Genomic DNA, 115,343 nt, shown 5'->3' with positions numbered 1-115,343 from the left:
ACCTCGTCGAGGGCCACACGTTCCTCGACGCGCGCGTCCGCAACGTCGCCGCACGGCTCGGACTCGAACTCCCGAACCAGCCCAACGCCCAGCAGCGCGGCTGGCTGGCCACGCTCGACGCCGCGCACGGCACGGACTACGACCAGAAGTTCGCGAACATCCTGCGCAGGGCGCACGGCAAGGTCTTCTCCGTCGTCGCCCAGGTCCGCGCGAACACCCGCAACTCCCTCGTAAGGGACCTCGCCGACGACGCGAACACCACCGTGCTCGACCACATCAAGGTCCTCGAAGCCACCGGGTACGTGGACTTCGACGCCCTCGCCCAGGACGCCGCGACCGCGAGCCCGCCCCCGCTGACGGCTTCCCCGGCCCCGCCGGGTCCCCTCGCGTCCCCGGACAGCCCCGTCCCCGTCACCCCGTCCGGAACCTATCCGCTGCCCCCGGCCGCGTCCCGCCCCAAGGGCTAGCCGCGCGGCGCCCCTTGGGGAGCGCCCCGGCGGGCACCGGAACGTCACAGAGCCACAACGCTCCGTCCATATCGTGGGCATACCGTGGCGCCGACCTGGACTCCTCGCGTAGAAACACGCCATGTTCTGGGTCCTTCTCCTGCTCCTGGCCTGGGCCGCGGCCGGTATCTCCTGCACTCGGCTGTGCCTGGCCGCCGTGCGCGCGGCGGCGGTCGACGCCGACGCGGCGCGCGGACACCACCTCACGCTGTACGAGGCGGCGTTCCTGTCCGGCGGCCCCGCCCGGGTCGCCGATCTGACCCTGGTGTCGATGGCCCGTCAGCGGCGGCTGCTGCTCGCGCACACGGGCTGGGCGACCGTCGTGGACCCGCGCGGTCGCGACGAGATGGAGTGCTCGGTGATAGGGGCGATAGGTCCGCAGGGGCAGTCCCGGATAGCGCCCGTACGGGCGAGCACGGCCGCCGCGGACTCCGTACACCGCCTCGCCGACCGTCTCGTCGCCGCGGGCCTCGCCGTGCCCGACGGCGCCCGCACCACCGTCGCGAGCGCCATCCGCCAGGTCCAGGCCGCCGCCGCGGCCGTCCTCGCGCTCGGCGCCGTCGCCGTGCTGCTGCCCTCCCAGTCCCGGGCGAGCGAGAACGACGTGCCGATCGCCGTGTGGTTCTCGCTGCCGCTCATCCTCACCGTGAGCTGCCTCGCCATCGCCCGCATCGAGGTCCACCCGTACACACGCTGGGCCTCCCCGGCCGGACAGCGGCTGCTCGGCACCCTCGCCCGGCACCCCGACGCCACCGGCGACGACCGTACGTACCTCACCTCGGTCGCCGTACGCGGCGTCCGCGCCGTCGGCGAGCCGGAGCTGCGCGCGGCCTTCGCGCACCGCGACCGAAGCCCCGAGCGGCAGCGCTGACGGCGCCCGAGGGGGCGCATAGGGGTCATTGGGGCCGACACCGGCACCAGGTGCTTTACTTCATCAACTGACGAACCAAACATCCCTTTTGTCGCTGCCGTGCGCCGAAGGGGATACGCGATGAGAGCTGCCGTCCTGTACGGAACCACCGGGTCCTTGCTTCTGAGCGGCCTCGTCGCCGCCCCCGCGGGCGGCGCGGCGGCCTGGCCGAACCCCGCGGCCGCCCTCGAGGCGCGCGGCACCGTGGTCGCCGCCGCCCGTGCCGCGAAGGCCGGCATCCACTGGGGCGCGTGCCCCAAGGGGGACGACTTCCCGGTCGCGATGCGCTGCGGCACGGTCACCGTGCCGCTGGACTACGCGCAACCAGACGGCAAGAAGATCAAACTGACCGTCAGCCGCGCCGGCGCCACCGGCAAGGACCTGCGCAACTCCAAGCACAAGGTGCCGCGTCAGGGCTCCCTCGTCTACAACCCGGGCGGCCCGGGCGCGTCCGGCATGTACTTCCCCCTGATCGGCTTCCTCCCCGAGTGGAAACGCATCGCGGCCGCGTACGACCTCGTGGGCTACGCCCCGCGCGGCGTGGACCGCTCGGCCCCGTTGTCCTGCGAGGACCCGAAGCGCTTCCTGAAGGGGCCCGCGCAGTCGCCGACGAACCCCTCGGAGACGTACAAGAAGGAGCGCATCGCGGAGGCACAGACGTACGCCCGCGGCTGCCTCAAGCGCTCCGGGCAGGGCATCCGGCACTACACCTCGCTCAACAACGCCCGCGACCTCGATGTGCTGCGCGCCGCGCTGGGCGAGCGGAAGCTGACGTTCATGGGGGCGTCGTACGGCACGTACTTCGGCGCTCTGTACGCGACGCTCTTCCCCTCGCACGTACGCCGGATGGTGTTCGACTCGGCGGTGAACCCCGCCCCCCGGCAGATCTGGTACCGGAACAACCTCGACCAGTCGGTCGCGTTCGAGGCCCGTTGGGCGGACTTCCGCGCGTGGATCGCCAGGCACGACAAGGAGTACGCGCTCGGCACCACGCCCGAAGCGGTGCTGCACAACTACGAGAAGGCGCGGGCACGGCTCGCCGCGGCGCCCGCGGGCGGCAAGGTGGGGCCGCGTCAGTTGCAGGGCGCGTTCCTGGCGGCGGGGTACTTCGACGACTACTGGCCGCAGCGCGCCCTGGCGCTGTCCGCCTATCTGAAGGGCGACCCGAAGCCGCTGATCGAGCAGGCCGGGCCGCATCCGGAGGCGTCGGCCGAGGCGGAGAACGGCAACGCGGTGTACACGGCCGTGGAGTGCAACGACGCGTCCTGGCCGACGGACTGGCGTACCTGGGACCGGGACAACACCCGGCTCGCGCGCGTGGCACCGTTCGAGACCTGGGACAACGTGTGGATGAACCTGCCGTGCGCCTACTGGCCGGTGCCGCGGCAGAAGCCCCTCGATGTGCGGACGCTGCCCGGGGCGCTGGCGCCGGTCCTGATCCTGGCGGCCGAGCGGGACGCGGCGACGCCCTACGAGGGGGCGGTGGAGCTTCAGCGGCGGCTGTCCGGCTCGGTCCTGGTGACCGAGAGCGGCGCCGGGACGCACGGGATCGCGGGCGGCCCCAACCAGTGCGTCAACGGCTACCTGGACGCGTACCTCCTGGAGGGCCGCCTCCCGGAGCGGCGCGCGGCGTGCGCCCCGCACGCGGAGCCGGAGCCGGCGGCGCCGGACGGTGACAAGACCGCCCGGCACGACGCACAGGCCCATGAGGACGCGAAGACGACCCGCCAGGCTCCCTGATCAGGCGAGCCCGGCGACCAGCTCGGCCACGGACTTACGGCGGCCGGTGTAGAACGGGACCTCCTCGCGGACGTGCATGCGGGCCTCGGAGGCGCGCAGGTGGCGCATGAGGTCGACGATGCGGTACAGCTCGTCGGCCTCGAACGCGAGCATCCACTCGTAGTCGCCGAGGGAGAACGAGGCGACCGTGTTGGCGCGCACGTCCGGGTAGCCGCGGGCCATCTTGCCGTGGTCGGCGAGCATGCGGCGGCGGTCCTCGTCGGGCAGCAGGTACCAGTCGTAGGAGCGCACGAAGGGGTAGACGCTCACATAGTTGCGCGGCGTCTCGTCGGCGAGGAACGCCGGGATGTGCGAGCGGTTGAACTCGGCGGGGCGGTGCAGCGCCATGTTCGACCAGACCGGCTCCAGGGCGCGACCCAGCCTGGTGCGGCGGAAGAGGTTGTACGCCTCCTGGAGCTGGTCGCTGGTCTCGGCGTGCCACCAGATCATCAGGTCGGCGTCGGCGCGCAGCCCCGACACGTCGTACGTCCCGCGGACGGTGACGTCCTTCGCGGCGAGCTGGTCGAAGAGCTCCTGGACCTCGTCGGCGAAGCCGGCGCGGTCCTCGGGCAGCACGTCCTTCAGCTTGAACACGGACCACAGGGTGTAGCGGATGACCTCGTTGAGGTCCTTGGCCAGCTTGCCCTTGTTCGGGACCCTGCCGGACTCGGTGGTGGGGGCGTCGTCACTCATGAGGCTATTCTCCCGCTCCGCCGTGAAGGCTCTGCACCGGGTTCGCTCTCAGCGCCTCCAGTCCGGCGCGGTCGCCGCCGAGCTGGTCCACGGCGGCGTACGCGCTCGCGACGCACGCGGGGATGCCGACCCCGTCGTACGCCGCGCCGCAGACGGCGAGCCCCGGGAGCTCGGCCACGTGCTCGCGGACGCGGGCCACGCGCGTGTGGTGCCCGACCGGGTACTGCGGCAGGCCGTCGTCCCACCGGGTCACCCGGGTCGCCACGGGCTCGGCGGCCAGGCCGGTGGCCTCCCGCAGGTCGTGCCGGGAGACGTCCACGAGGTCGGCGTCGTCGCGGCCCAGCACCTCCGTCTCGCCGTACCGTCCGACGGAGGTGCGCAGGACGAGCAGGTCGGGGTTCTCCTCGGCGATCCAGCCCCACTTCCGGGAGGCGAAGGTGGAGGCCTTGATGGTGTGGCCGTCCACCGGTGGCACCAGGAAACCGCTCCCTTCGGGGAGGGTGATGTCCGCGCGCCGGTAGGCCAGCGTCACCAGCGCCATGGAGGCGTACTCGACACCGGCCAGCTCGGTGGCCGCCGCGGGCGCCTCGGCCCTCAGCAGGGCGGCGGCCGGGCCCGCGGGCACCGCGACGACGACCCCGTCCGCGTGCAGGACGCGTCCCCCGGCCACCACCCGCCAGCCGCCGTCCCCGGCGCGGCGCAGCTCCGTCACCGTGGCGCCGGTGAGGATCTCGCCGCCCCGCTCGCGCACCGACCGCGCGACCGCGAGCGGGAGTTGGCCCACTCCGCCCTCGATGCCCATGAACACCGGTCCGGTCTGCTGGGCCGCGGCCGCCTTCGCCTGGATCTCACGGACCGCCTCGGTCAGGGAGACATGGGTGCGGAGGGCGGCGAACAGCTGGGGGACGGCCAGCCGCATCGAGATGCGGTACGCGTCGCCCGCGTAGACGCCGCCCAGGAGGGGCTCGACCAGGCGGTCGACGACCTCGCGGCCGAGGCGTGCCGCCACGTACTCCCCCACGGCCACGTCGTCGCCGACTTCCGTGCGGGGCAGCTCGGCGTCGCGCTCGATGCGGGCCAGGCCCTCGTCGGAGAGGACTCCGGAGAGGGCGGCGGCCGTGCCGGGCACGCCCATGACGTGGCCCTTGGGCATGGGGCGCAGTGCGCCGCGCGTCCACAGGGAGGCGGTCGCGGTGGCGGGCGGCTGGAGCCGGTCGGCGAGGCCCACCTCGCGGGCGAGCGCGACCGCTTCCGGGCGACGGGCGAGCATCGACTCGGCGCCGAGGTCGACCCGTGCGCCCGCGATCTCGCCGGGCAGGAGCTTGCCGCCGACGCGGTCCGACGCCTCCAGGACGGTCACCCGCGCGCCGCGGTCCAGCAGGCGGTGGGCGGCGGCCAGACCGGCGATGCCGCCCCCGATGACGACGACCTGTCCCGTACCCGTACGACTGTCCTGTGCGCGCATGGCTCCACCTTCTCAGACCCCGTCGGCAGGCCCGCCGGGACCCGGAGCCGTCGTCCGGTACGGCGGTGCCCTGCGCGAGTCCCGACCGTGACCGCATCGGGATCGGATCCGGCAAACGTCGCGCCCGGCCCCGGCGTCGAAGGAAGGTCAGCAGTCACCAGCCACGGGGGTACGCCCACATGCACACACGACGTTCCGCACGAACGGGCCCGGTTCTCGCCGGGATGGTCCTCGCCGCCGCCCTCGCGGTGACGGGCTGCGGCGCCGCCGACGGTGGCTCCGCCTCCAGCGCCGACAAGGCGGCCGCGCCGGGCGCCGGGAACGCCCGCCCGGGCGCGGCGGACAGTGTCGCCTCGGGCGCGGGCGGCGCAAAGTCCACCCACCCGTCCAAGACCACCGGCACATCCGTGCCGGCCGGCAGCCACATCATCCGCACCGCCTCGCTGACCCTGCAGGTCAAGGACGTGCCCAAGGCACTGGACTCCGCCCGCGCCGCGGCCGTCGACGCGGGTGGCTACGTCGGCAACGAGACGACCACCCGGGACGGCGGGGGCCGCGAGCGCACCCGAGCCGTACTGCGTGTGCCCACCGACCGCTACGACGCGGTGCTCTCCTCCCTGGAGGGCACCGGGAAGGTCGTCGAGCGGACGGCGAAGGCGGAGGACGTCACCGACCAGGTCGTCGACGTGGAGAGCCGCGTCAAGTCGCAGCGCGTCAGCGTGGCCCGGGTCCGCGAGCTGATGGACCAGGCCACCAAGCTCAGCGATGTGGTCGCCCTGGAAGGCGAGTTGAGCACCCGCGAGTCGGACCTCGACGCCCTGCTCGCCCAGCAGGCGTCCCTGAAGGACCGCACCAGCCTGGCCACCATCACGCTCTCCCTCTCCGAGACCCCGCTGAAGCAGGCCGCGAAGAAGTCCGGCACGCCGGGCTTCGTGGACGCGCTGACGGGCGGCTGGGACGCGTTCGTCACGATGCTGCGCTGGATCGCCGTGGTGTTCGGCGTGGTGCTCCCGTTCCTGCTGAGCGCCGGGCTCCTCCTGGCGCTGTGGCTGCGGCTCGCCCGCACGGGGCAGCCGCGCCGGCCCGGGGCCGAAGTGGCTCCCGCGGGCGCGGGTTCGCTGCCGGTGGCACCGCCGGTGCGCGAAGAGGGTGGCGACGAGGACTGAAACGCCCGGTCCCCGTAGCGTGTTCGCATGAGCATGAGCCGTACGGAGCGACTGGTCGTGATCGGGGGTGACGCGGCGGGCATGTCCGCCGCGTCACAGGCACGCCGGATGCGCGGGCCCGACGAGCTGGAGATCGTGGCGTTCGAACGCGGTCACTTCAGCTCCTACTCGGCCTGCGGCATCCCGTACTGGGTGGGCGGCGACGTCCCCGAGCGGGACCGGCTGATCGCCCGGAGCCCGGCGGAACACCGGGAGCGCGCGATCGACCTGCGGATGCGCACCGAGGTCACGGAGATCGATGTCGCCGGGGGCCGCGTCCGCTCGCTCGACCTCGAGACCGGGGCCGAGGAGTGGACCTCGTACGACAAACTCGTGATCGCGACCGGTGCCCGTCCGATCCGCCCCGACCTGCCGGGCGTGGACGCTCCGGGCGTGCACGGCGTGCAGACCCTGGACGACGGCCAGGCCCTCCTGGACACACTGGCGACGACCGAGGGGCGTCGCGCGGTGGTCGTCGGCGCGGGCTACATCGGCGTGGAGATGGCCGAGGCGCTCATCAACCGCGGGTACGAGGTGACGGTCGTCAACCGCGGCAAGGAGCCGATGTCCACCCTCGACCCCGACATGGGCCGCCTGGTGCACACGGCCATGGAGAACCTCGGCATCACCATGGTCAACAACGCCGAGATCACCAAGCTCCTCACCGGGGACGCGGGCCGGGTCCGCGCGGTGGCCACCGAGGACGCGGAGTACCCGGCGGACGTGGTCGTGCTCGGCATCGGCGTACGCCCCGAGACCACGCTCGCACGGGCCGCGGGACTCCCCCTGGGCGAGCACGGCGGGCTGCTCACCGACCTGGCGATGCGGGTGCGCGGGCACGAGAACATCTGGGCCGGCGGCGACTGCGTCGAGGTGCTCGACCTGATCTCGGGACGCGAACGGCACATCGCTCTGGGCACGCATGCCAACAAGCACGGGCAGGTCATCGGCTCCAACGTGGGCGGCGGGTACGCGACCTTCCCCGGTGTCGTCGGTACGGCCGTGAGCAAGGTCTGCGATCTGGAGATCGCCCGCACCGGGCTGCGCGAGAAGGACGCGCACCGGGCGGGCCTGCGGTTCGAGGCCGTCACCATCGAGTCGACCAGCCGCGCGGGCTACTACCCGGACGCGGACCTCATGACGGTGAAGATGCTCGCCGAGCGCCGCACGGGGCGGCTGCTCGGCGTGCAGATCGTCGGCGGGGAAGGCGCGGCGAAGCGGGTCGACATCGCCGCGGTGGCGCTGACCGCGGGCATGACGGTGGAACAGATGACATCCCTGGACCTGGGCTACGCACCCCCGTTCTCACCGGTGTGGGACCCCATCCTGGTGGCGGCACGCAAGGCGGTGACGGCGGTACGGCGAAGCGCCCCGTAGGGGCGCGGGGCTGTGACCTATGCGGCTCCGCCGCGTGGGCGCGACCAGCCGACGACAACCCGCAGTCAACGCCCGACCGCAGCCCCCCACGGCGCCTCTACGCCGATTCGTGTCCCGCGTTCCCGTTGATCCGGTCTATCGCCTGTCGCGCCTGCTCGGCCGGCGGTCGCGCCGGAAGCGAGGACACCGACGCCGACGCGGTGACGGCCGCGGGCTGCGTGGTGGGCGGCTTGGCGTGGGCGGCCGACCGCGCGGAGCGCAGTCGGTGGCTGACGGCCTCGTCGAGGGTCACCGGCCGCTGCATGCGCGCCGCGAGCCGTCCGGCCTCCTGGCCGAGCGCGGCGACGTCCTCCCAGGGGAGGTGCAGCACCAGGGCGATTTCCGCCTCGCCGTCGGGCAGGGCATGCATCGGAGGAGTAACTCGGTCGTTCATCGCCTGTGTCCTCACGTCTCTCGCGTCGCGTCTTCGTCGCGGCGCGGGCGGTTGAGGAGACATACGGATACGGGGGCGGAGCCGTTCACGGATTCACCCGGCGTATCCCGGGCACTAGTTCCTCGTGGTCATCCCCGTCCATGACGTGAACCCGGTGCGCCGCACGCCCTATGTGACGTATGCGCTGATCGCCGCCAATGTTCTGGTGTTCCTCTACACGCCCGGCCTCGCGGGATCGGTGGCGGGTGACAGCGGGCTCTCCCAGCTGTGCCATCTGCACGCGTTCCTGGAGCACTACGCCGCGGTGCCGCAGGAGTTGGTCCACCACCAACTGCCCCGCCTGGTCCCGACCGGCGACGTCGGCGTCGGGGCAGGCGGCCCCGGGTGTCTGGTGGGGCCGCCGACGTACGACAAGTCGCCGCCGCTCTCGGTCCTCACCGCGATGTTCCTGCACGGCAGCTGGCTGCATCTGCTCGGCAACATGCTCTTCCTGCTGATCTTCGGCAACAACATCGAGGACCGCCTCGGACATGTGCGGTTCGCGGTGTTCTACGTGGCGTGCGGTTACGCGGCCGCTTACGGCTTCGCGTACCTCAACGCCGACTCGGCCGACCCGCTGATCGGCGCCTCCGGAGCGATCGCCGGAGTCCTCGGCGCCTATCTGGTGCTCTATCCGAGGGCCAGGGTCTGGGTGCTCGTCCCGTTCCTGGTCTTCCTGCCGCTGCGACTGCCCGCGTGGCTGGTGCTGGGCTTCTGGTTCGCGTTGCAGGCGGTGTACTCGTCCGGCGGCGGCGTCTCCACCGCCGGAACCGTGGCGTACGAGGCCCACGTGGTCGGCTTCCTCGTGGGGATGCTGCTGGCCTGGCCGCTGCGCCCGGGCACCCCGCCACCGCCGGAACCGCGCAGCCTGCTGTTCGGCAGACAGGCGCGGCACAGCTGGTGAGGCGGGCGGCGTCGAGGCGTGCGTCGTCCCCTGTAGGACATCCCCCGCAGGAGGTCAGCGCGCGGTCTGCTGGTGGACGTGCTCCACGAGGCGGGTCAGCGCGTCCGGGTCGGTGTTCGGCGGGACGCCGTGGCCGAGGTTGAAGACGTGGCCCTCGAGACCGGCGGCGGCGTCCAGCACCTCGCGGGTCTTGGCCTCCACGGCCTCGGTGGTGGAGAAGAGGACGGCGGGGTCGAGGTTGCCCTGGAGCGCCTTGCCGGGGCCGACGCGGCGGGCGGCCTCGTCGAGCGGGACGCGCCAGTCGACGCCGACGACGTCCGCGCCCGCCTCACCCATGAGGCCGAGCAGCTCGCCGGTGCCGACGCCGAAGTGGATGCGGGGCACGCCGTACCCGGCCACGGACTCGAAGACCTTGGTGGACGCGGGCATCACCGAGCGCCGGTAGTCGGCGGGTGCCAGGGCGCCGACCCAGGAGTCGAAGAGCTGGACGGCGCTGGCGCCCGCCTCGATCTGCACCTTCAGGAAGGCGGAGGTGATCTCGGCGAGACGGTCGAGCAGGTCGGCCCACAGCTGCGGGTCGCCGTACATGAGCGCCTTGGTGTGCTCGTGGTTCTTGGACGGACCGCCCTCCACGAGGTAACTCGCGAGAGTGAAAGGCGCGCCCGCGAAACCGATGAGCGGGGTCTCGCCGAGCTCGGCCGTCAGGAGCTTGATCGCCTCGGTGACGTACCAGACGTCCTCGGGGGTCAGATCGCGCAGCTGGGCCAGGTCGGCGCGGGTGCGGATCGGGTTCTCGACGACCGGGCCGACGCCCGGCTTGATGTCGAGATCGATGCCGATGGCCTTCAGCGGGACGACGATGTCGCTGAAGTAGATCGCCGCGTCCACGTTGTGCCGGCGCACCGGCTGGAGGGTGATCTCGGCGACCAGCTCCGGCCGCATGCAGGACTCCAGCATGGGAATGCCCTCGCGCACCTTGAGGTACTCGGGCAGCGAGCGACCGGCCTGCCGCATGAACCACACGGGCGTGTGCGGCACGGGCTCGCGCCTGCACGCCTTGAGGAAGGCGGACTCGTACGTGGCTGTCGGCGGCTGGCCCGCGGCGGGGCGGTCATTGGCACTCACGACGGAAAGTCTCGCACGCCCCGCCGACCCGCAAGTGCCGGGCTCCGGCGCCCGGAGCGGTCCGCTCCCGCCTGCGCTTTCGCGCGGCACGATCCGGACAGTGGTCCGGCGCACGGGTGTCTCTCCCTGCACGCGGGCTCCGTTCCCCTTAATCTTCCCCGCATGGCTGCGGCTCAGGGACGACTGTCGGACGGCGCTGGCGAAATGGACGATGCCAAGGAGGGGGACCGGGATGCGAGGGAGACGGCTCCGCCGCCCTTCCGGGCTGCCGTCGACGCACTGAGGGCCGCGCGGTTGCGGCCCGAGATCGAGATCGACCCGACGCGCCCACCACAGCGCCTGGCCCCTTTCGCGTACGCGCTGGAGGCCGCGGTCGTCGCCGACGACGAGGACCTGGCGGACGGCCGGCTCATTCTGCTGCACGACCCGGCGGGGCACGACGCCTGGCAGGGCTCCTTCCGGCTGGTGACGCTGGTCCGCGCGGAGCTGGAGCCGGAGATGGCGGCCGACCCGCTGCTCCCCGACGTCTCCTGGTCGTGGCTGACCGGCGCGTTGCAGGCCCGCGGTCTGTCGTACGGCGAACCGAGCGGCACCGTCACCCGGGCGAGCTCGCACTACTTCGGGGGGCTGTCCGAGCGCCCCGCCGCGTCCCAGATCGAGATCCGGGCCTCCTGGACGCCCCGCGAGGGCCTGGGCGGCGTACCGGACACGGCCGCGCACCTCGCCGCCTGGTGCGATCTGCTCTGTCAGATCGCGGGCCTGCCCCCGGCGGGGCCGGGCGACGGCTCGGTGGTGACCCTCCCGCAGCGCCGGGGTCCGCAGTCCCGCTGAACGCCCTTCTTTCGCTTCTCCGTCTTCCGGGGCGCCCGTGTCATGTCGAACGGGCGCCCTTTTCGACCTCGCGGAACGCCGCGCCCTTTGCCGAGTTCCTTGCCGAGGTTTTGTCGATACGGCCACTTTCAGCCGTGTCGTGACATGGAACGACTCGGTTCGATCTTCGGATGATCGATCGCGTGTCCGAATTGCACGGATTGTTACTCACCAAATCGTGATCATTCTCTAAAGGCGGACGGGTTTGATGCCGAAGACGTCTGTGACCTTGAAAACACGGTTCGCCCCGGCTTCATCCCCACAGCCGGTCCCCGTCCCGCACCCCCAGGAGGCCTGGTGTCCGTTCTCCTCGAGCAGCCCGCAAGCCTGGTCGCCTACCGCCCGAACAAGCCGACCGCCATGGTGGTCGTGGCCGACCCACGGGTCCGATCCACCGTCACCCGCCACCTCTGGGCGCTCGGAGTGCGCGACGTCATCGAGGCGTCGTCCGTCGCGGAGGCCCGTCCCCGAATCGGCAACCCGCGCGACATCTGTGTCGCCGACGTCCACCTGCCCGACGGCAGCGGGCTCACCCTGCTGTCCGAGACCCGAGCCGCGGGCTGGCCCAACGGCCTCGCCCTCTCCGCCGCCGACGACATCGGCGCCGTGCGCAACGCCCTCGCGGGCGGCGTCAAGGGCTATGTCGTCACCGGCACCCGTACGAACGTCGGGCTCCCCACCCGACCCGGTGTCGCGCCCATCGGTTCGGCCGCCGCCCGTATGCACCGCCGCCCCCCGGGTGCCCCGAGCCACCCGGGCGGCTACCGCGAGCTCTCCGGCCGAGAGGTCGAGGTGCTCCGGCTCGTCGCCGAGGGCCAGTCGAACAAGGCCATCGGCGTCTCCATGGGCCTGTCCGCGCTGACCGTCAAGAGCCACCTCGCCCGCATCGCCCGCAAGCTCGGCACGGGCGACCGCGCCGGGATGGTGGCCGTCGCCCTGCGGACGGGGATCATCCACTGAAACAGGGGCACACCCCCCACCGGACCGGAACTTTCACCGACCTGACTGGTTTACGACCCTCCTGCGCCCGTCGACGGAACGTTCCGTCGGCGGGCGTAGTCCATACACAGATACCCTTGACAGGTGACCGACGCCCAAGAGACCGCAGAAGACAGCTCACTGCGAACCACCGGAGGCGGCCCTCCGGACGACGTCGAATCGGCGCCGATCCCTTTGCTTGAGCCCCGAGAGGGCATTCCGCCCGTCGTCGCCGACGAGACCTCGCTCGCCGAGGTGATCGCGGCCTTCGCCGCCGGCTCCGGCCCCGTGGCCGTGGACGCCGAACGCGCGTCCGGGTACCGATACGGCCAGCGCGCCTATCTGGTGCAGCTGCGCCGCGAGGGCGCCGGCACCGCGCTGATCGACCCCGTCGCCTGTCCCGACCTCTCCGGACTCGGCGAGGCCATCTCCGGCGTCGAGTGGGTGCTGCACGCCGCCACCCAGGACCTGCCGTGTCTGCGGGAGATAGGCATGGTGCCGACGCGGCTCTTCGACACCGAGCTGGCCGGACGCCTGGCCGGGTTCCCCCGAGTGGGCCTGGGCGCGATGGTCGAGAGCGTGCTCGGCTTCGTACTGGAGAAGGGGCACTCCGCGGTCGACTGGTCCACGCGCCCGCTCCCGGAGCCGTGGCTGCGCTACGCCGCGCTCGACGTGGAACTGCTCGTCGATCTGCGCGACGCCCTGGAGAAGGAGCTCGACCGGCAGGGCAAGCTGGACTGGGCCCGACAGGAGTTCGACGCGATCGCGCAGGCCGAGCCCGCGCCGCCGCGCAAGGACCCCTGGCGCCGTACGTCCGGGATGCACAAGGTGCGCCGCCGTCGGCAGATGGCGGTCGTGCGGGAGCTGTGGGAGGCCCGGGACCGGATCGCCCAGCGCCGGGACATCTCGCCGGGCAAGGTGCTGGGGGACGGGGCCATCGTGGAGGCCGCGCTCTCCCTTCCGGCCAACGTGCACGCGCTTGCCGCGCTGAACGGGTTCGGGCACCGGATGGGGCGGCGCCAGCTGGAGCAGTGGCAGGCCGCCGTGGACCGTGCGAAGGCAGTGCCGGACGCCGAGCTGCCGCAGCCCGGGCAGCCCGTCACCGGGCCTCCGCCGCCGCGCGCCTGGGCCGACAAGGACCCGGCCGCCGCAGCCCGGCTCTCCGCGGCGCGGGCCGCCGTGTCGGCGCTGGCCGAGCAGCTCAACATGCCGCAGGAGAACCTGATCACTCCGGACACGGTGCGGCGGGTGTGCTGGGAGCCGCCGGCCGGTGCCGACGCCGAGTCGGTTTCGGCCGCGCTCGCCGGGTACGGGGCTCGTGCGTGGCAGGTGGAGTTGGTCACACCGGTCCTGGTGGATGCGTTGGCCGTCAAGGGTGCCTAGTCGCCGTACGTGGTTCTGACGTACGGCGACCGCCGGTCATTTCGGGTTGCTCGCGCAGTTCCCCGCGCCCCTTTGGGGGCGCGGTTTCGTCTCCCGTGCGCTCCGAAGGGGTCCTTGCGGCGAAAGAGCGACGTCGAGATCACGCCAAGATCCTCGGGTGGCCTACAGAGAACGGTATGGAGATCGAGACGATGTCCGTGCCCGAGCGGAGACGATCGGCGGATGTGACGTTCGCCGCTCCCGTCGTCGGGACTGGGCAGGGTGGTTACTCGCAAGTAGCATGACGGGGTGAGCGCGCGCTCAGTCGCGTGCGACGCGCAGCAGTGCCATCCCGCATCTGGAGGAGAGCCATCGTGCCTCGTACCGTCAGGGACGTCGTCTTCGTCGACGGCGTCCGCACCCCGTTCGGCAAGGCGGGCCCGAAGGGCATCTACCACGAGACCCGCGCCGACGACCTCGTCGTGAAGGCCATCCGGGAGCTGCTGCGTCGCAACCCGGGCCTCGACCCGAAGAAGATCGACGAGGTCGCCATCGCCGCGACCACGCAGATCGGTGACCAGGGCCTGACCCTGGGGCGGACCGCGGGCATCCTCGCCGGGCTGCCGCAGTCGGTCCCCGGCTACTCCATCGACCGTATGTGCGCGGGCGCGCTGACCGCCGTCACCACCACCGCGGGCTCCATCGCCTTCGGTGCGTACGACGCCGTCATCGCCGGTGGTGTCGAGCACATGGGCCGCCACCCGATGGGCGAGGGCGTGGACCCGAACCCGCGGTTCGTCAGCGAGAAGCTGGTCGACGAGTCCGCCCTGTTCATGGGCATGACCGCCGAGAACCTGCACGACCGCTACCCGCAGATCACCAAGCAGCGCGCCGACGAGTACGCCGTGCGCTCGCAGGAGAAGGCCGCCAAGGCGTACGCCAACGGCAAGATCCAGCAGGACCTGGTGCCGATCTCGGTGCGCAACACCAACGCGGAGGTCGGTGAGACCGGCTGGGGCCTGGTCACCGCCGACGAGCCGATGCGCCCGGGCACCACGCTGGAGAACCTGGCCGGGCTCAAGACGCCGTTCCGCGTGCACGGCCGGGTCACCGCCGGCAACGCGGCCGGTCTGAACGACGGCGCCACCGCCTCGATCATCGCGAGCGAGGACTTCGCCCGCGAGCACAACCTGCCGGTGAGGATGCGGCTCGTCTCGTACGCCTTCGCGGGCGTCGAGCCGGAGGTCATGGGCTACGGCCCGATCCCGGCGACGGAGAAGGCCCTCGCCAAGGCGGGTCTGTCCATCGAGGACATCAACCTCTTCGAGGTCAACGAGGCCTTCGCCGTCCAGGTGCTGGCGTTCCTCGAGCACTACGGCATCGCGGACGACGACGCGCGCGTCAACCAGTACGGCGGCGCCATCGCCTTCGGACACCCGCTCGCCTCCTCCGGCGTACGTCTGATGACGCAGCTGGCCCGCCAGTTCGAGGAGCAGCCGGAGGTCCGTTACGGCCTCACCACCATGTGCGTCGGCTTCGGCATGGGCGCCACGGTGATCTGGGAGAACCCGCACCACAAGGACGCCGGAGGCAACAAGTGAGCACCGCTGAACTCCTGAAGGGTGCGGCCGAGCTGTTCCCCGACGAGGTCGTGACGTCCGCGCACGTACGCCACCTCGACCTGCCGTTCGGTGCCGGGCGCTTCGCGCTCATCACCCTTGACAACGGTTTCGACCACACCAAGCCGACCACCTTCGGCCCGGCCTCGCTGGCGAACCTGAGCGCCGCGATCGACCAGGTCGAGAAGGAGGCCGCGGCCGGCGAGATCGTCGGTGTCGGCGTCACCGGCAAGCCGTTCATCTTCGCGGTCGGCGCGGACCTGAAGGGCGTCGAGCTCCTCAAGCACCACGACGACGCGCTCGCCATCGGCAAGGGCGGCCACGAGGTCTTCAAGCGTCTCGCGGCGCTGGCCGTCCCGACCTTCGCGTACTACAACGGCGCGGCGATGGGCGGCGGTGTCGAGGTCGGTCTGCACTGCCAGTACCGCACGGTGTCGAAGGCCATCGCGGCCTTCTCCCTCCCCGAGGTCTTCCTCGGTCTGGTCCCGGGCTGGGGCGGCTGCACGCTGCTGCCGAACCTGATCGGCGCCGACAAGGCCGTCTCGGTCATCATCGAGAACTCGCTCAACCAGAACAAGCAGCTCAAGGGCAAGCAGGTCTTCGACCTCGGCATCGCCGACGCCATCTTCGAAGGTGCCGACTTCCTGGAGCAGTCGCTGATCTGGACCGCGTCCGTCCTCAAGGGCGACATCGCGGTCGAGCGTCCCGAGATCGACCGCGGCGAGGCCTGGGACCAGGCCGTCGCCAAGGGCCGGTTCATCGCCGACGGCAAGGTGCACGGGGCGGCTCCGGCCGCGTACCGCGCCCTCGACATCATCGAGGCGGCCAAGGACGGCGACCTGCAGAAGGGCTACGACGCCGAGGACATCGCCCTCGCCGACCTGATCATGGGCGGCGAACTGCGTTCCGGCATCTACGCCTTCAACCTGGTCCAGAAGCGCGGCAAGCGCCCCGCGGGCGCGCCGGACAAGAACCTGGCCCGTCCGGTCACCAAGGTGGGCGTCGTGGGCGCGGGCCTGATGGCCTCGCAGCTCGCCCTGCTCTTCCTGCGCCGCCTCGAAGTACCGGTCGTCCTCACGGACATCGACCAGGAGCGCGTCGACAAGGGTGTGGGCTACGTCCACGCCGAGATCGACAAGCTGCTGGCGAAGTCCCGCGTCAACCAGGACAAGGCCAACCGCCTCAAGGCGCTGGTGACCGGTGTCCTGGACAAGGCCGAGGGCTTCTCCGACGCCGACTTCATCATCGAGGCCGTCTTCGAGGAGATCGGCGTCAAGCAGCAGGTGTTCGCGGAGGTCGAGGCGGTCGCCCCGGCGCACGCGATCCTCGCCACCAACACCTCCTCCCTCTCGGTGACGGAGATGGCGTCGAAGCTGAAGAACCCCGAGCGGGTCGTGGGCTTCCACTTCTTCAACCCGGTCGCGATCCTGCCGCTCCTCGAGATCGTGCGCGGCGAGCAGACGGACGACGCCTCGCTGGCCACGGCGTTCGCCGTCGCCAAGAAGCTGAAGAAGACCGCGGTACTGGTGAAGGACGCCCCGGCGTTCGTCGTCAACCGCATCCTCACCCGCTTCATGGGCGAGATCCAGAACGTCATCGACGAGGGCACGCCGGTCGAGGTCGCCGAGAAGGCGGTCGAGCCGCTGGGCCTGCCGATGTCCCCGCTGGTCCTCCTGGAGCTGGTCGGTCCCGCCATCGGCCTGCACGTCTCGGAGACCCTCAACCGGGCCTTCCCGGACCGCTTCACGGTCTCGCCGAACCTCGCCGCCGTCGTCAAGGCGGGCAAGCGCGGCTTCTACGTGTACGACTCCGGGAAGCCGGAGCTGGACCCCGAGGTCGCGGCGCTCCTGAAGCAGGGCGACGTGGTCCTCACGGAGGAGCAGGTGCGTGCCCGTGTCCTGGACGCGGTCGCCCAGGAGATCGGTCTGATGCTCGACGAGGGTGTCGTCGCCGAGGCCCAGGACATCGACCTCTGCCTGATCACCGGTGCCGGCTGGCCCTTCCACCTGGGCGGGATCACTCCGTACCTGGACCGTGAGGGCGTCTCCGAGCGAGTGACCGGCAAGCGGTTCCTCGAGGCCGGGGTGGCTTCCGTCCCCGCGTAGCCGCTCCGCTCCGTCTCCCGGGTGCCCTGTACGCCGCCGTGGCGTACGGGGCACCCGTCGTTTCCCTCGCCCCCGCCGCCCCTACCCGTCCCATCCCCAGGGGCTCCGCCCCTTCGACCCCGCCAAGGGGCTCCGCCCCCTGCACCCCCACATCGGCCTGAACGGCCTCGTCCTCAAACGCCGGACGGGCTGAAAGTGCGCGCCGGCGCCCTTAAGAGGTTGTTTCTCTTGGCCCCCGCTGATCACAGTGGGGATCGTGCGTGAGGTGTCCTGGATGCATGCGGGGTGGCAACATCACCTCGTCATTGCTGGTACCGGCGGAGGGTGAAGTCGTGCTTCAAGGGGAGGAAGTGGTGCGGGCACTTCTGGTGGCGGTGGCATCCCTGGAGGATCTCGTCAAGGTCGGACGTGACTCGCAGATGGCTTTGAACGCCCTGGAGGAGATCGCTTTTGAGCTCGGCAAGATGGATTCAGGGGAAGGCCGGCGGTTCACTGAGGTACTGGAGCATGTAGCCGCTTCGGAGCCAGACCGTGCCGTCTGGATCCAGGACGTTCCGAGTGCACTGGGCCTTGAGTGCATTTGATCAGACAGCCGCCAGGCGTCGGAAGCAGATGAAGGCGGCGGCTATGCCCACGAAGCTGAGGAAATGCTCGGACTTTCGCTCATAGCGGCGGTGGAGCCGTCGGCACCCGGCCAGCCAGGACACCGTCCGCTCAACCACCCACCGGTGGCGGCCCAGGCGACCGGAGGGCTCGATCCCGCGGCGGGCGATCCGGTGCTGGATCCCCCGACCTCGAAGCCATCGGCGCAGGTAGTCGTAGTCGTATCCCTTGTCCGCATGCAGCTTGTCCGGTCGCCGCCGGCGTGGTCCACGTCGGGAACGGATCGGCGCGATGCCCTGGACGAGCGGCTGAAGGGCCAGGCTGTCGTGGGTGTTGGCAGCCGAGATGCCGAGCGAGATCGGTAGGCCGTTGCGATCACAGATCAGGTGGATCTTCGACCCCTTCTTGCCCCGATCGGTCGGATTCGGTCCGGTCAGGGGCCCCCTTTGATGGCACGGATGCTCACCGAGTCGATCGCGCACCGGGACCAGTCCAGCTCTCCCTTTCTGCCGAGCTCGTCCAGGATCACTCGGTGGAGCCGTGCCCAGACACGGTCGTGGCTCCACTGGGCGAAGCGGCGGTACACGGTCTGCCAGCACGGCCCGAACACCGGCGGCAATTGCCGCCAGGTGCAGCCAGAGGTGGCTACGAAGACGATCGCCGCCAGCGTCTCCCGGTCACCAGCACGCCGCCGACCACCACCCTGCGGACGCAGGACGACCGTCTCCGGAACCACCCGCCTGAACAACTCCCACAGCTCGTCAGGCACCAGATGCTCGGCAAGACCCTCCACGCCAAGCCCAACGCGTCAGCCAGCCAAAGGAAACGGTGTCTAAGGGGCGCGGCGAACTGCGCGCCCAGCCCCCGCCGGGCCGCAGCCGGAGGAGTCGGCCGGGGGGCTGGGGGCGGAGCCCCCAGGGATGGGACGGGTAAGGGCGGCGGGGGCGGGAAACGGCTGTCACACCGGGCGCCACGCCTCCAGCGCCAAGCCCGGTTCGTCCTTGCGCCGGGTGAGGAGGAGCTCCTCACTGCCGGGGGCGAGCGTCGCCGCGACCACACGCCCCTCCTCGTCCTCCGCCAAAGACACCTCGGCCCCGACGGGAAGCCCAGGACCCGACTCGGTCCACCACGCCCCCGCCGCCTCCTGCTCGGTGGGATACGCGGCGAAGACGATCCGCCCGCTCGCCGACCGCTGCGCGAGCAACGTGCAGTCGTAGCCGTCGAGTTCACACCGGATCGCCGAGACGGCGCCGGGACCGGCCGACGCGAGCACGGCGACAGGCTTGGTACCCGGGCGCCACGCGCACACGTCACCCGCCTCGTCGGTGAAGAAGAGGGTGGTGGAGGAGGGAGAGGTGGCGAGGGCGCGGAGGGTTCCGGGGCGTGCGGATGTCTCCAGGGACTCCTGGAGCACCGGCTGCTTGCCCGGCTCCTCCTGGCGCCAGTGGGCGACCCCGTCCGGCACGGCCGCGTACAGCTCGACGAGCCCGGACTCCCCCGTCACGGCCGCCAGATCCTCCCGTACGTCACTGCCCTTGAGGTCGCGCCACGGATCCCAGCCGCCCTTCTCCTTCTGGGCGACCATGCTGACCCCGCCGCCCTTGTTGCGCACGAAGACGTGGGCGCGCCCCTGCGCGTCGACCGCGACGGCCGGCGTACCGGTGCGGTCACCCGTCTTGTCGGGGTGCCCGATCGAGTGCCAGTCGAGCGCGGCGAGCCGCGGCCGGAAGTGCGTGGTGTGCACGAGCCCGGACTCGCCGGGCACGGTGGGGCGCCAGGAGACGAGATGGGTGTAGCCGTCGGCGCCCTGGCCGACGGCGAGGACGGGGTGCAGGCGCTGCTCGCCGCCGATGGTGCGCGGTGGGTCCCAGGGGCCGCCGGGGCCGCGCTCCGCCCGGCAGTGGACGGCGGTGCCCGACAGCAGGTACACACTGAGCCTGCCGTCGCGACCGCGTCTGAGCCATTCGCCGTTCACCGGTTCACTTTAATCCGGGGCCCTCTCGTCCTGATCCGGGGCCCTCTCGTCATCTCCTGGGTGCCATGCCACGCTGGTCGGATGACCGACCAGCCTCTGCTCGTGATCATCGACGCCGCCAACGTCGTCGGCTCCGTCCCCGACGGCTGGTGGCGCGACCGCCGGGGTGCCGCGGAGCGGCTGCGGGACCGGCTCGCCCGGGACGGACTGCCCGGGCACGAGGGTCCGGTGGAGCTGGTCCTCGTGGTGGAGGGCGCGGCCAAGGGGGTGGAGTCCGTCCCCGGTGTACGGGTCGTGGAGGCACCCGGCAGCGGCGACGACCGCATCGTGGAGGCGGTGACCGAGGCCGGTGAGCGCCCCGTCCTGGTCATCACGGCGGACCGTGAACTGCGGCGCAGGGTGAGCGAGTCGGGCGCGGAGGTGGCGGGCCCCCGGACGGTACGGGGGCCCTCCTGAGCCGACGCGCGACCGCTGGGCCGGGACAGGTCGGCGGGCGGGCGGGGCGAGCCCGGGTGAGCGGCGCGGCCCCGGGGTCAGTCCGGCGGCCCCGTGCGGGCGTACAGCACCGCCCCGTCCACCGTGCCCGCCTCCTCGTACCCCGCGGCCAGCAGCCGGCGCAGCGAGCTGACCCGGTCGGGGGCGTACGGCTTGCCCCGGGAGTCGTCGACGACGAGGGCCGGTGGGTGGGCCGTCAGTTCCGCGCGGAACACCGGCCAGGCGCCCTCGACGGCGTACTTCTCGCCGACCTGGGGACCGTCGCGGCCCCCGCTGTAGTTGGTGAGGAGCCCGGCGGTCAGATAGCGGCTGGCGGGGGTCCGGTTCGCCAGCCAGTACGTCTCCGGGTGTATGCCCCACACGAGGACGCGGTCCCCGGGATCCGTACGGTGGTGCAGGGCTGCGGCGAGGCGCTGGGCGTGCCCGAGTTCGGGGCGTGGCGCGAGCAGGCCCCAGGCCAGGAACAGCGCGCAGCAGCCGACCGAGGCGAAGACGGCGGTCACCAGGCGGTCGCGGGGCAGGATCTGGAGCGCGGCCGTCGCCAACAGGGCCACGGACGGAATGAGTTGCAGGTAGTAGTGGCCGAAGAAGTGGAAGCCGACCAGGACCGCCATCGCCGACGAGCCCAGCCACAGCCAGAGTTCGGCCGCGCCGGCGCGGGCCACGCGCAGCGCCCGCAGGATCGGCGGGATCAGGCCCGCGCAGGCCGCCGCGAGGATGCCCGTGTTGGTCAACCCCCGTGACAGGACGTGGAGTTCGGAGCCCCTGAAGGAGACGTAGGCACCCGAACCGGTGACCGTCCAGAACAGGAAACCCGCCGGGGTGGTGAGCAGCGCCGCGCCGAGGACCGGGGCGACCACGCCAACTCCCAGCCACAGCAGGCCCTTTCGGGGGGCCGTCTCCTGCCGCCACAGCATCCAGAGCACCGGCACAATCACCGCCCCGCCGGTCTGCTTGGTCAGGAAGGAGCAGGCCACGGCGACCCCCGCGGCGCCCCAGCGGCGCCGGTCGGCGCACCACATCGCGGCCGTCGTGCAGGGCAGTATGAACACCTCGAAGGTCGCCGCCTGCGCGTCCTCGGGGTTGAGCCCGATGGAGACCAGCGCGTACAGCAGCCCGGCCGTGCGCCCGGCCCGATCGCCCCAGCGACGCCGGGCCAGCGAGGCCAGCAGCACGGCGGTCGACAGCTGGGCCACGATCGCGAGGACGCGCACGGACGTCAGCGAACCGGAACCGAACACCGCGAACGCCGCCTCGTACAGCCACGGCACGAGCGGCGGCTTGCGGTCCACGACGGTCTCGTACAGCTCTCCCCCGCCCGCCAGTATCCGCGCCTGTACGGCGAGATAGCCCTCGTCGGGGTTCCACAGCGGCCGTACGAAGGAGGGGGCCCGGGTGAGACAGACCAGCACCCCGAGGACGGGCAGCAGCCGTCTCCAGTAGCCGGGGCCCGACATCCGTGACGCGGCTGCGGAGCGTGGTGATTCCAGGAGCCCGGCGAGCATACGGTGCACGCTATCCGGCCCCGCGGTCTCCACCGAAGCGGGACATACGGGGCCGGAGCATCAATGGGGGCCGATCACTGGGTGTCGGGGCGCGGCGGGTGCACCGCGGCCCCGGTCGTCTCCTCGTGCCGCGCGAGACGGCTGTGCGAGCGGCCGTACAGGAAGTAGACGCCGAAGCCGATCACCATCCAGATGGCGAACCGCAGCCAGGTCTCGGCCGGCAGGTTGAGCATCAGCCAGAGCGAGGCGAGGACGGAGACGATCGGGACGAGCGGGACGAGCGGGGTGCGGAAGGAGCGGGGCAGGTCGGGGCGGGTGTGGCGGAGGATGACGACGCCGATCGCGACGACGACGAAGGCGAAGAGCGTACCGATGTTGACCAGTTCGGCCAGTTCGCTGAGGCTGGTGAAGCCCGCCAGGATCGCGATGATCACACCGAGCAGGATGGTCGGCCGGTGCGGGGTGCGGAACCTGGGGTGGACCCGGGAGAAGAACCGCGGCAGCAGTCCGTCGCGGCTCATCGCGAAGAAGACCCGGGTCTGGCCGAGCAGCAGGATCATGCAGACCGTGGTCAGGCCGACGGCGGCGCCGAAGCTGATGACGCCCGCGTACCAGGGGTGCCCGGTCGCCTTGAAGGCGTCGGCGAGCGGGGCGTCGATGGACAGCCGGTCGTACCTCTGCATGCCGGTGACGACGATCGACACGGCCACGTAGAGAGCGGTGCAGATGAAGAGCGAGCCCAGGATGCCGCGCGGCATGTCCCGCTGCGGGTTCTTGGTCTCCTCGGCGGCCGTCGCCACCACGTCGAAGCCGATGAAGGCGAAGAAGACGACGGAGGCGGCGGTGAAGATGCCCATCACGCCGAAGTTGGTGGGTGTGTAGCCGAACATGAGCTGGACGAGCGGGGCATTGAGACTGCTGCCCGCCTCCTGAGCCTGCGCCTTGGGGATGAAGGGCGTGTAGTTGTCGCCCACGATGAAGAAGGCGCCCGCGATGATCACGATCATCACGACGGTGACCTTGATGGCGACGACGACCGTGGTGACGCGGGCGGAGAGCTTCACGCCGATGACCAGGATCGCCGTGAGCACCAGCACCAGCGCGGCGGCGAGGATGTCGAAGCCGAACCCGGAGGACCCCTCACGCCCGCTGAGATAGTCCGGCAGATGCCAGCCCGCGTTGTCCAGCAGCGAGCGCACGTACCCCGACCAGCCGACGGCCACCACCGCCGTACCGAGCGCGAACTCCAGCACCAGGTCCCAGCCGATGATCCAGGCGGGCAGCTCACCGAGCGAGGCGTACGCGAAGGTGTACGCGGACCCCGCCACCGGGACCGTGGAGGCGAACTCCGCGTAGCACAGCGCCGCCAGGGCGCAGACGACACCCGCGACGACGAACGCCAGCGAGACCGCGGGGCCCGCGTTCTCCTTGGCGACCTTGCCGGTGAGGACGAAGATGCCGGTTCCGATGATGACACCGACGCCGAAGACGGTGAGATCCAGAGCCGACAGCGACTTCTTGAGTGCGTGCTCCGGCTCCTCAGTGTCCAAGATCGACTGTTCGACCTTCTTAGTCCTGAAGAGGGTGCTGCTCACTGGCCTACCTCCACGCTTGGTGTCCTCGACATGATCGAGGGGGCGTGTACCGCGCATGCCCCGAGGCGGTCGATTTCACGCAAATGGGCCGGTTTCGCCACCCGTGCGGGGTGGCGAAACCGGCCCGATGGACCTGCGTTCGACGGTGGTACGTCAGTCGCGGGCGGGCTCCACCGAGTCCACCGCCTGCGCGGCGGCCCCCGGGAAGCGGCCGTCGAGCTTGGAGACGAGACCGGTGACCTGGCGGGCGATGTCCGGTGCGGTCAGGCCGATCTCCGCCATGACCTCGGCGCGCGAGGCGTGGTCGAGGAAGCGCGGCGGGATGCCGAAGTCGCGCAGCGGGACGTCGACACCCGCGTCGCGCAGGGCCTGCGCGATCGTCGAGCCGACGCCGCCCACCCGGGAGTTGTCCTCGACGGTGACGACCACGCGGTGCTGCTCGGCGAGCGGGGCCATGGCCTCGTCGACCGGCTTGACCCAGCGCGGGTCGACGACGGTCGTGGAGATGCCCTGCTGGTCGAGGAGGCCGGCGATCTCCAGGCACATCGGCGCGAGGGCGCCGACGGAGACGAGGAGCACGTCGGGCGCGTCGGTGCCCGGCTCACGCAGCACGTCCATGCCGCCGATCCGGCCCACCGCGGGCACCGCCGGACCGACCGCGCCCTTGGAGAAGCGGACCACGGTCGGCGCGTCGGTCACGTCGACGGCCTCGCGCAGCTGGGCGCGGACCTGGTCGGCGTCACGCGGCGCGGCGAGCCTGAGACCCGGCACCACCTGAAGGATCGACATGTCCCACATGCCGTTGTGCGAGGCGCCGTCGGTGCCGGTGACACCCGCGCGGTCCAGCACGAACGTCACGCCGCACTTGTGCAGGGCCACGTCCATCAGGACCTGGTCGAAGGCACGGTTGAGGAAGGTCGCGTACACGGCGAAGACGGGGTGCAGTCCGCCGGTCGCCAGGCCCGCCGCGGACACGGCGCCGTGCTGCTCCGCGATGCCGACGTCGTACACCCGTTTGGGGAAGACCTTGGCGAACTTGTCGAGGCCGACCGGCTGGAGCATCGCGGCCGTGATGGCGACCACGTCCTTGCGCTCCTGGCCGAGCTTGACCATCTCCTCGCCGAAGACGGAGGTCCAGTCGGCGCCGGAGGAGGCGATCGGCAGGCCCGTGTCGGGGTGGATCTTGCCGACGGCGTGGAAGCGGTCCGCCTCGTCCTGCAGGGCGGGCTGGTAGCCGCGGCCCTTCTCGGTGAGGCAGTGCACGATGACCGGGCCGCCGAAGCGCTTGGCGCGGGCCAGCGCCGACTCCAGGGCCTCGATGTCGTGGCCGTCGATCGGGCCCACGTACTTCAGGCCCAGGTCCTCGAACATGCCCTGCGGGGCGATGAAGTCCTTGAGCCCCTTCTTCGCGCCGTGCAGGGTCTCGTAGAGCGGCTTGCCGACGACCGGCGTGCGCTCCAGGAGGTCCTTCCCCCGAGCGAGGAAGCGCTCGTAGCCGTCCGTGGTGCGCAGGGTCGCCAGGTGGTTCGCGAGACCGCCGATCGTGGGGGCGTACGAACGCTCGTTGTCGTTGACGACGATGACCAGGTGGCGGTCCTTGGCGTCCGCGATGTTGTTGAGCGCCTCCCAGGCCATGCCGCCGGTGAGAGCGCCGTCACCGATGACGGCGACCACGTGGTCGTCCCTGTCGAGCACCTCGTTGGCCTTCGCCAGACCGTCGGCCCAGCCGAGGACCGTGGAGGCGTGCGAGTTCTCGATCACGTCGTGCTCGGACTCGGCCTGCGAGGGATAGCCGGACAGGCCGCCCTTCATCTTCAGCTTCGAGAAGTCCTGACGGCCGGTGAGCAGCTTGTGGACGTAGGACTGGTGACCGGTGTCCCACAGCACCCTGTCCTTCGGCGACTCGAAGACGCGGTGCAGGGCGATGGTGAGCTCCACGACACCGAGATTGGGGCCCAGGTGGCCGCCTGTCTTGGAGACCGCGTCGACGAGAAAGGTCCTGATCTCGCCGGCCAGCTGGTCCAGCTGCTCCAGGCTGAGCCGGTCCAGATCGCGCGGTCCCCTGATGCGGGTCAGCAGCGGCACCCGTGCCTCCTTGCAGTAGAGCTGTTCGAGCTTTGCCGGGCCTGTCGAGTCTAATGTTCCGCCAGGACATGACTGTGCCCGGCACCGCCATTGGCACCGGGCACAGGTTCAAAGGGGGCTGCGAGCAGCGCGCCCCACGGGGGCGCGGGGAACTGCGCGACCGGCCGAAGCCGGTCCGCAGCCTCCCCGCGAACCGCTACGCGCGACCGGCCGTCTTCTGCGTCTTGCGAGTGACGGCGTCGATGACGACCGTGGCGAGAAGCACACCACCGGTGATCATGTATTGGATCGGCGACGCGATGCCCTGCAGCGCCAGACCGTACTGGATGGACACGATCACGAGCACACCCAGCAGCGCGTTCCACGTACGACCGCGACCACCGAAGAGGCTGGTGCCACCGATGACCGCCGCGGCGATCGCGTTCATCAGGAGGTCACCCGCGCCCGCGCCCTGGTTGGCGGAGGCGATCTTCGAGGCGATGAACAGACCGCCGATGGCGGCGAAGGTACCGGAGATCGCGAAGACCGAGATCCGCACCATCTCCACGTTGATACCGGCACGCCGGGAGGCCTCGACGCTGCCACCGAGCGCGAAGATCTTCCGGCCGTACGCGGTCCGGCGCAGCACGAAGTCCGTGATCAGCAGGACCGCGATGAAGATCACCACGGCCAGCGGAAGGCCCTTGTACTGGTTGTAGGTGATCGCCACGGCGAAGGCGACGATCGCCAGCAGCGCGGTGCGCAGGATGGTCTCGCTCAGCGGCCGGGACGGCACACCCGCGGCCTCGCGGCGCTTGTTGCCGTAGAAGGAGCTGAGGAAGAACACGGCGGTGACGCCGATGGCGAGCGCGTAGGCGGCGGCGACATCGGTGAAGTAGTAGCTGGTCAGCTTGGCGACGAGACCGTTGCTGTCCAGGTTGATGGTGCCGTTGCTGCCCAGGATCTGGAGCATGAAGCCGTTCCAGAACAGCAGACCGGCCAGGGTGACGGCGAAGGCCGGCACACCGATGCGCGCGAACACGAAGCCGTGGAGCGCGCCCGCGACCGTGCCGGTGAGGATGGCCAGCACGAAGGCCAGATACTCGTTCATGCCGTGTGTGACGTTCAGCACCGCGAACGCGGCGCCGGCGACACCGGAGACCGAACCGACCGACAGGTCGATCTCACCGAGCAGCAGCACGAAGACGATGCCGACGGCGATCATGCCCGTGCCGACCATGGCGACGGAGATGTCGGACAGGTTGCCCGCGGTGAGGAAGTTGGAGTTCAGGCTCTGGAAGATGATCCAGATGATGACCAGGCCGAGGACGACCGGGATGGAGCCCAGGTCACCGGCCTTCATCTTGCGCTTGAACTCGGAGGCGTAGCCCGCGAGGCCCTGCTCGCGAACGAGGAGCCGGGGGTCGATCGCGGTGACCGCCGCGGCGGCCGCCTCGGGGTTCTCCACGACGTGGTCCTCGGGGGTCTCAGAGGTCTTGTCGATGCTCACTTCTGAGCCTCCCCATTGCTGCGCGCCGCACGACGGGTCACGGCGTTCTCCGTGGCGCCCGTGATGGCGGAGATGATCTCTTCCTGCGAGGTCGACTTGACCTCGAAGATGCCGTTGTTGCGCCCGAGGCGCAGGACGGCGACCTTGTCGGCCACGGCCTTCACATCCGCCATGTTGTGGCTGATGAGGATGACCGCGTGACCGCGCTCACGCAGCCGCTCGACGAGGTCGAGCACCTGGGCGGTCTGCTCGACACCGAGGGCCGCGGTGGGCTCGTCGAGGATGACGAGCTTGGGCTCGCCGAGCATCGAGCGGGCGATCGCCACGGTCTGGCGCTGTCCGCCCGAGAGCGAGGCGATCGGGATGCGGACGCTGGGGATACGGATGGACAGCGTGTCCAGCAGCTCGCGGGAGCGGCGCTCCATCTCGACCTCGTCCAGGATGCCGCGCTTCTTCAGCTCCCGGCCCAGGTAGAGGTTGCCGACGACGTCGATGTTGTCGCACAGCGCCAGGTCCTGGTACACGGTCGCGATACCGAGGCCCTGGGCGTCCTGCGGCTTGTTGATGTGGACGGCCTTGCCGTCCCACTCGATGGCGCCCTCATCGATGGGGTGCACGCCGGCGATCGTCTTCACCAGCGTGGACTTTCCGGCGCCGTTGTCGCCCACCAGGGCGACCACTTCACCGGCGTGGACCTCAAGCTCTACATCGGTGAGCGCCTGGACGGCACCGAATCGCTTGGAGACCCCGCGCAACGCCAGGACAGGCGTAGCGGACACGTTAACCATCTCCTTCGCCGCCTGACCCGGCGGGAGGTTGTGCAGAAGTTTGTGGAGGGGGGTGTTCCGTCCGGCGCCCCGCCCTAGCTTTGCGGGGCTGATGGATGCGGGGCGCCGGAGGGGCTTCGATGACGCAAGTCCCGTACGGAAATTCAAGAACGAATTCCCGTACGTGGATAGAGACTTGCGGCGGCTACTTCAGTTGCTCGGACTACTTGATGCCGAGCGCGTCGCACTTGGCCTTGTAGGCGCTCGTGCAGATGTCGCTGACCGTGTAGACGCCGTCCTTGAGGACGGTGTCCTTGATGTTGTCCTTGGTCAGCGAGACGACCGCGACGATGACCGAGGGGATCGCCTTGTCGGTCGGGCTGTCGACCTTGTCCTTGGCGACGGTGTCGAGCGACTTGCCCTGGGCGAGCGCGACAGCCATCTCGGCGGCGGCGTCGGCCTCGGGGGCGTACGGCTTGTAGACGCTCATGAACTGCTCACCGGCGATGATGCGCTGCACACCCGCGAGCTCGGCGTCCTGGCCGGTGACCGGGACGGAGATGCCCGCGGCCTTCAGGGCCGTGATGATACCGCCGGCCATGCCGTCGTTGGCGGAGTAGACGCCGACGATGTTCTTCTTGCCGAGGGCGGAGATGGCGCCCTCCATGTTGGCGTTGGCGTTCTCCGGCTTCCAGTCCTTGGTGTCGTACTCCTTGCCGACGTTCACCTTGCCGTCGAGGACGGAGTGGGCACCGGCCTTGAACTGGGCGGCGTTCGGGTCGGTGGACGAACCGTTCATCATCACGATCTTGCCGGACTTGGCCTTGGAGCCGAGCGCGGTGAGGAGCGCCTGGCCCTGGGTCTTACCGACGGTCGTGTTGTCGAACGACGTGTAACCGCTGATCGGACCCTGGGCGAGACGGTCGTAGGCGACGACGGGGATGCCGGCGTCCTTGGCCTTCTGGACCGAGTTCTTGATGGCCGCGGAGTCCACAGCGTCGACGATGAGGACGTCCACCTTGTCGGTGATCATCGTCTCGACCTGCTGGGCCTGCGTGGTGGCGTCCTGCTTGGCGTTGGCGTACTGAACCGTGCCCTTGCCGTTCGTAAGCTCCTTGACCTTCTTCTCGATCAGCGGCTTGTCGAACTTCTCGTAACGCGCGGTCTGGTTCTCGGGAAGGAGCAGGCCGACCTTGATCGCGTCGCCCTTCTTGGCGGAGCTGGAGCTGTCGCTCTTGCTGCCACCGGACTCCTTGGCACTGCCACAAGCAGCCAGCGAAACGGCCATCGCACCAGCGGCAACGGCAAACGCGGCACGACGCATACGCGTGTTCACTCTTGAAACCTCCCTGACGAGGCCGCGTCGTTGCGGCCGAGGTGGCTGGAAGTCAACTCGGCCACGCGAGCGACGTCAAGAAGTAAATACTTAACGAGATGGCAACGGTGCCATGCGTTCTCTAAGTGAAGGCAGGGGCGTTCGCGGACAGCGATCCGTCCAAAAGGGTCGAATCGCCCATCTCGCTGAGCGCGAGAGCAAGGGCCCCGAGCACCTCCGCACGACCGCCAAGTGCCCCTGGCAGCACGGAGAGTTGACGTGCGGCACTGGGGATCGCGTACCGGCCGACCGACTCCCTGATGGGTCCGAGAACGAGTTCGCCGGCCTCGGCGAGGTCGCCGCCGAGGACCACCCGACTCGGGTTGAGCAGGTTGCAGAGATTCGCAACACCGCTTCCGATGTGACGGCCGACATCGGCGATCACCCGCCGACAACCCGGATCGCCCTCCCGAGCCAGCCTGACGACGCCTTCCATGGTCAGGTCCGTGCCATGGCTGGACTGCAGCAGCGGCAGCACATAGCGCGCCGCCGCGAAGGTCTCCAGGCAACCCCGATTGCCACAGCGGCAGACGGGGCCGGATTCATCAAGAGTGATATGCCCGATTTCGCCTGCCGTGCCGCCGGGCCCGCGGTAGATCTTGCCGTCGATCACCAGCCCGGCGCCGACACCGCTCGCGACCTTGATGTACGCCAGGTCCTTGACCCCGCGCCCACTGCCCCAGACCAGCTCGCCGAGCGCACCCAGGTTGGCGTCGTTGTCCACGTACACGGGCACGCCCAGCCGCCCCCGCAGCTCCTCGGCGGGCTTCGCGCCGGTCCAGCCCGGCAGGATCGCGGTGGACCCCAGGGTCCCCGACTCCACGTCGATGGGACCGGGCACGCCGAGTCCCACGCCCGCGATCTTGGAGGGGTCCACCCCGGTCGCCGCGATCAGGCGGCTGACCAGCTCTTCCGCCCGGTCGAAGCCCTGTGCGGCGCTCGCGTCCACGTCCAGCGGCTCGGACTCCTCGGCCAGCACCTGGTGGGCGAGGTTCCCGACCGCGACGCGCAGATGCGTATGGCCGAAGTCGACGCCGATCACGATGCCCGCGTCCCCGCTCAGGGACACGCTGCGGGCCCTGCGGCCACCCGCCGAAGTGGGGGTGACCTCGACCGTTCCGCCGTCCTTGAGCTCTCGGACGATATTGGAAACGGTCGCGGCGGAGAGGCCCGTCGTCCTCGCGATCTCCGCCTGCGTGAGCGAACCGGCAAGGCGCACCGCACGTACGACGCGCTCCAGATTGGCTCGGTGCAGCGACGACTGCGACCCCGGAGTCTCCACGACGACCTCCCGCGTACGAGGCCGCCACGATGAGGCCCCGCCTATGTCCAACTAGTGAACTCTAAGCTGAGCTGTTTGGGTTACCTCCCGTCAAGAGGTTGAGCTGCATCCGGCGCGGATGAGCACACGTGTGCGGGACAGACTGGGCCGTAGATCCTTCTATGGCCCAGGTCACACCCCGACTGATTACAAGTTGTCGCCGTCCCGGCGTACAAGATCAAGACCACGACCACGACGCCGCCCCGCCGGGCGTGGGCTCCCGCGGATCCCCTCCGGGCGGGTGGGGCCGTTTTCGGGGACCGGGGAATGCGGAACCGAGTAGTCGGAACCGAGTAGTCGAGGCCGAGTAGCCGAGGCCGAATAGTCGGGACCGAATATGTGGAACCGAATGTGCGGTACCGAATATGCGGAACCGCATGTGCGTGAATATGCGGGACCGCGTACGCGTAATCCCCTCCGAATCTTCGGAAGGGATTACGTACTCGGTAGAGCTCTCGGTGTTCGACGGATTTGGCCGTCACCTCGCTCGGCCTACTTGAGAGCCCCCGCCGTCAGCCCCTGGACCACCTGTCGCTGGAAGATGATGTACGCGGCCAGCACCGGGAGCATGGCCATCACCAGGCCCGCGAAGAGGCCCGACCAGTCGCCCTTGTAGCCCTGGCTGGTCGCCAGCTCGACGAGGCCCTGGGAGAGGACCTTCTTGTCGGGGTCGGTGTTCAGCACGGTGGGGAGCATGTACTGGTTCCACTGGCCCAGGAAGTTGAAGATCCCGACGCTGACCAGGCCCGGCTTGGCCATCGGCAGCATGATCTGGAAGAAGGTCCTGGTGTGCGAGGCACCGTCGACGAACGCCGCCTCGGCGATCGAGGTCGGCAGTGTCCTGAAGAACGACGTCAGGAAGAAGACCGTGAACGGCAGCGAGTAGGCGATGTAGACGAGGATCAGACCCGGCAGCGTGTTCAGCAGACTCATGTTGTTCAGGACGTAGAACAACGGCACCAGGGCCAGCATGATCGGGAAACTCATTCCTCCGACGAAGAGGAAATAGATGAAGCGGTTGCCCGGAAACTCGAATCGGGCGAGGACGTACGCCGCCATCGAGCCGAGCACGAGCGTACCGACCAGCGAGAATCCCACCACGATGAGCGTATTGCCGAAGTAGTCGCTCATGTGGGCCTGCGACCACGCGCGCGACCAGTTGTCGAAGTGCAGTTTGTCCGGCAGCGACCAGGGCGAGCTGAAAATGGAGTCGTCGTTCTTGAAGGACGTCATCACCGCCCACAGCAGCGGCAGTACGACCATGATCGCCCAGATGATGAGAATGCCGTGCGAGAAGGCGTTGAGGACGCCGCCCTCACTGCTCTTCGCCTTTTCCGGCGGCGCCTTCTCCTTTGCCACCTGAGGACGGTCCTCGACCGGTTCCACGGGCGGCGGAGTGTCAGTGGTCTTCATGCTAGAACTCCAACCGCTCGCGCCGGCCCACTCGCATCACGATCGCCGCGAACAGCAGCGTGACGATGAGCAGCGCGACACCGATCGTGGTGGCGTAGGCGGCGTTCGCGTCACGGAACGCCGATTGGTACACGTACAGCGGAAGGACCGTGGTCGAGTAGTCGGGGCCGCCGGGACCCACGGTCATGATCTGCACGGCGGCGAACGCCTCGGCGCCGAGCGCCAGGATCCCCATGTACACCCATCCCGACTGCACGGTGTCCCAGAGCAGCGGAAGGGTGATCTTGAAGAAGGTGGTGGCGCGGCTCGCGCCGTCGAGCAGCGCGGCCTCGTAGAAGTCCTTCGGAATCGACGCCATGCCCGCCGAGAACAGCACGACGAAGAACCCGACCGTGCTCCACAGCAGCACCGCCATCACACACCACAGGGCGAGGTTCGGGTCGCCCAGCCAGTCCGGCTGGACGCTGCCGAGGCCGATGGCCTTCAACGTCCCGTTGATGACGCCGTCGTTGGGGTTGTAGGCGAATTGGAAAAGCAGGGAGACGATCGCGATCGACAGCACCTGCGGGAAGAAGTAGGCGATTTTGTAGAAACCCGAACCGCGCACTCCGGTGATGGCGGCGCCTTTTCGGCGCCGCCCACCGACATTGAGCATGAAGGCGAAGAAGAGCGCGAGGCCCAGCGTCACCAGCGGCAGCAGCAACGCGAACAGCAGACTGTGCTGCAACGACTTCCAGAAGATGTCGTCGTGCAGCATTCTGGTGTAGTTGGCGAAACCGACCATCTTGAAGTCGGGGCTCAGACCGGTCCAGTCCGTGAACGAGTAGTAGATGGCCTGGACGAAGGGCCAGATCACGAAGATCGCGTACAACGCCAAGGGGGCCACCAAGAACCCCACGATGAACCGGTACTTGCCGTGTTGCATGGTTACCGACCCCGATCGAATCGCGGATGCCACCGCCGGCGACGCGTGGACACGCGCCGCTACTGGTGCTTGTAGTGCTTGATGGACTGGTCCTTGGCCGCCGCGTCCGCGTAGCCCTGGATCTTCTTGATGGCCTCGGCCGGGGTCAGCCGCCCTGCCATCATCTCGCCGAGACCGGCGACACCGATCTGCTCCTTCTGAAGCTTCACGTACCAGTCCTGGAGCCGCGGGTTGACCACGTTGGTCCCGGCCTTCTCCAGGGCCGCGACACCGGACTTGAGGCCCGGGGTCAGCGTGATGCCGTCGGTGCCGCCGTTGTAGGCGGTCAGCGACTTCACCTGGCTGGTGAAGTTCTTCGACGAGGCCTCGCTGAGCATGATGCGCAGCTGCTCCATGCCTCCCTCGGGGTTGTTCGCCTTGGCCGGCACGATGAAGGGCTCGCCGCCGGAGGCCCAGATGGTGCCGAACGGCATCTTGTCGGAGCTGTCCAGGCCGGTCGGGCCGCTGACGGCCAGGTTGAAGTCCTTCGGGATGACGTTCGCGGACTCGTTCTCCACCCAGGAGCCGTTCGGGATGAAGAGTGCCTTGCCCTTGGCCCAGGCGGTCTGCGACTGGATGTGGTCGATGCCCGGGGTGCCCTGGAGGATGTAACCCTTCTTGTAGAGCTCGTAGTACGCCTCGAACGCCGACTTGACGGCCGGGTCCTTCCAGGCGTTGGGCTCCAGGTTGTCGATCTTGTCGAGAACCTCCCGGCCGCCGATCTTGGCGATGAAGGGGTAGAGCGAGAACGGCAGGTAGTACGGGTACTTGCCCGCGTACGTCCAGCCGGCCATGCCCTTCTTCTTCGCCTTCTCGCACAGCGCGAGCATCGCGTCCCAGGTCTCGGGGTACGTCGCGTCGAGCTTGTCGAGGGCGGTCTGCGAGTACCAGACGCCGTAGACGGTGTACGCGTAGTACATGATCCAGACCGGCGCGCCGTCGAACTGGCCCATCTCCACGATGCCGGGGCGCAGCGTGTCGCGGACCTTCTTCGACGGGTCGTCGATGGACGGCGCGTCGAGGAGCGGGGTCAGGTCGGTGAGCTGCTTCTTGCCGACGAGCACGCCCATGTCCATCTGCTGGGCGCCGGAGTTGTCGATCAGGTCCGGCGGGGTACCGCCGTTGAACTTGGGCTGCAGTTCGGACTGGATCTTCTGGGTCGCGTGGAAGTTGACCTTGGCCTTCGGGTAGGCCGTCTTGTACTGGGCGTTGGCGTCGGTCGCGTACTTCGTACCGAATCCGCCGTCGAAGATGACGACGGCGAGCGGGGCCGTCTCGTTGACGCCCAGCGGGTTCTTCGTGGTCTTCTTGCCGGCCTTGGCCTTGTCACCGGAACCGCTGTCGCTGCTCGCACAAGCGGACAAAAAGCTCATCGTCGGTACGGTAATCAGGCCGAGTGCCGCGGACCGCTTGATCAGGTCACGGCGTCCGACACCCTCGGTGTTGCTGTTCTCGGCGGAAGTGGATCCCATGCTCAAGTCCTCGCCTTCTCCAGGACTCAGGCGGTGAACCGGATCCTCCCCGGCACCGCGGTTAGGTCAAGCTGGGGTCGTGCGTGAGGGATTCAGTCGGTCAACGCGGCGATCCCTGCCCGTCACACTGGCCGCCGACGTCCGATTCCCCCCGGGACGTGCCTGCCCGCGGCCGTCGAACGGCTGGGCGGGTGCCGACAGGTATAGTCCACTTCCCGCCAGCGGAGCAAGATCGAAAGCGGGTTTACCCGCGGGTCTTTTCCGAGTTGAGACCTCGCGGAAATATGGGGCGTCCGCGACTTCCCCGGGGGAAGATCGACAGGGCACCAATCTCCCACCATGGGAGTAATGCGCAGCTCGTCGCACGATATTCGCCCCGGACGCCACATCCAACACCCTTGACACCACTGACAACTTGACTCCCTACTGGTCCTTGCGCAGCAAATCTGACAACGTTGTCCATGGCCAGGGAGGGTGCTCGCGCATGCAGCACAGAGCTCGGTACAGACGGAGTTCTCCGGCTCGGCTCAGATGGGGTTCCTCAACGATAATGGGGGTGGTAGCGCTTTCACTGGTAGTGGCCTCGCAGGGCACGGCGATTGCCCTTCCGGCCCAAACGGCGTCCACCGATAGCGAGTTCGCCTCCTCGTTCGAATCAGGCGATCCGGCACCGACCTGGCTCAACACGGTGGACACCGGAGCAGACGGCGCAAAGCGCGCGTCGGGTGTCGACGGCGGCTACAGCAGCGGCATCCCCGGCAATGTCACCGACCACGTCACGGATGTCAGGGCGAGCGGCGAGAACACCGGCGGCGGCGAGGTGAAGGAGAACCTCGTCGACGACGAGTCGAGCACCAAGTGGCTGACCTTCGAGCCGACCGGCTGGGCGGAGTTCGACTTCGACGCCCCGGTCAAGGTGGTCACGTACGCGCTGACGTCGGCCAACGACCACGACGAGCGCGACCCCCAGGACTGGACCCTCCAGGGCTCCACGGACGGCAAGGACTGGAAGACCCTCGACACCCGTTCCGGCGAGTCCTTCGGCGAGCGGTTCCAGACGAAGTCGTACGACATCGCGAGCCCCGTCGAGTACCAGCACTTCCGGCTCGACGTCACCAAGAACAACGGCGGCGACATCCTCCAGCTCGCCGACGTCCAGTTCTCCACGGGGCAGAGTGACGACCCGACGCCCAAGGACATGCTCTCGCTGGTGGACCGGGGCCCGAGCGGCTCCCCCACCGCGAAGGCCGGCGCGGGCTTCACGGGCAAGCGGGCCCTGCGCTACGCCGGTACCCACAAGGCGGACGGCCGGGCGTACTCGTACAACAAGGTCTTCGACGTGAACGTGGGCGTCGGGCGCGACACCCAGCTGTCCTACCGGATCTTCCCCTCGATGGCGGACGGCGACCGGGACTACGACGCCACGAACGTGTCGGTGGACCTGGCGTTCACGGACGGCACCTATCTGAGTGACCTGAACGCGGTCGACCAGCACGGGTTCGCGCTGACGCCGCAGGGGCAGGGCGCGGCCAAGGTGCTGTACGTCAACCAGTGGAACAACGTCGCCTCGCGGATCGGTTCGGTCGCGGCCGGGAAGACCGTCGACCGGATACTCCTCGCGTACGACTCCCCCCGGGGCCCGGCGAAGTTCCGCGGCTGGCTGGACGACGTGGCGCTGAAGACCGTGGCTCCCGAGAAGCCCAAGGCGCATCTGGCCGACTACGCGCTGACGACCCGCGGCACCAACTCCAGCGGGGGCTTCTCGCGCGGCAACAACTTCCCGGCGACGGCCCTCCCTCACGGCTTCAACTTCTGGACGCCGGTGACCAACGCGGGCTCACTGAGCTGGCTGTACGACTACGCGCGCGCGAACAACGCGGACAACCTGCCGACCATCGAGGCGTTCAGCGCGAGCCACGAGCCGAGCCCCTGGATGGGTGACCGGCAGACCTTCCAGGTGATGCCCTCGGCCGCCTCGGGCACCCCGGACACCGGCCGCACCGCCCGCGCGCTCGCGTTCCGGCACGAGAACGAGACCGCGCGCCCGTACTACTACGGGGTGACCTTCGAGAACGGTCTCAAGGCGGAGATGGCGCCCACCGACCACGCCGCGGCCCTGCGCTTCACCTATCCGGGTGAGGACGCGAGCGTGCTCTTCGACAACGTGACCGAACAGGCGGGTCTCACGCTGGACAAGGACAACGGGATCGTCACCGGGTTCTCGGATGTGAAGTCCGGGCTGTCGACGGGTGCGACCCGGCTCTTCGTCTACGGGGTGTTCGACGCGCCGGTGACGGACAGCGGCTCGTCCGGCGTCAAGGGATACCTGAAGTTCAAGCCCGGCGCCGACCACACGGTCACCCTGCGCCTGGCGACCTCCCTCATCAGCATCGACCAGGCCAAGGACAACCTGCGCCAGGAGATCCCCGACGGCACCTCGTTCGGGACCGTCAAGGAGCGGGCGCGCAAGACGTGGGACAAGCTGTTCGGCAAGGTCGAGGTCGAGGGCGCGACGCCTGACCAGCTGACCACGCTGTACTCCAGCATGTACCGGCTGTACCTGTACCCCAACTCCGGCTTCGAGAAGGTCGGTTCGAAGTACCAGTACGCCTCGCCGTTCTCCGCCATGCCCGGTCCCGACACCCCCACCCACACCGGTGCGAAGATCGTCGACGGCAAGGTGTACGTCAACAACGGCTTCTGGGACACCTATCGGACGACCTGGCCGGCGTACTCCTTCCTGACGCCCTCTCAGGCGGGTGAGATGGTCGACGGGTTCGTGCAGCAGTACAAGGACGGCGGCTGGACCTCGCGCTGGTCCTCCCCCGGGTACGCGGACCTGATGACCGGCACCTCCTCGGACGTGGCGTTCGCGGACGCGTACGTCAAGGGCGTGGACTTCGACGCGGAGGCGGCCTACGACGCCGCCCTGAAGAACGCGACCGTCGTCCCGCCGGCCTCCGGCGTGGGCCGCAAGGGCATGTCGACGTCCCCCTTCCTCGGCTACACCAGCACCGCCACCGGCGAGGGCCTCTCGTGGGCGATGGAGGGATACGTCAACGACTACGGCATCGCCGAGATGGGCCAGGCCCTCTACAAGAAGACCGGCAAGAAGCGCTACAAGGAGGAGTCCGCGTACTTCCTCAACCGGGCCCAGGACTATGTGAACCTCTTCGACTCGAAGGCCGGGTTCTTCCAGGGCCGCGACGCGCAGGGCAACTGGCGCCTCGACTCCTCGAAGTACGACCCGCGTGTGTGGGGCTACGACTACACCGAGACGAACGGCTGGGGGTACGCCTTCACCGCGCCGCAGGACTCACGGGGCCTCGCCAACCTGTACGGCGGCCGGAGCGGGCTGGCCCAGAAGCTCGACGCGTTCTTCGCCACCCCCGAGACGGCCTCGCCGGACTTCGTGGGCTCCTACGGCGGGGTCATCCATGAGATGACCGAGGCGCGCGACGTACGGATGGGCATGTACGGGCACTCCAACCAGGTGGCCCACCACGTGAACTACATGTACGACGCGGCGGGTCAGCCCTGGAAGACGCAGAAGAACGTCCGCGAGGTCCTCTCCCGCCTCTACACCGGCAGCGAGATCGGGCAGGGCTATCACGGCGACGAGGACAACGGCGAGCAGTCCGCCTGGTACCTCTTCTCCTCGCTCGGCTTCTACCCGCTGGTGATGGGCAGCGGCGAATACGCGATCGGCTCCCCGCTGTTCACCAAGGCGACCGTGCACCTGGAGAACGGCAAGGACCTGGTCGTCAAGGCGCCGAGGAACAGCGCGCAGAACGTGTACGTGCAGGGCGTGAAGTTCAACGGCAAGCGCTGGACGTCGACTTCGCTGCCCCACTCGCTCATCTCCCGTGGTGGCGTGCTGGAGTTCGACATGGGCTCCAAGCCGTCGTCGTGGGGCACGGGCAAGGACGCGGCGCCCGTGTCGATCACCCAGGACGACAAGGTGCCCGCGCCCCGCGCGGACGTCCTCAAGGGTGACGGCGCGCTCTTCGACAACACCTCGGCGACGGACGCCACGGTCACCTCGGTCGACCTGCCGACGTCCACCGCGGCCGAGGGGGTTCAGTACACCCTGACCTCGTCCGCGGACCACACCAAGGCCCCGGGGGGCTGGGTCCTGCAGGGCTCCTCCGACGGCACCACGTGGACCGACCTCGACAAGCGCTCCGGCGAGTCCTTCACCTGGGACAAGCAGACCCGGGTGTTCTCGGTCGCGCATCCGGGCTCGTACGCGCACTACCGCCTGGTCCTCGACAGCGAGGCGACGCTCGCGGAGGTGGAACTGCTGGGCTGACACCCTCACACGGGCGGGGCGGGCGCGGAGATCACTCTCCGCGCCCGCCCTGCTGTGCGGCCGGGGTCTCAGCTCACCGCGACGGTGAACACGTGCAGATCCGCGTTGTCCGGCAGTCGCACGCTCTTGACGGTCTTGCCGGGCGGGGCCTGGAAGGGCTTGGTGGCGAAGACGTAGGTGGCCACCGGGTCCTTGTCGGCGCCCGCGACATTGCGGTACGCGGTCCTGGCGACGGTCTCGTTGCCGTACTGGACGGTGCCGCCTCCGCCGCCGACGGTCCAGTCGGTGAAGGAGAGGTCGACGGAGTCCGTGCTGCCGTCGGTGTAGGTGACGGTGGCATGGGTCTGCTGGTTGCCGTTGACCGCGCTGCCGATGAAGGACAACCGGTCGGCCGGGTGGGCGAGTTCGATGTTCTGGGCGGTCGCCGAGGCGTTGTCGGGGCGGCCGGTGGGAGAGTCGGGCCAGGTGTAGGTGAGGCCGTCCACGGTGCCCTGGGTGCCGGGGGCCAGGCCGGCGGCGGCGAGGGCCTGACGGGAGTAGCTCCAGCCGCCGCCGTCGTAGTCGGCCTCGTCGTGGTCACCGGTGTCGTCGGAGACACCGGTGTTGTTGTAGGCGGCCAGGAGGGAGCCGGGCGCCGCGACGGTGAGGGCCACCGGCTGCTCGTACGAGGTGGCGGCCGACGTCACGGTGACCTTGACGTCGTAGAAGCCCTGCTGGGCGGTGTCACCGGCGGACAGGGTGATCTCCTGGGCGCCGTCGGTCACGGTGCCCTCGGCGGGGGTCGCGGTCACGCCGGCCGGGGCGTCCACCTTGAAGCGGACCTCGGGGCCGGTGCCGCCGCTCAACGCGAGGGCACGGATGTCGAGCTTCGTGCTGCCGCCGGGTGCGAGCGTCGCGGTGGTCGGGCCGACACCGATCTGGTACGGCTGCTCGCCCTCGCGGAAGGACGGCGGGGCGGCCGCCGGGTCACTGCCCCAGGTGCGGTTCGGGGTGCCGGAGAGGGTGTAGTCGAGCGTGCCGCCGTCGCGGACGAAGGAGGCGGGGAGCCAAGGGCGGTCGCTGGTACGGCCGTCGACCCTCAGCGACTGCACGTACGGGGCGTCGGCGGCGGCGCCGTTCGCGCGGATCTCGATGTCGTTGCCGCCGGGCCGGTTGATCTCCACCCGGGTGAACAGCGGTGAGGCGAGGACGAGTTCGGCGCGGGAGGGGACCTGCGGATACATGCCGAGCGCGGAGAAGACGTACCAGGACGACATCTCGCCCAGGTCGTCGTTCCCGGGGATGCCGCCCGGCCGGGTCGACCACAACCCCGTCATCGCGGCGCGGACGGTCTCCTGCGTCCTGTAGGGCGCGCCCGCGTAGGCGTACAGGTAGGGCACGTTGATCGAGGGCTCGTTGTCCAGCTCCGACTTGTCGCCGCCGTTGCCCGTGAGGGCCCAGCTGCCGTCGGCGTTGTGGAAGAAGGTGTCGAGGCGGTCGAGTGCCTTGTCTCGGCCGCCCATCGCGGCGAAGAGCCCGGCCGGGTTGTGCTGCACCATCCAGGTGTACTGGGCGGCCGTACCCTCCACGAATCCGTTGCCGGTCGCCGGGGTGAAGCCGGTGACCCAGCTGCCGTCCGCCTTGCGGCCCGCGACGTAGCCACCGCTCGGGTCGGCCGCGATGTTGAAGTTGTTCTGCCACCACTGGGAGCGCTGGGCGAAGTCGGCGGCCGTCTGCTTCTTCCCGGCCGCCGTGGCGAGCTGGGAGAGCGCGAAGTCCGCGCCGGACATCTCGAGGGTCTCGGCGGCGCCGCCCCAGGCGTTGGACACGGACGGCATGTAGTGCTGCTTGAGGTACTTGTCGAGCGACGGCCGCTGTCCGACGGACAGGACCGGCTTGCCCGAGGAGGAGAGGTCGCCCTCGGTCGGCACGGTCGCCGCCCTGACCAGCGAGTCCAGCGCGCCGCGCAGGTCGAAGTCGGTGCCGCCGAAGGCCCGGATGCCGGCGAGCGCGGTCGGGGACGGGTCGCCGTTCATGACGTGGGTGCCGCTCGCGCCGTGCAGCCAGCGGTCCCAGACGCCGCCGTTCTGCCGGGCGAGTTCGAGCAGCGACTGCGCGATGTCGGAGCCGGTGTCCGGGCTGAGCAGGGTCAGCAGCTGGACCTGGGAGCGGTAGACGTCCCAGCCGGAGAAGGTGCCGTACTGGGCCCGGTGGCCGCGGCCGACGACATGGACCTTGTCGTCGGGGCCCCGGTATCTGCGGTCGGCGTCACTGATGACGTTCGGGTGCAGGAGGGCGTGGTAGAGCGCGGTGTAGAAGGTGGTGCGGTCGCTGTCGCTGCCGCCGCCGACCCTGATCGCGCCGAGCTGGTCGCGCCAGGCCCGGTGGGCGGCGTCCTGGACCGAGGCGAAGGAGCGGGACGGCGGGTTCTCGGCGGCGAGGTTGGCGGCGGCGCCCGCCTGGCTGACGTACGAGATGCCGACCTTGACGTTCACGGGGTCCGCGCCGGGCTCGAACTCCACATAGCCGCCCGCGCCCTTGCCCGCGACGGGACGGCCGCCGTTCGCGAAGCCGCCGGTGCCGCCGCTCGCCTCCGTGGAACCCGGGCTCAGCCTGTCGTCCTGCCAGGTGCCGGTCGACTTGAAGTCGCGGTCGAAGCGGGCCGTGAAGTAGAGCGTGTAGTAGGCGCGTTGGCCCTCGGGGTCGAGGTAGCCGCAGAAGTTCCCCGAGGTGACGGACCCGGAGACCGTGCGGGTCGCCGGGTCGATCTTCAGGGTCGAATCGGTCGACCCGACCTCGGAGTTGGCGCTGCGGACCAGGAGCGAGGCGGGCTTGTCGGCGGGGAAGGTGAAGCGGCCCGAGCCGGTGCGCGCGGTCGCGGTGAGGTCGGCGGTGACGCCGGAGGCGAGGCCGACCTTGTAGTGGCCGGGCTCGGCGGTCTCGTCGGTGTGCGCGAAGTCGGCCGCGTACACCGTGTCCTTGGTGTCGCTCGCCGGGGAGGACGTGATCTCACCGGCGTACGGGAAGAAGGGGATGTCGCCGCTGCCGCCCGCGCAGCCCGTGCCGGACATGTGGGTGAGGCTGAAGCCCCTGATGCGGGTGGCGTCGTACTGGTAACCGCCGGGCGCGGCCGTGCGGGTGGCGTCGCCGCGGGTGTTCTCGGGGCTCCAGGAGAGCATGCCGAAGGGGACGACGGCTCCGGGGAAGACGTTGCCGCCGTTCTTGGTGCCGATGAGCGGGTCGACGTGGGTGGTGGGGTCCCGGACGAGATCGGGTGCGGCGGTGGCGGCCGCCGCGGGGGTGACGGCGGGGGTGATCCCGGCGGCCGCCAGGGCGACGGCGAGCAGGACGGATGACGGACGGAAACGCATGACGCGGCCCCTCCTCCTTCGGACGGGTCGCGCACCACAGGTCGCACAAGCCGCAGGGACAGTAACGTGCGCCACGGGTACCACGGAAGACCGCGTGCGCCCCCACAGGCACGCTCGGCGCACACCCCTATGGCGCAACGCGCCCCCCTGTGGTCCCCCAACTCGCTTGACATCGTTGTCGGTTGAGGCGGTAGAGTCATGTACAGACCATCAGACAACGTTGTCGCACACCTAGGTCGTCACAAGCCACGCTCCCCCAAGCCCTCGGCTGCGCTCGAGCAGGGGGACCCCCAACCCGGGCAGCACCCCCCTCGCCCGCCCGGGCTCGCGGACCGGGTGAGTTCCACACCACCCACCCGGTCCGCCCAGAGCCGCTCAACCGACCTGACAGGGAAGCGCGATCGCGGGATCACCGCCGGAGCCCGAGACGACGTACCCGAAGGTCGCGCTCTTCCCGGGATCCAACGCACCGTTCCAGTCGGCGTTGTGCACCATCACGTCCTGGCCGCTGTAGGTCGCGTTGCCGTTCCAGAGGCTGACGACCGACTGCCCGCCCGGCAGGGTCCAGTCGACCATCCAGCCGAGCATCGGCACGTCTCCGGAGTTGGTGACGGTCACCTCCGACTGGTAGCCGCCGTTCCAGCTGTTGGTCGTCCGACGGGTCGCGGAGCAGACGCCGGGCGGGGGTTCGGTGGGGTTGCCGGGGTCGTGAACACCCGTCACCTCGCCGTTGCCGCCGTCGAAGACGACGTCCGAGCAGGAGTAGAAGGTCTCCGCGCTGTCCGAGCGCTGCCAGACCATGTAGATGATGTGGCGGCCCGACTTGTTCGCGGGGAGCTGTCCGGTCCACGAGTAGTTGGCCTCGACCGTGCCCGGGCTGCCGTTGAGCGGCGGGTGGTCGACGGTCAGGAACGGCTGGTCCTCCATGTCGTTCCAGGTGAGCGCCTTGGTCGGGTCGAAACCGTCCTTGGTGACGTAGACGCGGAACCAACCCGGGTGCGCGGCCCAGGCGTTGTAGGAGAAGTCGACCGTGGCGCCCGAGGTGAGATGGGTGAGCGGCCAGTCGCTCCGGGGCAGGTTGAAGCCGGTGAAGTTGGGGTTGCCGCCACTGCACAGTTCCCCGTCGGGGACGAAGCCGCGGGTGCGGCCCGCACCGTCCGAGCGGAGCACCGAGAACCAGTTGTAGAACGGCGTGGTGCCGCTCACCTGTTGGGCCGCCTTGCAGGCCGGGTTCACCGGTTTGATCTCGCCGGTGTCGGTCAGCCCGTCCTGCCAGCACAGGAAGGTACGGCTGCCGGGTTTCATGGGGGTGCCGTGCGCCGCCGCCCTTCCGCCGGCCGTGACGACCAGGCCGAGGGCGGGAACGACGGCGAGGAGGGCGAGCAGGACGAGGAGGAGGGAGCGGCGGCGGGAAGGCCGAGATAATCGAGACCTTGTCACGTTCATGACAGCTGCGGCCATGACGAGCAGACCCTTCGCTCGATGTCGCGGGAATGTGAGGTGAGGCGGGAGCAACTCCCGGCGGGTTCCGGTCCGCCGTATGGGAGCGCTCCCACCTCATGCGGACGTTAGCGCGCACGACCACCTCTGTAAACGCTTCATGTGTAAGCGCTTCACGTGTAAGCGCATCACGCACGAGGGCCGCACCCCCTGACAACGGGTGCGGCCCTCGCCATGACGGAGAAACCACTCAGGTACCGATTTTCCTATGACTGAGAAACCACCTGAGTCGGTCACGTCACCGATGGTGGGGTGACGTCAGATAGTGCTGTCGAAGAAGCTCCCTCCCGTAGTCGTTGCCGTTGGGCGTGCGGATGATGGAGTGGACGTGCTTCTGGGTCGCGCCGCTGCCCTGCGTGGCCCCGTACGCGCCCGCGAGCGGGCCCGGGGCCTGGCAGTCGACCTCGACCCAGACGACCGGGCTGTGCACCCGGACGTAGAAGGCGGAGTCGTCGGCCGTGCCGCCCGCCCAGGTCACATACGTGTGGTCGAGGTACTTGCGGACCTCGGCCATCCGCACCTTCGCGGCATCGGCCTTCCCGCGGCCGACGAAGGCCTCGACGATGCCGAGAAGCCTCTTCCTCTGCGCCCCGTTCAGGACGTCGGCGCGCAGGCCGGTGTACGTCTGCACGGCGTTGTCGGAGAAGGCGCCCGCCTTCATCGACTCGTTCGACTTGGTCGCGGACTCGATGGCGACCGCCTGCTGTGCCCGCGTGAGGGAGTTGACGAAGGCGAGGCTCGCCACGACCTCCTCGTGGCAGACCGTCACGGTCTCACCGTCGATCTCCATCGAGGTCGGCTCGGAGCCCCAGAAGCAGGGGCTCATGACGACCTGGTCGCCGAGCACGAAGTAGTTGACGACCAGGTGGTGGCCGTCGAACTGGAAGCCCCAGGGCTCGGTGGCCGACGGGGTGCCCATCACGGTCCAGTAGTACGCGTCCTCGTTGAAGGAAGCGGTGTTGCCGATCGCCTCGCCGGCCGCCTGGTTGATCCTGCGGATCTTCTCGGTGGTCTCCAGGCCGTCCGCGCTGAGCGCCGACTTCAACAGAGCGGTACCCAGAGTCTTCTGATGGTCCGTCATGTCGGCGAGGGTGACGCCCTGACGTGCGTACGAGTCGACGTTGCTCCACAGGCGCCACTCGGTGGAGTGGACCGTGAACTGCGTCGCCGTCTTCTGGGTGTCGGTGAGCCCGGCGAGGAAGGCGTTCGCGGCGGCGATCACGGGAGCGGTGGCGACTCCCGTGGAGTGGATCGCGTAAAGGTCGTCGATCCGCTTGCCGTCGGTCGTGAGGCCGAAGAAGTCCTCCGTGATGGTCTGGTTGCCGGGGCCGCCCGCGCCGCCGCCGGGGCTGCCGCTGGGCGCGCCGCTCGGTATGGCGGAGGCGGTGGGGGTGGCGGTGTCGTCGGCGAGCGCGGTCCAGGCTCCGGCGCCGCCCATCGTGGCCACGGCCGTGGCGCCGCTCGCGAAGAAGACCCTCCGCATGAAGTTGCGCCGGTCCGAGTGGGCGCGGGAGTCCGTCCCGGACTGCGGAGGCGTCCCGGACTGCGCCGTGTGCTCTCCGGTGTCGAGCTCGGTCATCGTCGCTGGATCCCTTCGTCGTGGGCACGTCCGTGGCGGACGGCCGGGCGCGAACGACTCTGGGGGAGCAACCTGAGGCGAACCTGAAGTGCGGCGGGAAGAGGTCCAGCAGGTTCGGCGGGGGGAAGGCCGGCGCGTGGACAACGAACCGCTCCCTTCCGGGCGCCGGGGCGGGCCGCTGTCGCGTCACCCGCGCATGGCGCACGCCTCGGTCTGACGCCCGTGAACGTATGTCGCCGCCGAAGAAATTGTCAACAATTCCGTTGACCTTCATGGTGGGTACACAGGGGCGGCGAAGGAGGTACCGGGGATCAGGCCGACGCGGGTGCCGGAGTGGTTGCCGGAGTGGTTGCCGGGTCCGGGGTCCTGGCGCCTTCGGCCGGGGGCAGTTCGAGTGTGAACTCCGTACGGCCCGGGGCGCTCTCCACGTGGATGCGACCGCCGTGGGCGACGGTGACCGCCTCGACGATGGCGAGTCCGAGGCCGGAGCCGCCCTCCGTGGGGCCGCCGCGGGCGCGCGAGACATCGCCGCGTGTGAAGCGTTCGAAGACCGACGGGAGCAGGTGCTGCGGGATGCCGGGACCGTCGTCGCGGACACGGATCACGCAGGCCGCTTCCGTGGCCTCCACCGAGGCGATCACGGTCGTGCCGACGGGTGTGTGCACACGGGCGTTGGCCAACAGGTTGGCCACCACCTGGTGCAGCCGTGCCTCGTCGCCGACGACCAGGGCCGGGGTGTCCAGCAGCAGCGCCAGCTGCCAGTTGTGGGTGTCCCCGGCGGCCCGCGCGTCCCACACCGCCTCGGCGACCAGTGCCGCGAGGTCCACCTCGGCCGCGTGCAGCGGCCGGCCCTCGTCCAGCCGGGCGAGCAGCAGCAGGTCCTCGACGAGGCCGGTCATCCGGGCCGACTCGGCGGAGACCCGGCGCCAGGCCAGGGTCGGTTCGATCCGTTCGGTGCCGCGGTTCATCAGTTCCGCGTATCCGGCGATGGAGGCGAGAGGTGTACGGAGTTCATGGCTGGCGTCGGCGAGGAAGCGGCGCATGCGTTCCTCGCTGCGGCGCATCTCCTCCTCGCCACGCCGGCGTTCGGCGAGCGAGGACTCCACATGGTCGATCATGCGGTTGAGGGCGGCACCGACCTGGCCGGCCTCGCTGCCGGGGTCGGTGTCGCGTTCGGGGACGCGGGTCAGGGCGGTGACCTCGCCGTGGCCCAGCGGGGAGCGGGAGACCTCGACGGCGGTGGCGGCGACCCGTCCGAGGGGGCGCAGTTGGCGCCGTATGACGACCGCGCAGACGCAGCCCGCGGCGGTGAGGCCGACGGCGGCCACCACGCCCTCGACCGCGACCAGCCGGCCGATCATGTCCTGTACGTCGCCCATGGGGAGCCCGGTGAGCACGGGGACGCCGTCGCCGCCGAGGGCGGTCACACGGTAGCTGCCGAGGCCCGGGACGGTACGGGTGTGCAGGGAGCCGTCGGTGGTGATGCCGTCGAGGGCGGCGCGCTGGACGGCGGTGAGGGTCTGTCGGCCGCCGTCGTGGGTGACGACCTCGGCGGCGAGGATGCCCCCGTCCTCGTCGAACCGGGCGGCGAGCGTGCCGACGGCCTGTCCCCGTTCGTTGAGGAACCCCAGGTCCGTGTCGTCGCCGCTGCGGCGTTGGAGGCCGCCCTGGCTGCGCTCGGCGGCGTCGGTGACGCGCTGGTCCAGGTTGCCGAGCAGGTAGGAGCGTTGGGCGAAGACGGTGGTGAGGGCCATCGCGGCGCAGACGGCGACGAGGGTGGCGCTGATGAAGAGCAACAGCCGTGTGCGCAGCGAACGTCCGACCCGCGCCGTGGGTCGGGAGCGGCCGGGGAGCCGGTTCCGTCGGAGGTTCATCTCCCGTCCTCCACCGGGCGGATCGCGTACCCCACGCCGCGCACGGTGTGGATCATCGGCGCCCGGCCCTTGTCGATCTTCCGGCGCAGGCTGGAGATGTAGACCTCGACGAGGTTGCCGCCACCGTCGAAGGAGCTGCTCCACACGTGGTCGAGGATCTGGGCCTTGCTGAGCACCTGACGCGGGTGGCCGAGCAGCAGCCCGAGCAGGTCGAACTCCTTGGCGGTGAGCTGGATCGGCGTACCGTCGCGGCGCACTTCGCGGGTCTCCTCGCTCAGGACGAGGTCACCGAGCACCAGGACGGAGTCGTCGGCCCGGAGCGGTTCGGCGCCGGCCCTGCGCAGCAGTCCGCGCAGCCGCAGGACGACCTCCTCCAGGGAGAAGGGCTTGGTCACGTAGTCGTCGGCGCCCGAGGACAGGCCGTCGATGCGGTGTTCCAGCGCGTCGCGCGCGGTCAGCATGAGGACGGGCAGTCTCGGATTCTCGTACCGCAGCCTGCGCAGCACCTGGATGCCGTCGAGGTCGGGCAGCATCCCGTCGAGCACGACCGCGTGCGGGGCGCAGCCGCGGGCGGCGCGCAGGGCGCTGTGCCCGTCGGCGACCGGGTAGGGCCGCCAGCCCGCCTCGGTGACGGCCACGGACAGCAGTTCGGTGAGTGCGGGTTCGTCGTCGACGATCAGCACGCGGACACGGTCCCCACGGGTCCGCTCGCCGCGGGTCCGCTCGCCACGGAGGCGGTCCCCGCCGAGGTACTCGCCACCGTCCCGTCCGACACGGGGGCGGTCGCCGCCGTCACGCTCGCCGCGCACGCGGGCCCCGTCGCCGTCGTCGAAGACACGCTCACCGGGGACTCGGTGGCCACCGGCACGTTCGCCACGGACGGGGTCGCCGGGGGCGCGTGTGGAGCGGAGGCGGTCGCCGCCCTCACGTCCGCCGCGCACGCCGGCCCCAGCCCCGTGGACGTACTCGCCACCGTCCCGTCCGACACGGGGGCGGTCGCCGCCGTCACGTCCGTCGCAGAGGCGCTCGGCCCCGTCATGCCCGCCGCGCACGCGGGCCCCGTCGCCGTCGACGAAGACACGCTCACCGGGGACACGGTGGCCGCCGGGGCGTTCGCCACGGGTGGGGTCGCCGGGGGCGCGTGTGGCGTGGAGACGTTCGCTTCGGGTGCCAGACATATGACGATCCTGTCCCGGTTCGCTGGGAGAACCCTGTGTTCCGACTTTGCCGCAGCCGTGCGAAGGGCCTCCCGGGAGGAACCGGCGGTTCTCAACCCCCTTGGCCGAAGGGGGCATTGGCACGGCCCGGCCACAGGAATCCCTTGAGCCTCTTCTCCCCCGGCCCGCACAGTGGTCCAGACCTCACCAGGTCTCTCAAGGGAAGGAAAGCCCACAGATGCGAAGACTCCACGCCCTCTGGGCCATGACAGGCGCCGCCGCTCTGCTCGCGGGTGCGGTCGCGCCCTCGGCAGCGGCCCCGACCCCCTCGCCCGACGCCCCACCGGGCGCGGCGCAGGGCAGCACCCGGACCGTCACCCTCATCACCGGCGACACCGTGTCGCTCACCGCCGGACCGGACGGAAAATATGCCGTCGACATCCAGCGCGGCAAGGGCCGAGAGGCCGCCACCTTCCTGTCCAGCGAGCGCGACGGCGAGGTCAGTGTCCTACCGGCGGACGCGATCCCGCTGGTGAAGGCGGGCCGTCTCGACCCGGCCCTGTTCAACGTCACCCAGCTGGTGAAGCAGGGATACACGGACGCGAAGACCGGCACCACCCCGGTGATCGCGACGTACAAGAGCGGCAGCGCGACCCCCGACGGCGCACGCCGGACGCTCAAGCTGCCCGCGATCGACGGGGCCGCGCTGAGCGCGAAGAAGTCGACCTCCTTCTGGGCCGACATCGCCCCCGCTCTCGGCACCGAACCGACCACCAAGGCCGCCAAGCAACTCGGCGAGGGCATCGACAAGATCTGGCTCGACGGCAAGGTACAGGCGTCCCTCGACGTCAGCGTGCCGCAGATCGGCGCACCCGAGGTGTGGAAGTCGGGCTACGACGGCAAGGGCATCAAGGTCGCCGTCCTGGACACCGGCGTGGACACCGGACACCCCGACCTCGCGGGCAAGATCGCGGAGTCCCAGAGCTTCGTGCCCGCCGAGGGGGTGCAGGACGGATTCGGCCACGGAACGCACGTGGCCTCCACCATCGTCGGATCGGGCGCGGCCTCGGGCGGCCGCTACAAGGGCGTGGCGCCGGGCGCGGAACTGGCGGTGGGCAAGGTGCTCGACAACACCGGCCACGGCCAGGACTCCTGGATCATCGCGGGTATGGAGTGGGCGGCCACATCCGGCGCGAAGATCGTGTCGATGTCGCTGGGCGGTGACGCCACCGGCCCCTCCGACATCCTGAGCGAGACCGTCGACAAGCTGTCCGAGTCCACCGGCACCCTCTTCGTGATCGCGGCGGGCAACTCCGGCCCGTCCGAGCAGACCGTCGGCACCCCGGGCATCGCCGACTCCGCGCTGACAGTGGGCGCCGTGGACAAGTCCGACAAGCTGGCCTCGTTCTCCAGCCGCGGTCCGCGCGCCGGTGACTACGCGGTCAAACCGGAGATCACCGCGCCCGGCGTGGCCATCACCGCGGCCCGCGCCGCGGGCACCAGCATGCCTGGTGGTACGCCGGTCGACGACTACTACACGACGGCGAGCGGTACGTCGATGGCCACCCCGCATGTCGCGGGCGCCGCGGCGCTGGTCGCCCAGGCCCACCCCGACTGGACGGGCCAGCAGATCAAGCAGGCGCTGGCGACCACGGCGAAGACCATGCCGGACGCCGACGTCTTCGAGCAGGGCGACGGCCGGGTCGACGCCGTACGGGCCGTCAACCAGGGCGTCTTCGCGACGCCGACGCTGAGCTTCGGCAAGTACGAGGAGACCGACACCGAGGCCGCCGACAAGGACATCACGTACACCAACACCACGGACAAAGCGGTGGAGTTGAAGGTGTCCTCGTCACTTCACGACGCCACACTGAACACGGACACGGTGACCGTCCCGGCGAAGGGCACCGCCACCGTCGCGGTCACGGTCGACCCGGCGAAGGAGGCGACGGGCCGGTACACGGGCCACATCACCGCCAGCGCCGACGGCGTCCTCGTCACCACGGCCATCGGCTTCGAGAAGCTGCCGAAGACCTACGACCTGAAGGTGTCGCTGCTGGGCCGTGACGGCAAGCCGACCACCTCGTCGTCGATCTTCATGCTGCAGGAGCTGAACGGCGCCTACCCGGACACGTACGGGTACATCGGCAAGAGCTACACCTTCAAGGTGCCGGCCGGTACGTACTCCACGGCGTCCTGGATCTCGCAGCGGGACGCGGCCGGACTGGAGGTCAACACCTCGGTCGTCGGCGATCCGGAGATCAAGGTCGACCGTGACACCGAGGTCGTCCTCGACGCCCGCAAGGCGGTCGAGATCAAGCCGAAGACCAAGGAGGACTCCGAGTTCCAGGGCTTCAGCACCAACTGGCACCGGGAAGGCCCGGGCACTGCCTTCGGGGTGACCTACAGCCAGGGCTGGTGGACCGACCACATCTATGTGGCGCCCACCGAGAAGGTCACCCAGGGCATGTTCGAGTTCTCCTCGAAGTTCCGGCTGTACGCCAAGGAGCTGACGGCGAGCGTCACCGGCCCGGAGAAGTACGCGCTGCCCCTCGACTACGCGCAGACGGACAGCGGCCTGCCCGTGAAGGTCAGCGGTGATCACACGGTGCGCGCGGTGGACGCGGGCGCCGGCACCGCGGCCGACTTCGCGGGACTCGACGTCAAGGGCAAGGTGGCGGTCGTCCGAGTGGTCGCCGGCGGGACGCCGGACGAGGCGCTGGCCAACGCGACCGCGGCCGGGGCCGGTTACGTCCTCGCCTATCGCGAGACGCCCGGGTACTGGATCGCCTGGGCGAAGAGCACGACCGTCCCGCTGATGATCGCCACCGGCGAGGACGGCGCGAAGCTCGGCGCCCTGCTGAAGAGCGGGAAGAAGGTCAAGCTGAAGATGGCCGGCACTCCGGTCAGTCCGTATGTGTACAACGTGATGTTCCCGCAGGTGGGAGCCGTCTCGGCGAACCAGACGTACAACCTGAACAGCTCCAACACGGTGAAGCAGACGGTTCGTTACCACGGGGCCGGGGCCGGGGATGTCGGCAAGGACGCCGTGTACCGGTACCGCCCCTGGCAGAGTGCCGACATCGCGACCACCACCAACGTGCGGCTCGGCACGGAGCGCACCGAGTACTACAACGTCTCCGACAACCGGATCTGGCACGCCGTCTATCCCAACTGGAAGGCGAACCAGCCTCAGTGGGGTCCCGTGCGGACCTTCGACAAGGCGGGCAAGCAGCCCACCGAGGACTGGCTGGGCCAGGTCGTCCGCCCGGCGACCGCTCAGCAGGCCGGCCTCTCCCAGCGCACCGGTGACAAACTCACCTTCCGTGTCCCGGAGTTGAGCGATGCCACACCGGGCCACTACGGATACGCGGACAACGTTCTGGACACCGCGAAGGGCAAGCTGTACGCGGACGGGCAACTGGTCGGCGACACCGCACTCGGCGGCTACGGCACGTTCACCGCGCCGGCGGCGAAGTCCTCGTACCGCCTCGTGGTCGACACGCAGCGCACGGCCGACTGGGCGGCGTACTCCACCGCCACCCACACCGAATGGTCCTTCGCCTCGGCGCACACGGACCAGCAGACGGCGCTCGGGCTGCTCTCGGTCGACTACGACGTGGCCGGGCTCAACCTTCTCAACAGTGCTGAGGCCGGACACACCTCGAAGCTCGGCCTCTCCGTCCGGAACCAGTCGGGCGGCGTCACCGCCAGTTCCCTGAAGGCCTGGGTCTCGTACGACGACGGCACCTCGTGGAAGGAAGTGAAGGTCAAGCACGGCAAGGCGGAGCTGAAGCACCCGAAGAAGGACGCCCGGTTCGTGTCGCTGCGCGTACGGGCCGGCGACCGGGACGGCAACATCGTCGACCAGACGGTCGTACGGGCGTTCGGCCTGAAGTAGACGACCGTAGCCAAACGTTGCGAAAAGTCTTAACAAAGATCGTCTACCGTGCCGGGCCATGGTGAACACGGCATACGACACGGCAAGGGAGACCCCTGCCGCGAGCCCCTGGGCCGCGGTGGGGGTCTCCGCGTTCGACGAGCTGTTGTACCAGGCAATCCTCAACCAGCCCGACGCCGGCGCGGCCGGCTGGGCGCTGCTGACCGGTGCCTCCCCGGCCCGGGTCCGCGAGGCCTGCAACCGGCTGCTCACGCTCGGGCTGCTGCAACCACCGGACTCCATGGGCGGGTTACGGGCGGTCGACCCCCGGGTGGCGATCCGCGCGCTGATCCGGCGGCGCGAGACGGAGTCCGAACTGCTGGCCGCCACCGCCGAGGAGATGGCGACCGCGTACGAGGCGGGGCTGCTTCGCGAGGAGCCGTCCCGGCTGGTCGAGGTGGCCTCCGGCGAGGGCGCCATCGCGGCACGCCTGGAGGAGATGTACGCGCGCGCGGAGCACGAGGTGTGCCTTTTCGACACACCGCCGTATCTCGCCCCGCCCGCTCCGCAGGTGGATCTCCAGGCCGATCTGCTCAGCCGCGGAATCGTCTCTCGGGGGATCTACGCGGCGACCGGCCTGGAGGATCCGAAGGTCCTGTCCCGCGCCCTGAGTATGGTCGAACTCGGCGAGCAGGCCCGGGTGTTGCCGACCGTGCCGCTCAAGCTGCTGGTGGTCGACGGATGCCGGGCGCTGCTGCCGCTGACCGCCTCCGCGGCCGGCGGCTACTGTGCCGTCGTGGTGTGGCACTCGGCGGTCACCGAGGCCTTGCAGAAGCTCTTCGAGCTGGCCTGGCAACAGGCGACCCCGCTCGGCCAGCCGGTCTCCGACGGTGGACTCACCGAGGACGAGCGGACGTTGACCCGGCTGCTGGCCGCCGGGATGAAGGACGAGGCGGTCGCCCGTCACCTGGGGGTGAGCCTGCGGACACTGCGCCGCCGGGTGAGCGATCTGCAGGAGCGGCTGGGCGCGGCGAGCCGTTTCCAGCTGGGGATGCGGGCGGCGCAGCGCGGCTGGGTGTAGGCGCCCGGGCGTGCCGTCGCATGCGAAGGGCCGCACCCCTCCGAAGAGGAGTGCGGCCCGGCCGCTCTACCGGATCGCCTACTTGCGGATCAGGTTGCGCAGCACGTACTGCATGATGCCGCCGTTGCGGTAGTAGTCCGCCTCGCCGGGGGTGTCGATGCGGACGACCGCGTCGAACTCGACGCCGGTGTCGGTGGTGACCTTCACCGTGCGCGGGGTGGTGCCGTTGTTGAGCTCCTCGACGCCGGTGAAGGAGAAGGTCTCCTCGCCGGTGAGGCCGAGGGCCTCGGCGGTGGCGCCCTCCGGGAACTGGAGCGGCAGGACGCCCATGCCGATGAGGTTCGAGCGGTGGATGCGCTCGTACGACTCGGCGATGACGGCCTTGACGCCGAGGAGCGCGGTGCCCTTGGCGGCCCAGTCGCGGGACGAGCCGGAGCCGTACTCCTTGCCGGCCAGGATGACCAGCGGGGTGCCCTGCTCGATGTAGTTGCGCGAGGCGTCGTAGATGAACGCGACGGGCGCGCCCTCGACGGTGAAGTCGCGGGTGTAGCCGCCCTCCGTGCCCGGCGCGATCTGGTTGCGCAGGCGGATGTTGGCGAACGTGCCGCGGATCATGACCTCGTGGTTGCCTCGGCGCGAGCCGTAGGAGTTGAAGTCACGACGCTCCACACCGTGCTCGGTGAGGTACTTGCCGGCCGGGGTGTCGGCCTTGATGGCGCCGGCCGGGGAGATGTGGTCGGTGGTGACCGAGTCGCCCAGCTTGGCGAGCACACGGGCACCGGCGATGTCGGTGACCGGGGACGGCTCGTGCGCCATGCCCTCGAAGTACGGGGGCTTGCGGACGTAGGTGGACTGCGGGTCCCACTCGAAGGTGTTGCCGGTCGGGATCGGCAGCGCCTGCCACTGGGCGTCGCCCGCGAAGACGTCCTGGTAGGACTTGTTGAACATGTCCTCGCCGATGGCGTTCGCCACGACGTCGTTGACCTCGGCCTCGGAGGGCCAGATGTCGGCCAGGTAGACCGGCTTGCCGTCCTGGTCGATGCCCAGCGCGTCCTTGGTGATGTCCACCTTCATGGAGCCCGCGAGCGCGTACGCGACGACCAGCGGCGGGGAGGCCAGGTAGTTCATCTTGACGTCGGGGTTGATGCGGCCCTCGAAGTTCCGGTTGCCGGAGAGGACCGAGGTGACGGCGAGGTCGTGGTCGTTGACGGCCTTGGAGACCTCCTCCGGCAGCGGGCCGGAGTTGCCGATGCAGGTGGTGCAGCCGTAGCCGACGAGGTTGAAGCCGACCTTGTCGAGGTAGGGGGTGAGCCCCGCCTTGTCGAAGTAGTCGGTGACGACCTTGGAGCCCGGGGCGAGGGTGGTCTTGACCCACGGCTTGCGGGTCAGGCCCTTCTCGACCGCCTTCTTGGCCACCAGCGCGGCGGCGACCATGACGTACGGGTTCGAGGTGTTGGTGCAGGAGGTGATGGCCGCGACCGTCACCGCGCCGTGGTCGATCTCGTAGGTCGAGCCGTCGGGGGCGGTGACCGTGGTCGGACGGGTCGGTACGCCGTTGGCGGAGGCCGGGGAGTCGGAGGCCGGGAAGGACTCCTTGCCCGCCTCGTCGTCCTCGTCGACGTAGTTGCGCACGTCCTGCGCGAACTGCTGCGCGGCGTTGGCCAGGACGATCCGGTCCTGCGGGCGCTTCGGGCCGGCGATCGACGGGACGACCGTCGAGAGGTCCAGCTCCAGCTTCTCGGAGAAGTCGGGCTCGGCGGCCGGGTCGAGCCAGAGGCCCTGCTCCTTGGCGTACGCCTCGACGAGCGCGAGCTGCTGCTCGCTGCGGCCGGTCAGCTTGAGGTACTTGATCGTTTCTGCGTCGATCGGGAAGATCGCGGCCGTCGAGCCGAACTCCGGCGACATGTTGCCGATGGTGGCGCGGTTGGCGAGCGAGGTGGCGGCGACGCCCTCGCCGTAGAACTCGACGAACTTGCCGACGACGCCGTGCTTGCGCAGCATCTCGGTGATCGTGAGCACCAGGTCGGTGGCGGTGGTGCCGGGGGTGAGCTCACCGGTCAGCTTGAAGCCGACGACGCGCGGGATGAGCATGGAGACCGGCTGGCCGAGCATCGCGGCCTCGGCCTCGATGCCGCCGACGCCCCAGCCGAGCACACCGAGGCCGTTGACCATGGTGGTGTGCGAGTCGGTGCCGACGAGCGTGTCGGGGTACGCCTGGCCGTTACGGACCATGACCGTGCGCGCCAGGTGCTCGATGTTCACCTGGTGGACGATGCCGGTGCCCGGCGGGACGACCTTGAACTCGTCGAAGGCGGTCTGGCCCCAGCGCAGGAACTGGTAGCGCTCCTTGTTGCGGCCGTACTCCAGCTCGACGTTCTGCGCGAACGCGTCGTTGGTGCCGAACTTGTCGGCGATGACGGAGTGGTCGATGACCAGCTCGGCCGGGGCCAGCGGGTTGATCTTCGCCGGGTCGCCGCCGAGCTCCTTGACGGCCTCACGCATGGTGGCGAGGTCGACGACACAGGGCACGCCGGTGAAGTCCTGCATGATCACGCGGGCGGGCGTGAACTGGATCTCCTGGCTCGGCTGCGCCTGGGAGTCCCAGTTGCCGATCGACCGGATGTGGTCGGCGGTGATGTTCGCGCCGTCCTCGGTGCGGAGCAGGTTCTCCAGCAGCACCTTCAGGCTGTACGGAAGGCGAGCCGAGCCTTCCACCTTGTCCAGCCGGAAGATCTCGTACGACTCGTCGCCCACCTGCAGCGTGCTGCGGGCGTCGAAGCTGTTCGCCGACACGACAGTCTCCTTCATTGATGTGCGCGTTCCCACCGCATCCTGCCGCCACGACGTCTTGGCCGATCCACTAAGGTAAGGCTAAGTTAGGTAAGCCTTACTGTCAGACCCGATGACAACGTGCGGCTGCGGTGCACCTCGGCAGATATCTCGATGTCGAGATAACTCTAGTACATGGGCGCCCCCGGGTCATGCCCGGCATGCTGTCGACCTGCCGTCAGGCACTCCGCCGCGCCCGCGGCAGCGCGCGCGTGAGCCACACCCGCTCGCCGCGGTCGTCGGCCGAGACGTGGTCCCGCTCGAACCCGAGCTTTTCGAGGACGCGGAACGACGGGGCGTTCCAGGTGCGCACGGTCGCCCAGACCCGCCCGCGCCCGGTCGTGCTCGCGGCGGCGAGCACCGCGGAGGCCGCCTCGGTCGCGTAGCCGTGCCCGTGCGCGCCCCGGAACAATTCGTACGCGATCTCGGGTTCGTCGAGGGAGGCCCGGCCGACGAGGAGCCCGCAGTAGCCGATGAAGGCGCCCGTGTCGCGGCGGTCGACGGGCAGCAGAGCGATGCCGGTCGACGCCGCCGCGGCGAGCTGGGCCGCGATGATCTCGCGGCTCCGTTCGACCGGGAGCGGCCCCTCACCCCGTTCCGCGAAGAGCGCGCTGTGTCCCTCGGCATCGGAGTCGGACCACGGCCGCAGCGTCAGCCGGGCGGTCTCGAGGCGTGACGGCATCGGCGGATACGCGGGCACGGCGACACCCTATCGACGGCGCCCGGGGCGGGAAACGCCGCGCTCGGGGCGAGCAAGCCCGCACTCGGGGCGGGGCGGGCCGGGCGGTCATGGGTCTGTCCGCCCGTGCCTGGCACTGCCAGTACCAGGCACGGGCGGGCGGACCGGTGCACAGTGGGGGCATGGCGAGTACGGAGTTCGGGCGGACGGTCCGGCGCTGGCGGGACCGGGTCTCCCCCGAGGCGGCCGGGCTCCCCGTCGGCGGGCACCGGCGCGCGGCCGGACTGCGCCGCGAGGAGCTGGCCCTGCTGGCCGGGATCTCGGTCGACTACGTCACCCGTCTCGAACAGGGCCGGGCGAGCAACCCCTCGGAGCAGATCGTCGAGGCGCTCGGCCGGGCGCTTCGACTGTCCGGCACCGAGCGCGCGCACCTCTTCCATCTCGCCGGACTGGTCCCGCCGGGACGCGGTACCGTGCCCGCCCACATCACCCCCGGCGTGCACCGGATGCTGGACCGGCTGACCGGAACGCCCGTCGCGGTCTTCGACGCGGCGTGGAACCTGCTGCTGGCCAACCCGCTGTACGCGGCCCTGATGGGTGACCCGTCCGGGTGGCGCGGCAACGAGCGCAACGCGGTGTGGCGCAACCTCGTGGGCCCGGGCACCCACGTCCGCCACACCCCCGAGGCCCGACGCGAGTTCGAGACCACCGTCGTCGCCGACCTGCGCGCGACCGCGCGCCGGTATCCGGCGGACCAGCGGCTGCGGCGCCTGGTCGAGGAGTTGCGCGCGAACAGCGACCGGTTCGCCGAGCTGTGGGAGTCCGAGGCCGTGGGCCACCACGAGGCCTCGCGCAAGACCATCGACCATCCGCAGCTGGGTCCCCTGACGCTCGACTGCGACGTACTCAGCGTCGCGGGCAGCGACCTGCGCATCATGGTCTACACGGCGGAGCCGGGAACGCGGGACGCCGAGCAGGTCGCCCTCCTCGGGGTCATCGGCACCCAGACGCTCGTGGAGCGTGGGGCGGCCGAACGAGGCTGAACGCGCCGGGAGTTCACAGGCAACCATCGCCCGCTTCGGGGTACTGGGAACGGGACGCGCCGCAGTCGGCGGCGCGAAACGACAGGAATGCCGTGAACTGCCCCAAGGGGGACCAATCATGCCTCTCACGTTCCGCAAGAGCTTCCGCATCCTTCCCGGGGTGCGGCTGAACATCAACCGGCACTCGTGGTCGATCACCACGGGCGGCCGGCACGGGCCGCACCACACCCGCAGCAGCACCGGACGCCGCACCACGTCGATGGATCTGCCGGGCCCCTTCGGCTGGCGGCGCACGACGCGTCGACGGGAACGCTGACCGAATCGCCGTGCCGCCACGGTGCCGCACCCGAACTCCCGCGCGGGTGCGGTGTGCTGTACCCCACTACCCGGACGGGTGCGCTCCGTTTCTCTTTATCTCACATCAGATATACGGTCGCGCCATGGCAGACGACTACCTCGTACGCATCGGCAAGCTCATCCGTGACGCCCGGCAACACCGGGGCTGGACACAGTCGCAGCTCGCCGAGGCACTCGGCACAAGTCAGAGCGCCGTCAATCGCATCGAGCGCGGCAACCAAAACATCAGCCTTGAGATGATCGCTCGAATCGGTGAAGCCCTGGACAGCGAAATCGTCTCTCTGGGCTACGCGGGTCCGATGCATCTGCGCGTGGTCGGCGGACGTCGTCTGTCCGGCTCGATCGATGTCAAGACCAGTAAGAACGCCTGCGTCGCACTGCTGTGCGCGACGCTCCTGAACAAGGGGCGCACGGTGCTCCGCCGGGTGGCCCGGATCGAAGAGGTCTACCGCCTTCTGGAGGTGCTCGGCTCGATCGGCGTCCGCACCCGCTGGATCAACGACGGGGTCGACCTCGAGATCGTGCCCCCGAGCGAGCTGGACATGGAGGCGATCGACGCCGAGGCCGCCCGCCGGACGCGGTCGATCATCATGTTCCTCGGCCCGCTGCTGCACCGTATGGACACCTTCAGGCTGCCGTACGCGGGCGGTTGCGACCTCGGCACCAGGACCATCGAGCCGCACATGATCGCGCTGCGGCGGTTCGGACTCGACATCGCCGCCACCGAGGGGCTCTACCACGCCCAGGTCGACCGGGCCGTCTCCCCCGGTCGGCCCATCGTGCTGACCGAGCGCGGGGACACCGTCACCGAGAACGCGCTGCTCGCCGCCGCCCGCCACGACGGCGTGACCGTCATCCGCAACGCCTCCTCCAACTACATGGTCCAGGACCTCTGCTTCTTCCTGGAGGCACTCGGCGTACGGGTGGAGGGCGTCGGCACGACCACGCTCACCGTCCACGGCGTGCCGAACATCGACGTGGACGTGGACTACTCGCCCTCCGAGGACCCGGTCGAGGCGATGAGCCTGCTGGCCGCCGCGGTGGTCACCGAGTCGGAGCTGACGGTACGCCGGGTGCCGATCGAGTTCCTGGAGATCGAGCTCGCGGTGCTGGAGGAGATGGGCCTCGACCACGACCGCACACCGGAGTACTTCGCCGACAACGGCCGTACGCGGCTGGTGGACCTGACCGTACGGCCCTCCAAGCTCGAGGCGCCGATCGACAAGATCCACCCGATGCCGTTCCCGGGCCTGAACATCGACAACGTGCCGTTCTTCGCGGCCATCGCGGCCTCCGCACAGGGCAAGACCCTCATCCACGACTGGGTCTACGACAACCGGGCCATCTACCTGACCGACCTCAACCGGCTCGGCGGCCGGCTGCAGCTCCTCGACCCGCACCGCGTGCTGGTCGAGGGCCCGACCCGCTGGCGCGCCGCCGAGATGATGTGCCCGCCCGCGCTGCGCCCGGCCGTCGTCGTGCTGCTGGCGATGATGGCGGCCGACGGCACGTCCGTGCTGCGCAACGTGTACGTCATCAACCGCGGCTACGAGGACCTGGCCGAGCGGCTCAACTCGATCGGAGCGCAGATCGAGACGTTCCGGGACATCTAGGACGACCGGCAGGTGGTGGGGCTCGCCGGAGGGCGACTTCGTGTCGCCCTCCGGCGAGCCCGCCGTGTGCCGTCCCGTCCCGCCCGTGCGCCGGCTCAGCCCTCCATGAGGGTGATGTCCTGCTGCTGCATCGCGTGGAACAGCGGCAGCGGCAGACCGCCCAGGGCGGGGCTCAGTTCCATCAGGGTGGCCTCGACATGGGCGGCCCCCGGTGCGAGGGTGCCGGGTGTGCGCCTCTCCGAGTTGGTCCAGCGGTGCTCCGCGCCGTCGCAGACCGCCGCGCTGCCGCCGATGCCGTAGCGGATCCGGGTGTCGCCCTGCGACACCGACGAGGAGACGAGCACCGGCCCCGTACGGCCCAGGCAGCGGTAGGTGCCGGAGAGGGTGACGGTTCCGTCGGCGGCGAGGTGACCGGTCGCGTCGACGGTGACCGTCTCGGACGGGTCCGACAGGGCGCCGACGGACAGGGCGACGGCGGACGGGGCGAACAGCAGCAGGAGCGCGGCGCCGGTGGCCGCGCCGATGACCTGGCGCAAGGGCATGAGGTACCTCCTGGAACGTGGGGGCTCCACAGGTACCGGGCGCAGGGGCCCGAGGCGGTGATCCTCACCCCTTTGGTGGCGAGTCCGCTGTACGGCGGGTCCGGTACAGGGGGTCCGGTACAGGGGGTCCGGTTCAGGCGCGTCCCGTCCATGGCGGGGCCGGCCCGTCGCGGGTCGGGTCCGTGCGTCATGGGAACGTTCGAGAGTTGTCCGCGTGTTGTCACGCTTCTCGACCGGCGGTTCCGATGAGTTCGCCACGGGAGCATGGTCTTACCTATGCGAGGCGGCGACAGCGCCGTCGACACTCATCGCATCCGACGTGGAGGTGCGTCATGTGTTCCCACCAAACTCTGTGCCCGTCCGCGGACTCCAAGGCTCCGCACATCGTGTCGGCCCACCCCGAGCAGGGCTGGAGCCTGCTGTGCAACGGCGCGATCGTCTTCGACGACAGCGGTGAACTGCTCCCCGACGGCAGCGTGGTCGCTCCGCACCGGGTGTTCGCCGAGCGGCTGGCCGTCGCCGCCTAGTCCCTCCGGGGGTTCCGGGAGTTCGGGGAGTTCGGGGAGTTCCGGAGCGAGGTGTTACGGCAGCACCGCGAAACCGTCGAGTTCGACCAGGGCCTGTTCGTCCCAGAGGCGGGCGGCGCCGACGACGGCCATCGCGGGATAGTCCCGTCCCGCCAACCGCCGCCAGACGCGGCCGAGTTCGGGGGCCCGCGCACGGTAGTCCGCGACATCGGTGGCATAGACCGTGACCCGCGCGAGGTCGGCCGGGGTGCCGCCCGCGGCCCGCAACGCCGTCAGCAGGTTGGTCAGCGCCTTCTCGAACTGCTCCGGGAGCGTCGCGCCGACCACCTTCCCGTCCGTGTCCAGCGCGGTCTGGCCCGCCAGGAAGACCACGCGGGTGCCGGTGGCGACGACGGCGTGCGAGAAGCCGGTGGGCGGGGAGAGTTCGGGCGGGTTGACGCGCTCGGTGCTCACTGGACCTCCAGGCTCTCGACGCTCACGGGGCCTCCACCGACGCGTACAGCTCCTTGGCGATGACCGCCCGCTGGACCTCGCTGGCGCCTTCGTAGATACGGGGCGCGCGGACCTCCCGGTAGAGGTGTTCGAGGAGATGGCCGCGGCGCAGGGCACGGGCGCCGTGCAGTTGGACCGCCGCGTCGACCACGTACTGGGCCGTCTCGGTCGCCAGCAGCTTCGCCATCGCCGCGCGCCGGGGCACGTCCGGGGCCCCTTCGTCGTACGCCGCCGCCGCCGCGTAGACCATCAGGCGGGCCGCCTCCGTACGCATCGCCATCTCGGCGACCTGGTGAGCCACCGTCTGCAGGTCCTTCAGCCTGCCGCCGAACGCCTCACGCCCTGCCGTGTGCGTGAGCGTCGCCGCGAGGGCCGCCTCCGCCATGCCGACCGCGAAGGCGCCCACGCTCGGGCGGAAGAGGTTGAGGGTGTGCATCGCGACCCGGAAACCGCGGTCGGGCTCGCCGAGCACGTCGTCCGCCGTCACCGGCACGGCGTCGAAGGCGAGGGCGCCGATGGGGTGCGGGGAGAGCATGTCGAGCGGGGTGCCGGTGAGGCCCGGCCGGTCGGCGGGCACCAGGAAGGCGGTGACGCCACGGGCTCCGGCGCCCGGGGTGGTCCGCGCGAAGACGGTGTAGAAGTCGGCCTCGGGCGCGTTGGAGATCCAGCACTTCTCCCCACTGAGCCGCCAGCTCCCCCAGCCGTCCCGCTCGGCAACGGGCGACTCCTGCGCCTCGACGCCGGACGGCCCGGGGCCCGCGGGCACGGTACCGGAGGCCGCGGGCGCGACTCCGGGGACTCCGGGCGCGACCCCAGAGGCCGCGGGCGAGGAACCGGGATGCGCAGGCAGGGTTCCGGGGACCGCAGACGCGACTCCGGGGACTCCGGGCTCGACTCCAGAGGCCGCCGGCGAGGAACCGGGGTCCGCGGGCAGGGTTCCGGGGGCCGCGGGCACGGCTCCGGGAACTCCGGGCGCCGCTCCGGAGGCGGCGGACGAGGCCCCGCGGGCCGCGGGTGCGGCTTCGCCGGGCCCCGGTGCGGACGTGGGCGCCCGTGCGGCGTCCCGGTCCGCGCGGAGCGCCAACGCCGCCGCGTCCGAGCCCGCGCCCGGCTCGCTGAGCGCGAACGCGGCCACCGCGCTCCCGTCCGCGACCCGGGGCAGCCAGCGCTCGCGCTGCGCCCGGGTGCCGTACGCGTGCACCGGATGCGCACCGAGGCCCTGCAGGGCGAGTGCCGTCTCGGCCTCGGTGCAGCCGCGCGCCAAGGACTCCCGCATCAGGCACAGATCGAGCGCACCCGAGGTGAACAGGCGGGCGAGCAGCCCGAGCCGGCCCAACTCGGCGACAAGAGCGCGGTTGACGTGGCCCGGCTCGCCCTTCTCCGCCAGCGGGCGCAACCGCTCCTCGGCCAGCGCGCGCAGCTCGGCACACCAGGCGGTCTGTACCGGATCGAGCGAGAATGCGGTCATTGCCGGTTCCCTCTCCGCCGTCGGACTGCGGGACCCCAGGCTATCGCGAGACGTTGACTGTCGTCACCAACACGATACGCTCCTTGTGCGAGACGCGAGCCGAGAGCACCGAGAGCTGAGCACCGAGAACACCGAGAGCCACGAGCTGAGCGCTGCGAGCCCACCACGACAAGGGGGCGAACCTCCATGGACGGCGACACCCTGGAGCCGACGACCTCGGCCCACGTCGACACCTTCGCCCGCGACCATCTCCCGCCCCCCGAGCAGTGGCCCGAACTCCCCTTCGACCTGCCCGAGCTGCACTACCCCGAACGGCTGAACTGCGCCGCCGAACTCCTCGGCGGCAAGCCACCGCAGCGCCCAGCCTTCCGCACGCCGTCCGGCGACGTGTGGACGTACGGGCACCTCCTCGCCCGGGTGGACCGGATCGCCCACGTCCTGACCACCGAACTGGGCGTCGTGCCCGGCAACCGGGTGCTGCTGCGCGGGCCCACCACACCCTGGCTCGCCGCGTGCTGGCTGGCGGTCCTGAAGGCGGGCGGGGTCGCCGTCACGGTGCTCGCCCAGCAGCGCCCGCACGAGCTGACCACCATGTGCGCCATCGCCCACGCCACCCACGCGCTGTGCGACGTACGGTCGGTCGACGACCTGGCGAAGGCGGAGATCCCGGGGCTGCGGATCACGACGTACGGCGGGGACGCGCCCGACGACCTGCTGCTGCGCATCACGGGCGCCCCGGACGAGCCGTTCACGGCGGTCGACACGGCCGCCGACGACGTCGCGCTGATCGCCTTCACCTCCGGCACCACCGGCCGTCCCAAGGGCTGTGTGCACTTCCACCGGGATGTGCTGGCCATAGCGGACACCTTCTCGAAGCATGTGCTGCGGCCGCGCGAGGACGACGTCTTCACCGGCAGTCCCCCGCTGGGCTTCACCTTCGGGCTCGGCGGCCTCGTCGTCTTCCCGATGCGCGCCGGCGCCTGCTCCCTGCTGCTCGAACAGGCGGGCCCCAAGCAGCTGTTGCCCGCGATCACCGAGCACCGCGTCTCGGTGCTGTTCACCGCACCGACCGCCTACCGGGCGATGCTGGCGGAGCTGGACGAGCACGACACGAGCTCGCTGCGGCGCTGTGTGTCCGCGGGCGAGAACCTGCCCGCCGCGACCTGGCGTGCCTGGCACAGCCGCACCGGACTGCGCATCATCAACGGCATCGGCGCCACCGAACTGCTGCACATCTTCATCTCCGCGGCCGACGAGCACATCCGCCCCGGGACGACGGGCGTCCCCGTACCGGGGTGGCAGGCGCGGGTCGTCGACGCCGAGGGGACGCCCGTGCCGGACGGCGAGCCCGGACTGCTCGCGGTGCGCGGCCCGGTGGGCTGCCGCTATCTCAGCGACCCACGGCAGCGGGAGTACGTGCGCGGCGGCTGGAACATCACCGGCGACACCTACGTGCGCGACCTCGACGGCTACTTCCGGTATGTCGCCCGCGCCGACGACATGATCGTCTCGGCGGGGTACAACATCGCCGGGCCCGAGGTCGAGGACGCCCTGCTGCGCCACCCGGACGTGGTCGAGACGGCGGTCGTGGGGCGACCCGACGAGGCGCGCGGGCAGGTGGCGGTGGCGTACGCGGTCCTCAGAGAGGGGGCGCACAGGGACGTCGAGGCGCTGCGCGCCTTCCTCAAGTCGGAGCTGGCGCCGTACAAATGCCCTCGCGAGTTCGTCTTCCTGGACTCGCTGCCGCGGACGGCGACCGGAAAGCTGCAACGCTTCCGGCTGCGCGCGGACGTTCCGCCGGTGAGCGGGGAGAGCCCGCCGCCGCCCGCGCCGGAGGGTGAGTTGTCCACCGGCGGCGGTCCCAAGTGATCTTCGCGCACTAGAGTGATCAACGTGTCAGAGCAGCACGCCCCCCGGTCCCTCATCGTCACGTTCTACGGCGCGTACGGCCGTTTCATGCCCGGCCCCGTGCCGGTGGCCGAGTTGATCCGGCTCCTCGCCGCGGTCGGCGTCGACGCGCCCTCCGTACGCTCGTCGGTGTCCCGGCTCAAGCGCCGCGGACTGCTCGAACCGGCCCGTACGGCGGCGGGCGGCGCGGGGTACGCGCTGTCGCCGGACGCCCGCCAACTGCTGGAGGACGGCGACCGGCGGGTGTACGCGGCGGCGCCCCCCGAGGACGAGGGCTGGGTGCTCGCCGTCTTCTCCGTGCCGGAGTCCGAGCGGCAGAAGCGGCACGTACTGCGCTCACGTCTCGCCGGTCTCGGCTTCGGGACGGCGGCCCCCGGCGTCTGGCTCGCCCCCGCGCGGCTCTACGAGGAGACCCGGCACACCCTGGCGCGGCTGCGGCTCGACCCTTACGTGGAGCTGTTCCGCGGGGAGCACCTGGGCTTCGCGGCGACGGCGGACGCGGTCGCGCGCTGGTGGGACCTGGCGGCGATCGCCAAGCAGCACGAGGCCTTCCTCGACCAGCACGCGACCGTGCTGCGCGACTGGCGGCGGCGCGCGGACACCCCGCCCGAGGAGGCGTACCGCGACTACCTCCTCGCCCTGGACACCTGGCGCCACCTCCCGTACGCCGACCCGGGGCTGCCCGCGGCGCTGCTGCCCGAGGACTGGCCGGGCGCGCGCTCGGCCGCGGTGTTCCGGGCGCTGCACCAGCGGCTGCGGGACGCGGGGGCGAGCTTCACCGAACCCACTGACGTGTGACCTCGGTATGGCCTACCTCTCCCGTCGGGGCCGCTCTTCCCCGCGCCCTCAGGTCCCCAGTGAGAGCCGGGGCTTGGGGGCGTCAATGCGTCCGGTCTGCGGGCGGCGGCTGCCCGCGCGGTAGGGCTTGGGCCAGGCGACGCCCGGACCCTCGTACCCCTGCTCGGCAGCCGCGTGCAGCGTCCAGTGCGGGTCGTAGAGATGCGGCCGGGCGAGTGCGCACAGGTCCGTACGCCCGGCCAGGATCAGGGAGTTGACGTCGTCCCAGGAGGAGATCGCGCCGACGGCGATCACGGGGAGGCCGGTCTCGTGGCGGATCCGGTCGGCGAACGGGGTCTGGAACGACCGGCCGTACTCGGGCTGTTCGTCGGCGACCACCTGCCCGGTCGACACGTCGACCGCGTCGGCGCCGTGCGCCGCGAAGGCCCGGGCGATCGCCACGCCCTCGTCCCCGGTGTTGCCGCCCTCGGCCCAGTCGGTGGCGGAGATGCGGACGGTCATGGGCCGCTCCTCCGGCCACACGGCCCGTACGGCGTCGAAGACCTCCAGCGGGAAGCGCAGTCTGCGTTCCAGCGAGCCACCGTAGGCGTCGGTGCGCCGGTTGGTGAGCGGTGAGAGGAAGCCGGAGAGGAGGTAGCCGTGGGCGCAGTGCAGTTCGAGGAGGTCGAAGCCGCAGCGGGCGGCCCGCCAGGCGGCGGCCGCGAACTGCTCGCGGATGTCGGTGAGTTGGGCGCGGCACAGCTGCCGGGGGGTCTGGCTGCGCGGTCCGTACGGGATCGGGGAGGCGGCCACGAGCGGCCAGTTGCCCTCCTCCAGGGGCTCGTCCATGCCCTCCCACATCAGCTTCGTGGAGCCCTTGCGGCCGGAGTGTCCGAGCTGGACGCCGATCGCGGTGCCGGGTGCCTGGGCGTGCACGAAGCGGATGATCCGCCGCCAGGACTCGGCCTGCCGGTGTGAGTAGAGGCCCGCGCAGCCGGGTGTGATGCGGCCCTCGGCGCTGACGCACACCATCTCGGTCATCACCAGGCCCGCGCCACCGAGCGCCCGTGCGCCCAGGTGGACGAGGTGGAAGTCGCCGGGGACGCCGTCCACGGCCGAGTACATGTCCATCGGTGAGACCACGACCCGGTTGCGCAGGGTCAGACCGCGCAGCCGGAACGGGGTGAACATCGGCGGTGTGCCGGGCGGGCAGCCGAACTCGCGCTCGACCGCCGCCGTGAAGTGCGCGTCCCGCAGCCGCAGGTTGTCGTGCGTGACGCGGCGGCTGCGCGTGAGGAGGTTGAAGGCGAACTGCCGGGCGGGCTGGTGGAGATACAGCCCCAGGTTCTCGAACCACTCCAGGCTGGCCCGCGCGGCCCGCTGGGTGGACGCGACGACAGGGCGCCGCTCCTCCTCGTACGCGGCGAGTGCCTCGTCGAGGGTGGGCCGCTCCTCCAGGCAGGCGGCCAGCGCGAGCGCGTCCTCGACGGCGAGCTTGGTGCCGGAGCCGATGGAGAAGTGCGCGGTGTGCGCGGCGTCGCCGAGGAGGACCAGATTGCCGTGGGACCAGCGGTCGTTGACCACCGTACGGAAGGTGGTCCACGTCGACTTGTTGGACCGCAGCTGCCGCCCGCCGAGCGCGTCCGTGAAGATCTTGCCGCAGAGCTCGACGGACCCCTGTTCGTCGAGGTCCGCGAAACCGGCCGCCCGCCACACCTCTTCGCGCATCTCGACGATGACGGTGGAGGCGTCGGCCGCGTACGGGTAGCCGTGCAGCTGCATCACGCCGTGCTCGGTCTCCACGATCTCGAAGCGGAAGGAGTCGAAGGCGAAGTCGGCGGCGAGCCAGATGTAACGGCACCGGTGCTCCTCGACCGACGGTCCGAACACCTCCGCGTACGCGGCCCGGGTCGGGCTGTGCACCCCGTCGGCGACGACGACCAGGTCGTACGCCGTCATCAGTTCGGCGACCGGCGGGGCCTCGGCCCGGAAGCGCAGCTCGACGCCGAGCGAGCGGCAGCGCTCGTGCAGGATCTCCAGGAGCCGGCGCCGGCCGAGCGCCGCGAAGCCGTGGCCTCCGGAGGTGTTGCGCACGCCCCGGTGCACGATGTCGATGTCGTCCCAGCGCACGAACTCGTCCTGGAGCGCCGCGTACACGACCGGGTCGGCGTGCTCGATCCCGCCGAGCGTCTCGTCGGAGAGCACGACACCGAAGCCGAAGGTGTCGTCGGGGGCGTTGCGCTCCCAGACGGTGACCTCGCGGCCCGGGTCGAGGCGCTTGAGCAGCGCGGCGGCGTACAGCCCGCCGGGACCGCCGCCGATGACGGCGACACGCACCGACGCGCCCGTACGCGTCGCCACGGCTATCGCCCCCGCCACTTCGGCGCGCGCTTCTCCGTGAACGCCGCATGGAACTCGGCGTAGTCCTCGCCGGTCATCAGGAGGGCCTGGGTCGAGGCGTCGAGCTCGACGGAGGCGGCGAGGGGCATGTCCAGTTCGGCGGTGAGCAGGGCCTTGGTCTGGGCGTACGCGAGAGCCGGGCCCTCGGCCAGGCGGCGGGCCAGCCGCTGGGCGGCCTCGTCCGCGTCGCCCTCGTCGGCCAGCTCGCTGATCAGACCGATCCGCTCGGCCTCGGGCGCGCGCACCGGTTCGCCGAGCATCAGCAGCCGGGTCGCGTGACCGAGCCCGACGACCCGGGGCAGCAGATAGGCGGCGCCCATGTCGCCGCCGGACAGTCCGACGCGGGTGAAGAGGAAGGCGAACCGGGCGCTCGGGTCGGCCACCCGGAAGTCGGCGGCCAGGGCGAGGACGGCTCCGGCGCCGGCCGCGACCCCGTGCACCGCCGCGATCACCGGGAACGGGCACTCCCGTACGGCCCGCACGACCTGTCCGGTCATCCGGTTGAAGTCGAGGAGCTGGGCGGTGTCCATGGACAGGGTCGCGCCGATGATCTCGTCGACGTCGCCGCCGGAGCAGAAGCCGCGCCCCTCCCCCGCCAGCACCAGCGCCCGCACCGACCGCTCGCGGGAGAGCTCGGCGAGCAGATCGCGCAGGTCGGCGTAGGCGCCGAAGGTGAGGGCGTTGAGTTTCTCGGGGCGGGCCAGGGTGACCGTGGCGACCCCGTCGGCGACCTCGCACCTCAGGTGCTGCCAGTCGGAGGTGCGGGCGGCGGAGCCGGTGAAGGGACTCATGACGGGCGGCCTCCTCGGACGGGGGCGGCGGTCCGCGCCACACGGCGCCGGACAGCGGTCGTCGTTACTCCACGAAGTTATCACCACTCTGTGACTGTCGTCACGACCGCGCAATAACCCGGTCGTGAAGTGACCGTTTCCCGTCACCGAGTCACGGGTTCTCGATAGCCCCGTAACGGCGGGAGCACCTCGCGGGAGGCGGGCGTTGAGCTGGGTACGGGTCCTGATGCCGAGCCGAACGTCCTGGGAGGGCGCCCACCGAATGTCCTGGAAAGCGCCCGCCCGACGCCTCCGTCCGGCCGCGCCGTACCATTCCTCAGGTTGAAAGCAGGACAGCCTGCTCCATGAACGGACCCACCTTGCACGACACTCCCGCCCCCGCCTCCTGGCGCATCGCACTGCCGCACACCGCCGCGGCCGTGCCGGTCGCCCGCGCCCTGGTCCGCACCGCGCTGGCCGAGCTGAAGCACGCGGCCGACAGCGACACCGCGGAACTGCTCACCGCGGAGCTGGTCGCCAACGCCGTGGAGCACACCGCGGGGGACGGTCCCATAGAGCTGGTCGTGGAGCTGATGCCGACCGGCTGTCAGGTCGAGGTGCACGACCCGGACCCGGAGCCGCCCGGCAACCTCACGGTCCCGGAGCCGCCCGGTGAGCCCGATCCCTGGCAGGAGCACGGACGCGGCCTCCTCCTGATCCGCACCCTCAGCTCCTCCTGCGGCCACCGCCCCACCGGCTCCGGCAAGGCGGTCTGGTTCAGACTGCCTGTGGTGCCCGCTCAGCGGCGTCCGGCGTGATCCCGGCGCCGGGAACGGCTCCGGGAACGGCTGCAGCCGCGGCCAGCCGGGAGTTGCGGCGCCCGTAGAGCACGTACACGACGAAGCCGGCCGCCAGGAAGCACACGAACTGGATCCAGGTCGTCCAGCCCGTCTCGTACATCAGGTACAGACAGAAGCCGATGCCGAGCAGCGGCACCACGGGGTAGAGCGGCACCCGGAACGTCCTGGCAAGACCCGGTTGCCGGCGCCGCAGCGCGATCACCGCGACATTGACGGCGGCCATGGTGGCGAGCGTGCCGATCGTCGTCAGGTTGACGACGGCGTCGAGCGGGGCGAAGGCCGCCGGGACGGCGAAGACGATGGCGACGATCAGGGTTCCCGCGACCGGTGTCGAGGTCCTCGGCGAGATCTTCTCGAAGACGCGCGGCACGAGCCCGTCACGGGACATGGACATGAGGATGCGGGTCTGTCCGTACATCACCGCGAGCACGACGGAGGCGATGGCGACGACCGCTCCGAACGCGACGACCCCTGCGCCGACCGTGGAGCCGGTGACCACGTTGACGACGTACGACAGCGCGGCGGGCCGCCCGGCGACCGCGTCGCCGCCGACGGCGCCGATCGCCGCGAGGGCCACCGCGCAGTACAGCAGGGTGACCAGACCGATGCAGACCAGGATGGCGATCGGGATGTTGCGGCGGGGGTCCTTGGCCTCCTCGCCGGCGGTGGTGATCGCGTCGAAGCCGATGTACGAGAAGAAGGCCGCCGTGGTGCCCGCGCCGATACCGCCCAGCCCGGCCGGGGAGAACGGCGTGAGGTTGCCGTGCTTGAAGGCGCTGAACCCGATCGCGCAGAAGGCGACGAGCACGACGAGCTTCAGCACGGCCATGGCCGCGGTCGCCCGGGCGCTCTCGCGCACCCCGCGGATCAGCAGGACCGAGGCCAGCGCGATCACGATGACCGCGGGAAGGTTGACGATCCCGCCGTCGGACGGGCCGGCCGAGAGCGCGGCGGGCAGCCGCACGCCCATGAGGCTGTGCAGCAGCTCGTTGACGTACTGGCTCCAGCCGACCGCCACGGCCGACACGGAGACGCCGTACTCCAGGAGCAGACACCAGCCGACGAGGAAGGCCGTGCCCTCGCCCAGTCCCGCGTAGGCGAAGGAGTACGAGGATCCGGAGACCGGGATCGCGCCGCCGAGCTCGGCGAAGGAGAACGCGGTGAAGACGCAGGTGATCGCCGCGAGGATGAACGACACGACCACGGCGGGTCCGGCCTGTGCGACCGAGTCGGAGAGCCCGACGAAGATTCCGGTGCCGACGATCGCGCCGACGCCGAAGCAGATGAGCTGGAAGAGACCCATGGTCCGCTTGAGGCCATGACCTTCGCGGTCGGCGCCCGATTCGGCCATCAGCAGCTGGGGGGACTTGATGCGTGGAGCGGACATGCGGGTGGTGCTCATTTCCGGTGGTGCGGGGTGCGACGGGGTCGGTCGCACGGCGGTCACGGAAGGGGTGGCTCCGGACCGCCGGTCAGGATAAGGCCTGCGGGGACCTCCGTCAGGCCAGGACCTCGGGGATTCCCGGTCGGCCCAGGGTGGCGACCATGATCGCCTTGATGGTGTGCAGCCGGTTCTCGGCCTCGTCGAAGACGACCGAGTGCGCCGACTCGAACACCTCGTCGGTGACCTCCAGCGAGTCGAGGCCGTGGGTCTCGTGGATCTCGCGGCCGACCTTGGTGCCCAGGTCGTGGAAGGCCGGCAGGCAGTGCAGGAACTTCACGTCCGGGTTGCCGGTGGCGCGCAGCACGTCCATGGTCACGGCGTACGGGGACAGCGCGGCGATGCGCTCGTCCCACACCTCCTTGGGCTCGCCCATCGAGACCCAGACGTCGGTGGCGACGAAGTCGGCGCCGTGGACGCCCTGGCCGAGGTGTTCGGTGAGGGTGACGCGCCCGCCGTTGCTCTCGGCGAGCTTGCGGGCCTCGGCGACGATCTCCTCGGCGGGCCAGTAGGCCTGCGGGGCGACGATCCGGACGTCCATGCCGAGCAGCGCGCCGGTGACCAGGTAGGAGTTGCCCATGTTGAAACGGGCGTCACCCAGGTAGGCGAAGGCGATCTCACCGAGCGGCTTGTCGCAGTGCTCGGTCATGGTGAGCACGTCGGCGAGCATCTGGGTGGGGTGCCAGTCGTCGGTCAGACCGTTGTAGACGGGCACTCCGGCGTACGCGGCCAGCTCCTCGACGGAGGCCTGGCTGTCACCCCGGTACTCGATCGCGTCGAACATCCGGCCGAGCACACGCGCGGTGTCCTTCACGGACTCCTTGTGGCCTATCTGCGAACCGGACGGGTCCAGATACGTCGTCGAAGCGCCCTGATCCGCGGCGGCGACCTCGAAGGCGCAGCGCGTACGGGTCGAGGTCTTCTCGAAGATCAGCGCGATGTTCCTGCCCCGCAGGTACTGCGTCTCGGCCCCGGCCTTCTTGGCCGCCTTGAGCTCGGCGGCCAGCTCGATCAGACCGCGAAACTCCTCCTCGGTGAAGTCCAGCTCCTTGAGGAAGTGGCGTCCGGCGAGGGCGGTCGGGACTGTCGCCATGGGGGCGCTCCAGGGATGCGAGAACAGGGACGAACAAAAGGGCGAGTGGAAGTCTATACGATACTCCACATTTCTATACGGGACCTGGATCCGCACCCGAGATCACACCCCCACCGCCGCCCTTTCCACCGGACAGCTCATACACCGAGGTCCACCCCGCCCCCTCCCCAGCTCACTCCCCGGAATCTCGATCACTTCAATCCCCTGCTTCCGCAGATGCGTATTGGTGGTCACGTTCCGCTCATACGCGACGACGACCCCAGGCTCCACCGCGAGGACATTGCACCCGTCGTCCCACTGCTCCCGCTCCGCCGCGTGCACATCCTGCGTCGCGGTCAGCACCCGGATCTCGCTCAACCCCAGCGCCGCCGCGATCGCCCGGTGCATGTGCTCCGGCGGATGGTCGGTGACCTTCAGCTCCTTGTCCCCCGAGCCCGGTTCGATGGTGTACGAGCGGAGCATGCCGAGCCCCGCGTACTGGGTGAAGGTGTCGCCGTCGACCATCGTCATCACGGTGTCGAGGTGCATGAGGGCCCGCCGCTTGGGCATGTCGAGCGCCACGATCGTACGGGCCGACCCGGCGGCGAACAGCTTGTGCGCGAGCATCTCGACGGCCTGCGGCGTCGTCCGCTCACTCATGCCGATGAGCACCGCGCCGTTGCCGATGACGAGCACGTCACCGCCCTCGATGGTGGACGGGTAGTCCGCCTGCCCCTCCGACCAGAGGTTGAAGTGCTCGTCGCGGAAGAGCGGATGGTGCCGGTAGATCGCCTCGAAGTGCACGGTCTCCCGCTGTCGCGCGGGCCAGCGCATGGCGTTGATGGAGACCCCGTCGTAGATCCAGGCGGAGGTGTCCCGGGTGAAGAGGTGATTGGGGAGCGGGCCGAGGAGGAAGTCGTCCAGGTCCATGACATGAAAGCGCACGGAGGTCGGCTCCGGGTGCGCGTCCAGGAACTCCCGTTTGGTCATCCCGCCGACCAGCGCGGCCGCCAGTTCCGGGGCGGGCAGGGTCTCGAAGGCCGCCCGGAGGTGGTCGGTGGCGAGCGGCCCGTACTCCTTCTCGTCGAAGACCCGGTCCAGGACGAGCGATCTGGCCACTGGGATTTCCAGCGCTTCGGTGAGCAGGTCGCCGAAGAGATGGACGGTGACCCCGCGGTCGCGCAACACGTCCGCGAACCCGTCGTGCTCCGCCCGGGCCCGGCGCACCCACAGCACGTCGTCGAAGAGCAGGGCGTCCTTGTTGCTGGGGGTGAGCCTCTTGAGCTCGAGGTCGGGTCTGTGCAGGATGACGCGGCGCAGCCGCCCGGCCTCGGAGTCGACATGGAATCCCATGCCTCCATCCTGACCATCCGGACGCCTGTTCACCCGTGGATCGACGGGAGACGGACGAGTTGATTTCGTCCCCTTGACGATAAGGGCACCCCTTCGTTATCGTCACTGCGACGACAAAAGCGCATCACAGCGGGTCGCCGGGATCGCCCGGCGGCGAGGGGGTACCCATGGCCGACATCACCCGGCGTCTCGGCTGGCGCCATCTGCGCGGGGCGCCCACCGCCCATGTCCGGCACCACCGGTCGGGCCGGTTGGCGCACGACGGTCCCGGACTCAGCTTCTGGTACCGCTCCCTGACCGCCACGCTCTCCGAAGTCCCGGTCGACGACCGCGAGTTGGCGATGACCTTCCACGCCCGTACGTCCGACTTCCAGGACGTCGCGGTGCAGGCGACCGTCACCTACCGGATCGTCGATCCGGGGGTCGCGGCCACGCGGCTCGACTTCTCCATCGACCCCGACACCGGCTCCTGGCGCGGCGCGCCCCTCGAACAGCTGGGCTCGCTGCTGACCGAGACGGCCCAGCAGCACGCGCTGGACGTACTGGCCCGTACGACGCTGGCGGCGGCCCTGGTGGACGGCGTCGCGTCGGTACGGGAGCGGATCGCGGGCGGGCTCGGCGCCGAACCCCGGCTGCCCGCGACGGGAATCGAGGTGGTGGCCGTACGGGTCGTCGCACTGCGCCCGGAACCCGAGGTGGAGCGGGCGCTGCGCACTCCGGCCCGCGAGCAGATCCAGCAGGAGGCGGACAAGGCGACGTACGAACGCCGGGCCGTCGCCGTCGAACGCGAGCGGGCGATCGCCGAGAACGAGCTCGCCAGCCAGATCGAACTCGCCCGGCGCGAGGAGCAGTTGGTCGACCAGCGCGGCACCAACGCGCGGCGCGAGGCGGAGGAGCACGCGGCGGCGGACGCGGTGCGGGCCGGGGCGGAGGCGGCGCGGACCGTGCGGCTCGCGGAGGCGGAGGGCAGCCGAGTGGTACAGCTCGCCAAGGCCGAGGCCACGGCCGCGCGGGAGGTCGGCGAGGCGCGGGCCGCGGCGCAGGCCGCCTGGCTGCGGGTCCACGGAGACGTGGACGTCGCCACCCTGCACGCCCTGACGGGCACGCGGCTCGCGGAGAACCTGCCGCGCATCGACAGTCTGACGGTGTCGCCGGACGTCCTGACGGGCCTGCTCGCACGGCTGGGCAACGGGGCCGTCGGGCGGCCGGAGCAGTGAGCCTCGCGCCCCGGGTCGTCCTCGTCCATCGCACCACGGAGTACGAGGAGTTGGTGGCCCGGCACGGGACGCACGGGCAGGCGGCGTTCTTCCTCTCCTCCCGGGGGCGCGACATCGAGGAGGTGGCCGAGCGGCACCGGCGGGCGCGGGAGGCGCTGGCGGAGGTGGTCGCGTCTGTTCCACTGACCTGGCGTCAGGCGCGGGTCGAGCGGCGCGACTTGGACCGCTTCCTCTTCGCCCCGGAGGACGTGGTGGTCGTGGTCGGGCAGGACGGGCTGGTGGCGAACGTCGCCAAGTACCTGACCGGACAGCCGGTGGTGGGGATCGACACCGACCCCGGACGGAACCCGGGGGTGCTCGTGCGGCACCGGCCGCGCGACGCGGGCGCGCTGCTCGCCTCGGCGCGCGGGGGCCGGGCCGACGAGCTGACCATGGTCGAGGCGGTCGCGGACGACACGCAGCGGCTGGTCGCCCTCAACGAGATCTATCTCGGAACTGCGAGCCATCAGACGGCCCGCTATCGGCTGGGGCTCGACGAGTACGGGGGTGCCGTCGAGCCCCAGGCCTCCTCCGGGGTCCTGGTGGGTACCGGGACGGGCGCCACCGGGTGGCTCCGCTCGGTGTGGCAGGAGCGGGGCGGTGAGCTGCCGCTGCCCGGCCCCGCGGAGGAACGCCTTCTCTGGTTCGTCCGCGAGGCCTGGCCGTCGCCGGCCACCGGCACGTCCCTCGTCGCCGGCTCCCTCACCGCCTCCGCCCACCTCTCCCTCACCGTCGAGTCCGACCGCCTCATCGCCTTCGGAGACGGCATGGAGAGCGACGCGGTGGAGCTGGTGTGGGGACAGACGGTACGGGTGGGGGTGGCGGGGGTGAGGCTGCGCCTGGTGGGCTGAATCTCTCAGGGGCGCGGGGAACTGCGCGACCAGCCCCCACCACCCCGCAGCCGAAGAACGCCTACAGGCGTGGGTCCACCGGCTCCGACTCCAGCGCCAGCACCCCGAACACCGCCTCATGCACCCGCCACAACGGCTCCCCCTCCGCCAGCCGATCCAACGCCTCCAGCCCGAGCGCGTACTCCCGCAGCGCAAGCGACCGCTTGTGGTTCAGGAAACGCCCCCGCAGCCGGGCGAGGTTCTCAGGACGCGTGTACTCAGGACCGTAGATGATCCGCAGATACTCACGGCCCCGGCACTTGATGCCGGGCTGGACAAGACGCCCCTGCCCGCTCCGCACCACCGCCCCGACCGGCTTGACGACCATGCCCTCGCCCCCACGCCCGGTCATCTCCAGCCACCAGTCCACCCCGCCCCGCACGGACTCCGCGTCCCCGGTGTCCACGAACAACCGCCGAGTCGTCTGCAGCAGCCCACTCCCGTCGTGCTCGACCAGCCGGTCGATGAGCGCGAGCTGCTCGTCGTGCGGCACCGCGGCGAGACTGCGGCCCTGGACGGCGAGGATCTGGAAGGGAGCGAGCCGCACGCCCTCCAGCCCCTCCGTCGGCCAGCAGTAGCGCCGGTACGCCTCGGTGAACGCCGCCGCGTCGGCGGCCCGCTCCCGCTGCTTGCCGAGCAGCTCCCGGGCGTCGACCCCACGCTCCGCGGCCCCTTCGAGCGCGGCCAGCACCCCCGGGAACGCCGCCCCGGCCGCGGCGCCGACCGCCGCGTACTGGCTGCGCAGCAACCCGGACGCCTTGAGCGACCACGGCATCAGCTCGGCGTCGAGCAGCAGCCAGTCCGTACGCAGTTCCTCCCACAGACCGGCCGCCGTCACCGCGCCCCGCAGTCGCCCGAGGATCTCCTCGGTGACGGCGGAGTCGGTGAAGAAGGGCCGGCCGGTACGGGTGTACAGCGCCCCCGTGGGCCCCTCCGCGACGCCGAACCGCTCCCGCGCCACCCCCGCGTCCCGGCAGACCAGCGCCACCGCCCGCGACCCCATGTGCTTCTCCTCGCACACGACGCGGGCGACGCCGTCCTCCTTGTACTGGGCGAAGGCCTCGGCGGGGTGTTCGAGGTAGCCCTCCACCTGGGAGGTCGCCGTGGGCGCCATCGTCGGCGGAAGGTAGGGCAGCAGGCGCGGGTCGACCGCGAACCGGCTCATCACCTCGAGGGCCGCCGCCGCGTTCTCCTCCCGTACCGACACCCGCCCGGCGTACCGCGTCTCGACGACCCGCCGCCCGTGCACGTCGGCGAGGTCGAGCGGCCGCCCCTCGTGTCCGCCGGGAGCCTCGGAGGCCAGCGGCTTCGTCGGCTCGTACCAGACCCGCTCGGCCGGTACGTCGACGAGCTCGCGCTCCGGCCAGCGCAGCGCGGTGAGCTTGCCGCCGAACACGGCACCGGTGTCGAGGCAGATGGTGTTGTTCAGCCAGGTGGCCGTGGGGACCGGGGTGTGACCGTAGACGACGGCCGCCCGGCCCCGGTAGTCCTCCGCCCACGGATAGCGCACCGGCAGGCCGAACTCGTCCGTCTCCCCGGTCGTGTCGCCGTACAGCGCGTGCGAGCGCACCCGGCCCGACGTACGGCCGTGGTACTTCTCGGGCAGTCCGGCGTGGCAGACGACGAGCCGCCCGCCGTCCAGGACGTAGTGGCTGACCAGCCCGTCGACGAACTCCCGGACCCGCGCGCGGAACTCCTCGCTCTCGCCGTCCAGCTGCTCGATGGTCTCGGCCAGTCCGTGGGAGTGCTGGACCTTGCGGCCCTTGAGGTAGCGGCCGAGCTTGTTCTCGTGGTTGCCCGGCACGCACAGCGCGTCGCCGGCCGCGACCATGGACATCACGCGGCGCAGAACTCCGGGCGTGTCCGGGCCGCGGTCGACGAGGTCGCCGACGAAGACGGCCGTACGGCCCTGAGGGTGCGCGCCGTCGACGTAACCGAGCTTGCCGAGCAGGGTCTCCAGCTCCGAGGCGCAGCCGTGGATGTCGCCGATGATGTCGAAGGGGCCGGTGAGGTGGGTCAGGTCGTTGAACCGCTTCTCCGTCCGCACCTCGGCGCTCTCGATCTCCGCCACGCCGCGCAGGACGTGCACCTTGCGGAAGCCCTCGCGCTCCAAGTGCCTTAGGGACCGGCGGAGTTCGCGGATGTGGCGCTGGATGACACGGCGCGGCATGTCGGCGCGGTCGGTGCGGGAGGCGTTGCGTTCGGCGCACACCTCCTCCGGCACGTCGAGCACGATCGCGATGGGCAGCACGTCGTGCTTCTTGGCGATTTCGATCAGCTGGCGGCGGCTCTCCTGCTGGACGTTCGTGGCGTCCACGACGGTGCGCCGGCCGGCCGCGAGCCGCTTGCCCGCGATGTAGTGGAGGACGTCGAAGGCGTCGCCGCTGGCGCTCTGGTCGTTCTCGTCGTCGGCGACCAGGCCGCGGCAGAAGTCGCTGGAGATGACCTCGGTCGGCTTGAAGTGCCGGCGGGCGAAGGTGGACTTGCCGGAGCCGGACGCGCCGATCAGGACGACGAGGGAGAGGTCGGTGACGGGCAGGGTGCGCCCCTGGGTGGTGTCGTTGCCGGTCATGCGGCCTTCTCCTCCTTCGTGGTGGTCGGGGTGGCGGTGGTGGTGGCGAGGGTGAAGACGGCCATCTGGGTCGGCGGACCGACCTCCGGGTCGTCGGGGCCGACGGGCGTGAACTCCACCTCGTATCCGTGCCGCCCCGCCACCTGGTGGGCCCAGGCCCGGAACTCCTCCCGGGTCCACTCGAAGCGGTGGTCGCCATGGCGGGAGTGGCCGGCCGGGAGGGTCTCCCAGCGGACGTTGTACTCGACGTTCGGCGTCGTCACCAGGACCGTACGGGGGCGGGCCGAGCCGAAGACGGCGTACTCCAGGGCGGGCAGCCGGGGCAGGTCGAGGTGCTCGACGACCTCGCTGAGCACGGCGGCGTCGTACCCCTTGAGGCGGTTGTCGGTGTACGCGAGCGAGCCCTGGAAGAGCCGCACGCGCGCGGCCTGCCGCTCGCCCATCCGGTCCAGCTTGAGCCGCCGCGAGGCGACGGTGAGCGCGCGTATCGACACATCGACACCGACGATCTCGGTGAACCGGACGTCCTTGAGCAACGCCTGCACCAGCTGCCCCTGACCGCAGCCGAGGTCGAGCACGCGGGCCGCGCCCGACGCGTGCAGCGCCGCGAGGATCGCGTCCCGGCGCTGGACAGCGAGCGGGATCGGCTTCTCCTCCGTGTCCGCCTCCTCGTCGACCGCGTTGTCGATCTCCTCGACCTCGGTGTCGTCGGTCTCGGCGAGCCGTACGAGCTCCAGCCGCTCCATCGCCTCCCGCGTCAGCGACCAGCGGCGCGAGAGGTACCGGTCGGCGATCAGCTTCTGCTCGGGGTGGTCCGACAGCCAGCCCTCGCCCGCCCGCAGCAGCTTGTCGACCTCGTCGGACGACACCCAGTAGTGCTTGGCGTCGTCGAGCACCGGAAGCAGGACGTAGAGGTGGCGCAGGGCTTCGGCGACGGTCAGACCAGACGCCTCCAGCTCCAGGCGTACGTAGCGGGAGTCGCCCCATTCGGGGAACTCGACGTCCAGCGCCACGGCCTCGACCACCACCGTCCACCCGAGCGGCTCGAACAGCTTGCGTACGAGGTCGGCGCCGCCCCTGGCGGGAAGCGCGGGCACCTCGATCCGGAGCGGCAGCGGCCGCGCCGGCAGATCCGGCTTCGCGGCGCACTGGCCCTTCATCGCGCTGGAGAACACCGCGCTCAGCGCCACGGCGAGCAGGGACGACGCGGCGTACGGGCGGTCGTTGACGTACTGCGCGAGCGCGGCGTCGGGGGCTCCGCCGCGGCCCTTGCCCTTGCCGCGCCGGACCAGCGCCACCGCGTCGACCTCCAGCAACAGTGCGGCCGTGCACCGCTCGACGGACGCCTCGGGGTAGAGGACGTGCGCCGTGCCGTAGGAGGTCGAGAACGCCTGCGCCTTGTCGGGATGCTTGTGCAGCAGGAAGCCGAGGTCGGTGGCGGGGCGCTCCGGGGTACCGGTGGTACTGATCGTCAGGAACACTGGAATCTGCCTCGAAACGTCTTCTGAGCTGTGCATACCTCACCTGCGCCGAGCGCCGGTGAATCACAGCGGGGGGAGAGCGCGCCGGGGGATCACTGCTCCCGGCCTGTCGTCGGCGCGCACGCCCCAACGTATAGCGAACGCCCCTGGCGGACCCGGGAATTTTCCCGCCGAGCCCCGTGGCAGCGGTTCCAGCCGGGGTGGCTGATGTGACCGGTGCATGATGGATGCATGGATCTTCGAGTCTTCACAGAACCGCAGCAGGGAGCGACCTACGAGACGCTGCTCCGCGTCGCCAAGGCCGCCGAAGACCTCAACTACGGAGCCTTCTTCCGATCTGACCACTACCTGCACATGGGATCCGTCGACGGGCTTCCCGGACCCACCGACGCCTGGATCACGCTGGCCGGCCTCGCCCGTGAGACGAGCCGGATCCGACTCGGCACGCTCATGACGGCCGGTACCTTCCGCCTCCCCGGCGTCCTCGCCATCCAGGTCGCGCAGGTCGACCAGATGTCGGGCGGGCGGGTGGAACTCGGTCTGGGCTCCGGTTGGTACGAGGCCGAGCACGAGGCGTACGGGATTCCGTTCCCCAAGGAGAAGTTCGGACGGCTGGAGGAGCAACTCGCCATCGTCACGGGCCTGTGGGAGACGCCCGTCGGTGAACGGTTCGACTACGAGGGCAAGTACTACCAGCTCAAGGACTCCCCCGCGCTTCCCAAGCCCGCGCAGCCCAAGGTGCCGGTCCTGATCGGCGGCCACGGTGCCAAGCGCACGCCCGAGCTGACGGCGCGCTACGCCGACGAGTTCAACATCCCCTTCGCCTCCCTCGCGGACACGGAGCAGCAGTTCCAGCGGGTGCGGGCGGCGGCCGAGCGGGCCGGGCGCAAGGGTGACGACCTCGTGTACTCGAACGCGCTCGTCGCCTGTGTCGGCAGGAACGACAGCGAGGTGAAGCGGCGCGCGGACGCCATCGGGCGGGATGTCGACGAGCTCAAGGCGAACGGGCTCGCGGGCTCTCCGGCGGAGGTCGTCGAGAGGATCGCCCAGTATCAGGCCGTCGGGTCGCAGCGGATGTACATGCAGATGCTGGACCTCGATGACCTGGACCACCTGGAGTTGATCGCCGCGGAGGTCATGCCGCAGCTGGGCTGAGGTCGCGTTCCTCGGACCCCCGGCGGGTGCAATCCGTCAACTCCTCGTGCGGCGCGGGTTCGTGGCAGTGACCCGGGTCGGTGGTGATCGTTGGGCTCGGGCGGAGCCTGAACGGCCTCGTCCTCAAACGCCGGACGGGCGAGGCTTTCAGGGGCGCGGGGAACTGCGCGGCCAGCCCCCACCGACCCGCAGCCGGAACACCACCCCTCGGGGTCTGGGGCGGAGCCCCAGGAGGATGGGACGGGTAGGGGCGGCGGGGCGCGGGAAGGCCCCGTCTACCCGGTCGCCCGCCCCCGCTCCACCACCCCCTGATCCCGCGCCGCCAACCGTCTCAGCATCTCCAGGACCCGGTCCCGGGACTCGTCCGCCGCGTCGATCGCCTCCATGCACTGCCAGTACGTCCCCTGATCGTCCGCCGCGCAGGCGATACCGACGAGGGCGATACCGACCTCGCCGAGGAGACCCCCGAGACACAGCAGGGACTCTCGCGCATCACCCAACTCGGTGAGCTGAGCGGCGCGCAGGTCGGCCATGTCGAGGGGCGGCGCGTTCAGCACACCGCAGCCCCGGCCCGCCAGCTCCGTCAGTCCAAGCGCCTCGCCCCGCAGTTCCGGCGGCCCCGAGACGGCGAAACGACTCCCTATGGCCTGCGCCAGGGCCTGCGCCTGCCACGCCTCCGCCACCACCTCGATCGTGTCCCCGCTCCCCGCGAGGGCGCGTCTGCTCGCCCCGATGAGCCGCACCGCGTCCATGCGCTGCCCCCGTCTGTCCCGACGCGCTCGTCGCACGTCCGCCCGAACTCCCCTGTCCACTACCCAGAGTGAGAGCCCGTGAGCCGAAAAGCCAGAGGAAGACCGAAATCTGTGGACACAGAGTTGAATGTGGACAACTCAACGAATCCGGAGAGTGACAACCGGACCCACTGCTTCCCCGGCACCCTCACCACGGCCCCTCCGCGAGGCACCGCGCACCCTCACCCCGGCCACTCCGCGACGGCACCGCACCCCTACGCCCCCTCCCCCACCGGAAACCTCCGCTCGTTCCGGTCGATCTTCGCGTCGAGCGCCGCCAGCGCGTCGATGCCGAGCACCTCGCACAGCTGGAGCAGATACGCCAGCACGTCCGCCACCTCGTCCGTGACACGGTGCGCGGTGTCCGCGTCGTCCATGATCCGCGCCGACTCCTCGGGCGTCAGCCACTGGAAGATCTCGACCAGCTCGGACGCCTCCACGCTGAGCGCGGCGACCAGGTTCTTCGGCGTGTGGTACTGCTGCCAGTTCCGCGCGGCAGCGAACTCGGCCAGCCTGCGCTGCAACTTCGCCACATCCAGTTCACGTTCACTCACGGCGTCAGGTCTACCACCGTGACCCCCGGCTCCTCGCACACCGGGACGGCCTCGCCCACCGCACCCACCAGCCGGATGTGCCCCCGCTCGCACATCCGCGCCGCCAGCCGCACCAACTCCCCGGCCTGCCGCACGTCCAGCCCCCGGTCGAGGCCGTCGGCCAGCACCGTCAGCGTCTGCAGCGCGGCCGGGACCTCCCCCGCCGGGTCGACCTCCAGCACGCCGGGCCCGGTGAGCAGCACCAGGGCCAGCGCCAGATACCTCAACTCGCCGTCCCCGAGCAGCCCCAGGTGCGTACGGACACCGTCCCCGCGGTCGAGGAGCGCACGGACCGTGCCGTCGCCGAGCGGCTCGGCCAGGACGTCCGTGACGGGGCCCGCGCAGCCGGCCCGTACCGCCGTGACCAGGTGCGCGTAGCGATGGCCGCACTCCGATCGGGTACGCCACAGCACCTCGGCGAGGTTGTCGCAGCCCCGGAGCAGCCGCCCCGCGCCGAGCGGGGTGGCGGCGCGCATCCGTCGGGGGCTCGGGTCGCAGGCGTACACGGACCGCAGGGCGACGACCATCTGCTCGGCCGCGGCGAGGACCCGCCGTTCGCCGTCCGTCCGGCCGGCGACGCGCAGGGGCAGCAGCGCGGTGCCGAGGCGGTCGTCGGGGAGCGGGCCCCGGGTGACCGGCGACGAGCCCGCCGTGTGCCAGGCCGCCTGGACGACACGGCGGCCGGGGTCCCGTAGCGCGGTCTCCAGGAGGGTCACACCGCCCGCGGTCAACCGCTCGCCGACGATGCGCAGTTCGGGCTCGGCCTGCACGGCGACCTCGAGCCGTACCGGTCCTTCGGGGCCGTCGACCGTGCAGCCGATGCGGAAGCCGCGCCGTCGCTGGGCGTCGGGCCTGGCCCGCTCGGGGACACAGGCGACCGGGTCCGGGAACACCTCACCCAGCGCGGCGCCGCCGCCGAGCCGCGCCAGTGCCTCGTACGCCCGCAGGGCGCCGGTCTTGCCGCTGCCGCTGGGGCCGGTGAAGAGGGTGAGGGGGCCGAGCGGGAACCGGGCGCGCCGGTGTGCGGCGAAGGCGGCGAGCCTGAGTTCGGTGGCGCCGGGCCGGTCGGGGCGCGCCTCGGCCTGGGCGGGGGCCGCCAGAGATGACACGGTCATATGTGGACGGTAAGGGCCCCCTGCCGGGTGGACCGCAGGCGAACCGTTACGGCCTGGTGGCCTTCCCACGATCGGGGGACCGGCGCGCGCCCGCGCGCGGCGCCCGGTCCTGGTCGCCCCTGGCCAGATCCCAGGAACCCCAGCGCTCCCCCGGTCGGATCCCGGGAACCCTCGCCCTCCCTTGATCAGATCCCAGGAACCCCCGCCCCTTCCATCAGCCCTCGCACCTCGGTCCCGCGCGGTGTCAGCAGGAACACGTTGCGGTCGACCCGGTGCATGCCGCTCGCCAGACCGAAGACCACCCCCGTGCTGAAGTCCAGCACCCGCTTGGCGACCTCGGTCTCCGCGCTGGTCAGGTCGAGCAGGACGGGGATGCCCGACATCAGCGTCTCGGCGACGTCGCGGGCGTCCGCGAACACATTGACCCGCAGGACCACGAAGCGGCGCCGCGCCTCGGTCACGGCCTCGGGTATCGACCGGTGATTCACCGCCGAGGGCCAGGCGTCCCGGCCCCGGAGCGGAACGACCTGGGCGAGCCCTTCCCACTGCTCGTCGGTGACGTCGTGGCTGTTCACTGGCCCACCCCGTCCTGGCTCGCACTCATTGTCTGCACCGGCCAATTCTTACGCATGGTCACCCGTTCGGCCCAACAGCGACACGGTCCGCGACACCCTCACATCGCCCGTCGGCCGGTTGTGCAGCGGGCGTAACCCCCCAAGATCAGACCATGTGACATCCGCGTAACGGGCAATTCGTACTGTCGTCGGCATGACCACGACCCCCCGCCCGGAGCAGGTCCGGACCGTCTGCTCGTACTGCGGTGTGGGCTGCGGCATGGTCCTCGACATCGGCCGGGGACCGGACGGACGGCGTACGGTCCTGAAGGCGTCCGGGGACAAGCGGCACCCCGCCAACTCCGGCCGCCTGTGCACCAAGGGCGCGACCACGGCCGACATGCTCGCCGCGCCCGGCCGGCTGACCACCGCGCTCGTGCGCGAGGACCGCGGCGAGGAGCCACGGCCCGTGCCCGTCGACGCGGCCCTCGCCGAGACCGCCCGGCGCCTGCGCGCGATCATCGACGAGCACGGCCCGGACGCCGTCGCCTTCTACGTCTCCGGGCAGATGACCCTCGAAGCGCAGTACCTCGCCAACAAGCTGGCCAAGGGGTTCGTGGGGACGAACCAGATCGAGTCGAACTCACGGCTGTGCATGGCGAGCGCGGGCACCGGCTACAAGCTGTCGCTCGGCGCCGACGGACCGCCGGGGTCGTACGACGATCTCGACCGCGCGGACGTGTTCCTCGTCATCGGATCCAATATGGCCGACTGCCATCCGATCCTCTTCCTGCGGCTCATGGAGCGTGTGAAGGCCGGGGCCAAACTGATCGTCGTCGATCCGCGGCGCACCGCGACGGCGGCGAAGGCCGATCTGTTTCTGCAGATCAGGCCCGGGACCGACCTCGCGCTGCTCAACGGACTGCTGCACCTGCTGCACGAAGGCGGCTACACGGACCCGGACTTCATCGCCCGGCACACCGAGGGCTGGGAGGCGATGCCCGCGTTCCTCGCCGACTATCCGCCCGCGACCGTGGCCGACATCACCGGCATCCCGGAGGACGACATCCGGGCGGCGGCGCGGCTGATCGGTGAGGCCGGGGAGTGGACGAGCTGCTGGACCATGGGGCTCAACCAGTCCACGCACGGCACCTGGAACACCAACGCGCTCGTCAATCTCCATCTCGCCACGGGCGCCATCTGCCGGCCCGGCAGCGGACCGTTCTCCCTCACCGGTCAGCCCAACGCCATGGGCGGGCGAGAGATGGGGTACATGGGTCCCGGGCTGCCCGGGCAGCGGTCGGTGCTGGTGGACGAGGAGCGTGCCTTCGTAGAGGAGTTGTGGGGGCTGCCGGTCGGGAGCATCCGCAAGGACGGGGTGGGGCAGGGCACCGTCGAGATGTTCCGGAAGATGGCCGAGGGGGACATCAAGGCCTGCTGGATCATCTGCACCAACCCCGTCGCCTCGGTCGCCAACCGCCGGACCGTCATCGAAGGGCTCGAAGCCGCCGAGTTCGTCGTCACCCAGGACGTCTTCGCCGAGACCGAGACCAACGCGTACGCCGATGTCGTGCTCCCCGGCGCGCTGTGGACGGAGGCCGAGGGCGTCCTGGTCAACAGCGAGCGGACGCTGACCCTGGCACGGGCCGTCATCGACCCGCCCGGGGAGGCGCGGGCGGACTGGCGGATCATCGCGGCCGTCGCCCGCGCCATGGGGTACGAGAAGGAGTTCTCGTACGACAGTGCCGAGCAGATCTTCGAGGAGATCAAGGAGGCGTGGAACCCGAAGACCGGGTGGGATCTGCGGGGTGCCTCCTACGAGCGGCTGCGGGGCGGACCCGTGCAGTGGCCCGTCGCGCGGGAGGACGGGCCCGCGCGGAACCCGATCAGGTATGTGGACCCGGCGGGCGACGGTGAGCTGTCGTTTCCCACCGCGAGCGGACGGGCCGTCTTCCACGCGCGGCCCCATCTGCCGCCCGCCGAGATGCCCGACGACGACTTTCCGTTCGTCCTCAACACCGGGCGCCTGCAGCACCAGTGGCACACGCTGACCAAGACGGGGAAGGTGGCCAAGCTCAACAAGCTCAATCCGGGGCCGTTCGTGGAGCTGCATCCGCAGGACGCGGCCGCGCTCGGGATCGCGGAGGGGGACTCGGTGGAGGTCGCCTCCCGACGGGGGCGGGCCGTGCTGCCGGCGGTGGTGACGGACCGGGTGCGGGTGGGGTGCGTGTTCGCGCCCTTTCACTGGAACGACCTGTTCGGGGAGTACCTGAGCATCAACGCGGTGACCAGCGACGCGGTGGATCCGGTGTCGTTCCAGCCGGAGTTCAAGGTGTGCGCGGTGTCGCTGGCGCGCGTTGCCGCCCGAAGGGCTCTTCCGGAGACGCACGACGGGGCGGAGAATCCCTACGGGCCGGAGACTCCCTGGGGGCCGGAGACTCCCTACGGGCCGAAGGCGCCCGACGCACCGAAGATGCCCGACCGAGTCGCGACGGCGCCCGGAGGCTTCGGCCTGGAGCCCGCTCCACCGCCCGTGCTCTCCTCCGTCGAGCGGCTGTACCTCAGCGGCTTTCTCGCCGGGCTCCCCTCCGGGCTCCCGGGCGTGCCCGTCCTCCCTCCGGACGCCCCCTTCGACCCCGAGCACGCACTCTGGGTGAACGGCGTGCTCGCCGGGATGTACTCGCGCTCCGCGCCCCCGGCGGCTCCCGTGCCGGAGTCCGCGGGCCGTGAGGTGGTGGTGCTGTGGGCCTCGCAGACCGGCACCGCGGAGGAGTTCGCGACGGCCACCGCCGAGCGGCTCGCCGCCACCGGGCACCGGGCGCGACTGGTCGGCATGGACGAGGCGGACGTCGGCGCGCTCGCCCGCAGCGCCGATCTGCTCTTCATCACCAGCACCTTCGGGGACGGTGACGCGCCCGACAACGGGTCCGGCCTGTGGGACACCCTGTCCGGGCAGGAGGCCCCGCGGCTGGACGGCGTGCGCTATGCCGTGCTGGCGTTCGGCGACTCCTCGTACGACGACTTCTGCGGGCACGGGCGTCGGCTGGACGCGCGTCTGGACGAGTTGGGCGCCGTACGCCTGGCTCCCCGTACGGACTGCGAACCGGACTACGAGCCGAACGCGGGCGCCTGGCTGGAGCTGATCCTCACCGCGCTCGGCGGGCGGACCGAGACACCCAGGACACCCGACACATCAGAGACATCAGAGGCATCCGAGGCATCCGCGATATCCAGGGCGTCCGAGTCGCCCCGGACCGCCAAGCCCGCCAGGCCCGCACCGGCCGCGGCCACCGCCCGCCTCACCGGCAACCGGCTGCTCAGCCTGCCCGGCGCCGGCAAGGAAGTGCGCCGGTTCACCTTCGACACCCGGGACAGCGAGAGTCCGCTGCCGTACGAGGCGGGGGACGCGCTCGGCGTACGGCCCGTCAACTCGCCCGGCCTGGTTTCCGAATGGCTGGAGACGGTCGGGGTCGACGGCTCAACCCCCGTCGAGGTGACGAGCGTTGGCGAGGTCGCCTTCGACGAGGCCCTGCTTCGGCATTTCGACATCACGCGAATCACCCCGGATCTGCTGCGCTTCGTCGGCGAACGTACGCGCGACGGGCGCGAGTTGAGGAAGCTGCTGCGTCCGGACAACAAGGGAGAGCTGGCGCGCTGGTCGTGGGGGCGGCAGGCCGTGGACGTCGTGGCCGAGCATCCGGTGCGCGCGTCGGCGGCGGAGTGGGCCCAGGTGTTCAAGCGGTTGCAGCCCCGGCTGTACTCGATCTCGTCGAGTCCGCTCGTCGACCCGAACCTCGTCTCGCTGACCGTCTCCGTGGTGCGGTACGAGAATCCGGGCGGTCGGGCGAGGGGCGGGGTCTGTTCGCCCTTCCTCGCCGACGCCGAGCAGGGGGCGGCGGTCCCGGTCTTCGTGCAGCGGTCGCCGCACTTCAGGCCCCCGGCGGACGCGACGACACCCATGGTGATGGTGGGGCCCGGTACCGGAGTCGCGCCGTTCGTCGGATTCCTCGAGGAGCGCCGGGCGCTCGGCCATCGGGCGCCGAACTGGCTGTTCTTCGGCGAGCAGCACCGCGCCACCGACTTCTACTACGAGCACGAGCTGACCGGGCTGCTGGACGACGGCACGCTCACCCGGCTCGACACGGCGTTCTCGCGCGACCAGCGCGCCAAGGTCTACGTCCAGGACCGGATGCGTGAGCACGGGCCCGAGCTGTGGCACTGGCTCCAGGACGGCGCCCGCTTCTATGTGTGCGGAGACGCCTCGCGGATGGCCAAGGACGTCGACCGGGCGCTGCGGGACATCGCCGTCGCGCACGGCGGTCTGGGCGAGACGGAGGCCATCGCGTACGTCAAACAGCTGGCGGCGGAGAAGCGGTACGTACGAGACGTGTACTGAGACACGGGAGACACGGGGTGTGGTGAGCCCACCGAGAGCCGCGAGTTGCACATAATTGGCGAAACTCGACTATTCGCAGCGCACCGGCATCCGTCGTTCGCTGTCCCACCGCACCGCACATTGAGGCGTACCCATGAGCCTGAGCATCCGCAACCAGCTCCCCGGAACCGTCACCTCCGTCACACCGGGCGAGGTGATGGCGACGGTCAAGGTCCGCCTCGACGGTGGTCAGGACCTCACCGCGGCCATCACAGCGGAGGCGGTCGAGGATCTGGGTCTCACCACGGGCTCCACGGTCCGTGCCCTGGTCAAGTCGACGGAGGTGTCCCTGGCCACCGCGCCGGTCGACGGGGTGAGCATCCGCAACCAGTTCCCCGGCACGGTGACGGAGGTCTCCACGGGCGGGGCCATGGCCCGCGTCAAGGTCGAGGTCCCGGGCGGCGAGCTGACCTCCGCGATCACCAAGGACGCGGTGACGGAGCTCGGCCTTGCGGCCGGATCGGCGGTCGTCGCGCTCATCAAGTCCACCGAGGTGTCCCTCTCCAACGCCTGAGACGCCCCGTATGTTCCGTCAAAGCATGAGACGCCCTTATATGAGACGCTCCCGCACAACACGTACCCACATGGGTCGTAAACCCTCTTCTTACCACCCTCATACCGGACTCTTCACGTCCGGCATCATGGCCTTCATCTGCGGGAATTACCGTCCAATCCCGTGTACTTGGCAGAAATGAGGCCGTCGACCACCGGCCAGAAGGCCCTCACGAAGACGTCGCCCGACGAGACGCCCGCGCAGTGGCACCGCGTGCTGACCCTGCTCGCCGACATCAGCCTCTTCATCGGTACGCGTCCGATGTGGACGGCGGCCGCGAGCCACCGGCTCGCCGTCGCGGCGGTGATCTCGGTCTGCTACGCCTCGATCCTGGTGACGGGCGTCCTGACGCTGACCGTGCGCCGGACCCGCTCGCTGGCCCGCCTCGACCTCGTGATCCTGGTGACGGCCGTGACGCTCGCGGTGTGCGGGTTCGCCATGTACCACGGCGGCGGTGACGAGTCGGTCCTCACCGCGCAGGCCGCCCGTGAGTTCGTCGCCGGGCACCAGGTCTACGACCAGCCGTGGCCCTGGCTCTTCGGGCAGCACGGGGTCGCCCTCACCCCGACGATGACCGGCGGCTACGACTACACGTACGGCTATCCGCCGCTTCCCCTGCTGCTCACCGCGCCGCTGCTGTGGGTCGGGCACGGGGCCGCCCCCGCGGTCCTGGCCGCCACCGGCGCCCTGATCGTGGGCACGATCGTGATGTGGCGGATGCTGCCGACGCAGTGGCGGTCGGCGGCCACGCTGGTCTGCCTCGGGCTCGGTCTGCTGACCGCGTACGCCCGGCTCGGCTATCCGGCGATCGTCGCCTGCGCCTTCCTCATCCCGGTGGTGGTGGGCTGGCCGCGGATGGGCTACGGCGGATGGAGCGACTGGGCGCGGGCGGCGTGCCTGGGCGCGGCCTGCGCCTCGCAGCAGCTGCCGTGGTTCCTCATGCCGTTCCTGCTGGCCGGGGTCTACGCCCTGCGCCGCGGCGACCTCGGAGCGCGCGCGGCGACGGCCGCCGTGGGCCGGATCGTGGGGGTGGCCGCCCTGACCTGGCTGCTGATCAACGCGTACTTCATCGTGAGCGAGCCACGCAGCTGGCTCTCCGGGATCGCGCTCCCGCTCACCCAGAAGGCGAACCTGCACGGCCAGGGCCTGGTCGGCATCTCGCTGTACTTCACCGACGGCAGCGACCGGCTGACCTGGTACTCGCACGCGAGCATGCTGCTGGCGGCGGGGCTGCTCGGGCTCTTCGTGTTGTTCGTGCGGCGGCTGGGACCGGCCGCGGTGGTCCTGCCGTGGTGCGCGTTCTTCCTCGCGACGCGTTCGCAGGACGGCTACTACCTGATGATGACGCCGCTCTGGCTGGCCGCTGCCGTGACCGCCCCGCCGTCGGCCTTCACCACGGCGTGGCAGCCGCGGCCCGCCTTCCTGCGCGGCCCGCACCGACAGCGGGCGCGCATCGCCACGGGGGTGCTGCTGATCGTCCCCGCCCTGGTCGCGTCGACCCTGGCGGTGACGGGCTCGCCGCCCCTGAGGATGCGGCTGGTCGGCGAGAGCCGGACCACCACCGCCAAGGCCGTGACCGCGCTCACCGTCAGCGTCACCAACCTCGGCGACACGGCCCTCAGCCCGCACTTCACCCTGACCACGGGCCAGGGCATGGGCCGCTACTGGTCCATCAAGTCCGGCCCCGCCACACTCGGCCGGCACGCCTCGGCCAGCTACGAGCTCCTGCCGCCCTCCGGCAGGTTCACCCTCCCCCAGGCCGGAGTACGCGTCCGGCTGCGGGCCGTCTCGGCCACGCCGATGACACTGTCCAGCACGGATCTGCACCTGAAGGCCCCGGCAAGCAACGGCTAGGCCCCCTGACGTACGCCGCCGGTCGCGGTTCTCCGCGGCCGGCGGTAGACGTCAGGAGGATGATCCGCAAGCGGCGTACTGCGTTCTCAGTAGTCGGAAATGTCGGCACGTGCACGACGACGGGAGGGGTCTGCCACGGGGAACCTGATGGGGTTCCCGAGATCGGACGAGTGGAGACCTCAGCCCGTGGCTACTTTCCTTTATCGACTGGGCCGTACGGCCTTCCGGCGGCGTTGGTACGTCGCCTTGATCTGGGTGGCGGTGCTCGGCGCTGTCGGCTTCGGCGCGGTCAAGGCTCCGGCCGCTCCCGACGCTTCGAACTCCATGCCGGGGATCGAGTCCCAGAAGGCGTTCGACCTCATGGAGCAGCGCTTCCCCGGGGCGAAGGCCGACGGGGCGAACGCCCGGATCGTCTTCGTGGCCCCCGACGGCCAGAAGATCACCGCGGCCGGCAATAAGAAGGCCATCGACAAGCTGGTGGACGAGGCGGCCGACGGCTCGCAGGTCGCCGGCGCGGTCAGCCCCTTCCAGGCGAACGCGATCAGCAAGGACGCGACGACGGCGTACGCCACCGTCACCTACAAGGTGAAGGCCGACGACCTCACCGACGCCAGCAAGAACCACCTGAAGGACGCGATAGCGCAGGCCAAGCACGCGGGTCTGACGGTCGAGGCCGGTGGTGACGCGCTGGCGACCCAGCCCGCCGCGGGCGGAGCGGCCGAGGGGATCGGCATCGCCATCGCCGCGCTCGTCCTGCTGATCACCTTCGGCTCGATGACCGCCGCCGGGCTGCCGCTGCTCACCGCGCTCATCGGTGTGGGCGTCTCGATGGCCGCGATCATGGCCCTGTCCAGCGCGTTCGGCCTGTCCTCCACCACCGGCACGCTCGCCACCATGCTCGGCCTCGCCTGCGGCATCGACTACGCCGTCTTCATCGTCTCCCGCTACCGCGAAGAACGCGCCAAGGGCCACACCCCGCAGGAAGCCGCCGGCCTCGCCACCGGAACCGCCGGATCCGCCGTCGTCTTCGCCGGCCTCACCGTCGTCATCGCCCTCGCCGGCCTCTCCGTCATCGGCATCCCCATGCTCACCAAGATGGGCCTCGCCGCCGCCGGAGCCGTCATGATCGGCGTCTTCATCGCACTGACACTCGTCCCGGCCCTCCTCGGCTTCTGGCCCAACGCCGTACTCTCCCGCAAGGCCCGCAAGCGCGGCCGGATCAAAGAAGGCGGCACGAACAACGGCGGCAGCCGCTGGGCACGCTTCGTCCTGCGCCGCCCCCTCCCGGTGCTCCTGATATCGGTCGTGGGCCTGGGCGCCCTCGCCATACCCGTGATGGACCTCCAGCTGGGCATGCCCGGAGACGAGGCCAAACCCACCTCCACCACCGAGCGCCGCGCCTACGACGACCTCGCCAAGGGCTTCGGCCCCGGCTTCAACGGCCCCCTGTCCATCGTCGTCGACGCCAGGGCCGCCGCGAACCCCAAGGCCGCCGTCACCACCATCGAAAAGAAGATCAAAGCCACCGACGGAGTCGTCTCCGTCTCCCCCGCCCGCTTCAACCCCGCGGGCGACACCGCAATGTTCACCGCCGTCCCCTCCACCGCGCCCACCGACAAGAAGACCCAGGACCTCGTCAAAACCATCCGCAACCAGCGCCCCGCCACCGAGGCCTCGACCCACGGCGCGAGCTTCGAGGTCACCGGCACCACCGCCCTGAACATCGACATGGCCCAGAAAACCCAGAACGCCCTGATCCCCTACCTGATCGTGGTCGTCGGCCTGGCCATCCTGCTCCTGATGGTGGTCTTCCGCTCGGTCCTGGTCCCGGTCAAGGCGGCCGCCGGCTTCCTCCTGTCGGTGCTCGCCGCCCTCGGCTCCGTCGTCGCCGTCTTCCAGTGGGGCTGGCTGGCCTCACTCCTCGGCGTGGAGACCACCGGTCCGATCATGAGCCTGATGCCGATCTTCCTGGTGGGCATCGTCTTCGGCCTCGCGATGGACTACGAGGTGTTCCTCGTCGCCCGGATGCGGGAGGCCTACGTCCACGGCGACAACCCACGCCAGGCCGTCGAGAGCGGCTTCCGCCACAGCGCCCGGGTCGTCGTCGCCGCCGCACTGATCATGATGGCCGTCTTCTCCGGATTCATCGGAGCCAGCGAATCCATGATCAAGATGATCGGATTCGGCCTCGCGATCGCCGTCCTGTTCGACGCCTTCATCGTCCGCATGGCCTTCGTACCAGCCGTCCTCGCCCTGCTCGGCAAAGCCGCCTGGTGGATGCCCCACTGGCTGGACCGCATCCTGCCCAAGGTCGACGTCGAGGGCGAAGCACTCACCCAGCAGTCCACGATCCCCCCGGCACCCCCGGCGCACGACGACCCGGCCACACGGAAACCGGCCCGCATCTGACCATCCCCGCGTGCCGGAGGGCCACCCGTGCCGAACACGGGCGGCCCTCCGGGCCGTTCGTCGGCGACGTCACCCGCCTGGATCGCCGCACCCGCCGTGGTCACCGCGTCCGACAGGAAACCCTCTCGATGATCACCGACTGGCAGCGGTTCGCCAAGGACCATCCCCGTGCCGTGAACGCGACGGTCGTCCTGGCGGTCTTCGCGCTCTCCGTGGTGGGCAGCGAATGGAGCAGTTCGAAGCCCTCCGGCGAGCGGGTCGAGTGGTGGCCGGCCGCCCTCCTGGAGGGAGTCGCCTGCGCCGCTCTGTGGTGGCGGCGCAGTCACCCTCGTACGGTCGTCTCGGTGACCGCCGCCTGCGTCAACACCGGCACCCTGGCGGGCTATCTGATCACACCGCTGCTGCTCGGACCGGTGATGATCGCGCTGTACTGGCTGGCCATCCGTACCAGCCGGGCGACCGCGCGCATCGGCCTCTTCGGTGTCTCGGCGCTGGTGGTACCCACGGCCGTCCTCGCCGACCACTACGACCACCCGTTGTTCTTCCGCACGGTCGGACCCGTCTTCTGGCTGCTGGTGCCGGTCGCCTGGGGCACCACGGCCCGGCTGCGCGGCGCCTACCTGGAAGCCGTCCACGCGCGCGCCGAACACGCCGAGCGCACCCGCGACGAAGAGGCGCGGCACCGGGTCGCCGAGGAGCGCATGCGCATCGCGCGCGACCTCCACGACGTCGTCGCCCACCACCTCGCGCTGGCCAACGCCCTGGCCGGGACCGCGGCGCACCTCGCCCGCAGCCACCCCGACCAGACACGGCGGATCCTGGGCGACCTCGCCGACACCACGTCCTCGGCGCTGCGTGAACTCAAGGCCACCGTCGGCCTGTTGCGCCAGGCCAACGATCCCGACGCGTCCCTGGAACCGTCCCCCGGACTCGGCCGGCTCTCCGAACTGACCGCCGCGTTCGCCTCCACGGGGCTCGACGTCGCCGTCGCCACCGAGGGGGAGGCGCGACCGCTTGCCCCGAGCGTGGACCTGACCGCCTTCCGGATCGTGCAGGAGGCGCTGACCAACGTCACCAAGCACGCCGCCGTGAAGGAGGCGCGCGTACTGGTCTCCTACTCCAAGGACAAGGTGCGGATCACGATCGACGACGACGGCAGCAAGGCTCCCGCGCCGCCGGCCCCGGGCAGCGGCTTCGGCGTCATCGGCATGCGCGAGCGCGCCAGTTCGGTGGGCGGGCGACTCCAGACGTACCGGCGGCCGGAAGGCGGTTTCACCGTCGCCACCGAACTGCCGCTTCACCCCTGAGAACCCTGCCCAAGTGCCGCAGGCCCCCGAGAACGCGGAGCCCCCGAAGAGCCCCCCTCGAAGGCCGCGAGGCGGCCCGCACCTACCCCCTCTGGTCGGTGAGCGTCACACCAGACGCCTGATCTCTCCGCGCACCCGGTAGAAGCCACCCACCGAGGAGTGCAGCGCGTCCACCACATAGCGGGCGCCGGGCTGGCGTATCGCACGCGGGAACTGGACGTTCCAACTCGGCTCATAGCCCTCGGAGACCACGTGCACGCGCACTCGGCCTCCTTCCTGAGTGCACTCCACGACGACCCCGCTCCCCGGCGCGGGGACGGCGCTGACCGTGGCGACGGAGGCGGCGGTGGTCAGCGGTGCGTACGTCGGCAGGGCGGCCGCCAGTTTGATGTCCGCGGCGACCGGGACGGTGCCCGACTGGGCGGCGTTGATCGCGGCCTCGCTCGCGTCGATGCAGGCGAGCGAGCCGTCCGTGGAGACGATGTACAGCCTTTCGTCGTGGTACTGCATCGACAGCGCCGAGCCGCCGCCCGTGCCGAGCTTCCACAGCCGGGAGCCGTCGGCGCTGAAGCAGTAGACGGAGGAAGCGGAGTCGCCCGCGAAGACGTACCGCCCACCGGGGGACGTGGCACACGAGTACACCGCGGCGTCACACGAGTAGGAGGCCTCGATCCGCCCGTCGGACTTGGCGAGCCGCTGGACGACCCGCCGCCCCGTCCCGGCGTAGACGGCGTTCTCCTCCTGCCACCCGAAGAGCACATTGCCGTTGGTCGCGGTGTGCCAGAGCTGGCCGGCGCCGTCCGCCGCGTACGCCGTCACACCGCGGCTGTGCCCGTGGTACACGGCGTGGTCGTCGGCCCGCACCATCCACGCGTTGTCCCCGGACGAGTTGCGCGACCACTGGAGCTCGTCCTCGTGGTCGATGACCGTCAGACCACCGTTGCGGTCGGAGACGTTCAGCACGCCCGCGTGAATGTCCAGCCAGAAGATGTCCACCTCGGCCGCTATCTCGTAGGCCGCGAACGGCACCTTCGAGGAGAGGTCGTACACCCGGCCGTCGTCACAGCCCGCGTAGATCCAGAAGTCGTCCGCCACCAGGCACTTCACCCCGTCCGGCAGGGAGTAGTGAGCCAGCACCTCACCGTCGTGGCTCAGGTTGTAGACGCTGCCGTGCTGGTTGCCCACCCAGCAGCGGTCCTCGTCGACATGGATGCCGAACGCCGAGGCGCCCGTACGGAACCGCCACAGCACCGGGGCCGTCGCCCGCGCCGTGGACGGGGCGGACGTCACCTGACGACGCGTCACGGGCCGGGCCGCGCGCTGCCCCTGGACGGCGGGCGCGTACCCCTTGCGCACCTTCTCCGCTATCTTCTTCGCCGCCGCCGCGTTCGCCTTCTCGACCGTCGGAAACGCGGAGGTCTGACGCTGCCCGTCCACACCGATCCGTCCGTACCGCACGGAGACGGTGGTCCCCTCGACGGTCACCTCGTAGAACTTGTGGGCACCGCCGCTCTCCTGGGACAGCTCCAGATACGTCGTGTTCCCCGACTGTCGTGCCTGCGCAGCGGACACAGCACACCCCTCCCCAAAGGCCCGGTCGGCCGCTTCGGCCGTCTTCCAGTGCCTCCAAACTAGTGGTCACCACTGACAACGACGGGCCGGGCCGGGACCCTTGCGGACGACGGCGCCTCCGCCCCACAGGAAGCCCCAGAGCCATCGCACGCAGGACAGGGCGTCCGGCAGAAATCGGTCCGCTTCCGGTGTTCCGGCCATGGGGGGCGGTCGGTGCTCGCGGTTTGAGCGCCCGTGCCGTACGGACAGGCCATGGCGCCCCGAACAGGGACTGTTCGGGGCGCCGGGGCCGCGGTGGCCGCTTCTTTACACCGCGGCGATGCCCTCCATGCCGGACTCGGCGAAGGGGGGCAGTCCAGGGGTCGTGCCGACCTTGGCCAGCGAGCCGTTCCGGCCGATGCGGAAGCCGTCGACGGTGCCGGAAGTCGCGTTCTGCACGTACAGGAACTTCTCGTCCTTGGTCACCGCCAGGTCGATGACGCCTTGGGACTCGGCCGACGGCGGGGCCGCCACCCCGACGTCGTTGGTGAGCGCCAGCCTGCCCCGACGGTCCGTGCGGTAACCGGTGACGGTCGAGTTGCCGGTGTTGCCGCCGTAGAAGAAGTCACCGGCACGCTCCAGCCAGCACAGCGTGTTCTGACCGTTGGGCAGGGATTTCTGGACGACCTCGAGGATGCCGTCGACGCGGACCTTGTACGTACTGACCGTGGACTCCTTGGCCTCGGCGACCAGCATCCGGCCGGCCTTGTCGAAGGTGATCGCGAACGGGACGGCACCGGCGGAGTCGTTGACCACCGCCCGCCGCGCGGGGCGTCCGTCGCGCGTCATCGGGAAGACTTCGACGGTGTTGGCGGACTTGGTGGTCACGACCAGTTCGCGACCGCCGGGAGTGAACGCGACCTGCCCGGGTGAACTGCTGAACAGCGGCACCCTCTTGTTGTCCAGGCCGAGGGAACGGTGAGCGTCACGCAGCGGTTCCAGGCCCTTGGCCGTAATCCGGAAACCCTGGACGCTGCCCGCCCCGCCCGCGTTCATGACGTACGCGAGCCTTCCCGAGACCGCGATCGACGAAGGGAAGTCCCCGCCCGAACGCACCACCCGACGGTCCGTCAGCCTCTGTCCCTCGACTCGGAAGGACGTCACGGTGCCGCTGCCCGCGTTGACCGCGAGGAGCAGGCCGGACCGGTCGTCGTAGACGAGCGAGCCCTGCGAGGCGAGCGAGTCGGTGGGCGCGTCGACCTGGTCCCCGCCCTTGCCACCGGTCGCATAAGTGCCCGCCGAACTCAGCCTGCCGTCCCGCGCGCGCTTGAAGACGTGAATTGTGTTGCCGTCGAGTTCGTTGCCCTGCACGAAGACCGCGTGGTCGGCTCCGGCCTTCGCGCTGCCCGCGTCGTCGTGCCCGCGGGGGACCTCTCCCGCCGAGGCGACGGTCACCGTCGTCACAGCCGCCGCCGCCGCGAGGATTCCCGCTCCGACGAGGGTCAGCTTGACCTGTAAAGGTGACCTGCGCCTGTTGTGCCTGCTCATATGTCGCTCCTCGGGCCTTCGCCACCACCAGGGGTCGGTGGAGGGCAGGACCAGAGTTGTCCATGGGGTGATTGAGGCATGAGGGGTTCGACCGCCACGTCAGCTTCCCGTAATAACTCCACGTGCGGCATCCCGATTCGCCGCGTCGGCCAAGGGTCAGCCGAGGGCGAAGTAGCGCAGCCACACGTAGCCGAGGGAGATGGTCACGGTGACGGCGGTGACGATCAGGCCGTACTTGGTGAACTGCCAGAAGGTGATGGGTTGGCGGTTGCGTTCGGCGATGCCGAGGACGACGACGTTCGCGGAGGCGCCGATGGCGGTGGCGTTGCCGCCCAGGTCGGCGCCGAGGGCGAGGGCCCACCACATGACGTGGCCACCACCACCGCCCATGTTGTGGACCAGGTCGCTGGTGATGGGCGCCATGGTGGCGACGTAGGGGATGTTGTCGACAACGCCGGACAGCAGCGCCGAGGCTCCCAAGAGGGTCAGGGAGCCGCCGAGTTCGTTCGTGCCGATGACATCGGCCAGCGCTTTGGAGACCTCGTCGATCACACCGGTGTCGATCAGGCCGCCGATCATGATGAACAGGCCGGCGAAGAAGGCGAGGGTGGGCCACTCGACCTCGGACAGGACCTCGCTCGTGTCGGCGGTGGAGACGGCGACGAGCAGTCCGGCGCCGAGCAGGGCGACGATGCTCGGCTCGTAGTGCAGCACCGGATGCAGGACGAAACCCGCCACGACCAGGACGAGGACGATCAGGCCCTGGACCAGCAGGCGGGGGTCCTTGATGGCCTCGCGCTCCTCCAGGGCCATGATCTCCGCGGCGCGGTCCTCGTCGTACACGAAGGACTTGCGGAACATCACCCGGCACAGCGCGACCAGGACGACGACCAGCACCGCCACCAGCGGGGCGAGGTGGACCAGGAAGTCGTTGAAGGTCAGGCCGGCCCGGCTGGCGATGATGATGTTGGGCGGATCGCCGACCAGAGTCGCGGTGCCGCCGATGTTGGAGGCGAACACCTCCGCGATGAGGAAGGGAGCGGCCGGCAGCGCGAGCCGCTCGCAGACCAGCAGCGTCACCGGGGCGATCAGCAGGACCGTGGTGACGTTGTCGAGGAGCGCGGAGGCGACGGCCGTGATGACGACGAGCATGGCCATCACCCGGAAGGGCTTGGCCTTCGCCTTCTTCACGGACCAGATGGCCAGGTACTCGAACATGCCGGTCTTCTTCAGCACGCCGACGATCATCATCATGCCCATCAGCAGGAAGATGACGTTCCAGTCGACGCCGGAGTCCTCGGAGTAGAACGCCGAGACGTCGTCGGTCGCCCCGATCGCCAGCATCAGTCCCGCGCCACCCAGGGCCACGGCGACGCGGTGGATCTTCTCGCTGATGATCAGGGCGTACGCGCCGACGAACACGACGATCGCCGCCCAGCTGTGCCAGTCGCTCACGTTCCTCCGGTTCCTCCGAGCGGTTGCGGAGCCTCGCTCCTGATCGCGAAGGCGACGCACACGGCGACGAGGGTGAACGCCTCCTTGGCCTGCCGGATGCCGGACCGGAGAACGAGCAGCCCGTACGCCACGGAGGCGAAACCCCTCGGGCCGAACCAGGCCGCCACCGACCTCTCCGTGCGGGAGATGCGCGTGCCGAACAGCGAGAGCAGCGAGGCCGGAAGGATGAGGAAGCTCGCCAGGACCACCGCCGCGCAGCCGCCCCACGACAGGTCCCCGAACAGCCTCGGGGCCGGCAGCGCGCCGAAGACCAGCAACGCCGTGAACTTCGCGAGCTCCGCCGGCGCCTGGCCGAGCGGCTCGAAGGACGCCTTCGTCTTCGGCGAGGTGATGTGGATCAGGCCGAGGAGACACAACAGCATCGCCACCAGCAGTGCGGCCCCGAACACCACCGCGAGCACCATGCCGAACGCCCCGATCGGAAGAGAGAGTGATCCCCTGCTCGCCGACCAGGCTTCCCGGCACACCGCTGGGCACCCTACAGGCCCTTGACGCGTCCTTAACAGATTCTTGGCGAGCACCTTGAGGGGCCGCAGGTTGCCTGAATCCGGCAACCTGACCGCAGACTCCACCCGGGCGTCGGTGTGCTCGAACCGCCCGGCCCGCGCGGCGGCCACTGCGGTCTTCGCCCAGGGCCTGTCCGGCGGATCATGCCGCAGACGTGGGGCCTGATCCGCCGGACAGGCCCTAGGCCAAGGGGTCAGGCGGCCCGGGAAGCTCGGTCAGCGGGGCCGTGCTCATGGCGCTGCTCGCGCACGGCACTCGTGACAGCCGCCGTCAGCACGCCGCGGCGGCGAGCAGCCGCTCCAGCAGGTGCGAGGCGGTGATGACTCCGAGCAGCCGCGTACCACTCCTGTCCTTGTCGACCACGGCCACCAACGGGCTGCGGACCTGCGCCATCTGGGCCGCGACCTCCAGTGCGGTGTCGTCCGGGGCGGCGATGGCGGGCGGTGGCGCGGTCTTCGACAGACAGTCGCCGACCTTGCGTCCCGCGAGCGCCTCGCACAGTCGGTCGGCGTGGCGCTCGTCGACGACCGCCGCGAGCGTGGGGTCCTCCACGACGTACCCCGGCACCAGGATCTTGATCATCTGGGAAGCGGGCAGGATCGCCTTCGGCGCGCCCCGCTCGTCCAGCACCAGAAGCGCGGGCAGCCGGTGTTCGACCATCAATCGTGCGGCGTCCAGGGCGTCGCTGTCGACGCCGACTGTCTCGTACTCCACCGCCAGGTCACGCGCACGCACGCTCGGCTCCTGCCTCGCTCTCGACCCACCGACCCACACAGCCACGAGGACGTACGACCGGGCCGGCACCTCGAACGATACAACCGGCCCGCCGATACGGAGTGTGCCCGAGGACCGGCCTTCAGCCGCCCGATGGAGCCGCTGCGCCGTCGGCTAGGTACGGTCCGACGCTCGCCCCCGCGGCCCGACGGAGTGCCTGGCGGTGGGGGTGGCCATCGGGTGGCGGGGGTCGGCGGCCCGGTCGATCGCGGTCTCCACGGCGGAGATCCGGTCGGCGAGCAGGCCGAGCGCGGCGACCGCACGGGTCAGAGGGGCCTCCTCCGTGCCGCCGAGGGCCTGCGCACGGAGATACGCGGCCTTCACCTCCGCCCAGCGGAGCGCCTGTTCGGTGGTGAGGGTGCCGCGCAGTTCGGCCAGTTTCAGCAGGTTCGCCTCCGCGCCGGTCGTGAGGGTCTGCGCCTCGGCCGTGTAGTGGTCGTCGATGACGGCGGCGAGTTCGGTGTCGTTCATGACCGGCTGGATGCGTTGGGCGATCTTGTTCATGGTGCGGTAGGAGCCCTGGAGCAGGAAGGGCGGCTCCGTGCGGGTGGCGTCGGTCCGGGCGGCGGAGGCGATGTAGGCCGCGTTGACGGCGAGGACGGTCGCGCGGGCTGTGAGCAGATGGCGCAGGACGGAGAGGATCCGGTCCAGTTCGGCGGCGGCGTAGGGGTGGGTGAGGCGGTCGGCGCGGGCGGTCGGGTCGCCCTCGGCCCACCGGATCAGCAGGTCCAGGTCGGTGCGCTCTCGCCCGGCGAGCGGCGCGAGGACCGGGTTCGCGGTGAGGGCGTTCTCGACGAAGCTGACGGCGAAGGCGTCCTCCTTGCCGGTCAGGACGTCGCCGAGGTTCCGGACGTCGGCGCGGCTCGCGAGCATGTCGGGGACGTGGAAGCGGCTGCCTGACTCGGTGTAGGGATTGCCCGCCATGCAGACCGCGAAGCGCTTGCCGCGCAGGTCGTAGGTGCGCGGCTCGCCGTTCCACACGCCCTCGACGCGGCGCGTGGCGTCGCACAGCGGGATGAACCGCTGGAGCAGCTCGGGCGAGGTGTGCTGGATGTCGTCCAGGTGGAGAAGGGTGTTGTTGCCCGCCTCCAACGCGAAGTTGATCTTCTCCACCTCCTGGCGGGCGGTGGCGTTCGGAGCGTCGGCCGGGTCGAGCGAGGTGACGGCGCTGCCGAGCGAGGGCCCGTTGACCTTGACGAGGACGAGGCCGAGGCGGTCGGCGACGTACTCCATGAGGGTCGTCTTGCCGTAGCCGGGCGGGGAGATGAGCAGGAGCAGGCCGCCGGTGTCGGTGCGCTTCGCCTCGCCTGTGGTGCCGAGCTGTTTGGCGAGGTTGTCGCCGATGAGGGGAAGGTAGACCTCGTCGATGAGGCGGCCCCGGACGAACGAGGACATCACCCGGGGGCGGTACTCGTCCAGCCGTAGCCGGGTGCGTTCGGCGGTCACGAGGGTGGTGCGCTGCCGCTGGTAGGCGCGGAAGGCCGGGGTGTCCTTCGCCCTGAACTCCCGGGTACGGGAGAGGAATTCGTCGACGCGGATGGTCAGGGAACGGTCGGTGATGCGCGGATGCGTGCCCAGCAGCCCCGTGACCGTCCCGGTCAGCGACGCATCGGACTCGTAACGCGGCAGGTCCGGGCAGAGTTCGGCGGCCACCGCCTCGGCGAGGTCTCCGGGGGTGATGTCCGTGCCGGTGGCGGAGCTGTACGAGGACAGCCACGCCTCGACGAGCTGGCGGCGCGCGGCGAGGTCGTCGAGGGCGGTGAGGTCCTCGTCGTACGCCGTCGTGCCCACCGTCCGGCGGAACTTGTCGAGCAGTGTGCGGGTGGCCGCGCTGACGACGAAGCCGTCGGGGTCGGTCGTCAGTTCCTCGAAGAGGTACACGGCGGACGCCTCGCCGACGTGGACTGCCAGCTCCGCCCGGAACTCGGCGATCGCGGGTGTGAGGCCGAACGTGTCGCGGGCGCGGGCGAGCGACATCGCGCGGCGTTTCAGGGTCGCGCGCTCCTCGGCGGGAAGCGTGTGGGCCCAGAACAGCTGGGCGGCGGCGCGGGCGGCGGGCTCGTGACGGAGGAGGCCCGCCCTCTCGTGCAGGCGCAGCACCGCGGTGAGGATCGCCGTCGCGTCGTGGTCGTGGACGCCACGCTCGTGGCCTTCGTCGTACGCCGTCTCCGCGGCCTGTCGTACGAGGTCGGGGAGGTCGGCCTCCGCGAGGGCCGTCGGGCCGTGCTCGTCCAGCAGCCGGGCCGCGAGGTGTTCGGCGCGGTAGACCTGGGGCGATTCGGAGGGCAGCAGCCGGTCCCAGTACGGGCGGGTGGCGGCGAAGTCCGGGTCCGCGACCGGCGAGCGGTAGTCGGTGCCGGTGAGCGCGAAGGCGAGGCCGTCGGCGGCCGGGACCAGGGTGAGGTCCAGGGGCTCGGTGTTCACGGCGAACCGGTGGCTGCCCAGGCGGATGACGCGGCCGTCGTCGGTGTACAGGTCGGTGCGGTCGCGCAGGGCGCGGGACGCCTCCTGGCGGGCGGCCTTCAACCGGCCGTCCAGTTCCTCCGCCCGTACCCGGTCGCCGAGTTCGCGCAGCTCGTCGGTGGTGCGCCGGACCTTGGCGACCATCGGGTCGGAGGCGAAGTAGGTACTGACCGCGTCGGTGTCGGCGAGCGCGGCGGCCCGGCGCGCGACCGTTTCCAGGACCCGGTACGCCGAGGCCACGAGCTGTTCTGCCCGGCGGGCGCGGGCGTCGGCGAGGGTCTGCTTGCGGGCCGCGAAGGCCTCGTACACCTCGGTCCGCCTGTCCGCCAGCTCGCGGAGGAAGTCGTCGAACTCCGTGAAGCGGGCTTCCAGGTTCTCCACCTGCACCAGCAGCCGGGCGAGTTGCTCGTCACAGGACTCCGGGCTCCCCGCGGCGGTGAGCGCGCTCGTGACCGACTGGCCGAGCAGAGCGAACTCGGCGGCGAACTCGGCACGCCCCTCGTGGTCGAGGAGTTCGCGGCGGCGGGCGTCGAGCGTGGCTCGGGCGCGGTTGACACCACCCAGCACCTCGGCGACGCGTTCCAGGACGGACGTCCGCACCGTGGCGTCGGCGATGTCCAGTCCGGCGACGACCTCGGTGACGGTCCGCAGTCCGTCGGTCAGTTCGTCGATGCGGCTGGTGACAGGCGCCGCCTCGGCGACGGTGGCGAGCGACTCGGCTTCCGCGACGAGCCGTTCAACGGCCTGGTGGTGACCGGTGAAGGCATCCTCACGGGCCAGGAAGGCGACGGCACGCTGCCCGAGCGAGGCGAGGTCGGCCTCCGCGTCGGCGGCGAGCTCGTCGATACGGACGGTGTCGGCGTACCGCAGCTCCCTGAGCGTGAGCAGGTGGCCCTGGGCGCGGCGGAGTTCGGCCAGGCCGTTCACCCAGGCGGGAGCGTCGCGGGGTGCCTCACCGCGCAGGCGTCGTACGAGCGAGGCGATGTGCGCGGCAGCCTCCGCGAGTGCGTCGGCGGCCTGGCGGGTGAGGGCCTGGACCGTCTCGAATTCGGCCAGTACCCGCTCGGTCGTGGCGCGGACCGCGTCCAGCGGAGTGCGCAGGTCGCCCAGATCGGTGTCGCCGAGCCAGTGGTAGGTGTCGGCCGCGCGGACGCAGGCGGCGAGCAGCGCCTCGTACACCTCGATCGTCGGAGCGGTCTCCGAGGCCGCACGGGTGAGGGACAGGCAGTCGGAGATGCCCCGGACGAGGTCGGCGTTGCCGACGCGGGCGATGGGGTCCCCCTGGTCCGACCGCAGTGGTGAACTTGGAGAAGGGCCGGCTTGGGACGGCTGGGCATCGGCGTAGGTGTCCGAGACGTACGGGGACCGCCAGAGCTGCAACGGGTGCACGCGTGTCGGCTCATCGGAGTCCGCCCGCAGCACCGTCAGCGTGCCGTCGTCGAAGAGCGCCCAGCCGTGGCAGGACAGCGGAGCGGCGAACTCCTTGCGGATCATGTTGTACGGGAGCAGGAGGCTGCGGCCCTCCGCACGCGCGTGGAAGGCGAAGAGGACGTCCTCGCCGTTGGGAGAGCGGACCACCCGCTCGTACTCCAGGGCTGCCGTGTCCACAGGGGCGGCGGTTCCGTCGAACGTCTTGTACGCCCCCGTGGCCAGGCAGTAGCCGCCGGGGAAGACGATTCCCTGGTCCGCGGGGAGGCGGCGGCAGGCCTGCCCGATGCCGTCGAGGCGCACCACGGACCTGGTGAGCGTGTTGAAGACCAGGTGGCGGTGCGCGTCCTCTTTGTAGGGGCGGATGCGGAGCAGCATCAGGGCGCCCACGCGCGCGTACGCGATGTCCGCGTCGGCGAGGGACTGGAGCGGTTCGTCGACCGGCTCGGCGTAGATCCCCTCCCCCGTCTCGGTGTTGTCCTCGATCTTGACGGTGAGGGTGCCACCGACCGTCTCGACGAAGACCTCGCCCTCGATGGAGACATGCGGGTGGCGGCCGAGTACGTGGTCCTCGCGGGTCGTCTCGTGCCACTCGAAGTCGTGCGAGGACGGGAAGACGTGATCGCGCTCACCGCGTGCGTCCAGGAACGACGCCCGGCCGTCCGCCGAGAGGGCCCACCGCAGTACGCGGATGTCGTCGGCCTTCTCACCGGTCTGGAAGACGGCCAGCAACTTGCCGTCCACATGCCGCAGTTGGAGGAGGTGCGTCGCACGGTAGTAGCGGTACAGAGCGACGAGTTCCCGTACGAAGGCAGGGTCGTCGAGCAAACCGGGGACGGCGTCCTCGGGCAGCCGGTTCAGGTCTCGGTCGTACAGCGCGAGGACGTCGCCCACCGTCGTCTCCGGCTTGAGGCCGAGGAAGACGTCGTATCCGAAGAGCAGGACGTCGCCGACGGAGACGATGTCGCGGGGCACACAGTGGTGCTCGGTGCGGATGCGTTCGGTGCCGGTGAGCTCCAGCCGGGTCGAGCCGAACCGCTCGGTGCGCCGGGTGTTGAGCGCCTCGGCGCGCCGGGCCAGTTCGCCTGCCTGTGCGGCGAGCCGGTCGCGCAGCACGTCGTACGTACCGGTGTCCAGGCCGGTGGTCATGGGATCCCTCTCAGGAAGGCGGGACATGAGGTCCGGAGCCGCCGTCCCCTGTTCGGCGGCTCCGGACCCGGCTTGGCGGTCAGGCTCCGACGCTGCCGTTCAGGGCGGCGAGTGGCAGGTCGGAGAGCCCCAGCTCACCTGCCTTGTCGAGCAGTTGCTGCACCTGCCCGGTGCCGGCACCGCCCGTCTTCATCAGCTTCGCCAGCAGCGCGGAGACCGTCAGGTTCTGCACGTCGGCCGTGGACACCGAGCCGAGGATGCGGCTCAGGTCGTCGGTGAAGCTCGACGTGCCGTCCAGCCACGGCTTCGCCAGCGCCTGCGCGGTCTCGGAGTGCCGCATGAAACCGTCCACGCCCTTGCCGAGTGCGATCGAGGAGACGAGGCGGTCGAAGAAGACCGACTCGCCGCCGACGATGTTGATGTCGGCGTTCTCCAGTCCGGTGGCGAGCACCGTGGCCTGCGCCTCGGCGACCTGCCGCTGGACTTCGAGTCCGGCCAGCCGGATCTCCTTCTCGGCCTGGATCCGCAGCCGGTACTCCTCGTGGCCACGCGACGCGTCGTCCAGCGCCGCCATCGCGACGGCCTTCTGGCTGAGGCCCTCCGCCTCGGCCTTGAGCTTCTCGCCGATACCGGTGGCCTCGGCGAGCGCCTTGGCCCGCGAGCCCTCGGCCTCGGCGCGCAGCCGGGCCTCGGTGCCCTCCGCCTCGGCACGCAGCCGGGCCTCGGTGGCCACGGCTTCGGCACGGCCGGCCTTCTCGGTGACCTCGGCCGCCTTGTCGCGGACCTGCACGTCGGCGAGGCCCGCGGCGGCGGACTCGGCCTGGATGCCCTCGGCGAGCCGCAGTTTGGCCCGCGCGTCGAGGTCGGCCGACTTCAACCGGGCTTCCGCAAGGGTCAGTTGCTCGGCGGCGCGGTGCTTGGCCGCGGTCTCCGCCGCCTCGGCCGCCTTGATGTCCTTGACCAGCTTCTCCTGGGCCTGTGCCTCGGCGGCGATGATCACGGTCTGCCGTCCGCGCTCGGCTTCCTCCACGGCCCTCAGCTTCTTGATGGACTCCTCCTGCTCGGCGACCGTACGGTCCACCGCGACCCGCTCCCGGATGACCTCGGCGATCTCCCGCCTCTCGGCCTCGACCTCCTTGTCGGCGGCGATACGCGTCAGGCCCGTCTCCCGTTCCCGGGCGATGACCTCCAGCAGCCGGTCCTTCTCGATGCGCTCGTTCTCGACGGCGATGACCCGCTCACGGTTCTTCTGCGCGACGGCGATCTCGCGGGCCTGGTTCTCGCGCTGGATGCCGAGCTGCTCCTCGGTACGGATGAACGCGCCCTGCGAGCCGAGCCGTTCCTCCTCCTGCACCTTCGCGGTCGCGGCCTCCTCGCGGGCGCGGAGTGTCTCGACCTCGCGCCGCTGCTTGATCTCGGCCTCGGCCTGCCGGCGCTCCAGCTCCAGGATGGTCTCCCGGGCGTCGACGTTCTGCCGGGTGATCTCCTTCTGCTCGGTGCGCTGGAACTCGTTGGTGCGGACGTGCTCGATCGCCGTCAGTTCGGTGATCTTGCGGATGCCCTGGGCATCGAGGATGTTCTGGTTGTCGAGCTGCGTCATCGGCGTCTGCTCGAGGAAGTCGATGGCCGCGTCGTCGAGGTGGTAGCCGTTGAGGTCGGTGCCGATGACCTGGATGATCCGGTCCCGGAACTCCTCGCGTTTGGTGTACAGGTCGACGAAGTCCAGCTGCTTGCCGACCGTCTTGAGGGCCTCGGAGAACTTCGCCGCGAAGAAGTCCTGGATCGCCGCCGCGTCGCTCGCGGTCTCGGTGCCGATGGCCTGCGCGACCTTGATGACGTCCTCGACCGTCTTGTTGACCCTTACGAAGAAGCTGATGTGGATGTCGGCGCGGATGTTGTCCTGGCAGATCAGACCCTCGCGGCCGGTGCGGCGGATCTCGATGGTCTTCACCGAGATGTCCATGTACTCGGCCTTGTGCAGCACCGGCAGCACCACGGCGCCGGTGAAGGTGACATCCACCTTCTTCGTCTTGGAGATGATCAGCGCCCGCCCCTGCTCCACCTTGCGGAACAGCCGGCCGACCACCAGCAGCATGGTGATGGCGATGAGGAGGACAACGGCGACGAGCACGCCGATGCCCAAGGAGATGACATCCATGGCAAACGTCCTTGAGGCGTAAGGAACTTCAAGCGGGTGAGAAGGTGCGGCGCGAAGCAGGCACGGGCGACTCAGGTGCCGTGGCCCCGCGGGTCGAGCGCCGTGTCGTACGGCGCGACCCAGAAGAACTCGCCGACCTCGTCGTAGGCGTACAACAGGCCGGTACTACCGCTGGTGAGGACCTCGTCCGCGGTCTGGCGCACCTGCACCACCGCGGTGGAGCCGTCCTTCGCCGCGACCTCGGCCTGCCCGAACCCGGCGTCCACCCGCCCCGTGCGGATGGTGCAGGTGAGTCCCACGAAGTCCAGCCGGGACGGCCCCGGTTCATCGTGGAAGAGGTGGCGCAACGGCCGTACGAGCAGGCGGGTCACACGCCAGGCGATCAGCAGTGCCCCCGCCAGGACCACCAGTCCGGCCGACCCGCGGACCATCCCGGAGGACGCCAGGGGATCGAGCAGGACGGTCGCGCTCAGACTCAGGAACCAGCCGATCGCGGTCACCAGGGAGAAGACGACCGTGACCGGGACCCCGCCCATGCCCCAGGCGTCGAAGTGCACATGTCCGTCGAAGCCGTGCGACTCCGCCGCTCCTACGGCGACCAGCAGCCAGAAGCCGACGACCACGACGAGCGCGGCCGTGAACAGGATGGTGGGAAAACCGCTGACAGCCACGAGAAACGACCACATGCCCCCCACCCCCCCCCGCTCGTCGTGTTGTGCTGCCTGCCTGTTCCGGTGGCGCACGGCTCCCCTCCGGCTGTCGGTGCCGGACACCGCCAGGCGTCCGGCACCGAGACCATCCGCCGTGCTCCCCTGCGCTCATCGTGCATGTCAGGTACCGACCAGCGCATTGCCGGTTCCCGGCAGTGTTCACTAGGGTCTGCATGCCGGTCGCCGCTAAGAAGTCGTCACCGGGCCGTCAAGAAACCGGGGGACGACGTGACGGGGCACGACATACCCGAGGACTATCTGAGCGGCTATGCCCTGCTCCTGGCGGAGGCCTCGGCCACCGGTCGGCGCCTCACCCGCGACGAGATCGAGTCACGCCGCGCCCTTGGCGAGCGGGCCGCCAACGCCGGCCACGGCCTGCGCGCCCTCGTCAGCGCTCATCTGTCCGCGGCCCGCGCCGCCTGGCCCACGACGCCCGGCTCGGCCGACAGCACACTTGCCGCGATCCAGCAGGTCATCGACGCCTTCGCCGAGGGCTACGAACGGGCACAGTTCCTCGCCGTACGGAAAGAGGAGGCGGCGCGCCGCGAGTTCATCGACGACCTCCTCTACGGCCGCAGCGATCTGGGGCGCCTTGCCGAGCGCGCCGAGCGCTTCGGCCTGCGCCTCTCCCACGCGCACGCCGTCGCCGTCGCGCAGGGCACGACCGCCTACGACGAGGGCGCTGTAGTGCCACGACAGGTGGAACAGGCCCTCATCGCGCGCTTCGGCGACCGCAACATCCTGCTCACCACCAAGCACGGCCGGATGCTGTGCGTCGCGCCCGGCGACCAGGACGACGTCCTCACCTACTTCGCCAAGCGGGCGTACGCGGCCACGGACGGCGGACGCATCGCCATCGGCCGCCCCCAGCCCGGCCCCGGCGGGGTCGTCCAGTCCTACGAAGAGGCGCTGAACACCCTCGAACTCGCCGAACGCCTCGAACTCGACGACCCGGTACTGCGCGCCGCCGACCTGCTGGTCTACCCCGTCCTCACCCGGGACCGCCAGGCCATGGCCGACCTCGTCCTCGACGCCCTCGGCCCGCTCACCACCGCCCGCGGCGGCGCCCAGGTCCTCCTGGACACCCTCACCGCGTACTTCGACTGCGGCTGCGTGGCGGCCGAAGCGGCCCGCCGTCTCTCCCTGAGCGTGCGCGCCCTGACCTACCGCCTGGAACGCATCCACAAACTCACCGGCGCCAACCCCGCCGACCCGGCCCACCGCTACATGCTCCAGACGGCGGTCATCGGCGCCCGACTGCTGAACTGGCCCGCCCAGAGCCTGTGACCCGGCCGACTCAGCGGTGTTCGGGGTTCTCGTAGTCGCGGTGACAGCCGGCGTCCCACGCGGTGCGCTGGTTGCCGTATGCGGGAATGCCGCCGAGGTCCTTCAACGCCCGGGCCAGGTGCAGCAGGTTCCAGGTCATGAAGGCGGTGTTGCGGTTGGTGAAGTCGTTCTCCGGGCCGCCCGAGCCGGGGTCGAGATACGAGGGGCCGGGACCCGCCTCGCCGATCCATCCGGCGTCCGCCTGGGGAGGGATGGTGTAGCCCAGGTGCTGCAGGCTGTAGAGGACGTTCATGGCGCAGTGCTTGACGCCGTCCTCGTTGCCGGTGATCAGGCAGCCGCCGACGCGGCCGTAATAGGCGTACTGTCCGGCCTCGTTGAGCAGGCTGGAGCAGGAGTAGAGGCGTTCGATCACCTGCTTCATCACGGAACTGTTGTCGCCCAGCCAGATGGGGCCGGCCAGCACGAGGATGTCGGCCGCCAGGACCTGCCGGTAGAGGTCCGGCCAGGCGTCCGTCTCCCAGCCGTGCTCCGTCATGTCGGGCCACACACCGGTGGCGATGTCGTGGTCCACCGCCCGGACGACATCGACGTGCACTCCCTGCGCGTCCATGACGCCGACGCTGCGGTCGATCAGCCCCTGGGTGTTGCTCGTCTCCGGCGAGCGCTTGAGGGTGCAGTTGATCACCAGAGCACGCAGGTCGTCGTACCGGGCCGGCGGTGCGTCGGTGGCGGGCGACGAAGCGGTCACACGGTCCTCCCAGAGCCCTGCCCCCGCACGGCGCACGACGGCACGTCCACAACTGGATCCAGCGTGCGGGCCGACCACGACGGGCGCCACCACAACGCCTCCGAATGGCCCCGCCGGCGGCTGACGAGTGGCCGGGGCAGGCGGGCGTGCCTACGTTCGTCCCATGGGCAGCGAAGACGCGACCGGGTCGCGGAACACGGCAGCGGTGGAGGACGTCGCGCACCTGTTGGTGCGTTGTCTGCGGGCCGAGGGTGTGGAGTACGTCTTCGGGATTCCCGGTGAGGAGAACATCCGCTTCGTCGACGCCCTGAACGGCTCCGGGATCCGGTACGTCCTGGTGCGCCACGAGCAGGCCGCCTCGTTCATGGCGGAGATCTACGGGCGGCTGACCGGCCGGGCCGGGGTGTGCTCGGCCACGCTGGGGCCCGGCGCGATCAATCTGCTGCTCGGCACCGCCGACGCCACGACCAACAGCGCGCCGATGGTCGCCCTGGCCGCGCAGGGGTCGCTGCGCCGCACCCACAAGGAGTCGCACCAGGTCATCGACCTCGTGTCGATGTTCGCTCCCGTCACCCAGTGGGCGGCCCAGATCGAGTGTCCGGACGCGGTGCCGGAGATGACACGCAAGGCGTTCAAGACCGCGCAGAGCGAGCGTCCCGGCGCCGTGTTCCTGGCCGTGCCGGAGGACATCGAAGCAGCGCGTCCGACCGAGCCGCTGGCACCCCTGCAGATCGACGCGGTGCGCGCCGACGCGCCGTCCTCCTCCCAGATCGCGCGGGCGGTCGAGGTGCTCACCACGGCGCGGCATCCCGTCGTGCTGGCGGGCCACGGTGCCGCCAGAGCCGGGGCCTCGGCCGCCCTGGTGCGGTTCGCCGAGGGGCTGAACATCCCGGTCGCGACCACGTTCCACGGCAAGGGCGTCTTCCCCGACGATCACCCGAACGCTCTCGGCGCGATCGGCTTCATGCGCCACGACTACGGCAACTTCGGCTTCGACGCGGCCGACGTACTGATCTGCGTGGGTTACGAGATCCAGGAGTTCGACCCGGTCAAGATCAACCCGAACGGCGACAAGCGGATCCTTCACGTGCACCGCTTCCCCGCCGAGGTGGACGCCCACTACCCGGTGGCAGTGGGGGTCAAAGGGGACCCCTCAGAGGCGCTGGACGCACTGGCGGCAGCGCTGCCCGAGGGGCTCACCTTCGACTCGGGAAGCAGCGAGAAGATCCGTACGCTCCTCGACGAAGAACTCCAGTACGGACGCGACAGTGACGCGTTCCCCCTGGTGCCGCAGCGCGTGGTCACCGATGTCCGCACCGCGCTGGACCGCCACGACATCGTGCTCGCCGACACCGGCGCCGGAAAGATGTGGATGGCCCGCCTCTACCCCGCCTACGAACCGGACACCTGTCTGGTCTCCAACGGCCTGTCCACCATGGGGTTCTCACTGCCGGGCGCGATCGCCGCCAAGCTCGCCCGGCCGGACCGACGCGTCCTGGCGATGATGGGCGACGGCTCGTTCCTGATGAACTCGCAGGAACTGGAGACCGCCGTCCGCGAACGCGTCCCGCTGGTCGTCCTCGTCCTGGTGGACGAGGAATACGGCCTGATCACCTGGAAGATGGAACTCGAACTCGGCCGCCACAGCCACACCCGGTTCACCAACCCGAACCTGGTCGCCTACGCCGAAAGCTTCGGCGCACGCGGCTACGCGATCGAGTCCGCCGACCAACTGCTGCCCGTGCTGCGCCGCGCCCTCGACGACGACACGGTCTCCGTGATCGCCTGCCCGGTCGACTACTCCGAGAATCTGCGCCTGACCGACAGACTGGGCACGCTCCAGGGCCCGTTCTGACCGCAGGCCCCGACCGGGTGCGACACGTCGCGGGTGGATGCCGTGCTCCCGTAGCGCCCGCACCGCGCCTCGTACGGACACGCAAAACGGCGGGTCAGGAGCCCTTTGCCGCAGGCTCCAGAATCGCCACGCACTCCACATGATGCGTCATCGGGAAGAGATCGAACGCCCGCAGCGTCCGCACCTTGTACCCGCCGTCGCGGAAGTACCCGAGGTCGCGGGCGAGCGCCGCCGGGTCGCAGGCGACGTAGGCGATGCGGCGGGCGCCCAGGGCGGAGAGGTGCTCGACCGTCTTCTTGCCGGCGCCGGCGCGGGGCGGGTCGAGGACGATGAGGTCGACCTCGGTGATGCCGGTGCGCGGGAGGACCGACTCGACCTTGCCCTGTTCGATGCGGACCCGGTCGAAGGCGGTGAGGTTGTGCCGGGCGTCCTCGACCGCGCGCTTGCCGGACTCGATGCCGAGGACCGCGCCCTTGTCGCCGAGGCGGTCCGCGAGGGCGCCCGCGAAGAGGCCGACACCGCAGTACAGGTCGAGCGCCATCTCGCCCTTGCGCGGCATCAGGCCCTGCATGACGGCCTTGACCAGGGTGTCGGCCGCCATCGGGTGGACCTGCCAGAAGCCGCCGCTGCCGACACGGTACGTACGGCCGTCGGCCCGCTCGCGCACGAACGCGCGGCCGTGGACGCGGTGGATGCCACCGTCGTGCTCCTCGACGCGCATCACGGAAACGGGCTTGTCGAGTTCCACGAGGGGCAGGCGGGCGCCGGGGCGGGGCTCCAGGATGACCATGCGGTCCTGGGAGCCGGTCGCGGCGATCGCGTCGACCGAGGCCATGCCGGACCAGTCGCGCTCCTCGATGCCGAGTTCACTCACGCCCGGCGCCGCGATCATGCAGTGCTCGATGGGCTCGACCTCGTGCGAGCGGTGGCGGCGCAGTCCGGCGTTGCCGTCCGCGTCCACGGCGTACTGGACGCGCGTGCGCCAGGCCGGGACCTCGCCGGCGGGCAGCTTGTCGCCCTCGGCGGGCATCACCGTGCCGTCCCAGCCAGCCTCCTCGGGCGTGAGGCCCGCGAGCCGCTGCAGCTGCTCGGCGATGACCTCCCCCTTGAGGCGGCGCTGCGCGCCCGGCTTGGCGTGCTGCCAGTCGCAGCCGCCGCAGCGGCCGGGACCGGCGTAGGGGCAGGGGGCTTCGACGCGGTCCTTGGACGCCGAGAGGATCGTCACCGCGTCCGCGCGCAGGTAGCGCGCGCCCTCCTCGCCCTCCGTGACACGCGCGACGACGCGCTCGCCGGGCAGGGCGTGCCGGACGAAGAGGACCTGGCCCTCGTCCGTACGGGCGATGCAGTGCCCGCCATGGGCCACGGGGCCGATCTCGACCTCGTACTCCTCCCCCACCAGCGATTTCTTCGGTTCTGCCTGCATGGCGGGGTGACTCCAGATGCGAAAGGGGATGAGGAAGGGGTCGCGGAACCGCGAACGGCCGGACAACAGCCCACCAGTCTACGTGGACGTTGCCCGGCCGCTCACCACAAAGCTGTCAGCCTCTGCGATGGCAGGGCCGTCAGCCCTTGGTGTTCGAGGACTCCTTCGGGCGCTCCTCCGCCGGACCCCGGCGCACCGCACCCGGCGCGTTCCACTCCTGCCGCTTGCGGGCCCGGTTCCTCGCGACCTCCGAGGACTCCAGCTGGTAGGGCACCGAGGTGACCATCACACCGGGCGTGAACAGCAGCCGGCCCTTGAGCCGCAGCGCGCTCTGGTTGTGCAGCAGATGCTCGTACCAGTGGCCGACCACGTACTCGGGGATGATGACCGAGACCGCGTCGCGCGGGGACTCCCGGCGCAGGCCCTTCACGTACTCGATGACGGGCCGGGTGATCTCGCGGTACGGCGAGTCGAGGACCTTCAGCGGTACGTCGATGCCGCGCCGCTCCCACTCCTCGCGCAGGGCCTTGGTCTCGGCCGGGTCGACGTTGACGCTGAGCGCTTCGAGGGTGTCGGAGCGCATCAGCTTGGCGTAGGCGAGGGCACGCAGGGTCGGACGGTGGATCTTGGAGATCAGGACCACCGAGTGGACGCGGGAGGGGCGGACGCTGTCGTCGGAGGGGCCCTCGGGTGCGGCGATCTCCTCGGCGACGCGGTCGTAGTGCTTACGGATCGCGCTCATCGTCGCGTAGAAGATCACCATGCCGAGCAGGGCGACCCAGGCGCCGTGCGTGAACTTGGTGACGAGGACGACGACCAGCACCAGGCCGGTGAAGAAGGCGCCGAAGGCGTTGATCGCGCGGGAGCGGATCATGTGGCTGCGCTTGGCCGGGTCCTTCTCGGTGCGCAGGTGGCGGTTCCAGTGCCGGACCATGCCGGTCTGGCTGAGCGTGAAGGAGACGAAGACGCCGACGATGTAGAGCTGGATCAGCCGGGTCGAGTCGGCGCCGTAGATGACGACCAGGAGGGTGGCGGCGCCCGCGAGCAGGACGATGCCGTTCGAGAAGGCGAGGCGGTCGCCGCGGGTGTGCAGCTGGCGCGGCAGATAGCGGTCCTGGGCGAGGATCGAGCCGAGCAGCGGGAAGCCGTTGTACGCGGTGTTGGCCGCGAGGAACAGGACCAGCGCGGTGGCGGCGGCGAGCACGATGAACAGGAAGCTGCCCTTGCCGAAGACCGCCTCGGCGACCTGTGAGATCACCGGGTTCTGGACGTAGCCGGAGCCGATCGGGACGCCGTTGTGGATCAGGTCGGTGGCCGGGTTCTCGGCCATCCGGACCTTCGTCGACATGGCCAGGGCGATGATGCCGCAGAACATGGTGACGGCCAGCAGGCCCATCGCCGCGAGCGTCGTCGCGGCGTTCTTCGACTTGGGCTTGCGGAAGGCGGGGACACCGTTGGAGATCGCCTCGACGCCGGTGAGCGCCGCGCAGCCGGAGGAGAAGGCGCGCAGCAGCAGGAAGACGAGCGCGAAGCCCGCGAGCCCCTGGTGCTCGGCCTTGATGTGGTAGTCGGCGGTCGGCGCGCGCATGGTGTCGTTCAGGACGAGCCCGCGGAAGGCGCCCCACGCGATCATGATGAAGACGCCCGCGACGAAGACGTACGTCGGAATCGCGAAGAGCTTTCCGGACTCCTTGACTCCGCGCAGGTTCATCAGCGTGAGCAGCACGATGACGACGACGGCGCACAGCACCTTGTGCTCGACCACGAAGGGGATGGCGGAGCCGAGGTTCTCGATGCCGGACGAGATCGACACGGCGACGGTCAGGACGTAGTCGACGAGCAGCGCGCTGGCGACGGTGAGGCCGGCCCTGGGGCCGAGGTTGGTGTTGGCCACCTCGTAGTCGCCGCCACCACTGGGGTAGGCGTGCACGTTCTGCCGGTAGGAAGCGACCACCGTGAACATCAGCAC

The 115,343-nt window shown here is 70.5% G+C and carries 80 protein-coding genes and 1 pseudogene (2 of these 81 only partly in view); 33 read left to right on the top strand and 48 right to left on the bottom strand.

All coding sequences use genetic code 11. The features are described 5' to 3' along the window. The 3 genes from FNV62_RS37760 to FNV62_RS37750 form a co-directional block, all read left to right on the top strand. On the top strand, nt 1–467 hold the 3' portion of the coding sequence (locus FNV62_RS37760) for a DUF4142 domain-containing protein (protein ID WP_097286591.1). The gene continues 289 nt to the left of window position 1, outside the view; only the last 467 of its 756 coding nucleotides appear in the window; its start codon lies off the left edge, out of view; the stop codon is at nt 465–467. 121 nt (nt 468–588) lie between these two features. Further along, entirely contained in the window at nt 589–1,377 is a 789-nt protein-coding gene (locus tag FNV62_RS37755) for a TIGR04222 domain-containing membrane protein (protein ID WP_143603187.1), read from the top strand. A gap of 120 nt (nt 1,378–1,497) precedes the next feature. Continuing rightward, nucleotides 1,498–3,156 (top strand): alpha/beta hydrolase, encoded by a 1,659-nt coding sequence (locus tag FNV62_RS37750; RefSeq protein WP_143603186.1) that lies wholly within the window; start codon nt 1,498–1,500, stop codon nt 3,154–3,156. Here FNV62_RS37750 and hemQ read toward each other — a convergent pair whose 3' ends face one another. Further along, a complete protein-coding gene (gene hemQ / locus FNV62_RS37745) occupies nt 3,157–3,888 on the bottom strand; it encodes a hydrogen peroxide-dependent heme synthase (RefSeq protein ID WP_054233999.1) in 732 nt (243 codons plus the stop codon). Nucleotides 3,889–3,892: 4 nt separating this feature from the next. Then, a complete protein-coding gene (gene hemG, locus FNV62_RS37740; protein ID WP_097286588.1) occupies nt 3,893–5,353 on the bottom strand; it encodes a protoporphyrinogen oxidase in 1,461 nt (486 codons plus the stop codon). Nucleotides 5,354–5,532: 179 nt separating this feature from the next. Between hemG and FNV62_RS37735 the strand changes: the two genes are divergently transcribed. Beyond that, nucleotides 5,533–6,519 (top strand): DUF4349 domain-containing protein, encoded by a 987-nt coding sequence (locus FNV62_RS37735; RefSeq protein ID WP_143628453.1) that lies wholly within the window; start codon nt 5,533–5,535, stop codon nt 6,517–6,519. A gap of 27 nt (nt 6,520–6,546) precedes the next feature. After that, nucleotides 6,547–7,935: an FAD-dependent oxidoreductase gene (locus FNV62_RS37730; RefSeq protein WP_143628451.1), complete on the top strand. Its 1,389-nt coding sequence runs from the start codon at nt 6,547–6,549 to the stop codon at nt 7,933–7,935. Between the two features lie 97 nt (nt 7,936–8,032). On the opposite strand, the gene FNV62_RS37725 is transcribed toward FNV62_RS37730, so the two are convergent. After that, entirely contained in the window at nt 8,033–8,368 is a 336-nt protein-coding gene (locus tag FNV62_RS37725; RefSeq protein ID WP_082417462.1) for a hypothetical protein, read from the bottom strand. 124 nt (nt 8,369–8,492) lie between these two features. Here FNV62_RS37725 and FNV62_RS37720 point away from each other — a divergent pair, with 124 nt between their 5' ends. After that, entirely contained in the window at nt 8,493–9,311 is an 819-nt protein-coding gene (locus FNV62_RS37720) for a rhomboid family intramembrane serine protease (protein ID WP_097286585.1), read from the top strand. Nucleotides 9,312–9,365: 54 nt separating this feature from the next. Here the strand turns inward: FNV62_RS37720 and hemE are convergent, their stop codons facing one another. Continuing rightward, entirely contained in the window at nt 9,366–10,436 is a 1,071-nt protein-coding gene (gene hemE / locus FNV62_RS37715; RefSeq protein ID WP_054234005.1) for a uroporphyrinogen decarboxylase, read from the bottom strand. Between the two features lie 204 nt (nt 10,437–10,640). On the opposite strand from hemE, the gene FNV62_RS37710 reads away from it, so the two are divergent. The 6 genes from FNV62_RS37710 (at nt 10,641) to FNV62_RS37685 (ending at nt 17,954) form a co-directional block, all read left to right on the top strand. Then, the gene (locus FNV62_RS37710) at nt 10,641–11,267 is read left to right on the top strand and encodes a DUF3000 domain-containing protein (RefSeq protein ID WP_179858302.1); all 627 of its coding nucleotides are present in this window, start codon (nt 10,641–10,643) and stop codon (nt 11,265–11,267) included. 336 nt (nt 11,268–11,603) lie between these two features. Continuing rightward, on the top strand, nt 11,604–12,266 hold the full coding sequence (locus FNV62_RS37705) for a response regulator transcription factor (protein ID WP_054234007.1): 663 nt from the start codon (nt 11,604–11,606) through the stop codon (nt 12,264–12,266). Nucleotides 12,267–12,389: 123 nt separating this feature from the next. Then, on the top strand, nt 12,390–13,667 hold the full coding sequence (locus FNV62_RS37700) for a ribonuclease D (RefSeq protein ID WP_054234008.1): 1,278 nt from the start codon (nt 12,390–12,392) through the stop codon (nt 13,665–13,667). Between the two features lie 353 nt (nt 13,668–14,020). Beyond that, nucleotides 14,021–15,247, top strand: a complete 1,227-nt coding sequence (locus FNV62_RS37695) for a thiolase family protein (protein ID WP_097286583.1) — start codon at nt 14,021–14,023, stop codon at nt 15,245–15,247. Continuing rightward, complete coding sequence (locus FNV62_RS37690) at nt 15,244–17,370, top strand: 3-hydroxyacyl-CoA dehydrogenase NAD-binding domain-containing protein (RefSeq protein WP_060899990.1); 2,127 nt, start codon at nt 15,244–15,246, stop codon at nt 17,368–17,370. The genes FNV62_RS37695 and FNV62_RS37690 overlap by 4 nt, the downstream gene beginning before the upstream one ends. 278 nt (nt 17,371–17,648) lie before the next feature. Further along, a complete protein-coding gene (locus tag FNV62_RS37685; protein WP_143599460.1) occupies nt 17,649–17,954 on the top strand; it encodes a hypothetical protein in 306 nt (101 codons plus the stop codon). Here the strand turns inward: FNV62_RS37685 and FNV62_RS37680 are convergent. After that, nucleotides 17,955–18,766, bottom strand: a protein-coding gene (locus FNV62_RS37680) for an IS5 family transposase (RefSeq protein WP_143628445.1) whose coding sequence is annotated in 2 segments (ribosomal slippage) — nt 17,955–18,409 and nt 18,409–18,766 — 813 coding nt in all. Because the reading frame shifts where the segments join, the coding sequence is not laid out codon by codon here. Between the two features lie 165 nt (nt 18,767–18,931). Beyond that, nucleotides 18,932–19,948, bottom strand: coding sequence for a hypothetical protein (locus FNV62_RS37675; protein ID WP_143656043.1), 1,017 nt, complete (start codon nt 19,946–19,948; stop codon nt 18,932–18,934). 81 nt (nt 19,949–20,029) lie between these two features. Between FNV62_RS37675 and FNV62_RS37670 the strand changes: the two genes are divergently transcribed. After that, nucleotides 20,030–20,404 (top strand): NTP pyrophosphohydrolase, encoded by a 375-nt coding sequence (locus FNV62_RS37670; RefSeq protein WP_143628442.1) that lies wholly within the window; start codon nt 20,030–20,032, stop codon nt 20,402–20,404. Nucleotides 20,405–20,481: 77 nt separating this feature from the next. Here FNV62_RS37670 and FNV62_RS37665 read toward each other — a convergent pair whose 3' ends face one another. The 10 genes from FNV62_RS37665 to ngcE form a co-directional block, all read right to left on the bottom strand. Further along, complete coding sequence (locus FNV62_RS37665; RefSeq protein ID WP_143609415.1) at nt 20,482–21,948, bottom strand: ArnT family glycosyltransferase; 1,467 nt, start codon at nt 21,946–21,948, stop codon at nt 20,482–20,484. A gap of 74 nt (nt 21,949–22,022) precedes the next feature. Further along, the gene (locus FNV62_RS37660; protein WP_054234014.1) at nt 22,023–23,543 is read right to left on the bottom strand and encodes an amino acid permease; all 1,521 of its coding nucleotides are present in this window, start codon (nt 23,541–23,543) and stop codon (nt 22,023–22,025) included. A 153-nt stretch (nt 23,544–23,696) separates the two neighbouring features. After that, nucleotides 23,697–25,628 carry a 1-deoxy-D-xylulose-5-phosphate synthase gene (dxs, locus tag FNV62_RS37655; protein WP_060899985.1) on the bottom strand — a complete coding sequence of 644 codons (1,932 nt, stop codon included), beginning with the start codon at nt 25,626–25,628 and terminating at the stop codon, nt 23,697–23,699. Between the two features lie 196 nt (nt 25,629–25,824). Beyond that, the gene (locus tag FNV62_RS37650; protein ID WP_054234016.1) at nt 25,825–27,117 is read right to left on the bottom strand and encodes a sugar ABC transporter permease; all 1,293 of its coding nucleotides are present in this window, start codon (nt 27,115–27,117) and stop codon (nt 25,825–25,827) included. Next, nucleotides 27,114–27,905 (bottom strand): ATP-binding cassette domain-containing protein, encoded by a 792-nt coding sequence (locus tag FNV62_RS37645; protein WP_054234017.1) that lies wholly within the window; start codon nt 27,903–27,905, stop codon nt 27,114–27,116. Before FNV62_RS37645 ends, FNV62_RS37650 begins: the two co-directional genes overlap by 4 nt. A 202-nt stretch (nt 27,906–28,107) precedes the next feature. After that, entirely contained in the window at nt 28,108–29,208 is a 1,101-nt protein-coding gene (locus FNV62_RS37640) for a sugar ABC transporter substrate-binding protein (protein WP_054234018.1), read from the bottom strand. A gap of 133 nt (nt 29,209–29,341) precedes the next feature. Next, the gene (locus FNV62_RS37635) at nt 29,342–30,541 is read right to left on the bottom strand and encodes an ROK family transcriptional regulator (RefSeq protein ID WP_054234019.1); all 1,200 of its coding nucleotides are present in this window, start codon (nt 30,539–30,541) and stop codon (nt 29,342–29,344) included. A 531-nt stretch (nt 30,542–31,072) separates the two neighbouring features. Further along, entirely contained in the window at nt 31,073–31,993 is a 921-nt protein-coding gene (locus FNV62_RS37630) for a carbohydrate ABC transporter permease (RefSeq protein WP_060899982.1), read from the bottom strand. Between the two features lies 1 nt (nt 31,994). Further along, on the bottom strand, nt 31,995–32,918 hold the full coding sequence (locus tag FNV62_RS37625; RefSeq protein ID WP_054234021.1) for a carbohydrate ABC transporter permease: 924 nt from the start codon (nt 32,916–32,918) through the stop codon (nt 31,995–31,997). Between the two features lie 59 nt (nt 32,919–32,977). Further along, complete coding sequence (gene ngcE, locus FNV62_RS37620) at nt 32,978–34,429, bottom strand: N-acetylglucosamine/diacetylchitobiose ABC transporter substrate-binding protein (protein ID WP_143628436.1); 1,452 nt, start codon at nt 34,427–34,429, stop codon at nt 32,978–32,980. A 550-nt stretch (nt 34,430–34,979) separates the two neighbouring features. Here ngcE and FNV62_RS37615 point away from each other — a divergent pair. After that, nucleotides 34,980–38,741 (top strand): GH92 family glycosyl hydrolase, encoded by a 3,762-nt coding sequence (locus FNV62_RS37615; protein ID WP_225900493.1) that lies wholly within the window; start codon nt 34,980–34,982, stop codon nt 38,739–38,741. Nucleotides 38,742–38,809: 68 nt separating this feature from the next. Here FNV62_RS37615 and FNV62_RS37610 read toward each other — a convergent pair whose 3' ends face one another. The 5 genes from FNV62_RS37610 to FNV62_RS37590 all read right to left on the bottom strand — a co-directional run bounded on the left by FNV62_RS37610 (nt 38,810) and on the right by FNV62_RS37590 (nt 47,727). Further along, nucleotides 38,810–42,091, bottom strand: a complete 3,282-nt coding sequence (locus tag FNV62_RS37610; protein WP_143656042.1) for a GH92 family glycosyl hydrolase — start codon at nt 42,089–42,091, stop codon at nt 38,810–38,812. A 375-nt stretch (nt 42,092–42,466) separates the two neighbouring features. Next, on the bottom strand, nt 42,467–43,552 hold the full coding sequence (locus FNV62_RS37605; protein ID WP_225900492.1) for a lytic polysaccharide monooxygenase: 1,086 nt from the start codon (nt 43,550–43,552) through the stop codon (nt 42,467–42,469). Between the two features lie 277 nt (nt 43,553–43,829). Then, nucleotides 43,830–45,170 (bottom strand): DUF3500 domain-containing protein, encoded by a 1,341-nt coding sequence (locus FNV62_RS37600; RefSeq protein ID WP_143656041.1) that lies wholly within the window; start codon nt 45,168–45,170, stop codon nt 43,830–43,832. A 311-nt stretch (nt 45,171–45,481) separates the two neighbouring features. Beyond that, nucleotides 45,482–47,044: an ATP-binding protein gene (locus FNV62_RS37595; RefSeq protein WP_143656040.1), complete on the bottom strand. Its 1,563-nt coding sequence runs from the start codon at nt 47,042–47,044 to the stop codon at nt 45,482–45,484. Continuing rightward, on the bottom strand, nt 47,041–47,727 hold the full coding sequence (locus tag FNV62_RS37590; RefSeq protein WP_097289255.1) for a response regulator transcription factor: 687 nt from the start codon (nt 47,725–47,727) through the stop codon (nt 47,041–47,043). The genes FNV62_RS37595 and FNV62_RS37590 overlap by 4 nt, the downstream gene beginning before the upstream one ends. Before the next feature lie 712 nt (nt 47,728–48,439). Here FNV62_RS37590 and FNV62_RS37585 point away from each other — a divergent pair. Next, nucleotides 48,440–52,102, top strand: a complete 3,663-nt coding sequence (locus FNV62_RS37585; RefSeq protein ID WP_143628429.1) for a S8 family serine peptidase — start codon at nt 48,440–48,442, stop codon at nt 52,100–52,102. A gap of 58 nt (nt 52,103–52,160) precedes the next feature. Then, nucleotides 52,161–53,162 carry a response regulator transcription factor gene (locus FNV62_RS37580; protein ID WP_097286570.1) on the top strand — a complete coding sequence of 334 codons (1,002 nt, stop codon included), beginning with the start codon at nt 52,161–52,163 and terminating at the stop codon, nt 53,160–53,162. 78 nt (nt 53,163–53,240) lie between these two features. Here the strand turns inward: FNV62_RS37580 and acnA are convergent, their stop codons facing one another. Together acnA and FNV62_RS37570 are read right to left on the bottom strand one after the other, a co-directional pair. After that, nucleotides 53,241–55,955 (bottom strand): aconitate hydratase AcnA, encoded by a 2,715-nt coding sequence (gene acnA, locus FNV62_RS37575; RefSeq protein ID WP_097286569.1) that lies wholly within the window; start codon nt 55,953–55,955, stop codon nt 53,241–53,243. A gap of 214 nt (nt 55,956–56,169) precedes the next feature. Then, entirely contained in the window at nt 56,170–56,673 is a 504-nt protein-coding gene (locus FNV62_RS37570; protein ID WP_097286568.1) for a GNAT family N-acetyltransferase, read from the bottom strand. Between the two features lie 179 nt (nt 56,674–56,852). On the opposite strand from FNV62_RS37570, the gene FNV62_RS37565 reads away from it, so the two are divergent. The 3 genes from FNV62_RS37565 to FNV62_RS37555 all read left to right on the top strand — a co-directional run bounded on the left by FNV62_RS37565 (nt 56,853) and on the right by FNV62_RS37555 (nt 59,683). Then, complete coding sequence (locus tag FNV62_RS37565; RefSeq protein WP_097289254.1) at nt 56,853–57,713, top strand: helix-turn-helix transcriptional regulator; 861 nt, start codon at nt 56,853–56,855, stop codon at nt 57,711–57,713. A 118-nt stretch (nt 57,714–57,831) separates the two neighbouring features. Continuing rightward, a complete protein-coding gene (locus FNV62_RS37560; RefSeq protein ID WP_054234029.1) occupies nt 57,832–58,029 on the top strand; it encodes a DUF4236 domain-containing protein in 198 nt (65 codons plus the stop codon). Nucleotides 58,030–58,153: 124 nt separating this feature from the next. After that, entirely contained in the window at nt 58,154–59,683 is a 1,530-nt protein-coding gene (locus tag FNV62_RS37555) for a helix-turn-helix domain-containing protein (RefSeq protein WP_054234030.1), read from the top strand. A gap of 95 nt (nt 59,684–59,778) precedes the next feature. On the opposite strand, the gene FNV62_RS37550 is transcribed toward FNV62_RS37555, so the two are convergent. Beyond that, entirely contained in the window at nt 59,779–60,225 is a 447-nt protein-coding gene (locus FNV62_RS37550; protein ID WP_054234031.1) for a DUF6299 family protein, read from the bottom strand. A gap of 332 nt (nt 60,226–60,557) precedes the next feature. On the opposite strand from FNV62_RS37550, the gene FNV62_RS37545 reads away from it, so the two are divergent. Further along, nucleotides 60,558–60,752: a DUF5999 family protein gene (locus FNV62_RS37545; protein WP_054234032.1), complete on the top strand. Its 195-nt coding sequence runs from the start codon at nt 60,558–60,560 to the stop codon at nt 60,750–60,752. Nucleotides 60,753–60,806: 54 nt separating this feature from the next. Here FNV62_RS37545 and FNV62_RS37540 read toward each other — a convergent pair whose 3' ends face one another. Together FNV62_RS37540 and FNV62_RS37535 are read right to left on the bottom strand one after the other, a co-directional pair. Further along, nucleotides 60,807–61,205: a RidA family protein gene (locus tag FNV62_RS37540; protein ID WP_054234033.1), complete on the bottom strand. Its 399-nt coding sequence runs from the start codon at nt 61,203–61,205 to the stop codon at nt 60,807–60,809. Between the two features lie 22 nt (nt 61,206–61,227). Then, entirely contained in the window at nt 61,228–62,712 is a 1,485-nt protein-coding gene (locus tag FNV62_RS37535; protein WP_143628427.1) for an acyl-CoA dehydrogenase family protein, read from the bottom strand. A 186-nt stretch (nt 62,713–62,898) separates the two neighbouring features. Here FNV62_RS37535 and FNV62_RS37530 point away from each other — a divergent pair, with 186 nt between their 5' ends. Both FNV62_RS37530 and FNV62_RS37525 read left to right on the top strand, forming a co-directional pair. After that, nucleotides 62,899–64,581, top strand: coding sequence for an AMP-binding protein (locus tag FNV62_RS37530; RefSeq protein ID WP_144315832.1), 1,683 nt, complete (start codon nt 62,899–62,901; stop codon nt 64,579–64,581). A gap of 15 nt (nt 64,582–64,596) precedes the next feature. Further along, nucleotides 64,597–65,418, top strand: coding sequence for a PaaX family transcriptional regulator C-terminal domain-containing protein (locus FNV62_RS37525; RefSeq protein ID WP_143628424.1), 822 nt, complete (start codon nt 64,597–64,599; stop codon nt 65,416–65,418). A gap of 48 nt (nt 65,419–65,466) precedes the next feature. Here FNV62_RS37525 and FNV62_RS37520 read toward each other — a convergent pair whose 3' ends face one another. Then, nucleotides 65,467–67,776, bottom strand: a complete 2,310-nt coding sequence (locus tag FNV62_RS37520) for a bifunctional salicylyl-CoA 5-hydroxylase/oxidoreductase (RefSeq protein WP_399223024.1) — start codon at nt 67,774–67,776, stop codon at nt 65,467–65,469. Further along, a complete protein-coding gene (locus FNV62_RS37515) occupies nt 67,761–68,588 on the bottom strand; it encodes an enoyl-CoA hydratase family protein (protein ID WP_054234037.1) in 828 nt (275 codons plus the stop codon). Before FNV62_RS37515 ends, FNV62_RS37520 begins: the two co-directional genes overlap by 16 nt. A 344-nt stretch (nt 68,589–68,932) precedes the next feature. Between FNV62_RS37515 and FNV62_RS37510 the strand changes: the two genes are divergently transcribed. Then, the gene (locus FNV62_RS37510) at nt 68,933–69,385 is read left to right on the top strand and encodes an ATP-binding protein (protein ID WP_060897576.1); all 453 of its coding nucleotides are present in this window, start codon (nt 68,933–68,935) and stop codon (nt 69,383–69,385) included. On the opposite strand, the gene FNV62_RS37505 is transcribed toward FNV62_RS37510, so the two are convergent. The 3 genes from FNV62_RS37505 to FNV62_RS37495 form a co-directional block, all read right to left on the bottom strand. After that, on the bottom strand, nt 69,345–70,814 hold the full coding sequence (locus FNV62_RS37505) for an amino acid permease (protein ID WP_143603169.1): 1,470 nt from the start codon (nt 70,812–70,814) through the stop codon (nt 69,345–69,347). The genes FNV62_RS37510 and FNV62_RS37505 overlap by 41 nt on opposite strands. Nucleotides 70,815–70,926: 112 nt before the next feature. Beyond that, nucleotides 70,927–71,961, bottom strand: a complete 1,035-nt coding sequence (gene argF, locus FNV62_RS37500) for an ornithine carbamoyltransferase (RefSeq protein WP_060897578.1) — start codon at nt 71,959–71,961, stop codon at nt 70,927–70,929. Nucleotides 71,962–72,063: 102 nt separating this feature from the next. Next, the gene (locus FNV62_RS37495) at nt 72,064–73,293 is read right to left on the bottom strand and encodes an arginine deiminase (protein WP_054234041.1); all 1,230 of its coding nucleotides are present in this window, start codon (nt 73,291–73,293) and stop codon (nt 72,064–72,066) included. 167 nt (nt 73,294–73,460) lie between these two features. On the opposite strand from FNV62_RS37495, the gene FNV62_RS37490 reads away from it, so the two are divergent. Beyond that, nucleotides 73,461–74,510, top strand: a complete 1,050-nt coding sequence (locus FNV62_RS37490) for an SPFH domain-containing protein (protein WP_097286561.1) — start codon at nt 73,461–73,463, stop codon at nt 74,508–74,510. Then, nucleotides 74,507–75,400 carry an NAD(+)/NADH kinase gene (locus tag FNV62_RS37485; RefSeq protein ID WP_143628422.1) on the top strand — a complete coding sequence of 298 codons (894 nt, stop codon included), beginning with the start codon at nt 74,507–74,509 and terminating at the stop codon, nt 75,398–75,400. The genes FNV62_RS37490 and FNV62_RS37485 overlap by 4 nt, the downstream gene beginning before the upstream one ends. Before the next feature lie 61 nt (nt 75,401–75,461). Here the strand turns inward: FNV62_RS37485 and FNV62_RS37480 are convergent, their stop codons facing one another. Together FNV62_RS37480 and FNV62_RS37475 are read right to left on the bottom strand one after the other, a co-directional pair. After that, complete coding sequence (locus FNV62_RS37480; RefSeq protein ID WP_143603166.1) at nt 75,462–78,011, bottom strand: polynucleotide kinase-phosphatase; 2,550 nt, start codon at nt 78,009–78,011, stop codon at nt 75,462–75,464. Continuing rightward, a complete protein-coding gene (locus tag FNV62_RS37475; RefSeq protein WP_097286558.1) occupies nt 78,008–79,492 on the bottom strand; it encodes a 3' terminal RNA ribose 2'-O-methyltransferase Hen1 in 1,485 nt (494 codons plus the stop codon). Before FNV62_RS37475 ends, FNV62_RS37480 begins: the two co-directional genes overlap by 4 nt. A 231-nt stretch (nt 79,493–79,723) precedes the next feature. On the opposite strand from FNV62_RS37475, the gene FNV62_RS37470 reads away from it, so the two are divergent. Next, nucleotides 79,724–80,647, top strand: a complete 924-nt coding sequence (locus tag FNV62_RS37470) for an LLM class F420-dependent oxidoreductase (RefSeq protein ID WP_097286557.1) — start codon at nt 79,724–79,726, stop codon at nt 80,645–80,647. 275 nt (nt 80,648–80,922) lie between these two features. On the opposite strand, the gene FNV62_RS37465 is transcribed toward FNV62_RS37470, so the two are convergent. From FNV62_RS37465 to FNV62_RS37450, 4 genes are all read right to left on the bottom strand, one after another. Further along, a complete protein-coding gene (locus FNV62_RS37465) occupies nt 80,923–81,399 on the bottom strand; it encodes a DUF6099 family protein (RefSeq protein ID WP_054234047.1) in 477 nt (158 codons plus the stop codon). Between the two features lie 254 nt (nt 81,400–81,653). Continuing rightward, complete coding sequence (locus FNV62_RS37460) at nt 81,654–81,992, bottom strand: nucleotide pyrophosphohydrolase (protein ID WP_060901095.1); 339 nt, start codon at nt 81,990–81,992, stop codon at nt 81,654–81,656. Further along, entirely contained in the window at nt 81,989–83,146 is a 1,158-nt protein-coding gene (locus FNV62_RS37455) for an ATP-binding protein (RefSeq protein WP_143603164.1), read from the bottom strand. Before FNV62_RS37455 ends, FNV62_RS37460 begins: the two co-directional genes overlap by 4 nt. Before the next feature lie 185 nt (nt 83,147–83,331). Beyond that, entirely contained in the window at nt 83,332–83,721 is a 390-nt protein-coding gene (locus tag FNV62_RS37450) for a cell division protein SepF (protein ID WP_054234050.1), read from the bottom strand. Nucleotides 83,722–83,914: 193 nt separating this feature from the next. Between FNV62_RS37450 and FNV62_RS37445 the strand changes: the two genes are divergently transcribed. The 5 genes from FNV62_RS37445 (at nt 83,915) to FNV62_RS37425 (ending at nt 94,258) form a co-directional block, all read left to right on the top strand. Continuing rightward, nucleotides 83,915–88,096, top strand: a complete 4,182-nt coding sequence (locus FNV62_RS37445; RefSeq protein ID WP_143628420.1) for a bifunctional nitrate reductase/sulfite reductase flavoprotein subunit alpha — start codon at nt 83,915–83,917, stop codon at nt 88,094–88,096. A 133-nt stretch (nt 88,097–88,229) separates the two neighbouring features. Further along, a complete protein-coding gene (locus FNV62_RS37440; RefSeq protein WP_060896418.1) occupies nt 88,230–88,649 on the top strand; it encodes a TOBE domain-containing protein in 420 nt (139 codons plus the stop codon). A gap of 177 nt (nt 88,650–88,826) precedes the next feature. Continuing rightward, nucleotides 88,827–90,542 carry a hypothetical protein gene (locus tag FNV62_RS37435; RefSeq protein ID WP_097286554.1) on the top strand — a complete coding sequence of 572 codons (1,716 nt, stop codon included), beginning with the start codon at nt 88,827–88,829 and terminating at the stop codon, nt 90,540–90,542. Nucleotides 90,543–90,728: 186 nt separating this feature from the next. Beyond that, the gene (locus tag FNV62_RS37430; protein WP_164331824.1) at nt 90,729–92,951 is read left to right on the top strand and encodes an MMPL family transporter; all 2,223 of its coding nucleotides are present in this window, start codon (nt 90,729–90,731) and stop codon (nt 92,949–92,951) included. A gap of 128 nt (nt 92,952–93,079) precedes the next feature. After that, complete coding sequence (locus FNV62_RS37425; protein ID WP_143628417.1) at nt 93,080–94,258, top strand: sensor histidine kinase; 1,179 nt, start codon at nt 93,080–93,082, stop codon at nt 94,256–94,258. A 105-nt stretch (nt 94,259–94,363) separates the two neighbouring features. Here the strand turns inward: FNV62_RS37425 and FNV62_RS37420 are convergent, their stop codons facing one another. From FNV62_RS37420 to FNV62_RS37385, 8 genes and pseudogenes are all read right to left on the bottom strand, one after another. Beyond that, nucleotides 94,364–95,830, bottom strand: coding sequence for a WGR domain-containing protein (locus tag FNV62_RS37420; protein ID WP_143603160.1), 1,467 nt, complete (start codon nt 95,828–95,830; stop codon nt 94,364–94,366). A 306-nt stretch (nt 95,831–96,136) separates the two neighbouring features. Continuing rightward, a complete protein-coding gene (locus tag FNV62_RS37415) occupies nt 96,137–97,357 on the bottom strand; it encodes a lactonase family protein (RefSeq protein ID WP_144315831.1) in 1,221 nt (406 codons plus the stop codon). Nucleotides 97,358–97,513: 156 nt separating this feature from the next. Further along, nucleotides 97,514–98,812 carry an SLC13 family permease gene (locus FNV62_RS37410; RefSeq protein ID WP_097286550.1) on the bottom strand — a complete coding sequence of 433 codons (1,299 nt, stop codon included), beginning with the start codon at nt 98,810–98,812 and terminating at the stop codon, nt 97,514–97,516. Between the two features lie 41 nt (nt 98,813–98,853). After that, a pseudogene (locus FNV62_RS37405) lies at nt 98,854–99,201 on the bottom strand (sodium:proton antiporter); the annotation flags it as partial. Nucleotides 99,202–99,649: 448 nt separating this feature from the next. Next, a complete protein-coding gene (locus FNV62_RS37400; protein ID WP_143628413.1) occupies nt 99,650–100,114 on the bottom strand; it encodes a CBS domain-containing protein in 465 nt (154 codons plus the stop codon). A 153-nt stretch (nt 100,115–100,267) separates the two neighbouring features. Further along, nucleotides 100,268–105,193, bottom strand: a complete 4,926-nt coding sequence (locus FNV62_RS37395) for a DNA repair ATPase (protein ID WP_144315830.1) — start codon at nt 105,191–105,193, stop codon at nt 100,268–100,270. Nucleotides 105,194–105,272: 79 nt separating this feature from the next. After that, nucleotides 105,273–107,351: a flotillin family protein gene (locus tag FNV62_RS37390; RefSeq protein WP_143628411.1), complete on the bottom strand. Its 2,079-nt coding sequence runs from the start codon at nt 107,349–107,351 to the stop codon at nt 105,273–105,275. Nucleotides 107,352–107,422: 71 nt separating this feature from the next. Further along, entirely contained in the window at nt 107,423–108,037 is a 615-nt protein-coding gene (locus FNV62_RS37385; protein WP_054237150.1) for a hypothetical protein, read from the bottom strand. Nucleotides 108,038–108,289: 252 nt separating this feature from the next. Between FNV62_RS37385 and FNV62_RS37380 the strand changes: the two genes are divergently transcribed. Beyond that, nucleotides 108,290–109,348, top strand: a complete 1,059-nt coding sequence (locus tag FNV62_RS37380; RefSeq protein ID WP_097286548.1) for a PucR family transcriptional regulator — start codon at nt 108,290–108,292, stop codon at nt 109,346–109,348. Nucleotides 109,349–109,358: 10 nt separating this feature from the next. Here FNV62_RS37380 and FNV62_RS37375 read toward each other — a convergent pair whose 3' ends face one another. Then, on the bottom strand, nt 109,359–110,096 hold the full coding sequence (locus tag FNV62_RS37375) for a flavodoxin family protein (protein WP_054237148.1): 738 nt from the start codon (nt 110,094–110,096) through the stop codon (nt 109,359–109,361). A 163-nt stretch (nt 110,097–110,259) separates the two neighbouring features. Here FNV62_RS37375 and FNV62_RS37370 point away from each other — a divergent pair, with 163 nt between their 5' ends. After that, entirely contained in the window at nt 110,260–111,951 is a 1,692-nt protein-coding gene (locus FNV62_RS37370) for an acetolactate synthase large subunit (protein ID WP_143609396.1), read from the top strand. Between the two features lie 94 nt (nt 111,952–112,045). Here FNV62_RS37370 and FNV62_RS37365 read toward each other — a convergent pair whose 3' ends face one another. Both FNV62_RS37365 and FNV62_RS37360 read right to left on the bottom strand, forming a co-directional pair. Beyond that, the gene (locus tag FNV62_RS37365; RefSeq protein ID WP_097289250.1) at nt 112,046–113,374 is read right to left on the bottom strand and encodes a class I SAM-dependent RNA methyltransferase; all 1,329 of its coding nucleotides are present in this window, start codon (nt 113,372–113,374) and stop codon (nt 112,046–112,048) included. Nucleotides 113,375–113,513: 139 nt separating this feature from the next. Next, nucleotides 113,514–115,343 carry the 3' portion of an APC family permease gene (locus FNV62_RS37360; RefSeq protein WP_097286546.1) on the bottom strand. The gene runs 222 nt beyond the window's last position, so only the last 1,830 of its 2,052 coding nucleotides appear in the window; its start codon lies beyond the right edge, outside the window — the gene reads right to left on this strand; its stop codon occupies nt 113,514–113,516.

The sequence above is a fragment of the Streptomyces sp. RLB3-17 genome, assembly GCF_007113425.2.
GTDB classification, from domain to species: domain Bacteria; phylum Actinomycetota; class Actinomycetes; order Streptomycetales; family Streptomycetaceae; genus Streptomyces; species Streptomyces mirabilis_D.
This window is presented reverse-complemented; position numbering and strand designations above follow the sequence as displayed.

What these genes read in the sequence shown, in the direction of transcription:
- FNV62_RS37755 (WP_143603187.1), top strand. Translation starts at nt 589, where the DNA reads ATGTTCTGGGTCCTTCTCCTGCTCCTGGCCTGGGCCGCGGCCGGTATC.
- FNV62_RS37750 (WP_143603186.1), top strand. Translation starts at nt 1,498, where the DNA reads ATGAGAGCTGCCGTCCTGTACGGAACCACCGGGTCCTTGCTTCTGAGC.
- hemQ (WP_054233999.1), bottom strand. Translation starts at nt 3,888, where the DNA reads ATGAGTGACGACGCCCCCACCACCGAGTCCGGCAGGGTCCCGAACAAG.
- hemG (WP_097286588.1), bottom strand. Translation starts at nt 5,353, where the DNA reads ATGCGCGCACAGGACAGTCGTACGGGTACGGGACAGGTCGTCGTCATC.
- FNV62_RS37735 (WP_143628453.1), top strand. Translation starts at nt 5,533, where the DNA reads ATGCACACACGACGTTCCGCACGAACGGGCCCGGTTCTCGCCGGGATG.
- FNV62_RS37730 (WP_143628451.1), top strand. Translation starts at nt 6,547, where the DNA reads ATGAGCATGAGCCGTACGGAGCGACTGGTCGTGATCGGGGGTGACGCG.
- FNV62_RS37725 (WP_082417462.1), bottom strand. Translation starts at nt 8,368, where the DNA reads ATGAACGACCGAGTTACTCCTCCGATGCATGCCCTGCCCGACGGCGAG.
- FNV62_RS37710 (WP_179858302.1), top strand. Translation starts at nt 10,641, where the DNA reads ATGGACGATGCCAAGGAGGGGGACCGGGATGCGAGGGAGACGGCTCCG.
- FNV62_RS37685 (WP_143599460.1), top strand. Translation starts at nt 17,649, where the DNA reads ATGCGGGGTGGCAACATCACCTCGTCATTGCTGGTACCGGCGGAGGGT.
- FNV62_RS37670 (WP_143628442.1), top strand. Translation starts at nt 20,030, where the DNA reads ATGACCGACCAGCCTCTGCTCGTGATCATCGACGCCGCCAACGTCGTC.
- FNV62_RS37665 (WP_143609415.1), bottom strand. Translation starts at nt 21,948, where the DNA reads ATGCTCGCCGGGCTCCTGGAATCACCACGCTCCGCAGCCGCGTCACGG.
- FNV62_RS37645 (WP_054234017.1), bottom strand. Translation starts at nt 27,905, where the DNA reads ATGGTTAACGTGTCCGCTACGCCTGTCCTGGCGTTGCGCGGGGTCTCC.
- FNV62_RS37640 (WP_054234018.1), bottom strand. Translation starts at nt 29,208, where the DNA reads ATGCGTCGTGCCGCGTTTGCCGTTGCCGCTGGTGCGATGGCCGTTTCG.
- FNV62_RS37630 (WP_060899982.1), bottom strand. Translation starts at nt 31,993, where the DNA reads ATGAAGACCACTGACACTCCGCCGCCCGTGGAACCGGTCGAGGACCGT.
- FNV62_RS37625 (WP_054234021.1), bottom strand. Translation starts at nt 32,918, where the DNA reads ATGCAACACGGCAAGTACCGGTTCATCGTGGGGTTCTTGGTGGCCCCC.
- ngcE (WP_143628436.1), bottom strand. Translation starts at nt 34,429, where the DNA reads ATGGGATCCACTTCCGCCGAGAACAGCAACACCGAGGGTGTCGGACGC.
- FNV62_RS37615 (WP_225900493.1), top strand. Translation starts at nt 34,980, where the DNA reads ATGGGGGTGGTAGCGCTTTCACTGGTAGTGGCCTCGCAGGGCACGGCG.
- FNV62_RS37610 (WP_143656042.1), bottom strand. Translation starts at nt 42,091, where the DNA reads ATGCGTTTCCGTCCGTCATCCGTCCTGCTCGCCGTCGCCCTGGCGGCC.
- FNV62_RS37605 (WP_225900492.1), bottom strand. Translation starts at nt 43,552, where the DNA reads ATGGCCGCAGCTGTCATGAACGTGACAAGGTCTCGATTATCTCGGCCT.
- FNV62_RS37600 (WP_143656041.1), bottom strand. Translation starts at nt 45,170, where the DNA reads ATGACCGAGCTCGACACCGGAGAGCACACGGCGCAGTCCGGGACGCCT.
- FNV62_RS37595 (WP_143656040.1), bottom strand. Translation starts at nt 47,044, where the DNA reads ATGAACCTCCGACGGAACCGGCTCCCCGGCCGCTCCCGACCCACGGCG.
- FNV62_RS37585 (WP_143628429.1), top strand. Translation starts at nt 48,440, where the DNA reads ATGCGAAGACTCCACGCCCTCTGGGCCATGACAGGCGCCGCCGCTCTG.
- FNV62_RS37580 (WP_097286570.1), top strand. Translation starts at nt 52,161, where the DNA reads ATGGTGAACACGGCATACGACACGGCAAGGGAGACCCCTGCCGCGAGC.
- FNV62_RS37570 (WP_097286568.1), bottom strand. Translation starts at nt 56,673, where the DNA reads ATGCCGTCACGCCTCGAGACCGCCCGGCTGACGCTGCGGCCGTGGTCC.
- FNV62_RS37565 (WP_097289254.1), top strand. Translation starts at nt 56,853, where the DNA reads ATGGCGAGTACGGAGTTCGGGCGGACGGTCCGGCGCTGGCGGGACCGG.
- FNV62_RS37560 (WP_054234029.1), top strand. Translation starts at nt 57,832, where the DNA reads ATGCCTCTCACGTTCCGCAAGAGCTTCCGCATCCTTCCCGGGGTGCGG.
- FNV62_RS37555 (WP_054234030.1), top strand. Translation starts at nt 58,154, where the DNA reads ATGGCAGACGACTACCTCGTACGCATCGGCAAGCTCATCCGTGACGCC.
- FNV62_RS37550 (WP_054234031.1), bottom strand. Translation starts at nt 60,225, where the DNA reads ATGCCCTTGCGCCAGGTCATCGGCGCGGCCACCGGCGCCGCGCTCCTG.
- FNV62_RS37545 (WP_054234032.1), top strand. Translation starts at nt 60,558, where the DNA reads ATGTGTTCCCACCAAACTCTGTGCCCGTCCGCGGACTCCAAGGCTCCG.
- FNV62_RS37535 (WP_143628427.1), bottom strand. Translation starts at nt 62,712, where the DNA reads ATGACCGCATTCTCGCTCGATCCGGTACAGACCGCCTGGTGTGCCGAG.
- FNV62_RS37530 (WP_144315832.1), top strand. Translation starts at nt 62,899, where the DNA reads ATGGACGGCGACACCCTGGAGCCGACGACCTCGGCCCACGTCGACACC.
- FNV62_RS37515 (WP_054234037.1), bottom strand. Translation starts at nt 68,588, where the DNA reads ATGAGTCCCTTCACCGGCTCCGCCGCCCGCACCTCCGACTGGCAGCAC.
- FNV62_RS37510 (WP_060897576.1), top strand. Translation starts at nt 68,933, where the DNA reads ATGAACGGACCCACCTTGCACGACACTCCCGCCCCCGCCTCCTGGCGC.
- FNV62_RS37505 (WP_143603169.1), bottom strand. Translation starts at nt 70,814, where the DNA reads ATGTCCGCTCCACGCATCAAGTCCCCCCAGCTGCTGATGGCCGAATCG.
- argF (WP_060897578.1), bottom strand. Translation starts at nt 71,961, where the DNA reads ATGGCGACAGTCCCGACCGCCCTCGCCGGACGCCACTTCCTCAAGGAG.
- FNV62_RS37495 (WP_054234041.1), bottom strand. Translation starts at nt 73,293, where the DNA reads ATGGGATTCCATGTCGACTCCGAGGCCGGGCGGCTGCGCCGCGTCATC.
- FNV62_RS37490 (WP_097286561.1), top strand. Translation starts at nt 73,461, where the DNA reads ATGGCCGACATCACCCGGCGTCTCGGCTGGCGCCATCTGCGCGGGGCG.
- FNV62_RS37480 (WP_143603166.1), bottom strand. Translation starts at nt 78,011, where the DNA reads ATGACCGGCAACGACACCACCCAGGGGCGCACCCTGCCCGTCACCGAC.
- FNV62_RS37470 (WP_097286557.1), top strand. Translation starts at nt 79,724, where the DNA reads ATGGATCTTCGAGTCTTCACAGAACCGCAGCAGGGAGCGACCTACGAG.
- FNV62_RS37465 (WP_054234047.1), bottom strand. Translation starts at nt 81,399, where the DNA reads ATGGACGCGGTGCGGCTCATCGGGGCGAGCAGACGCGCCCTCGCGGGG.
- FNV62_RS37455 (WP_143603164.1), bottom strand. Translation starts at nt 83,146, where the DNA reads ATGACCGTGTCATCTCTGGCGGCCCCCGCCCAGGCCGAGGCGCGCCCC.
- FNV62_RS37445 (WP_143628420.1), top strand. Translation starts at nt 83,915, where the DNA reads ATGACCACGACCCCCCGCCCGGAGCAGGTCCGGACCGTCTGCTCGTAC.
- FNV62_RS37440 (WP_060896418.1), top strand. Translation starts at nt 88,230, where the DNA reads ATGAGCCTGAGCATCCGCAACCAGCTCCCCGGAACCGTCACCTCCGTC.
- FNV62_RS37435 (WP_097286554.1), top strand. Translation starts at nt 88,827, where the DNA reads ATGAGGCCGTCGACCACCGGCCAGAAGGCCCTCACGAAGACGTCGCCC.
- FNV62_RS37425 (WP_143628417.1), top strand. Translation starts at nt 93,080, where the DNA reads ATGATCACCGACTGGCAGCGGTTCGCCAAGGACCATCCCCGTGCCGTG.
- FNV62_RS37415 (WP_144315831.1), bottom strand. Translation starts at nt 97,357, where the DNA reads ATGAGCAGGCACAACAGGCGCAGGTCACCTTTACAGGTCAAGCTGACC.
- FNV62_RS37395 (WP_144315830.1), bottom strand. Translation starts at nt 105,193, where the DNA reads ATGACCACCGGCCTGGACACCGGTACGTACGACGTGCTGCGCGACCGG.
- FNV62_RS37390 (WP_143628411.1), bottom strand. Translation starts at nt 107,351, where the DNA reads ATGGATGTCATCTCCTTGGGCATCGGCGTGCTCGTCGCCGTTGTCCTC.
- FNV62_RS37385 (WP_054237150.1), bottom strand. Translation starts at nt 108,037, where the DNA reads ATGTGGTCGTTTCTCGTGGCTGTCAGCGGTTTTCCCACCATCCTGTTC.
- FNV62_RS37370 (WP_143609396.1), top strand. Translation starts at nt 110,260, where the DNA reads ATGGGCAGCGAAGACGCGACCGGGTCGCGGAACACGGCAGCGGTGGAG.
- FNV62_RS37365 (WP_097289250.1), bottom strand. Translation starts at nt 113,374, where the DNA reads ATGCAGGCAGAACCGAAGAAATCGCTGGTGGGGGAGGAGTACGAGGTC.